This is a genomic window from Bacillus sp. FJAT-29814 (assembly GCF_001510715.1).
In the GTDB taxonomy this organism is placed as follows: domain Bacteria; phylum Bacillota; class Bacilli; order Bacillales; family Cytobacillaceae; genus Neobacillus.
In genome coordinates this window covers 458,826-574,168 of record NZ_LMTJ01000001.1, presented here as the reverse complement: position 1 = coordinate 574,168, position 115,343 = coordinate 458,826, and the positions used below count along the sequence as shown (strand labels likewise).

The 115,343-nt window shown below is 42.9% G+C and carries 112 protein-coding genes, 1 other RNA gene and 2 pseudogenes (2 of these 115 cut by a window edge); 18 read left to right on the top strand and 97 right to left on the bottom strand.

What is annotated here, in order from left to right:
- Positions 1–645: the final stretch of a TldD/PmbA family protein gene (locus tag AR334_RS02735; RefSeq protein ID WP_066304620.1), read on the top strand. Its footprint begins 744 nt before the window's first position; the window shows 645 of its 1,389 coding nt (coding positions 745–1,389); its start codon lies off the left edge, out of view; it ends in the stop codon at positions 643–645.
- Between the two features lie 3 nt (positions 646–648).
- Positions 649–1,992, top strand: a complete 1,344-nt coding sequence (locus AR334_RS02730) for a TldD/PmbA family protein (RefSeq protein ID WP_066304616.1) — start codon at positions 649–651, stop codon at positions 1,990–1,992.
- A 50-nt stretch (positions 1,993–2,042) separates the two neighbouring features.
- Here the strand turns inward: AR334_RS02730 and AR334_RS02725 are convergent, their stop codons facing one another.
- The 9 genes from AR334_RS02725 to AR334_RS02685 form a co-directional block, all read right to left on the bottom strand.
- Positions 2,043–2,534: an aminodeoxychorismate lyase gene (locus AR334_RS02725; RefSeq protein WP_066304615.1), complete on the bottom strand. Its 492-nt coding sequence runs from the start codon at positions 2,532–2,534 to the stop codon at positions 2,043–2,045.
- Complete coding sequence (locus tag AR334_RS02720) at positions 2,524–2,907, bottom strand: helix-turn-helix domain-containing protein (protein WP_253701166.1); 384 nt, start codon at positions 2,905–2,907, stop codon at positions 2,524–2,526. Before AR334_RS02720 ends, AR334_RS02725 begins: the two co-directional genes overlap by 11 nt.
- 186 nt (positions 2,908–3,093) lie before the next feature.
- The gene (gene deoD / locus AR334_RS02715) at positions 3,094–3,813 is read right to left on the bottom strand and encodes a purine-nucleoside phosphorylase (protein ID WP_066304614.1); all 720 of its coding nucleotides are present in this window, start codon (positions 3,811–3,813) and stop codon (positions 3,094–3,096) included.
- A gap of 191 nt (positions 3,814–4,004) precedes the next feature.
- Positions 4,005–5,249: a cysteine desulfurase-like protein gene (locus tag AR334_RS02710; RefSeq protein ID WP_066304612.1), complete on the bottom strand. Its 1,245-nt coding sequence runs from the start codon at positions 5,247–5,249 to the stop codon at positions 4,005–4,007.
- Positions 5,250–5,392: 143 nt separating this feature from the next.
- The gene (locus AR334_RS02705) at positions 5,393–5,914 is read right to left on the bottom strand and encodes a cupin domain-containing protein (RefSeq protein WP_066304608.1); all 522 of its coding nucleotides are present in this window, start codon (positions 5,912–5,914) and stop codon (positions 5,393–5,395) included.
- Positions 5,915–5,952: 38 nt separating this feature from the next.
- Positions 5,953–6,987 (bottom strand): alpha/beta fold hydrolase, encoded by a 1,035-nt coding sequence (locus tag AR334_RS02700; protein ID WP_066304607.1) that lies wholly within the window; start codon positions 6,985–6,987, stop codon positions 5,953–5,955.
- Between the two features lie 66 nt (positions 6,988–7,053).
- Positions 7,054–8,322 carry an MFS transporter gene (locus AR334_RS02695; protein ID WP_066305212.1) on the bottom strand — a complete coding sequence of 423 codons (1,269 nt, stop codon included), beginning with the start codon at positions 8,320–8,322 and terminating at the stop codon, positions 7,054–7,056.
- Positions 8,323–8,385: 63 nt separating this feature from the next.
- Positions 8,386–8,949 carry a hypothetical protein gene (locus AR334_RS02690; RefSeq protein WP_253701165.1) on the bottom strand — a complete coding sequence of 188 codons (564 nt, stop codon included), beginning with the start codon at positions 8,947–8,949 and terminating at the stop codon, positions 8,386–8,388.
- A gap of 160 nt (positions 8,950–9,109) precedes the next feature.
- On the bottom strand, positions 9,110–9,661 hold the full coding sequence (locus AR334_RS02685; protein ID WP_066304603.1) for a bifunctional 2-polyprenyl-6-hydroxyphenol methylase/3-demethylubiquinol 3-O-methyltransferase UbiG: 552 nt from the start codon (positions 9,659–9,661) through the stop codon (positions 9,110–9,112).
- A gap of 494 nt (positions 9,662–10,155) precedes the next feature.
- Here AR334_RS02685 and AR334_RS02680 point away from each other — a divergent pair, with 494 nt between their 5' ends.
- Positions 10,156–11,193: a hypothetical protein gene (locus tag AR334_RS02680; RefSeq protein WP_066304600.1), complete on the top strand. Its 1,038-nt coding sequence runs from the start codon at positions 10,156–10,158 to the stop codon at positions 11,191–11,193.
- A 62-nt stretch (positions 11,194–11,255) separates the two neighbouring features.
- On the top strand, positions 11,256–11,783 hold the full coding sequence (locus AR334_RS30555) for a UGSC family (seleno)protein (RefSeq protein WP_301337146.1): 528 nt from the start codon (positions 11,256–11,258) through the stop codon (positions 11,781–11,783).
- A gap of 46 nt (positions 11,784–11,829) precedes the next feature.
- Here the strand turns inward: AR334_RS30555 and AR334_RS02665 are convergent, their stop codons facing one another.
- From AR334_RS02665 to AR334_RS02640, 6 genes are all read right to left on the bottom strand, one after another.
- Entirely contained in the window at positions 11,830–13,245 is a 1,416-nt protein-coding gene (locus AR334_RS02665; protein WP_066304593.1) for an amidase, read from the bottom strand.
- Positions 13,246–13,385: 140 nt separating this feature from the next.
- Complete coding sequence (locus tag AR334_RS02660) at positions 13,386–14,012, bottom strand: NUDIX domain-containing protein (protein ID WP_066304590.1); 627 nt, start codon at positions 14,010–14,012, stop codon at positions 13,386–13,388.
- 25 nt (positions 14,013–14,037) lie between these two features.
- Positions 14,038–14,718 (bottom strand): Crp/Fnr family transcriptional regulator, encoded by a 681-nt coding sequence (locus tag AR334_RS02655; protein WP_066304586.1) that lies wholly within the window; start codon positions 14,716–14,718, stop codon positions 14,038–14,040.
- A gap of 71 nt (positions 14,719–14,789) precedes the next feature.
- Positions 14,790–16,691: a cation-translocating P-type ATPase gene (locus AR334_RS02650; RefSeq protein ID WP_066304584.1), complete on the bottom strand. Its 1,902-nt coding sequence runs from the start codon at positions 16,689–16,691 to the stop codon at positions 14,790–14,792.
- A 28-nt stretch (positions 16,692–16,719) separates the two neighbouring features.
- On the bottom strand, positions 16,720–16,941 hold the full coding sequence (locus tag AR334_RS02645) for a heavy-metal-associated domain-containing protein (protein WP_066304581.1): 222 nt from the start codon (positions 16,939–16,941) through the stop codon (positions 16,720–16,722).
- Between the two features lie 443 nt (positions 16,942–17,384).
- The gene (locus AR334_RS02640) at positions 17,385–18,659 is read right to left on the bottom strand and encodes a S8 family serine peptidase (RefSeq protein ID WP_066304578.1); all 1,275 of its coding nucleotides are present in this window, start codon (positions 18,657–18,659) and stop codon (positions 17,385–17,387) included.
- A gap of 198 nt (positions 18,660–18,857) precedes the next feature.
- Between AR334_RS02640 and AR334_RS02635 the strand changes: the two genes are divergently transcribed.
- Entirely contained in the window at positions 18,858–19,109 is a 252-nt protein-coding gene (locus AR334_RS02635; protein WP_066304574.1) for a hypothetical protein, read from the top strand.
- 55 nt (positions 19,110–19,164) lie between these two features.
- On the opposite strand, the gene sstT is transcribed toward AR334_RS02635, so the two are convergent.
- Together sstT and AR334_RS02625 are read right to left on the bottom strand one after the other, a co-directional pair.
- Positions 19,165–20,403 (bottom strand): serine/threonine transporter SstT, encoded by a 1,239-nt coding sequence (sstT, locus tag AR334_RS02630; RefSeq protein ID WP_066304573.1) that lies wholly within the window; start codon positions 20,401–20,403, stop codon positions 19,165–19,167.
- A gap of 192 nt (positions 20,404–20,595) precedes the next feature.
- Entirely contained in the window at positions 20,596–21,546 is a 951-nt protein-coding gene (locus AR334_RS02625; RefSeq protein ID WP_301337145.1) for a ribose-phosphate diphosphokinase, read from the bottom strand.
- Between the two features lie 138 nt (positions 21,547–21,684).
- Between AR334_RS02625 and AR334_RS02620 the strand changes: the two genes are divergently transcribed.
- Positions 21,685–22,512, top strand: a complete 828-nt coding sequence (locus AR334_RS02620) for a GNAT family N-acetyltransferase (protein ID WP_066304571.1) — start codon at positions 21,685–21,687, stop codon at positions 22,510–22,512.
- A gap of 39 nt (positions 22,513–22,551) precedes the next feature.
- Here the strand turns inward: AR334_RS02620 and AR334_RS02615 are convergent, their stop codons facing one another.
- The 9 genes from AR334_RS02615 to AR334_RS02575 form a co-directional block, all read right to left on the bottom strand.
- Complete coding sequence (locus tag AR334_RS02615) at positions 22,552–22,989, bottom strand: MaoC/PaaZ C-terminal domain-containing protein (RefSeq protein WP_066304569.1); 438 nt, start codon at positions 22,987–22,989, stop codon at positions 22,552–22,554.
- Complete coding sequence (locus AR334_RS02610) at positions 22,979–24,508, bottom strand: long-chain fatty acid--CoA ligase (RefSeq protein ID WP_066304567.1); 1,530 nt, start codon at positions 24,506–24,508, stop codon at positions 22,979–22,981. Before AR334_RS02610 ends, AR334_RS02615 begins: the two co-directional genes overlap by 11 nt.
- Positions 24,509–24,534: 26 nt before the next feature.
- Positions 24,535–26,064 carry an acyl-CoA carboxylase subunit beta gene (locus tag AR334_RS02605; RefSeq protein WP_066304565.1) on the bottom strand — a complete coding sequence of 510 codons (1,530 nt, stop codon included), beginning with the start codon at positions 26,062–26,064 and terminating at the stop codon, positions 24,535–24,537.
- Between the two features lie 25 nt (positions 26,065–26,089).
- Positions 26,090–27,277, bottom strand: coding sequence for an acyl-CoA dehydrogenase family protein (locus tag AR334_RS02600; protein ID WP_066304563.1), 1,188 nt, complete (start codon positions 27,275–27,277; stop codon positions 26,090–26,092).
- Positions 27,278–27,617: 340 nt separating this feature from the next.
- Positions 27,618–28,766 (bottom strand): acyl-CoA dehydrogenase family protein, encoded by a 1,149-nt coding sequence (locus AR334_RS02595; RefSeq protein ID WP_066304560.1) that lies wholly within the window; start codon positions 28,764–28,766, stop codon positions 27,618–27,620.
- 7 nt (positions 28,767–28,773) lie between these two features.
- Positions 28,774–29,124 carry a hypothetical protein gene (locus tag AR334_RS02590; RefSeq protein WP_066304558.1) on the bottom strand — a complete coding sequence of 117 codons (351 nt, stop codon included), beginning with the start codon at positions 29,122–29,124 and terminating at the stop codon, positions 28,774–28,776.
- Positions 29,125–29,129: 5 nt separating this feature from the next.
- Positions 29,130–30,494 carry an acyclic terpene utilization AtuA family protein gene (locus AR334_RS02585; protein ID WP_066304556.1) on the bottom strand — a complete coding sequence of 455 codons (1,365 nt, stop codon included), beginning with the start codon at positions 30,492–30,494 and terminating at the stop codon, positions 29,130–29,132.
- An 18-nt stretch (positions 30,495–30,512) separates the two neighbouring features.
- On the bottom strand, positions 30,513–30,731 hold the full coding sequence (locus tag AR334_RS02580) for an acetyl-CoA carboxylase biotin carboxyl carrier protein subunit (protein WP_066304551.1): 219 nt from the start codon (positions 30,729–30,731) through the stop codon (positions 30,513–30,515).
- A 95-nt stretch (positions 30,732–30,826) separates the two neighbouring features.
- The gene (locus tag AR334_RS02575; protein ID WP_066304548.1) at positions 30,827–31,612 is read right to left on the bottom strand and encodes an enoyl-CoA hydratase/isomerase family protein; all 786 of its coding nucleotides are present in this window, start codon (positions 31,610–31,612) and stop codon (positions 30,827–30,829) included.
- Between the two features lie 222 nt (positions 31,613–31,834).
- Here AR334_RS02575 and AR334_RS02570 point away from each other — a divergent pair, with 222 nt between their 5' ends.
- Positions 31,835–33,565, top strand: coding sequence for a sigma-54-dependent Fis family transcriptional regulator (locus AR334_RS02570; RefSeq protein ID WP_066304544.1), 1,731 nt, complete (start codon positions 31,835–31,837; stop codon positions 33,563–33,565).
- A 44-nt stretch (positions 33,566–33,609) separates the two neighbouring features.
- Here the strand turns inward: AR334_RS02570 and AR334_RS02565 are convergent, their stop codons facing one another.
- From AR334_RS02565 to AR334_RS02520, 10 genes are all read right to left on the bottom strand, one after another.
- Complete coding sequence (locus AR334_RS02565; RefSeq protein WP_066304543.1) at positions 33,610–35,181, bottom strand: class I adenylate-forming enzyme family protein; 1,572 nt, start codon at positions 35,179–35,181, stop codon at positions 33,610–33,612.
- A 14-nt stretch (positions 35,182–35,195) separates the two neighbouring features.
- Positions 35,196–36,752, bottom strand: a complete 1,557-nt coding sequence (locus AR334_RS02560) for a class I adenylate-forming enzyme family protein (protein WP_082692751.1) — start codon at positions 36,750–36,752, stop codon at positions 35,196–35,198.
- Between the two features lie 284 nt (positions 36,753–37,036).
- Positions 37,037–37,780 carry an SDR family NAD(P)-dependent oxidoreductase gene (locus AR334_RS02555; RefSeq protein WP_066304536.1) on the bottom strand — a complete coding sequence of 248 codons (744 nt, stop codon included), beginning with the start codon at positions 37,778–37,780 and terminating at the stop codon, positions 37,037–37,039.
- Positions 37,781–37,828: 48 nt separating this feature from the next.
- A complete protein-coding gene (locus tag AR334_RS02550; protein ID WP_066304534.1) occupies positions 37,829–38,809 on the bottom strand; it encodes an NADPH:quinone oxidoreductase family protein in 981 nt (326 codons plus the stop codon).
- Between the two features lie 30 nt (positions 38,810–38,839).
- Positions 38,840–39,634, bottom strand: a complete 795-nt coding sequence (locus AR334_RS02545; protein ID WP_066304532.1) for an enoyl-CoA hydratase — start codon at positions 39,632–39,634, stop codon at positions 38,840–38,842.
- A gap of 47 nt (positions 39,635–39,681) precedes the next feature.
- The gene (locus AR334_RS02540; protein ID WP_066304530.1) at positions 39,682–41,244 is read right to left on the bottom strand and encodes an acyl-CoA carboxylase subunit beta; all 1,563 of its coding nucleotides are present in this window, start codon (positions 41,242–41,244) and stop codon (positions 39,682–39,684) included.
- Positions 41,241–42,917 (bottom strand): AMP-binding protein, encoded by a 1,677-nt coding sequence (locus tag AR334_RS02535; protein ID WP_066304528.1) that lies wholly within the window; start codon positions 42,915–42,917, stop codon positions 41,241–41,243. Before AR334_RS02535 ends, AR334_RS02540 begins: the two co-directional genes overlap by 4 nt.
- A 167-nt stretch (positions 42,918–43,084) precedes the next feature.
- Positions 43,085–44,641, bottom strand: a complete 1,557-nt coding sequence (locus AR334_RS02530; protein ID WP_066304526.1) for an acyl-CoA carboxylase subunit beta — start codon at positions 44,639–44,641, stop codon at positions 43,085–43,087.
- Positions 44,642–44,968: 327 nt separating this feature from the next.
- Positions 44,969–45,853: an NAD(P)-dependent oxidoreductase gene (locus AR334_RS02525; RefSeq protein WP_066304524.1), complete on the bottom strand. Its 885-nt coding sequence runs from the start codon at positions 45,851–45,853 to the stop codon at positions 44,969–44,971.
- 1 nt (position 45,854) lies between these two features.
- Complete coding sequence (locus AR334_RS02520; RefSeq protein WP_066304522.1) at positions 45,855–46,625, bottom strand: hydroxypyruvate isomerase family protein; 771 nt, start codon at positions 46,623–46,625, stop codon at positions 45,855–45,857.
- Between the two features lie 780 nt (positions 46,626–47,405).
- Between AR334_RS02520 and AR334_RS02515 the strand changes: the two are divergent.
- Positions 47,406–47,774: pseudogene (locus AR334_RS02515) on the top strand (cell wall hydrolase); the annotation flags it as partial.
- A gap of 48 nt (positions 47,775–47,822) precedes the next feature.
- Here the strand turns inward: AR334_RS02515 and AR334_RS02510 are convergent.
- From AR334_RS02510 to AR334_RS02485, 6 genes are all read right to left on the bottom strand, one after another.
- A complete protein-coding gene (locus tag AR334_RS02510; protein ID WP_066304520.1) occupies positions 47,823–48,653 on the bottom strand; it encodes an alpha/beta fold hydrolase in 831 nt (276 codons plus the stop codon).
- 139 nt (positions 48,654–48,792) lie between these two features.
- The gene (locus AR334_RS02505; protein WP_066304517.1) at positions 48,793–49,344 is read right to left on the bottom strand and encodes a DUF4352 domain-containing protein; all 552 of its coding nucleotides are present in this window, start codon (positions 49,342–49,344) and stop codon (positions 48,793–48,795) included.
- Positions 49,337–50,026, bottom strand: coding sequence for a hypothetical protein (locus tag AR334_RS02500; protein WP_066304515.1), 690 nt, complete (start codon positions 50,024–50,026; stop codon positions 49,337–49,339). The genes AR334_RS02505 and AR334_RS02500 overlap by 8 nt, the downstream gene beginning before the upstream one ends.
- A complete protein-coding gene (locus AR334_RS02495) occupies positions 50,023–50,586 on the bottom strand; it encodes a sigma-70 family RNA polymerase sigma factor (RefSeq protein WP_066304513.1) in 564 nt (187 codons plus the stop codon). Before AR334_RS02495 ends, AR334_RS02500 begins: the two co-directional genes overlap by 4 nt.
- 14 nt (positions 50,587–50,600) lie before the next feature.
- Positions 50,601–51,620, bottom strand: coding sequence for a hypothetical protein (locus AR334_RS02490; RefSeq protein WP_066304512.1), 1,020 nt, complete (start codon positions 51,618–51,620; stop codon positions 50,601–50,603).
- Positions 51,617–52,489, bottom strand: coding sequence for an ABC transporter permease subunit (locus AR334_RS02485; protein ID WP_066304511.1), 873 nt, complete (start codon positions 52,487–52,489; stop codon positions 51,617–51,619). The genes AR334_RS02490 and AR334_RS02485 overlap by 4 nt, the downstream gene beginning before the upstream one ends.
- Before the next feature lie 211 nt (positions 52,490–52,700).
- Between AR334_RS02485 and AR334_RS02480 the strand changes: the two genes are divergently transcribed.
- Positions 52,701–54,062 carry a cytochrome ubiquinol oxidase subunit I gene (locus tag AR334_RS02480; protein ID WP_066304507.1) on the top strand — a complete coding sequence of 454 codons (1,362 nt, stop codon included), beginning with the start codon at positions 52,701–52,703 and terminating at the stop codon, positions 54,060–54,062.
- 16 nt (positions 54,063–54,078) lie between these two features.
- Positions 54,079–55,116, top strand: coding sequence for a cytochrome d ubiquinol oxidase subunit II (locus tag AR334_RS02475; RefSeq protein WP_066304505.1), 1,038 nt, complete (start codon positions 54,079–54,081; stop codon positions 55,114–55,116).
- A gap of 142 nt (positions 55,117–55,258) precedes the next feature.
- Here AR334_RS02475 and AR334_RS02470 read toward each other — a convergent pair whose 3' ends face one another.
- From AR334_RS02470 to AR334_RS02445, 6 genes and pseudogenes are all read right to left on the bottom strand, one after another.
- Positions 55,259–55,660: a PaaI family thioesterase gene (locus tag AR334_RS02470; protein ID WP_066304503.1), complete on the bottom strand. Its 402-nt coding sequence runs from the start codon at positions 55,658–55,660 to the stop codon at positions 55,259–55,261.
- A gap of 138 nt (positions 55,661–55,798) precedes the next feature.
- Entirely contained in the window at positions 55,799–57,649 is a 1,851-nt protein-coding gene (gene asnB / locus AR334_RS02465) for an asparagine synthase (glutamine-hydrolyzing) (protein ID WP_066304501.1), read from the bottom strand.
- A 185-nt stretch (positions 57,650–57,834) separates the two neighbouring features.
- Positions 57,835–58,881: a beta-carotene 15,15'-monooxygenase gene (locus tag AR334_RS02460; RefSeq protein ID WP_066304499.1), complete on the bottom strand. Its 1,047-nt coding sequence runs from the start codon at positions 58,879–58,881 to the stop codon at positions 57,835–57,837.
- A 69-nt stretch (positions 58,882–58,950) separates the two neighbouring features.
- On the bottom strand, positions 58,951–59,802 hold the full coding sequence (locus AR334_RS02455) for a type II CAAX endopeptidase family protein (protein ID WP_066304497.1): 852 nt from the start codon (positions 59,800–59,802) through the stop codon (positions 58,951–58,953).
- A 198-nt stretch (positions 59,803–60,000) separates the two neighbouring features.
- Entirely contained in the window at positions 60,001–60,654 is a 654-nt protein-coding gene (locus AR334_RS02450; protein ID WP_066304496.1) for a DUF429 domain-containing protein, read from the bottom strand.
- A gap of 16 nt (positions 60,655–60,670) precedes the next feature.
- A pseudogene (locus AR334_RS02445) lies at positions 60,671–61,452 on the bottom strand (NAD-dependent protein deacylase).
- A 171-nt stretch (positions 61,453–61,623) separates the two neighbouring features.
- Between AR334_RS02445 and AR334_RS02435 the strand changes: the two are divergent.
- Genes AR334_RS02435 through AR334_RS29320 form a run of 3 tightly spaced genes read left to right on the top strand, consistent with a single transcriptional unit; the run spans position 61,624 to position 62,847 of the window.
- Positions 61,624–62,457 (top strand): hypothetical protein, encoded by an 834-nt coding sequence (locus AR334_RS02435; RefSeq protein WP_066304489.1) that lies wholly within the window; start codon positions 61,624–61,626, stop codon positions 62,455–62,457.
- Positions 62,454–62,633, top strand: a complete 180-nt coding sequence (locus AR334_RS02430; protein WP_066304486.1) for a small, acid-soluble spore protein, H family — start codon at positions 62,454–62,456, stop codon at positions 62,631–62,633. Before AR334_RS02435 ends, AR334_RS02430 begins: the two co-directional genes overlap by 4 nt.
- Before the next feature lie 46 nt (positions 62,634–62,679).
- Positions 62,680–62,847, top strand: a complete 168-nt coding sequence (locus AR334_RS29320) for a hypothetical protein (protein ID WP_156431153.1) — start codon at positions 62,680–62,682, stop codon at positions 62,845–62,847.
- Between the two features lie 371 nt (positions 62,848–63,218).
- On the opposite strand, the gene AR334_RS02425 is transcribed toward AR334_RS29320, so the two are convergent.
- The 26 genes from AR334_RS02425 to AR334_RS02305 form a co-directional block, all read right to left on the bottom strand.
- Positions 63,219–63,692, bottom strand: a complete 474-nt coding sequence (locus AR334_RS02425) for a hypothetical protein (RefSeq protein ID WP_066304483.1) — start codon at positions 63,690–63,692, stop codon at positions 63,219–63,221.
- Between the two features lie 136 nt (positions 63,693–63,828).
- Positions 63,829–64,614 (bottom strand): hypothetical protein, encoded by a 786-nt coding sequence (locus AR334_RS02420; RefSeq protein WP_066304482.1) that lies wholly within the window; start codon positions 64,612–64,614, stop codon positions 63,829–63,831.
- 260 nt (positions 64,615–64,874) lie between these two features.
- Entirely contained in the window at positions 64,875–65,516 is a 642-nt protein-coding gene (locus AR334_RS02415; protein WP_066304481.1) for a hemolysin III family protein, read from the bottom strand.
- A gap of 130 nt (positions 65,517–65,646) precedes the next feature.
- A complete protein-coding gene (locus AR334_RS02410) occupies positions 65,647–66,429 on the bottom strand; it encodes a TerC family protein (protein ID WP_066304480.1) in 783 nt (260 codons plus the stop codon).
- Positions 66,430–66,644: 215 nt separating this feature from the next.
- Positions 66,645–67,793, bottom strand: coding sequence for a cell division protein FtsZ (gene ftsZ / locus AR334_RS02405; RefSeq protein ID WP_066304478.1), 1,149 nt, complete (start codon positions 67,791–67,793; stop codon positions 66,645–66,647).
- Positions 67,794–68,011: 218 nt separating this feature from the next.
- Positions 68,012–68,101, bottom strand: an RNA gene (gene ffs / locus AR334_RS02400) — signal recognition particle sRNA small type.
- A gap of 99 nt (positions 68,102–68,200) precedes the next feature.
- Entirely contained in the window at positions 68,201–69,079 is an 879-nt protein-coding gene (locus tag AR334_RS02395) for a fumarylacetoacetate hydrolase family protein (RefSeq protein ID WP_066304476.1), read from the bottom strand.
- A 26-nt stretch (positions 69,080–69,105) separates the two neighbouring features.
- Complete coding sequence (locus AR334_RS02390) at positions 69,106–70,233, bottom strand: FAD-binding oxidoreductase (protein WP_066304475.1); 1,128 nt, start codon at positions 70,231–70,233, stop codon at positions 69,106–69,108.
- The gene (gene dat, locus AR334_RS02385) at positions 70,234–71,094 is read right to left on the bottom strand and encodes a D-amino-acid transaminase (RefSeq protein ID WP_066304474.1); all 861 of its coding nucleotides are present in this window, start codon (positions 71,092–71,094) and stop codon (positions 70,234–70,236) included.
- Positions 71,091–72,311 carry a PLP-dependent aminotransferase family protein gene (locus AR334_RS02380; RefSeq protein ID WP_066304473.1) on the bottom strand — a complete coding sequence of 407 codons (1,221 nt, stop codon included), beginning with the start codon at positions 72,309–72,311 and terminating at the stop codon, positions 71,091–71,093. Before AR334_RS02380 ends, dat begins: the two co-directional genes overlap by 4 nt.
- A gap of 66 nt (positions 72,312–72,377) precedes the next feature.
- Entirely contained in the window at positions 72,378–72,713 is a 336-nt protein-coding gene (locus tag AR334_RS02375; RefSeq protein WP_066304467.1) for a DUF1904 family protein, read from the bottom strand.
- Between the two features lie 29 nt (positions 72,714–72,742).
- Positions 72,743–73,828: an FAD-binding oxidoreductase gene (locus AR334_RS02370; protein ID WP_066304466.1), complete on the bottom strand. Its 1,086-nt coding sequence runs from the start codon at positions 73,826–73,828 to the stop codon at positions 72,743–72,745.
- The gene (locus AR334_RS02365) at positions 73,829–74,167 is read right to left on the bottom strand and encodes a (2Fe-2S)-binding protein (RefSeq protein WP_253701164.1); all 339 of its coding nucleotides are present in this window, start codon (positions 74,165–74,167) and stop codon (positions 73,829–73,831) included. It abuts the gene before it with no gap.
- Positions 74,168–74,192: 25 nt separating this feature from the next.
- Entirely contained in the window at positions 74,193–75,281 is a 1,089-nt protein-coding gene (locus AR334_RS02360; protein WP_066304464.1) for an NAD(P)/FAD-dependent oxidoreductase, read from the bottom strand.
- The gene (locus tag AR334_RS02355; protein WP_066304463.1) at positions 75,271–75,594 is read right to left on the bottom strand and encodes a (2Fe-2S)-binding protein; all 324 of its coding nucleotides are present in this window, start codon (positions 75,592–75,594) and stop codon (positions 75,271–75,273) included. Before AR334_RS02355 ends, AR334_RS02360 begins: the two co-directional genes overlap by 11 nt.
- 12 nt (positions 75,595–75,606) lie before the next feature.
- Positions 75,607–76,005: an ABC transporter permease gene (locus AR334_RS30255; RefSeq protein ID WP_253701163.1), complete on the bottom strand. Its 399-nt coding sequence runs from the start codon at positions 76,003–76,005 to the stop codon at positions 75,607–75,609.
- On the bottom strand, positions 75,935–76,411 hold the full coding sequence (locus tag AR334_RS30250) for an ABC transporter permease (protein WP_253701162.1): 477 nt from the start codon (positions 76,409–76,411) through the stop codon (positions 75,935–75,937). The genes AR334_RS30255 and AR334_RS30250 overlap by 71 nt, the downstream gene beginning before the upstream one ends.
- Entirely contained in the window at positions 76,408–77,328 is a 921-nt protein-coding gene (locus tag AR334_RS02345) for an ABC transporter permease (RefSeq protein ID WP_066304462.1), read from the bottom strand. The genes AR334_RS30250 and AR334_RS02345 overlap by 4 nt, the downstream gene beginning before the upstream one ends.
- Before the next feature lie 13 nt (positions 77,329–77,341).
- Positions 77,342–78,403 carry an ABC transporter ATP-binding protein gene (locus tag AR334_RS02340; RefSeq protein ID WP_066304460.1) on the bottom strand — a complete coding sequence of 354 codons (1,062 nt, stop codon included), beginning with the start codon at positions 78,401–78,403 and terminating at the stop codon, positions 77,342–77,344.
- Between the two features lie 14 nt (positions 78,404–78,417).
- Positions 78,418–79,512, bottom strand: coding sequence for an ABC transporter substrate-binding protein (locus AR334_RS02335; RefSeq protein WP_066304459.1), 1,095 nt, complete (start codon positions 79,510–79,512; stop codon positions 78,418–78,420).
- 201 nt (positions 79,513–79,713) lie between these two features.
- A complete protein-coding gene (locus AR334_RS02330) occupies positions 79,714–80,433 on the bottom strand; it encodes a GntR family transcriptional regulator (protein ID WP_066304457.1) in 720 nt (239 codons plus the stop codon).
- 213 nt (positions 80,434–80,646) lie between these two features.
- Positions 80,647–81,978, bottom strand: coding sequence for an aspartate aminotransferase family protein (locus AR334_RS02325; protein WP_066305208.1), 1,332 nt, complete (start codon positions 81,976–81,978; stop codon positions 80,647–80,649).
- A gap of 24 nt (positions 81,979–82,002) precedes the next feature.
- On the bottom strand, positions 82,003–83,418 hold the full coding sequence (ortB, locus tag AR334_RS02320) for a 2-amino-4-oxopentanoate thiolase subunit OrtB (protein WP_066304455.1): 1,416 nt from the start codon (positions 83,416–83,418) through the stop codon (positions 82,003–82,005).
- A gap of 46 nt (positions 83,419–83,464) precedes the next feature.
- Complete coding sequence (ortA, locus tag AR334_RS02315) at positions 83,465–83,761, bottom strand: 2-amino-4-oxopentanoate thiolase subunit OrtA (RefSeq protein WP_066304451.1); 297 nt, start codon at positions 83,759–83,761, stop codon at positions 83,465–83,467.
- Positions 83,762–84,092: 331 nt separating this feature from the next.
- Positions 84,093–86,696, bottom strand: coding sequence for an alpha/beta hydrolase fold domain-containing protein (locus tag AR334_RS30245; RefSeq protein ID WP_066304450.1), 2,604 nt, complete (start codon positions 86,694–86,696; stop codon positions 84,093–84,095).
- A 239-nt stretch (positions 86,697–86,935) separates the two neighbouring features.
- Positions 86,936–87,181: a hypothetical protein gene (locus tag AR334_RS02305; protein ID WP_066304446.1), complete on the bottom strand. Its 246-nt coding sequence runs from the start codon at positions 87,179–87,181 to the stop codon at positions 86,936–86,938.
- Positions 87,182–87,362: 181 nt separating this feature from the next.
- Here AR334_RS02305 and AR334_RS02300 point away from each other — a divergent pair, with 181 nt between their 5' ends.
- A complete protein-coding gene (locus AR334_RS02300; protein WP_066304444.1) occupies positions 87,363–88,286 on the top strand; it encodes a DMT family transporter in 924 nt (307 codons plus the stop codon).
- A 10-nt stretch (positions 88,287–88,296) separates the two neighbouring features.
- Positions 88,297–88,872: a cysteine dioxygenase family protein gene (locus AR334_RS02295; RefSeq protein ID WP_066304442.1), complete on the top strand. Its 576-nt coding sequence runs from the start codon at positions 88,297–88,299 to the stop codon at positions 88,870–88,872.
- A 28-nt stretch (positions 88,873–88,900) separates the two neighbouring features.
- Here AR334_RS02295 and AR334_RS02290 read toward each other — a convergent pair whose 3' ends face one another.
- A complete protein-coding gene (locus AR334_RS02290) occupies positions 88,901–89,083 on the bottom strand; it encodes a Fur-regulated basic protein FbpA (RefSeq protein WP_066304437.1) in 183 nt (60 codons plus the stop codon).
- A gap of 154 nt (positions 89,084–89,237) precedes the next feature.
- Entirely contained in the window at positions 89,238–90,164 is a 927-nt protein-coding gene (locus tag AR334_RS02285; RefSeq protein WP_172799138.1) for a S9 family peptidase, read from the bottom strand.
- A gap of 184 nt (positions 90,165–90,348) precedes the next feature.
- Here AR334_RS02285 and AR334_RS02280 point away from each other — a divergent pair, with 184 nt between their 5' ends.
- Both AR334_RS02280 and AR334_RS02275 read left to right on the top strand, forming a co-directional pair.
- A complete protein-coding gene (locus tag AR334_RS02280; RefSeq protein WP_066304432.1) occupies positions 90,349–90,672 on the top strand; it encodes an aminotransferase class V-fold PLP-dependent enzyme in 324 nt (107 codons plus the stop codon).
- Positions 90,594–91,262: a cysteine desulfurase family protein gene (locus tag AR334_RS02275; RefSeq protein WP_082692747.1), complete on the top strand. Its 669-nt coding sequence runs from the start codon at positions 90,594–90,596 to the stop codon at positions 91,260–91,262. Before AR334_RS02280 ends, AR334_RS02275 begins: the two co-directional genes overlap by 79 nt.
- Positions 91,263–91,287: 25 nt before the next feature.
- Here the strand turns inward: AR334_RS02275 and AR334_RS02270 are convergent, their stop codons facing one another.
- The 19 genes from AR334_RS02270 to AR334_RS02175 form a co-directional block, all read right to left on the bottom strand.
- Positions 91,288–91,605 carry a hypothetical protein gene (locus AR334_RS02270; RefSeq protein ID WP_066304427.1) on the bottom strand — a complete coding sequence of 106 codons (318 nt, stop codon included), beginning with the start codon at positions 91,603–91,605 and terminating at the stop codon, positions 91,288–91,290.
- 131 nt (positions 91,606–91,736) lie between these two features.
- Positions 91,737–92,708, bottom strand: a complete 972-nt coding sequence (locus AR334_RS02265) for a rhodanese-related sulfurtransferase (protein ID WP_066304423.1) — start codon at positions 92,706–92,708, stop codon at positions 91,737–91,739.
- Positions 92,709–92,906: 198 nt separating this feature from the next.
- A complete protein-coding gene (locus AR334_RS02260; protein WP_066304422.1) occupies positions 92,907–93,206 on the bottom strand; it encodes a hypothetical protein in 300 nt (99 codons plus the stop codon).
- A 209-nt stretch (positions 93,207–93,415) separates the two neighbouring features.
- Complete coding sequence (locus AR334_RS02255; RefSeq protein ID WP_066304421.1) at positions 93,416–94,399, bottom strand: SIS domain-containing protein; 984 nt, start codon at positions 94,397–94,399, stop codon at positions 93,416–93,418.
- Positions 94,400–94,423: 24 nt separating this feature from the next.
- Complete coding sequence (locus AR334_RS02250; RefSeq protein WP_066304419.1) at positions 94,424–95,437, bottom strand: SIS domain-containing protein; 1,014 nt, start codon at positions 95,435–95,437, stop codon at positions 94,424–94,426.
- Positions 95,438–95,531: 94 nt separating this feature from the next.
- Positions 95,532–96,545, bottom strand: coding sequence for an SIS domain-containing protein (locus tag AR334_RS02245; RefSeq protein WP_066304417.1), 1,014 nt, complete (start codon positions 96,543–96,545; stop codon positions 95,532–95,534).
- 175 nt (positions 96,546–96,720) lie between these two features.
- On the bottom strand, positions 96,721–97,614 hold the full coding sequence (locus AR334_RS02240; RefSeq protein ID WP_253701161.1) for a carbohydrate ABC transporter permease: 894 nt from the start codon (positions 97,612–97,614) through the stop codon (positions 96,721–96,723).
- A gap of 4 nt (positions 97,615–97,618) precedes the next feature.
- Complete coding sequence (locus AR334_RS02235; RefSeq protein WP_066304415.1) at positions 97,619–98,506, bottom strand: carbohydrate ABC transporter permease; 888 nt, start codon at positions 98,504–98,506, stop codon at positions 97,619–97,621.
- Positions 98,507–98,584: 78 nt separating this feature from the next.
- Complete coding sequence (locus tag AR334_RS02230) at positions 98,585–99,871, bottom strand: ABC transporter substrate-binding protein (protein WP_253701177.1); 1,287 nt, start codon at positions 99,869–99,871, stop codon at positions 98,585–98,587.
- 117 nt (positions 99,872–99,988) lie between these two features.
- Complete coding sequence (locus tag AR334_RS02225) at positions 99,989–100,831, bottom strand: fructoselysine 6-kinase (protein ID WP_066304410.1); 843 nt, start codon at positions 100,829–100,831, stop codon at positions 99,989–99,991.
- Positions 100,832–100,923: 92 nt separating this feature from the next.
- The gene (locus AR334_RS02220) at positions 100,924–101,661 is read right to left on the bottom strand and encodes a GntR family transcriptional regulator (protein ID WP_066304408.1); all 738 of its coding nucleotides are present in this window, start codon (positions 101,659–101,661) and stop codon (positions 100,924–100,926) included.
- Between the two features lie 284 nt (positions 101,662–101,945).
- On the bottom strand, positions 101,946–102,590 hold the full coding sequence (locus AR334_RS02215) for an HAD family phosphatase (protein ID WP_066305203.1): 645 nt from the start codon (positions 102,588–102,590) through the stop codon (positions 101,946–101,948).
- A 158-nt stretch (positions 102,591–102,748) separates the two neighbouring features.
- Positions 102,749–103,783 (bottom strand): electron transfer flavoprotein subunit alpha/FixB family protein, encoded by a 1,035-nt coding sequence (locus AR334_RS02210; RefSeq protein ID WP_066304406.1) that lies wholly within the window; start codon positions 103,781–103,783, stop codon positions 102,749–102,751.
- Complete coding sequence (locus AR334_RS02205; RefSeq protein ID WP_066304404.1) at positions 103,784–104,611, bottom strand: electron transfer flavoprotein subunit beta/FixA family protein; 828 nt, start codon at positions 104,609–104,611, stop codon at positions 103,784–103,786.
- Between the two features lie 165 nt (positions 104,612–104,776).
- A complete protein-coding gene (locus AR334_RS02200) occupies positions 104,777–105,439 on the bottom strand; it encodes a response regulator transcription factor (protein ID WP_253701160.1) in 663 nt (220 codons plus the stop codon).
- 32 nt (positions 105,440–105,471) lie between these two features.
- A complete protein-coding gene (locus AR334_RS02195) occupies positions 105,472–105,798 on the bottom strand; it encodes a histidine kinase (RefSeq protein ID WP_066304401.1) in 327 nt (108 codons plus the stop codon).
- A 266-nt stretch (positions 105,799–106,064) separates the two neighbouring features.
- A complete protein-coding gene (locus tag AR334_RS02190; RefSeq protein WP_066304400.1) occupies positions 106,065–109,121 on the bottom strand; it encodes an efflux RND transporter permease subunit in 3,057 nt (1,018 codons plus the stop codon).
- A 290-nt stretch (positions 109,122–109,411) separates the two neighbouring features.
- Positions 109,412–111,043 carry a histidine kinase gene (locus AR334_RS02180; protein WP_066304397.1) on the bottom strand — a complete coding sequence of 544 codons (1,632 nt, stop codon included), beginning with the start codon at positions 111,041–111,043 and terminating at the stop codon, positions 109,412–109,414.
- 308 nt (positions 111,044–111,351) lie between these two features.
- Positions 111,352–111,927, bottom strand: a complete 576-nt coding sequence (locus AR334_RS02175) for a hypothetical protein (RefSeq protein ID WP_066304396.1) — start codon at positions 111,925–111,927, stop codon at positions 111,352–111,354.
- Positions 111,928–112,704: 777 nt separating this feature from the next.
- On the opposite strand from AR334_RS02175, the gene AR334_RS02170 reads away from it, so the two are divergent.
- A complete protein-coding gene (locus AR334_RS02170) occupies positions 112,705–113,007 on the top strand; it encodes a DUF4257 domain-containing protein (RefSeq protein ID WP_066304394.1) in 303 nt (100 codons plus the stop codon).
- Positions 113,008–113,171: 164 nt separating this feature from the next.
- On the opposite strand, the gene AR334_RS02165 is transcribed toward AR334_RS02170, so the two are convergent.
- Positions 113,172–114,725: a class I adenylate-forming enzyme family protein gene (locus AR334_RS02165; RefSeq protein ID WP_066304392.1), complete on the bottom strand. Its 1,554-nt coding sequence runs from the start codon at positions 114,723–114,725 to the stop codon at positions 113,172–113,174.
- Between the two features lie 64 nt (positions 114,726–114,789).
- A protein-coding gene (locus tag AR334_RS02160) for a crotonase/enoyl-CoA hydratase family protein (protein WP_066304390.1) crosses the window boundary here: on the bottom strand, positions 114,790–115,343 show its 3' portion. The gene runs 214 nt beyond the window's last position; the window shows 554 of its 768 coding nt (coding positions 215–768); the start codon falls outside the window, past its right edge; it ends in the stop codon at positions 114,790–114,792.

Here is a 115,343-nt window from a genome sequence, read left to right as displayed (position 1 = left end):
GGCTTAGAAGCTACTTCAGTTGCCAAAAACACCTCCGTTTTTGCCAATCGTCTAGGCGAAAGAGTCGCACCCGAAATTGTTACATATATCGATGACGGGACCATCCTGAATGAATGGGGCTCGATCAATATTGACGATGAAGGTGAAAAGGCCAGGAAAAACGTTTTGATTGAAAATGGAATTCTTAAGGGCTATTTAATTGATAAATTTAACTCTCGCAAAATGGGCATGGCTTCGACAGGTTCCGGGAGACGGGAATCGTTCCGATTTGCCCCGACGTCAAGAATGACCAATACGTATATCGCACCGGGCAAATCAACACCGGAAGAAATTATCGCTAATACCGAACAGGGAATTTATGCGAAATATATGGGCGGCGGTCAGGTAGACCCGGCTACAGGTGACTATAACTTTGCCATCATGGAAGCCTATGAAGTGAAAAACGGCAAGATCGGCAAGCCGTTAAAAGGTGCCACGTTAATCGGCAATGGGCCAAAAACACTCCAGTTGGTCGATATGGTCGGAAACAATTTGGGCCATGGCGCCGGCATGTGCGGCGCCCTTAGCGGCAGCATTCCGGTGAATGTGGGACAGCCGATGATTCGTGTCAGTGAAATCACCGTTGGCGGAACCAAGGGGGAATAATCGATGAATATCCAAGAATTTCAAACGAGGCTTTTTTCAGAAGCCCAAGCTAATGGTTTTTCAGATGTTGAAATATATTTTGAAAAGAAAGAAGTCTTTGGTTGCCAAGTCCATAAAGGCGAAATCGAGCAGTATGAATTGGCGGAAGACGGTGGGGTGTCCTTCCGTGGTATCGTCAACGGAAAAATGGGCTATGCCTATACAGAAAAAATCGATGAAGCCTCCATCCCATTCTTGCTTAAAAACGCGACAGAAAATGCTAGTGTTATAGATGACGAGGATCTAGAAGAAATTTTTGCCGGAAGTGACCACTATGAACAAGGTACCTTTTTCTCGACAGAATTAAATGAAGTCAGTATCCAGGAAAAAATCCAATTCATCAAAGATGTGGAGCGTGAGGTACTGGCTTACGACCCGCGTATTGTTGCAACAGACTATTGCATGCTCCGGTCAGAGTCGATCACTAAAACGTTGGCAAATAATAAGGGATTAACCTTAACAGACCAAATAAATTATATGTATGCCCACCAGCTTGCAATTGCAAATAACGGTGAGGAAACCAAATCTGCCTTTGAATTTATTATGACAAGGAATTTTACTAGCTTAAATGCGAAAGAATTCGCCAAAAAAATCGCCGAAGCATCCCTTTCACAGCTAGGTTCAAAAAGTATCCCAAGCAAAGAATATCCGGTTTTATTGCGAAATGATGCAGCAGCCAGCATACTTGCTGCGTTTACTGCCAATTTTTCAGCGGAAAATACCCAGGCTGGACTTTCAGCGTTAAAGGATAAACTAGGGCAACAAATCGCCAACGAAAAAATTACGATTGTTGATGACCCGCTTCTAGAGGAGGGTCTGGCCAGTAGAACCTTTGACAGCGAGGGTGTCGCGTCAAAGAAATTGACACTGGTAGAATCGGGAGTCTTGCAATCGCTGCTTTATAATCAAAAAACAGCGAAGAAGGATCAAACAGTAACGACTGGGCATGCCAAGAAGGATTCCTATAAGAGTGCAGTCAAAGTCGGTCCATCAAACCTTTATATTCAGCCTGCCGCCGCTTCATTTGATGATTTAGTTGCGACTGTGGACGAAGGAGTATTCATTACGAATCTATCAGGCTTGCATTCCGGAACAAACCAAGTGTCAGGTGACTTTTCAGTAGCGGCCAATGGATTTTTCATCAAGGATGGAAAAATCCAATACCCGGTAAACCTGATGACAATCGCGGGGAATTTCTATCAACTGCTAAAGGATGTGCAGGAGGTTGGATCAGACTTAATTTTTCCGCTTTCACCGATTGGTTCCCCATCGATTTTGGTTAAGTCGTTGTCGGTTACAGTAGAATAGAACGAAAGCCGCCACCCCGAAAACTAAGGGTGGCGGCTTTTATTCTGGCGTTATTGTCTATAGATTATAGCAATCATCTGATCGTATGACATTCCACTATCGACAGAATATGAGCCAGGGCGCAATTTATTTTGCAAACCTCTTGCCTCGATATCTTTAGAGAAGTTAAACGCATTTTCAATAAAACCGGCTTGGACAAGGATTCTTCCAACATCGATATTGTTCATACCTTCAGAAACATTAATGACAATCTTGGTAACCGTATTGGCAGCCTCAGGATTTGCCGGTGGCTCTTGAGTTTTTCCTGCCTCCTCGGCATTTTTTAAATTCGCGTCATACTCATCTTTTGTCAGCACGACAAAGCCCTTTGCTTCGAGCTCTTGTTTTGGGTCCGCTGCAGAAGCTTTGGCGGGTTCAGTTGCCTTGGATTTGGATGCTGCGGCTTTCGGAGCATCACTTTTTTCGGTAAAGTAAACAGCACCGCTAATGGTAGTTGCAAGTAGAAGACCGGCTGCAAAGCTGCTTAACAAGTTAATTCGCATTTGCAACCATTCTCCTTTCTTCCTTCACCTTTTGGTAAGGGGCAATCAGCTGTTCGATTTCGGATTCTGAGATGCCTTTTTTCTCGGCAATGCTCGCGATGGAATAGTTGCGTTTATATAAATCTAGCACTTCGCGTTTAAATACGATTTCATCAGCAGATAATGGTATGCCTGCTTCTGTCACAACCACTTCCATGTCAAGCTCCATATTCCGCAATGAATCCTGCAGTGCATGGATTTCTTTCATTGTTTCAATATGCACCATATCAATTTGGGTATGTTCTGCCTTCGCAGCGCGATTGGATTTTAATATTGAAAAAACGAGCAATACCGCTGACACCGCAAACAAGCCGGCTAAAGTCCATTGCATCATGATTATATTCCTCCTTCCTTTCTCACAAGTTTATATTATACAACCAAACTTGCTTTTTTTCGAATGTTATCTAAAAAACACGAAAAAAGTCGGAGAAGTTTGACAGAATATTGTCGGAACTTGGACATATTTTTTGAAAAAATTGCCGTGCGAGGACATTTCCCTAACACATCGCACGGCATGATTTTAAGCCAACTCAAGCGCGACTTCCATCATGTTGGTGAACGCTTGCTGTCTTTCCTCTGGTGTAGTTTGTTCATTGCGAATTATATGGTCGCTGACGGTTAAGATCGTTAATGCGTTTACTCCTGCATAGGAAGCGTTCATATAAAGCCCGGCCGTTTCCATTTCCACACAAAGAATCCCCATCTTCTTCCACTTTTCGATAGCAGTTGGATCGGCGTTATAAAAAATATCGCTCGTCAGTACATTGCCCACGTGGACAGGAAACCCTTTCTGGTCTGCTGCCTTTTTCGCTTTTTCAAGAAGCTCGAACGAAGCGATGTTTGCAAATTCGCCTGGTAGATTGTACTGATGCACATAACGGGAGTCCGTGGAAGCTCCCATGGCAAACACCAAATCATATAAATTCATATGGTCTTGTATTGCCCCGCAAGTACCAATTCGAATCAGATTTTTTACGCCAAACACGTGAATCAGCTCCCAGGAATACAGACTCATGCTTGGCATGCCCATGCCTGTCCCCATTACCGACACTTTCTTTCCCTTATATGTCCCGGTAAAGCCGAACATGTTGCGGACTGAATTAAATTGCTGGGCGTTTTCCAAATAGGTCTCGGCAATAAATTTGGCCCGGAGCGGGTCGCCAGGCAGCAAAATGGTTTCAGCAATTTCTACTCCATTCGGTTTAATATGTGGTGTTTCTTTTTGTCCATTTCCAATCATAAGTAACGCTCCTATCAATTTTGTTTATACTATTTCTATGGCTAGTTTTCCTTATGTAAAAACATTCATTCAACATTATACCTAGTCTTTTCCAATATTTCGAGGATTATTGGACTTAGATTCATGCTGTTTTAATTAAAAAGAAGGCCGATTTCTTTTTGAAACCGGCCTTCTACATGCATCTCATTTAATTAGAATGTCTTTACAGTAATCTGTGTCTGAACATAGGTCCGAATGGCTTCAACCACTTGGTCAATTTCGGCTTCAGTATTATAAGGTGCAAGCCCGGCGCGAATCCATCCACCTGTGGCATTGATTCCGAGTTTATCAGCAAGGGTCGATGCATAGAAATCCCCGCTTGCGATAAAAATAGCGTGGTTTTCTGCAAGATATTTACAGACTTCAACCGGGTCGGCTCCGTTAATAGTAAAGGCAATCGTGGGTGTTTTGGCAACGGAGTCAGGCGCTTGATATAAAGTGATTTCCGGGATACTCTTTAGAGCTGTCCGCAGCTTTTCAGCAAGACGATTCTCATACTCTTCGATTTTACTAAATGCATTTTCAATTTTTTCTCTTCTTGTAGCCCCTTCACCCAGGTTGGCAATAAAATTAACGATTGCATCCATCGAAGCAATCGCTTCATGGTTTTGGGTACCCGTTTCCAATTTATCAGGAAAATACTGCGGTGCCGGCTGCAGCTTATAAACAGCAAGTTTTTCAAACACATTGTCTTTTATCACTGCCATCCCTAGGTGTGGTCCGAAAAACTTATATGCCGAGCAAAATAAAAGGTCAGCACCAATTTTTTTAAGGTTAACCGAGAAATGCGGAGCAGCATGAACAGCATCCACAGCTAGTAAGGCCCCTACCTCATGGGCACGTTTGGCAATTAAGTCTATGTCAGTAATCGTGCCAACCGCATTTGAAGCAAGGGAAACGGCTACCAGTTTCGTATTCTCGTTAATTAGTTCATTTAACGAGGACAAGTCCAACGTTAATGTTTCAACATCAACAGGAATAAAACGAACTTCTGTATTTGTATCTTTTGCGGCCGTAGACCATGAGTCTACATTGGAACGATGATCGATTTCGGTGACGACGATATTATCCGTTCCAGTCCAAGTTTTACTCAAAGCGCGAGCTACAGGAAACATTAACGAAGTTGAATTTTGTCCAAATGCCACTTCGGTTGGCTTGGCCCCGACAAGGTCTGCAATTGCTTTTCTGGCTGTTTCAATATGCTGCTCGGTCTCCTTGCTAGTTGGAAATTCACCATGAAGATTCGCACCGCCTCGGGACATATAACTTACCATTGCATCAATAGCTGGCTTTAGAACCTGAGAACCCCCAGGTCCATCCATATAAATGGCTTGTTTCTCGCGATATGTACGAGTTAACGCTGGAAATTGCTGACGGATTTGTTCAATTGGAAACATGATTCCCCTCCTAAAGGTTATTCAGATATCCATATTCGCTAAATGAACATCAATTCCTGCAATTTTCTGAAAAGTAACCATAAAAAACAGCAATGATGATATCCATTACTGTTTTAAAATCAATAAGATTTTTTAATAATAATTTATTCAGGAATGTTCTCGTAAGCTAATTTCAAAATAATGTCCTTATGTTGTGGATATTTGGTCAAGAGCTCGGCTTGAGTAAACAGTTCAAAATCCTGATATTCAAAGCCTGGCGATACCATGCAGCCAACTATTGAATAGGTATTTGGCTCTGAAACCGAAGATCCAAATATTGCGTTCTTCGGAACCAATGCTTGCAGAACCTCTCCCCCATCCACATTCAACCCCAATTTCATTTCCTCATATTCACCGGTTTCATGAATCACGTGGATAGTCAGTGAACTGCCGGCATGGAAATACCATAATTCATCAGATTTCAGGCGGTGAAAGTGAGAAACGTTCTCGGATGTCAAAAGAAAATAAATGCTTGTATATAGTTTCCGCCGTCCCTCAAATTGAACACTTAACTCTTCGTCAGTAACCTGCTCTCCTGATACGAAGGTTTGTTTGAAAAACCCGCCCTCCGGATGCGGCTCGAGGCCAAGCTTATTTACCCAAAAATTTACGTCACGCTTTAACATGATGGTAAAATCCTTTCAATATTTGTCCAATACCAAAATTATTGCCTAGTTAATGGGATTAAATTCTCAATCAGTATTTGTTCATTTTCCTTAGAGTCATCTAAATGAAAGGCATGGGAAGATTTTTTTGACCAATGTATTTTTTTAGAAGGTGCATCCAACTGTTCAAAGTATTTTTGAACTAACTCACCCCAAACGTGCGTCTCTTTACCCCCGTGAATAAACAGGACTGGAATTTCAAGCTTTGGAACTTCGGAAAAGAAATCAAAGGTGTTCAAGTCATCAATCATTTGGTCTGAGTAGGACAACTTGAAGCCTGAAATCAACGAATGATAAACATCCTTTAACGAGTAATCCGGAGAACCGATCATAATTTGAGCCGCTTTGGCATAGCTTGCCGACCCTTTATCCCCGGCTTCATAAACCATCGATTTGTATTTGAGCAGCCATTTTCTCATAAGCCCCCACTGTTTGAAGCTTTCTAAGTATGGCGGTTCCCCCACTTCCGTTAATTCCCTGATTGCCTTTTGATTGTTGGTTTCCTTCGCCCGTTCCAGCAACCATTGATAACAAAGTTTGTCATTTTCCACCCAATTCGTTATTTGCGAAAAAGCAGTATAGGAGTACAGCTTTTCTGGGATTTGTTTGGCGAGTGAAAGACCGATCACTGTTCCCCAGGAATGGGCCAGTAGGTGGAGCTTAGGCTGGTTAAACCGTTGTAACAAATAATCAATCACATCGTTAGCATCATTGATAAATTGGTTTAGATGCATTGTTTCTTTAGAAATATGTTTTGAAAAAGATTTTCCTGTACCGCGCTGATCCCAAAAAACAAGAGTAAAATGCTTGACCAGTTGTTTTGTACAGGTAACTAACGCATAATCTCTTCCACGGCTTGAAACACCAGGAACGGGCATACTTGGCCCGCCATGGAGCATGAACAGAATCGGGTTTGCAAGGTCTTCTGTTTGAATGAGGATGGATTGACGAACGCCGCCAATCATAAGGGATTCAATAGAACTAATCCCTTTTTTTGATATCGTAAAATCCGCTTTCTTTGATAACAGTTTCATCTATAAATACACTCACTTCTTCATGAAATTTTTAAAATAAAGTGGGCTAAATTCTGGTGGCGCCGTTCATGACCCTTTCCCCCGTGACCAAATAACGACTGGAATCAACAATAGCGCAAGGAAACCGCCGGCAAGCGAAAGTGTCACATAGCTGGATTGAGCGACGACCATACCGGATAGCACTCCCCCGGAAGCACCGGCCAAGGCAATCAAAACATCGACGGTTCCCTGTGTTTTGGCACGGGTTTTTGGATGTGTCGCGTCGACGATGAGTGCTGTGCCGCTTATAAGGCCAAAGTTCCAACCAAGGCCAAGGAGAGCAAGAGCCCCAATGATGCCCAACAAAGAATTACCAGGTGCAAAAGCTGCCATCAACCCGGCTGTCAACAGAGTCGCTCCAGAAGCCATGGCCATTTTCATTCGGCCAAACTTCTCCACCAGAACACCGGTTATCAGCGACGGCAAGAACATTGCGGCAATGTGGATCCCAATGACAAGTCCAACCGCACTCAATCCGTGGCCATGGTGCCCCATGTGCACGGGTGTCATCGTCATAACCGCGACCATGACAATCTGTGTTAGGACCATGATTGTTGCACCGACCACGACCTCACGATTATTTTTTAGAGGCGGGACTGGAGTTTCCAGCGTTATAGACTCATCCTTGTGTCCTTTTGCCGCTATAAGGTTTGCAACCTTTAGCGGGTCAGGCCGCAAGAATATTACCAGAACCAATCCAGCCAGGATATAAGCAGCCGCTGAAAGAATAAATGGACCGGCCAGTGGCGGAACACCGATAGAACTGGCAAACCGCCCCATAACTCCGACCAAGTTGGGCCCGGCCACTGCACCGAATGTTGTCGCGACCATCGCAATGCTCACCGCTTTCGCGCGCTGTGTCGAGCTTGCCAAATCCGTCCCTGCATAACGCGTTTGCAGATTTGTGGCAGCTCCGGAACCATAGATTAATAGAGATGCAAAAAATAGGAAGATATTATTAAAAATGGCCGCAAGAACCACCCCTATTGCACCAATGCCCCCAACAAGAAATCCTGTCCCGAGGCCAAACCGCCGGCCAAACCGTTGCGATCCACGGCCTACAAACAACGCGGCCCCCGCTGACCCCAGTGTGAAAACCGCAGTGGGCAATCCTGCAAGCCCATCTGTACCAAGCATGTCTTGCGCAATGAGCGCCCCGACAGTTACCCCTGCTGCAAGTCCGGCACCACCAAAAATTTGCGCAGTCACGACAATAGCCAAGGTACGCTTGTATAACTGCTGCTGTTTTTCCGGCGAGTCTATGTAACTATGTAATGATTCCCTTTGCAATTCCAAAGCCTGTGAATCATCTGATTTCGGTGTAATCACCTGCTTCCCGCCTTTCTGAGCTTTTTAACATTAATCAATTTTAGCTTCATTGACTACACCGTTTTGCTCTAACAATGTTGTAATTTTTCCAAGCTGTCCGGCTGTCGCAACCACTAAGTATTGCGGTTGGAACCATGTCCGTTTTAGCGTGATTGTTAACTTATAGGCGTTGTTAACCTTTGGATCTAGTCCATATAAATCATGCCAGCGCACAATCTGTTCAGTCTGATAATGTTTTATTTGATGGTATGACACAAATTTTCCATTCAGAATGATTCCCTTTGGTAAAATAAACAGGCTCCCTCGATGGCGGACTCCATTGATAATGGCGAAAAATAAATAACCCATACTCAAATACGCAGATGTGAGGATATCAGTGGTAACAACCACCACCAATAAAACCGATAACAACACCAAGGCGGCAAGCGTTCCCCATTTGACATATCGGTAGGATTTAGCATTTTTTGAAAGTGGCTCCATCGGTTTCCACTCAACCGGAACGATAATCTCGGCAAATTCACTTTCATGGATCGGGTAAAGAGCACTGTTTGCTTGTTCGGCAGCTTTTTTCAAATTTAATAGATTTCGAAGCAAATAATATATACCGCCAATAAATAGAAAGCTAAATATGATGTCTTCAATAATAGGTCTTCACCCTTTCTATGTTAGCTTTTAATTAAGTATGTTAATCTCATTTTCATTGAAATTTCCATAGCTGTCAAACACTTCCTCTGAATATTGAAAGACAGCATTATCATTTCTGGCAAAGTATTGTCTGGCGCCCCTCTGCTTCATGCTCTTCATAATAAATAACCGTCCAATCGGCAAATTCCCGTAACAATTCTTTCGGCTTCAGTTTGTATTGATTCGACACTCCTTGACCGTCCGTTCTTGGCGATTCATAGTATGTTTCCATGAAAAAATAACCCTTAGCTTTTATAAGGTCCTTTACCTTCGAAAACAGCGAACGGTCAAGGTAATAGGTAATCACAACCAGATCAAACGTATTATTTTCCCAAATTACCTCCTTTGTAAGGTCACTGATTCTTGCATGAATGTTGAGTTTTTTTTTGTCCGCTAGCTCCCGTAGATATTGAATAGCGATATCGGAAATGTCGACTGCCTCGACCTGATAGTTTAACCCCGCAAGGAACATACTGTTTGCACCCAGACCGCAGGCTAAATCAAGCGCTTTCCCGCCGGTCAAATAGGGTGTCATATTTTTTAATCTAGGATTTGATTGCGGTAATTTTAAGTCCTGAAGGCGTTCTTTATATTTCTTATTCCATCTCGTTTGATCGTTCATTTTCAGACCCCTTATATTATGTAATAATGAAATCATGCCCTATATTATCAATTATCTCAAATAAAAAAATCAGGGACATAGCAAGTTTTTTACACCTACCATGTCCCTAACTTCTTGTTAAAAACAAAAACCGCGATCCAAATACTTAGACTAAATGATTTTCCTGGAATGAATTGATATTCTCTAAATAGCAAACACACTAAAATAGCAAGGGCATTTGCAATGACCCCTGCATAAACAAGAGAACGAATGAATGCGGGATTAAATATTTCTCCTCACTCCCTTTTATGTTTCTAAAAATATTTACCCTTTACCATTTTATGCCGAAATGCACCAATGTAATCTTTATCACTGAAAAAACCTCTTCTCTATCCTAAGAAGATTCCTGACTTTTTTATTTTATTCCTTTTCCAGCTAATTTCCACTAAAAAAACAGGATTTCTGCCAGTTTCCAAGAATACATTTAGTAAAGATGGAAAGGGGTGGTTGTCTACATGCTTCGCGCTGAACAAATCGAAGTGCGAGATACTTTGGACGCAATTGAATACTTTTATCAAAGAGGCTGGACGGATGGTCTGCCAATCGTCCCTCCAACCAAAGAAAGAATTTACGACATGTTAAAAAGCGTCAACATGGCACCGGATACAATCGTGGGGTCTATACCCGAGCGTGGCAGAGTCTTCACCGCAGAACTCGTGGCGATTAATGCTGTATTGGCCGGTTGTCTGCCAGGATATTTTCCGGTTGTCATGGCTGCAGTTCAAGCGATTTCGGAACCAGAATTTGGGCTGCATGGACCAAGTGCTAGTACACATGGAGCGGCAATCATGATTGCCGTCAATGGACCGATTACCGAAGAAATTGGAATGAATGCCGGTTCCAATGCTTTTGGACCGGGAAATCGCGCCAATGCCACGATTGGACGAGCCATCAGATTATTAATGATTAACGTTGGCGGCTCACTGGAATTTGATCGCTCTACCCTTGGAACACCGGCAAAATACACGTTTTGTTTTGCTGAAAAAAGGACAGAGTGGACACCATTACATGTTCAAAGAGGATTTAACGAGGATGAAAGCACGGTCACTGTTTTCGCCTGCGAAGGTCCGAATCAGATTCAAAACCATGGTTCACTTAAGGGTGAAGGCATTTTAAGAACAATGGCTGATAGAATGAGTGCCCTAGGGACATTCAACATGGCGAGCGAAACGGAAATGGCGGTGGTCCTTTGTCCTGAGCATTATATACACCTTCATAAAGAGGGCTGGAGCAAAGAAAGCGTTCAGCAATATCTTTATGAAAATGCCAAAAGGTCGATTATTGATATGAAAAATGGCGGAATCATTGACGCGCCTGTTGCGGTGAGCGATGAACATTTATTCAAATATGCTGTCCCTTCCCGTGAACATATTCTGTTAATGGTAGCAGGCGGCGATGCTGGAAGATTCTCGTCCTGTATGCCGGGATGGTTTAGCTATAAACAATCAAGAGCCGTCACAAAGTCAGTAAAAGCGGCAACTGGATTTACCTGACACGAGTGCTCCTGACCAATCGGTGATTGGTTTTAGACTTTTTTAGAAAGGATGAATAGAATTTGAGTTTGATTGTTTACAATCCTACCTCTGGCCCCAGTTTGAAGGAACTGCGGATGGCCAGTAGGGACAAACCTATTGAAGGAAGTGTAATTGGTTTAGTCGATAACGGAAAACAGAATTCAGATACCGTCATTCAATACATTGCGGAGCGCCTTAAACAAAAGTATCGATTACAAGATGTCATTCATTATAAAAAAACTTCTTTTTCCCACGGATTAACGGAAGCAGAAGCTATGAAACTGGCACAACAATGTGACTTTATCATTTCCGGAGTCGGCGACTGAGGTTCCTGTAGCTCGGGCAGTTTGCTCGATGGGATTATATTGGAAAAACATGGTGTTCCGACTGCTGTCATTAGCACGGAACCGTTTATTGCCTCAAGCAAAGCGATGGCCGTTGCCCATGGGATTCCGGACTATCCATTTGCCGTCCTCCCCCATCCGCTTGCCGCAACGGAAATGGAGATGCTTTATGAGTGGGCTGACAAGATTTTGGAGGACATTGAGGCTATTTTGTTAGGCGAATAATAAAAAATACTAGAAAGCATTAACCGCTTTCTAGTATTTTGTGTTTTTATAGATAGGTTGGTTCAATATACGTTTGAAATGCCTTTTCATATGCATGGCAGGCTTCTAGTACCAGTTTATCAGCAAAGCGGTTTCCAGCCACCTGCAGTCCGACTGGAAGCCCTGCCCTCGTCAATCCTACTGGCATTGAGGCAGCGGGATGTCCTGTCAGGTTGTAAATTTGTGTCAACATCCAATCAGTGGCAGGATTAATACTTTTTCCATTAATCGTCGATGGGCCTGCTAACTGATGATCGAACGCTGTAGTCGCAAGCGTCGGGGAAAGCAGCAAATCGTATTCGTTTAGCACAGCCTGAACTTTTTTCCAGATAATCGTCCGCTTTAATTCAAGAGCCTTGTAGTCGATAGCGCTGTATTTTCTGCCGATATAAATCATTTTTGCCATACCGTCAGAGAAGCTTTCCGGGTCTTTATCATACAATTCACCATAACTGGCGGCAAATTTCACACACCACAAACCTGAGAAGGTCCAGGCAAGGTCCTTCTGGCTGACGCCAAGGTCCATATTAATCTCTTCAACATTGCAGCCTAAATCGGAAAAATGCCGTACTGATTGATTAATAACCTGCTCCACATCTTCGGAAATTTCGTAAAGTCCAAAATTGCGGGTATAGGCAATTTTCAAACCCTTCAAATCCAGATTAAGTCCTGTGAAGTCATCGCTTAAACTTGGCGTAGACCCTGGGTTATTCGCATCAAACCCCTGCATAACAGAAAAGAGCAAGGCGGCGTCCTCGGCAGTTCTAGCCATTGGGCCGTTGTGCAAATATGGATGCTCTGATCCAAATAAATTATCACGATCTTCATGAGGAACGACACCAAAGGTTGGCTTGAATCCAAAAATACCCGTTAGCGCGGCAGGGATTCGAATCGACCCGCCCCCATCACTTCCTTCAGCAAAAGGAGCTAGTTTCGCGGCAACCGCGGCTGCCGAACCACCACTGGAGCCTCCCGGGGTAAAGGTTTCTTTCCACGGATTTTTTGTCACGCCAAACAAGGGGTTGTCCGTGGTGCCCTTGTGGCCAAATTCCGGTGTATTCGTTTTGCCTAAGACAATGCCTCCGGCAGCTTTGATTCTTTTTAAAAAAGTAGGATCGTAATCAGGGATGTAGTCTTTATAAAGTGGGGATCCATATGTAGTCAAAATTCCTTTTGTTGGGGTCAAATCCTTGATAGCAATGGGAATACCGTGAAGTTTACCTAGCACTTCCCCCTTCACAACAGCTTCCTCTACTAACTTTGCTTCCTCAATGGCATGCTCATTGATCGTGACAAACGCGTTCCATTTTGAATTATGGATCTCAATCCGGTCTAAAAAAGCCCTAACAACCTCAACCGGGGAAAGTTCTTTTTGTCTGATCAATTTTCCTAATTCTGTGGCTGTAAAATCAGTAATGGCCAATCCTTCCACTCCCTTTTTATATGGTATACCCTTTAATTATACTAGATAAGGAATGATTGGAAATGAAATTTCAAATATTTTCTGAAAACAAAAAAAGCCTGGCTGCCACTCAATTATTTGGACAGTGCCCGGCACATTTTTTATTTGCCAAGATGGCGCTTTATTCCTTCTAACACTTTTTCGTAATACGATGGGACATGCTGCACAAATTTTTCCTTGTCGCCTTCTTCGGAGATAATGACTCTATGTCCATCCGAACCGATTTTGAATCCCTCGATTTGAACATGTTCTGCGCTTCCAAGCCAAAGGTCATAAAACGAAGAAAATGGCACTCTAACCATGCCCGCTACCTCTTCCTCCTGAAGGATAAAATCTTCAAAAGAATGACTAGTCTCATATAAATAGACATGGGCCATTTCTTTATCAATGATGTTTTCTTTTTCAACACAATATGGAATGACTTCAAGCGGGATCAATTCCTCCAGTGTCACATCGATCCCTATCTCTTCGTTTATCTCCCTGACACCATCAGAAACTGTTTCATGCGCCAACAAATGACCGGCAGCGGTAATATCCAATAGATTGGGATAAAAATCTTTTTTCTCGCTACGAAGTTGAAGATAGATATAAATGTTATCATTCTCCTTACCTATAAACCAACAGTGAAAGGCTTCATGCCAAAGGCCCAATCGGTGCACATCGGCCCGTGTCGCCTCGCCGATAGGGTTCCCCTGTTCATCAAATACTTTTAACATTTCGGTTTCCAAAAGCAGTCCCACCATTCGTTGTTTTTTAAAGTAATAGCATCTCTTCTAAGTTTAAGATTTCAATTTTCTTTCGTGGTTTTTGTTTGATCAGGCCTGCCGTTTCAAAATCAGTCAGCTTTCGGCTAATTGTTTCCGGCGTTGTTCCCAAATAGGACGCCAGGTCCTTCTTGCTCATTGGCAATGTTATTTCGGTGGAACTGACATCTAAATCCAAGCATTCTGCCAAAAACAGGGCCAGCCGCGTTTCTACTTTTTCTGTGGCAAAACGGGCAGTTTGCTTTTCGGACTGTTCCAATCGCTTGGAAAACTCAGTTAGAACTTTCAAAGAAATTGACGGGTATTTTAATAGCAGCGCTTGCAGTTCCGAGCGCTTAATCAAACAAACTTGCGTGTCGACCATGGCCTCGGCAAAGTTTTCGTGGACACCTTCATTAAATAAGGCCAGTTCACCGGTAAATTCTCCGGGGTTCAGAATCCGCAACAGCTGTTCCTTACCCGATTCCGATAGCCGATAGATTCTTATTTTTCCTCTATTCACTATATAAAGAGAATCGGACTGTTCGCCAGCCTGATAAATCAGATCCCTTTTCTTAAAGAAAACCGACCGGGCGGCGGCCATGATCTCGTCCATTTGTTCCGGTTCCAAATGGTTAAAAATCGGAACTAAAGAAACACACGATTTATGTGAATGATGATGACACACCATTTCGAACACTCCCAATTCAGCCCATGCTATTGCTTCTATTTTCGTCTTTTTTGAAAAAATAGTCCAGCCTATTATAAATATCCAGGTGCAGCCTGACCCGCGCTTGAAACTATTTTTCTCTGATCATTAAATCTGATCAATCGCATTGCATTCAAAATCACCAAGAGGACGCTTGCTTCGTGGATAAACATGCCTGATGCCAGATGAACAGAGCCTAACAAGACTCCTGCCAATAACAGGAAGACAATTCCGACTGCAAAAAATGTATTCTGTTTGATATTGCGGATTGTCGCTTTTGCCAACGAGTGAGCGTGGGACAATTGCAATAACCGATCCGCCATTAACACGACATCAGCTGTTTCCATTGAGACATCGGTTCCTCCCTCGCCCATTGCAAACCCGATATCGGCGGTTGCTATCGCTGGGGCGTCGTTGATTCCGTCTCCAGCCATTGCCACCACATAGCCTTGTTGCTTTAATTTTTTCACATAATCCACTTTTTCTTCCGGCAGCACTTTAGCAATGAACTCATTTACACCCAATTTATTAGCAACGATTTCGGCGGCATGTCGATTATCACCAGTTAACATAATAATTTTATCTACACCATGTTTTCGCAGTTGAGTTAAAGCCGCCATTGCGTCATAACGAATTTGATCAGCGATTGAAAAAATTCCATTTATTTCTCCATCAATTGCTGCAAATATCGCCGTGTTTCCGGCTTTTTCCCGGTCCACAGCATATGATGCTGCCTCCTCTAAAATTTTGATCCCTTCCATAGCCATCAACTGGCGGTTCCCCACGACTAGTCGGTGTCCTTCAAGGTTTGCACGGATGCCTTTTCCTTTAATTACTTCCCCATCTACTGTTCCGTGGTTTATCTGCAAACCTCTGGAAATTGCTTCCTTGACAATCGTTTGACCCAAATGATGCTCGGAAATCGTTTCGGCCAAAGCCGCTAGCCGAAGCAATTCATTTCCTTCCCAATCGCCAAATATCTTGATATCGGTGACTTCCGGTTTCCCTTTTGTCAGCGTTCCGGTTTTATCAAACACAACCGCATTCACCTTGGCCAAGCTGTCCATAACCTCGCCGCCTTTCACAAGGACACCGTTCTTTGCGCCATTGCCAATCCCGGCAACACTTGAAACCGGAGCACCAATAACCAAGGCACCTGGGCAGGCAATTACTAAAAAAGTGATGGATAACTGCAAATCGCGGGTTATCACAAACACAAAGATGGATAATAAAACAACTGCCGGGGAATAAATCTGGGCGAATCGATCAAGAAATTTTTCCGCCTTCGTTTTGGATTCCTGGGCTTCTTCCACTAGTTCAATAATTTTAGCAAAAGTGGTGTCATCTCCAACTTTTTCAGCAATCATTTCGATATAACCGGTATCCACAATCGTGCCGCTAAACACTTTTTCAGTTAACTCCTTAGTTACAGGAACAGATTCGCCTGTCACCGCCGCCTCATTCAACGACGCTTGACCAAAGACTATTTTTCCATCGACAGGAATCTTGCCGCCGGACCGGATAATCACGCGGTCCCCGACGACGACATCCTCCACAGGTATTGTCAGCGTTTCCCCGCCGCGGATCACAGTTGCTTCCTGCGGCGCCAGGTTGACCAACTCTTTCAGTGACGACCGGGTCTTTTCCAATGTCCGCGCCTCCAGGTAGGCGCCGAAGAGGAATAGGAAGGTGACAACCGCCGATTCTGTATACTCCTGGAGATAGAGCGCGCCTAACACGGCGATACTGACCAATAATTCGATACTGAATGCCTTCATCCGCAGTCCTTGTCCTGCTTTTAAGAAAATCGGTACACTTGCGATAATGGTTGCCAGCAGCAAGGCGATTGTTTTCACATCCCCACTTCCGAGGAAGCCCGCCGAAAATCCTATTACTATTAAAATAAAGGAAACGGCGGTTATTTTCTTTCGATATTTATTAATCACACCAACCATGTTCTCCCCTCCTTTTTCATTTACCAGATTAAGAGACTTTGGCCAACAGCACTTCGTAGCCCAAATTTTGAATCTTATCCTTAAGCTGGTTCGCATTGATCTGCGCTTCATCAAATTCCATTTTTACCTTGCTTGTATTGAACAACACTTTGGCAAATTGGACTCCTTCTGTTTTGTTTAACATCGTTTCAATTTTTTTAATGCATGACGGACAAGTTAAAGTTTCTAATTGAAATACTGCTTTTTTCATTTTCTTTTCCTCCTTGGAATGATTATGTCTTTATTTTAAGACAGCTTTATTTAGAAAAAATTGATGTGGAACAAGTTTGGGAATTATCACCCCCTGAGTATTTTCACTTTCAATATCTCTCTTTTTGAAAAAAATGAAATTGACCACCGTCAAATTTTCAATAAATAATACGAGAGAGCTTCAGATGGGGTGTAGTCTAACTATCCTAAACTTTTGGATTTGCGTATCGCGGATATATTTGTTTTATCGCGGAAATATTGAAATTAACGCGGATATTTTATTTTTTTCGCGGATATATTGCTCATTATCGCGGATATATTGTAAATTACCGCGGATATTTCGTTAGCCCACTAAAAACTGCACCGGAAATTTGCCGAAAATGAAGAATTCCTTTAAAAAAGGCACCACCCCAGCCGGGATGGCGCCTACATACAACAAAATTTCTATTTTACTCGTGCAAATCCGAATCCTGAAGCATAATCATCGCCGGTAGCGGAGCCGTATCCGCCCTTAATGTCATAAAGTTTGGCGCGTTGTTGCAGTTCAGCGCGAAGCTGTACATTGTTCCACCCCAAATTCGATGACCAGATTTTTGCTGCCAAGCCTGCCACGTGAGGAGTCGCCATCGAAGTCCCGCTGATGGTATTGTAATTGCCATCATACCAGGTTGATTGGATACTGGTGCCTGGGGCTGAGATCTCCACATCGCGTTCCTGAATGACATAATCGGCATCTGTTGCCGAGTTTCCGCGGGATGAGTAATTGGAGACCCGGTAGGTACCATTTTCCTGAACATTTTCCAATGCCGCTACGGCAATTGCATTCGTCAAGGCTCCAGGATAATCAATTGTTCCACTTGCATATCCATCATTTCCTGCTGCCGCCACAACGAGCACACCCTTGCCATAGGCATAATCTACGGCGCTGGCAATCATCGTATCCTTCGAATTTGAACCGAGCGACATGTTAATGACCAATTTTGAACCGGATCTCGTTGCTTCATCGGCTACATGGCGAATAGCTCCAGCAATATCATCGGAGTAGCCTGAGCCCCTATCATTTAACACCTTATATGCCCATAACTTAGCCAGCGGGGCCACCCCATAGATTCCCAAGCCATCAGAAGCGCCGTGTGCCAAGGCTGTCCCAGCTACATGAGTGCCATGTCCGTTCCGATCTGTACAGGTCCCATTTACCAACGGCGACTTTGCTTGGGTAAAATCCTTGCATTGTTCCCCGCTGCCGGCCAAATCATAGTGATTAATATAGACACCTGTATCCAGAACAGCGACTTTAATTCCCGCTCCACCGGAAGTGCTGGCTACATTCGGATCATTATATATGGCCTGAATTCCCCAAGGTGTTCGGTCCGACGGTAGTGAGGAAGTTGCCGTTGCCCCGGTCTTACCGTTTGATCGATTTTCTATGCGGTCCAACTGAACCTCGGGAACCTTCTCAATCGTTAAATTTTTGTTATTTAATAGAGCCTGATATTGCTTGGCATTGACGGTGGTGGTGAAACCTTCCGCCCCAAAATCCCAACGTGTCCCGTAATCTTGCTTTGCTCTCCCCATTTCTGCACTGTGTCCTTTAATGACAACCCGGTACGTTTCATTTTGGTTTTCATCCTGTGTTTGACCGAATGCCCCGGTTGCGAACATCGATACCCCCATAACAAACGCTGATACTGCCGCACTAATTCTCTTTACCTTTTTCATCGCTCTGCTCCTCCCCAATGTTATGTAGCGGCAATCGTGCCGCATTAATGAGTTTATTGGGAAATCAGCGATTCATGATTTGATTTTCATAGTCCGGAGTTGGGAAAATTTTAATAAAGAATTAGCAATCAATAGCCTATACACCAAGGGGACATCCTTCATATTCTATAGCAAGTCCAGTTTAAGGAGGCTTTCTTTATGGAGTTAAATTATCAAAATGCAAAGCGGTTAAAGGGCCAATTGATTCAATACAGAAACAATGAGGGGGAGTGGGCCGTTGGCCGGGTGTCAAATGTCAAAAAAGATGGGCTTGAGATCGAGGATTTAACTAATCACCAGCCATCTGAAGGATATGGATTCGGTTTTTGGGGCCCAGGTCCATTCTTCAGGCCGCCGGTATTTGTCCCTTTTGTTGCTTTTGGTTTCGCTGCACCACTTTTATGGTGGTAAGAAAACATTGGAAAGCCCTCAATAACCAAATTGAGGGCTTCTATATGTTGTTCGATTATGCTGCTTTTCGGATTTCGATTTTTTTGCCTTCTTTACGCCATTTTTTAAATTCTGCTGCTGCCGTAAATAATACGTCAGTTGAAGAGTTAAGCGCTGTTTCAAAGGAATCTTGTAAGACTCCGATGATAAATCCTACCCCGACTATTTGCATCGCCACATCATTCGGGATTCCGAATAAGCTGGCTGCTAGCGGGATTAACAATAAGGAACCGCCAGCAACACCAGAGGCGCCGCAAGCACACACTGCCGATAACACGCTCAGGATAATGGCTGTCGGAATATCCACTGTAATTCCAAGAGTATGAACCGCTGCTAATGTTAAAACTGATATTGTCACTGCCGCACCGGCCATATTGATGGTCGCACCTAATGGAATCGATACAGAATAAGTATCCTTATCCAATTGTAATTTTTCGGCTAATTTCATATTTACAGGAATATTCGCCGCCGAGCTCCGTGTAAAAAATGCAGTAATGCCACTTTCTTTCAAACACATGAATACAAGCGGATAAGGGTTTTGGCGAATTTGAGTGTAGACGATGATTGGATTGACGACTAGAGCAACAAACAGCATGCAGCCAATCAACACGACCAATAACTTGCCATAGCTTAAGAGAGACTCAAGCCCATTTGTAGTAATCGATTCAATGACAAGACCCATAATCCCAAGCGGGGCAAACTTGATTACCCATGTAACAACTTTAGAAACCGCATCGGAAAAATTAGTAATCACAGTTTTTGTTGTATCGGGAACATTTCTTAACGCAAATCCAAGGACAATCGCCCAAGTCAAAATACCGATATAATTGGCATTGTAAACCGCTTTTACCGGGTTATCGACAACGTTCATAAGTAACGCTTTTAGAACCTCAACAACACCGCCCGGAGCCGTTACACCCTCTGCTCCTTTTGCCAGTGATAAGCCAACAGGGAACATAAAGCTAACAATAACAGCGATTAATCCTGCTAAAAAGGTGCCAATGAGATATAGGCCTATAATGGATTTCATATTCGTTTCGTGACCGCTTTTATGTTGTGCGATGGCCGCCATAACCAAGAAGAGCACCAAAACCGGCGCAACCGCTTTTAAGGCGCCAACAAACAAAGAACCGAAAATAACCAATGGCTTAGCGGCTGCTGGAACTACCACAGCTAAAATAATACCAATGATCAAACCAATAGCGATTTGTTTAACTAGGCTAATTTGATTCCACTTTTTTAAAAGATTTTTCATAGAAGTCCCCCCGTTTGAATAATATTATAATTTTTCTCTTTTAACCTATTCTTACATTGTAGTTGTATTATAAAGAATATTTAAATATCTCACAATATTTTTATTTATATTTAAGTATAATAAAAATATTCCAAATTTTCTTTTAAAAAAATCCACCTAAGCCATGCATAAGCTCAGGTGGATTTTTCCATGCTATTCGAATAATGGACTTACCGCTTTTTCATTATGGACACGGTCAATTGCTTCGGTAAGCAATGGTGCCACTGATAAGACCTTGATTTTTCCGTTAGGATATTCTTCCGGCAATGGAATCGTGTTGGTAACCACTAATTCCTGCAGGGCAGACGCTTCGATCCTGTCAATGGCCGGACCTGATAGGACAGGGTGTGTGCAGCAGGCATAAACGGCCTTTGCCCCCTTCTCCATCAATGCTTGGGCACCGGACGTAATTGTACCAGCAGTATCAATTAAATCATCAACAATAATACAGTTTTTCCCTTCAATGTTACCGATAATATGCATGATATCCGATTCATCGTGTTCTGGACGGCGCCGGTCAATCAAAGCAATCGGAGCATGTAATACCCCAGCCAATTTTCTTGCCCTGGTCACTCCTCCATTATGCGGCGAAACAACAACAACATCATCCAACGCTTTTTTCTCAAAATACTCCGAGAGGATTGGAAGGCCAGTCAAATGTTCCACTGGTATATCAAAAAACCCCTGGGTCTGTGGTGCATGAAAGTCTAAAGTTAACACCCTGTGAGCGCCTGCCGTCTCCAAAAGATTGGCAATGAGTTTGGCGGTAATCGGCTCACGCGACCTCGCCTTTCGGTCTTGGCGCGCATAGCTGAAGTACGGCATTACAACGTTTATTGTCTGGGCTGAGGCACGTTTAAGCGCATCAATCATAATGAGAAGCTCCATAATGTGTTCGTTGCTTGGTTGTGAAGTGGATTGGACGAGAAATACCTCGCTGCCTCGGACACTTTCTTCGATTGAAATTTGAACTTCGCCGTCACTAAAGTGGTTCACGGAGCAATTTCCCAATTCACAGCCTAACAGCGCTGCCATTTCTTTAGCTAACTCACGATTTGAATTTAAGGTAAACATCTTAAAACCTTTTTTAAGTTGATACGACACGTTTCTGCCTCCATAAATATGTATTCGAACACTATTATAACTTATTTGACAAAATTTTTATAATCCTAATTCTTCTAAAGAAGGAAAAAACGTGTTTGGTAGAGAAATTATTAAAGAATTTTAAAATGAGGTGGGTACATGCTGACAGAGAAACAACTTCAAGAAATTAAGTCTCTTCAAGAGATTTGTGAGAAAGATGGCGGATTTCAGCTAAAGCTGAATGATGATATGCTGGCAAATCGGTCCGAAAACCGCAAGGAAGACTTTTTTCATTATCAGGATGGGCAACTTGTCGGTTTTCTCGGCTGTTATGGGTTTGGAAGTAAGGTAGAAATTTGCGGAATGGTCCACCCGGATTATCGCCGCAAGGGGATTTTCACTGGATTACTTGGAAAGGGCATTGAGGAAGCGAAGAAACAGGGAGCAGAAGTGATTCTGTTAAATGCGCCAACAGGTTCGCAATCGGCTAAGGAATTTTTAAAAAATATCCCTTGTGAGTTTCACGTTGCGGAATACCAAATGCAATGGCAGCAAAAGGAGTTAATAGTGGATCCGGCAATCATAGTAAGACCGGCCGTTTCACAGGAGGATTTCGAGGCGAAAATTCAGCTTGAGGTATTATGCTTCGGGATTAAAGAGGAAGATGCACGCGAAGTTGAAGGCATGCTGTGGGATTCTCGTACTGAAGCAATGCTGATTATTGAAGTAGATGGAAAAATTGCCGGGAAAATTCGTGTGTCCGAATCGAATGGTGAAGCATGGATCTACGGATTTGCCGTTTTCCCAGCACTGCAGGGCAAAGGAATTGGCCGCAAAGCGCTATCAAAAGTGGTCATGATGGAACATGAAAAAGGACTGCCAATTTTTCTCGAGGTAGAGGCGAAGAATGCCCATGCCCTAGGACTCTATGAATCATGTGGATTTAAGAGCTTTCATTCGCAGGACTATTATAAGTACCAATTTTAGAAAAATCGGGTGGCCCACTGTTAGCCACCCGATTTTTCGCTAAATGTTTTCTTTTTTTATCAAAGCTTTAGAAATCCCAACAATGCACGTTTCCCCCGTTTGCTTGACTGTGGACTGCTTAACGGTCACGACGCCTGTTCCATTCCCCTTGTCCTCGAGGTCAATCACTTCTAGTTCAACATGAATCGTATCATTGATAAATACCGGTTGGATAAACCGTAGTTTATCAATCCCGTAATTGGCAATCACGACACCGGGCTCCATTTTTGTCAGACCAACCCCGAAGGAAAGGACAAGCATGCCATGGGCAATCCTCTGCTTAAAAAAGGACTTCTTGGCAAATTCAATATCTGTGTGGAGTGGGTAATAGTCACCTGTTAAGGCGGAAAACATGACGAGGTCGGTCTCGGTGATGGTTCGGCCCCGGGACTTCCACTTCTCACCTTTTTCGAAGTATTCAAAATACTTATCGTACACTAGTATTCCCCTTTCTCAACACGGTTTTTAAAATTTTCCCGGTGGCATTCCGTGGCAGTGCCGATACAATCTCCACCATCTTCGGCATTTTAAACCTGGCGATTTTTCCATCAAGGAATTTCTCCAAATCTACCACCGTCAACGGCTGGCTGTCGTCCTTTAACGCGACCACTGCTTTAATCGACTCGCCCCATTTTTCATCCGGGTAACCGATGATCGCGGCTTCGCGAATATTCGGATGGCGGTATAAGACCTGCTCAATTTCAATCGGATAGACGTTTTCCCCTCCGGTAATAATCATGTCCTTCTTGCGATCGACGATGTAAATAAAGCCTTCCTCATCAAATTTGGCCAAGTCACCGGTGTAGAACCAGCCGTTTTTAATCGCCTCTTTTGTTGCTTCCGGCTTGTTCCAGTAGCCGACCATGACATTCGGTCCATTGACAATCAACTCACCCACCTCGCCTGGCCTCACATCTCGGTCAAGCGGATCGACAATCCGGACAGTCGTATGCATCGGCTCCTTACCTACCGAGCCGTTTTTGCGGATCGTATTTTCCTTATCCAGAATGCTGACAAACGGCGCGGTTTCCGTCAGGCCGAACCCTTCGTAAAATGGAATCCCCCGCTTTTGGAAAAATTCAATCACCGTAATCGGACACGGTGCACCGCCAGAGACAGCGAACTGGAGCGAAGAAATATCATACGCCTCAAAATTGGGAACGCTCATTAACGCCTGCCACATGGCCGGGACTAGGAACAAAGACGTCACCTGTTCATCATTGATTTTTTGTAAAATCTTCACAGGGTCAAAGACGTCAATCAAAATATTGGCCCCGCCCTTATAAACTAACGGTATGGTGAACACGCTCATACCGCCAATGTGGAACATCGGTGCTGCCGCCAGCGTGATATCCGTATAATCAACAGGGGTATTATGAATAAAATTTATCGCATTCCACTGGGTATTTCCGTGGCTGAGCATGGCGCCTTTTGGCTTGCCGGTTGTTCCTGATGTATACATCATTAAATGAATTTCTTCTAGCCCGATATCATAACCGGGTTCCTCGGGAGATGCGTTCTTAAGTAGATTTTCGTATTGCAAATCATCTTCATGAGGCTGGGTTCCAACGTGAATATATATCAACAAACAGGTGTTTTTTGTCCGCAGCTGGTCAACCAGCGGTCTCATCCGAAAATCATAAATAAAATGGTAGGCCCTTGAGTCATTGACAATATAAAGAACCTCCTCCGCACTCAGGCGGAAGTTAATCGGTACAAAGATGGCCCCAATTTTGGCACAGGCAAACACCGCTTCGAGCATTTCATTTGTGTTCAAGAGCAGCGCATCAACCCGGTCCCCCTTCCTGACCCCCAACCCAAGTAGGGCATTTGCCAGCCGGTTAACCCGTTCATTAAACTCGGCGTAAGTAAACCGTTTCTCGTTGTAAACAACCGCAAGTCTGTCCGGCCGAACCTTACAATGTTTGACAAGCCAACTTCCAATTCCCTTTACCAATCCACAACACCCCTATTTTTTAAAAATTAACTTAATATCGTTGAATGTTTTTTTGCTGGAAGTGGGAAATCTTTGTTTTCGAACGTTTCATATCGCCTTATCAGCTCTTGCCGCAACTCACTTGGAACGACCAGATCGTCAACGACCAGTTCCCCCGATAGCTTGATAATGTCATAGCTTGCCCGGTATTCCTCACGGAGTTTTTGCACAAGTGACGCTCTTTCTTCCGGGTCGGTCACCGCTTTGATTTTGTTGTAATAAACGGCATTGACTGCTGCTTCCGGACCCATGATGGCAATTTCCGCCGATGGCAGGGCAATCGTCGTATCCGGTTCATAGGCTGGGCCCGCCATCGCGTATATGCCGGCACCGTAGGCTTTTCGGACAATCACGCACATTTTTGGCACATTGGCAGTCGAACTGGCGAAAATAAAATTCCGCCCTTTGCGGAGAATTCCCTCCTGTTCCACCTTCGTTCCGACCATAAACCCTGGTGTATCGCATAAATAGAGTAGCGGAATGTTGTAGGCATCACAGGTCCAAACAAATTTAGCCCCTTTATCCGACGACTCCGGAAAAATCGCCCCGCCTTTGTATAGCGGCTGATTGGCGACTACGCCGACTGTTTTTCCGTTCAGGCGAGCAAACCCGGTTACCAATTCCTTGGCGTAATTCGCTTTTACTTCAAGAAAGCTATCACCGTCGACAACGGATTCGATTAATTTGCGAACATCATAAGCTCTGTTCGGCTCAGCAGGGATGATATCATCAATTCCGGCGGGGTCCCGCTTCGGTGGAACGGCGGGGTATTTCGGCAGCTTCCCGTCAAAATGGTCTGGCAGGTAGGTTAATAGTTTTTTGACAATCTCGGCCGCTTCCTCTTCCGATTTGGCGACAAAGTCGGCCGATCCGCTTTTGGTCGCGTGCATTGTGGCCCCGCCCAATTCCTCAACATCCACCTGTTGCCCGGTAGCCATCTGCACCATTCTTGGCGAGGCAATCGCCATCCCGGAAATTTTATCCACCATGATCACAAAGTCGGAAAACACCGGCATATAGGCGGTTCCGGCAAAGCATGGGCCATAAAGGACGGCGATTTGCGGGACTCTTCCGGAAAGCATGCTGTGGTTGTACCAGATTTTTCCGCCTGAATATTTTTCGACATGGTAGCCGCCCGCTTCATCAATCCGGCCGCCTGAGGAATCAATCATGTAAACGATGGGCCGTCTGCCGCGGATGGCCGCCTCTTGGATCCGCAGGATTTTTTCGCCGTGATATTTGCCGATGGACCCGGCTTTGACGGTGTAGTCGCTTGCCATAAAAAATACAAGCCGATCGCTGATTTTACCCGTTCCCGTAACCACGCCGTCTGCTGGGAGTTTTTCCTTTGTTGCGTTGGCAAATAAGCCAGTTTCATAATAAGGCTGTTCATCGTCAAAATAGAGTCGAAGCCGGTCGCGGACAAATAATTTTCCCAGTTTTTTTATTTTGTCGTGGTCCGGTCCGCCGCGATAGATTCGTTCCCGTTCCGCCAGCAGTTTTTGTTCACGTTCCATATGATTTGCACCCCTTTTGCTAGTTTTAAGATTTGGAAGCTTTATCGGCCGGTGCTTCCAACGGTGTCAGGATTCCCAGTTGTTTGGTGAGAATTTCATTCATAATTTGTGTCGTGCCGCCGCCGATTGTTTGGATCCGGGCATCGCGCCATAGCCGTTGAATCGGATATTCCATCATATAACCATTGCCGCCGTGTATTTGGACCGCCTGGTCGCAGACACGGTTCAACATTTCACTGGCAAGCGCCTTTGCCATCGTCGCCTCGGTTACGCAATTTTTCCCTTGGTTATACAGGTAAAGGGCCCTGTATGTAAGGTTTCTGGCTTTTTCAAGATCCACTGCCATGTCGACCATCTTATGACGCAGCACTTGAAACTCGGATAACGGCTTGTTAAATTGAATTCTTTCCTTACTGTATTGAATCGTCAGTTCCAACGCTTTTTCAGCTGCACCAATACAGCCCAACGCCAACGTCAGCCGCTCATATTGGAAGTTTTTCATGATGTAAATGAAACCCTCATTTTCCTGGCCAATCAGGTTTTCCTTTGGTACAATCACATTATCGAAAAATAGTTCTCCTGTATCCGAGGAGCGCCAGCCCAACTTTTTCAGGCTTTTTCCCACTGAATAACCATCAGAATCGGTGTCGACAATAAATAAACTAATGTTCCGATGTGGCGGCCCTTCCTCCGTTTTGGCGGCAACAATGACATAGTCGGCATTGACCCCGTTGGTAATGAAGGTCTTCGATCCGTTCAATACATAGAAGTCGCCGTCTTTTTTAGCAGTAGTTTTAATGGCGGCCACATCAGACCCACCTCCTTGTTCGGTAACTGCCAGAGCGGAAATAGCATCACCTTTAATTCCCGGGACGAGGTATTTCAACTTTTGCTCATGATTCCCGTACCGCCAAATATTGGTCATCGCAATTGTCGTATGAGAGCAGATTGCCGCACCAACCCCGCCTGCACCGCATTTGGAAAGCTCTTCAGTAAACACAGCTTCCATGATCACGTCGAGGCCGCTACCTTCATACTCCTCCGGAAATTTAATGCCAAGAAAACCAAGTTCCCCCATCCGCTTATATAAACTTCTCGGCGTCTCGCCGTCCTTTTCCCACTGTTCGACGTTTGGGACGATTTCTTTTTCCACAAACGAGCGAACCGATTTCCGAAACATGTCATGTTCCTCCGTAAAGATCCAGTGCCCCATGAAAACCCTCCTTTATTAAAGTCTTTGTTTCGCTTGAAAAAAGTGTTATTCGCCGAACTTTGCAAGTTATTCGCCAAACTGAGGCGGTTATTCGCCAAACTCAGGCGGTTATTCGCCAAACTGAGGCGGTTATTCGCCAAACTAGGGGGCCTTATTCGCCGAAACTCTATGAATATTCGCCGAGCTTCAGGACTTATTCGCCAAAGCTTCTATTTCGCCAATTCTGAGAAGTATTTCGCCAAACTTGGGCGTGTTTTCGCAAAACTCGAAGTTGATTTCGCCGAATTCGTTTCCTATTTCGCGAAAAATCCATATTATTTCGCGAAAGGCATTTAAAAACTTATAACCCCATCTGCTTGGCAATGATCTCCTTCATGATTTCGTCCGTACCGCCGCCAATTCTCGCCAGGCGGCTGTCACGCCAAGCCCGTTCAATCGGATATTCGGCCATATACCCATTCCCACCGAAAATCTGCAGTGCGCGGTCGGCAACCCAATGCGCCATTTGTACGGCTGCCAATTTCGTCATCGAGATTTCTTTCGATGGAACCTCCCCTTTGGCGAAACGGTAGGCTGTTGCATAGGTTAGTTCCCGGCAGACCTCAATTTGCGTTTTCATCTCGGCCAGCAGGTGGGCAATTACCTGAAAATTACTGATTGGCTGGTTAAACGCGATTCTCGTTTTGGCATAGTTCAACGCCAGCTCATAAGATTTTTCAGCACCGCCGATTGCCCCGGCAGCACCGATCATCCGCTCGCCCTGTAGCTGCCACATGATTTGATAAAAACCCTTTCCCTCTTCCCCAAGCAAGTTTTCATGGGGAACGCGGACATTATCAAATATCAGTTCAGCCGTATCGGAGGAACGCATTCCTACTTTGTCGAGCTTTTTGCCAACAGAGAAGCCGGGCCGATTCGTTTCGACGAGGAACAATGAAATCCCCTTCGGTCCGGGGTCATCTGACGTGCGTGTTACCAAAGTAACAAAATCCGCTCGGGTCCCGTTCGTAATAAAAGTTTTCGTGCCATTGATAACCCATTCATCCCCATCACGCTTTGCCCTCGTTTGAATACCCATGACATCCGAGCCGTTGTTCGGTTCGGTAATGCCGATTGCCGCAATTTTTTCACCCCGCAGTGCGGGCTTAAGAAAGCGTTCATGCTGATCCTTCGTGCCAAACTTATAGATGGGCGGTGTGGCCATATCAGTTTGGACGGCAATCGCCATCGGGACACCGCCGCAGCCGCATTTGTTCATTTCCTCGGCCAGAATCAACCCGGTAAAATAATCTCCTCCTTGGCCGCCGACCTCCTCCGGATAATGCAAGCCGAGCAATCCCAATTCTCCCATTCTATTAAACAGTGAGCGCGGGAACATCCCCGCTTCTTCCCATTCATCGACAAAAGGTGTAATCTCGTTCTCTACGAATTTACGAATCATTTTTTTGAGCTGGTCATGCTCTTCAGTAAAATATGGTTCATATGGCATACCCTGTTCACCTCATTTTCTTAAGTTCTGCTAAAACGGAATCGTCCACATCAAGTTCAAGCCGCATCAAGTTGGCACCAAAGCACTTGCCGAGGTTATCGAGCCTGAGCGATGCTGACCCACCACCCGCCAATGCCTCCTTGCACACAAAATTTAGCGCAAGAATATTTGGTAGCTCGTAGCGGATTACCTCTCCTTCTACAATTCCGGTAAAATGCTCCTTAACCCGTTCAGGGGTCAATTTTTTCAAGAAAGTTTGATAGATTGCCGGGGTTGGTGCAAACACACCGATATTCACCATATTGCCTTTATCCCCGGCGCGTGTTTGCGCGACCTCCCTAAGCTTAACAATGGTCATCTCGTCTACACCTCCAGAACATCGACTTTGACATGACTTTCAACCTCATCCCGTGGAATGAGCGTTGACCACATCCCGAGCAACGACCTTGGGGAGGAGTTGCCGGTGAATCCACTCATCGTTGGGGGACCATTCAAGGCTAGCGGCGGGAAGAGTCGGCTGAATCGTGCCGCTTCCTGCTTCGTTTTGGCCTTGACTGCCAGTCGCAAATACACTTCATTTAGTTCTTGTTCCGGTTGGAACGCCAACGGACCGCTTAACGAGTTGTAACCAATGTAGTCAGTGCGGACCTCCTCATAGTTCCACCGATATCGATCCAACTGTGTACGGATGATTTCATCAACTTTTTTCGCTTTTTGGAGGGCGTCGGGCCAGGCGAATCCAACAATGACTTGAGCAGCATAGCCGTCCTCATAACCCATGACGACTTTCAGGGAATCCGTCCTCGGCTTGCCTTTTACCCCCGATACCTTGACTTGGTTTGGCCCGATATTTTCCAGATGCACACCGGTTAAATCGACAATCACGTCCGGTGTGATATAGGCAGATGGATCATGAATCTCGTAGAGCATCTGTTCTTTCACGGTATCTATCGTGACCAATCCGCCCTGGTCTTCCACTTTACTGATGATAAACTCACCATTTTCAGCGACCTCGGCAATCGGATAACCCATCTTGTCAAAGCCTTCAATCTGCTGCCAGTTGCCGCTGAAATTGCCCCCTGTCGATTGAGCAGAGCACTCGAGCAAATGCCCCATAAAAATCCCGCTCGCCAGCTGATCCCATTCATCTTCCATCCATCCGTATTCATAGATTAATGGCGCCAAAAACTGGGCGGTATCAGTCGTCCTGCCGGTGACCACAATATCGGCGCCGGCCCGGAGCGCCTCGACAATCGGTTGGGCCCCAATATAAGCGTTGGCAAATTCCAGCCTGTCTTGAACCGAGGTGATGTTTTCTCCTGTTTCTAAATGGTTAAGCGGGTACCCTTTTTCAAGAAACTCGGGGATTCGGTCCAATACATTGTCCCCCGTCACCACTGCGACCTTTAAGCCGCTCATTCCCATTTCCCGCGCTACTTTTAAAATTTCCTGCTGGGCGCCATGCGGATTGATGCCGCCAGCGTTGGTTAACAGCTTAATACCTTTTTCTTTTACAAATGGCAGCAGTGCCTTCATTTGCAACGGCAAATCCTTGGTATAGCCCGCTTGCTCATTTTTTCGTTTATCTTTGACGAGGATGGCCATCGTCAATTCCGCGAGGGCATCGAAACAAAGATATTGGACATTTCCCTTTGCTGCTGTGGCAACGGCCGCCTCGATGCTATCGCCGTAAAAGCCTTGGGCTGCACCAATTCGAACTGTTTTCATGAGAAGCTCCTCCTTTCCTTAGTCCGTTTTCAGCTTGACCAGAACGTCCCCTTCCTGGACGAACTCCCCTTCCGCTGTCTTGATTTCGGCAATCACACCGGCATGGGTGGATTCAATTGGTATTTCCATTTTCATCGACTCCAAAATGACCAGAACATCGCCTTCTTTGACGATGTCGTTTTCTTTTACTTCGATTTTCCACACGTTTCCGGACATTACGGATAAAATTTCGGTCATTTACATATCCTCCTTTCCTTATTTCAATTGAATTTTGAATTAAAATACACTCTATTGGCGAATCGAAATCAGCGACCATTTTAAAAACAGATTATTTATTTCCCCGTCCAATTCGGCTGTCTTTTTTCAAGAAAGGCACTTGCGCCTTCCTTCAGGTCCTCACTCATAAACGACACCAACCTCAAGTTGGTTAAGTAATCAAATGCCTTCATCATATCCATGCCTTCCGTTGTAAAAAATGCGTCCAAACTGAGCTGGACGGCAAGCGGGCTGAAGTTTGCCACCTGCCGTGCCAGCTTCAAGGTTTCCATTTCCAGCTCTTCTGGAGGCACAACCCGATGGACGAGACCCAATTCCCGTGCTTTTTCTGCTGAATAAATCTCCGCAGTCAGCATCATCTCCATCATCTTCCGTTCGCCAACTGCACGACGGACCCAAGGCATAATTACAAATGGCACGAGCCCCAGACGCAACTCGGTTAATCCCAATTTTGCTTCAGAGGAAGCAATTGCAAGGTGACACATGGCAACGAGACCGGTTCCACCTCCTAAAGCAGGTCCGTTTACACTCGCAATAAGCGGTGTTGTAACCTCCGCCCCTAGCTTAAACAGTTCTGTACTTTCACGCCCTTCAAAATAAAGCTCCGGGGCTGTTTTTGAGAGATTCTTTTTAAATTCATTCAAATTTCCCCCGGCTGAAAAGGCAGTTCCGGCACCAGTAAGAATGATTGCCCGGATGTCCGGATTTAGATCCGCTGCCCTGATGGCGGTTATGAGCTCCTTTGCCGAGGTTTCAGTCAACGGATTTCGCATTTCCGGCAAGTTCAACGTGATTTTGGCAACAGCTTCTACTTCATCGTAAAGAAGCGTTTCATAGGTCACTTGGATTCACCTCATTTAATAGCTTTCTACTTTTTCATAATGCAAGTAACGTGCCAACTAAAACATACTGTTAGGGCCAGCCCGTTATAATCCTGTAAAAAACAACCTGAACATAAATATGAACAGGTGTTTACAGAAGTTTACAATTGCTGGTTGTCAGATATAGAAAAGGTCTTTATAATGGTAATTGTGTAAATATTTCGAAAACTGAGGTGGAGTTATTTGAAGGTTCGAAATTTCACAACCGTCAATTTTGTGAATTTATCCGTCGACAGCACGATTCGCGATGCCATTCAAGCCTTTTTGGAAAATCGCGTCGACATCAGCTGCATCACGAATAACAAAAAGTTGGTAGGAATTTTACATAAATATTCAGTTTATCGGGCGCTGCTGCAAAATCAGCCACTCGAAGCTCCCATTAAGCCGCTCATAAATGAAAACGTTATCACAATCAATAAGGACCAATCGTTACTTGAAGCAAGGGATATCATGATCAAGGGAAATGTCAGTCAGGCCATTGTTCTTGATAACCAGCAAGAGGTTTATGGGATTATGTCAAAGTCCGATTTGGTAAACTCCCATATGATGGCCTTAGAAGATGCTTTGAACAGGATGAAGCTATTGATGGAAAACCTGCAGGAAGCGGTCATATCCGTCGATGATCATTTGCGAATAACAACCTTTAATCAAACAGCGCTAGACCTCCTCCAATTAAATGGAAAGCAATTATTATCGGCACCAATTGACCGATTTCTTCCCCCATTCAGAAGATGGCTGATTGAAGCGATGAATATCGGAGAAATTCAAGAACTGAAACGAATTCATTTTAACCAATTCACAGTGATTGCCACGTTTATCCCGATTAAGGTGCAGCATAAAATGACAGGTGCGATGGTTGTCCTTCGGGATATTAATGAATATCGCGGCGAACTGTACCGGATAGCCAAGGATGAAAAACCGTTTGCCAATGTCGTTTCGATTAATGAACGAATGGAAGCCTTCAAGCATGAGGCTACGATTGCCGCCAAATCTTTATCCAATGTATTAATTACCGGAGAAAGCGGAACCGGAAAGGAGCTGATTGCTGAAGGAATCCATCAATTATCGGAGCGAAAAGGTGCTTTTATAAAAATTAACTGCGGTGCCATTCCCGAAGAACTGTTGGAATCGGAATTTTTCGGTTATGCTGACGGCGCTTTTACCGGAGCGAAAAAGGGCGGCAAACCCGGTAAATTTGAATTAGCACACAACGGCACTCTGTTCCTTGACGAAATTGGCGACATGCCCCTGACGATGCAAGTGAAGCTGTTAAGAGTCCTACAAGACCAGGAATTTGAGAGAATAGGGGCTACGAAAACAACCAAGGTCAATGTCCGGATCATCGCCGCAACCAATAAAGACCTAGCTGAACTCGTACACAATGGGGAATTCCGTGAGGATTTATACTACCGAATTCATGTCATCCACATACATATTCCGCCGTTACGGGAGCGTTTGGACGATATTCCGCTTTTGTGCAGCCATTTCATCCATAAATTCAACAAGAAAACAAATAAAAAAATAACCGGCGTGTCCCAGGATGTATTGAACTGGCTTCAACAATACCATTGGCCCGGCAATATCAGGCAGCTCGAGAATGTCTTGGAACGATCCTTTCACTATAGTCCATCCCAGTGGATAGACATGGAACATCTGCCGAACTCACTTACACTGCTACATTCACCTGAACCAACGCTCTTACCACCGAAAGGAATGGAACAGAATCCAATATTAAACCACAGAAAATCCATTAATCAGACAGAAAAACAAATCATCCTTCAGGCATTAATCAAAAGTAAAGGGAACCGGACAAAAGCCGCAAAAATTCTCGGAATCAGCCGCACCTCCCTTTATCAAAAAATGAAAAAGTACGAGATTAAAGAGGAATTCGAATTAAAATTTACCTCTACATGACAAAAAACAACCAGCCGTCTGTGAAAATCCGGCTGGTTTTCCTATTACTTTTGAAGCTGTGCCAAGTATTGCTGCTTGAGGACAGATTTTTGAATTTTTCCGGCAGGAGTCTGTGGCAGCACCGTAACAAAGACTATTTGTTTTGGTACCTTGTAATCCGCCAAATGCTGATGACAGTAGGAAATCACTTCTTCCTCCGTCATTGCGGTGCCTTCCCTTAAAATAATGTAATAGCGCCCCACCTCACCCAAGAACGGATCCGGAACCCCAATCCCCGCTGTATAGGCCACTTTGGGATGTGCCGACAGAACGTTTTCGACCTCAACCGGGTAAACGTTATAGCCTCCTTGGATGTACATTTCCTTTTTTCTGCCCTTATAATAGACATATCCATTGTGATCAAGATAGGCGATGTCTCCGGTGAATAGCCAGCCATCGCCATTAAACGTTAGTTTCGTTTCCTCCTCCAGCCCTAAATACCCCTTAGCCCTGCACATCCCTTTAACCGCCAATTCACCGATTTCACCAACAGGCAGCTCGTTCTGTTCCATGTCAACGACCTTAACCTTAAAATCCCCGATCGCCACCCCGATGCTTTCCTGCACTTTTTCTATCGGATCTGACAGTTTCGTCAGAATACATGCGCCGGATGATTCGCTTAACCCATAAAGGTTTATAATCGAGGCATCGGGAATATGGTTACCGATCAGTTCACATAGCTCAGGCTCGACATTGGATCCACCAACGATGCAGATTTTAAGGGAGCTTAAATCATAATTCCGTCTATTTTTATGCCCCAGCACCATCAAGTACATGGTTGGCACCCCGCCAAAAATCGTTGGTTTTGTCTCGTCAATGATTTGCAGCACCTTTTCCGGAATAAATTCAGGGACTAACACGATACTCCCATGGCTGTATAGCAGGGCATGAACAGCACAAGTAATCCCACCAACGTGGTTTAGCGGCAAACTTCCCACAGTACAGTCGTCCGGTCCGACTGCCAAATGTTCCGCCTGGGCCTTCGCCGACTCGAGAATGCTGCGATTGGTAATCATTGTTCCTTTCGGCTTGCCCGTCGTCCCTGAGGTATAGATGATAATGATGGTATCATCCTCTTTCACCGCTTGTTTAGAATCGGTTAGTTTTGCAAAGTCAACAGGACCATGCAGTAAACTCTCAAAAGATAAACTTCCAGGGAATCCGGCGCCGATGAAAATATAGCTTTCCACAGTAGGCAGCCTTTCCTGGAATCCTTCGAAAAATTGGGCAAAATCAAAGCCTTGATAGCCAGATATCGAGACAATACCCTTCGCCTTTGAGTTGTTGATCATATAATCCAATTCACTCTCGCGATATCGGGCATTCAACGCGACAACACCGACACCGATTTTTGCCGCCGCAAAATAGGTGTACAGCCATTCCAATTGATTCAGCGCCAATATCGCCACCGTATCCCCCTTGGCAAAACCTTGTCTGAGAAGGCCAGATGCAAGAACATCTGTTATTTCATCCAGTTCCTTAAAGGTGACACTTTTTCCTTCACATAGTAAAAACGGCTTGTCGGGATGCTTGGCAGCGGCATGGGCCAATACGTTATGAACAATCCAATTCTGCAAACATAACACCTGCCTTATACCGGATTATTGGAATAGAGGTTATGGTAATTCTTTCGCAGCACATGCTTTTGAATTTTTCCTGTGGTGGTCGTTGGCAGTTCTTGGACAATCACAACCTCCTTCGGCACCTGGAACCCGCCGAGATGTTGTTTGCAGTGCCCGATGATTTCCTCCTTTGTCGCTTCCTCTCCCGGCTTTAACAGGACGAACGCGGTGACCGCTTCAATCCAGCGCTCATGCGGCAGCCCGACACAAACAGCATTTAAAATTTTGGGGTACGATAGCAATACCTGTTCCACCTGAATAGAGGCTACATTCTCACCGCCGGTTTTGATCATGTCCTTTTTCCGGTCAACAAACACCAGTAGGCCATCATCGTCGATATAGCCCAAATCGCCGGTATGGTGCCAGCCAAACTGTCTGGCTCGCTTTGTTTCTTCCGAATTATTGAGGTAACCGGCCATCACGTTCGGACCGCGGTGAACAATTTCCCCGACTTCATTTTTTCCAAGCAGATTGCCGTTATCATCCATAATCGCCATATCGGTAATCAAGGACGGCGAGCCCCAATATGGACCTGACTTGCGCAGCTGGTCTTCCGGTCTAAACACACAAGTGGCTGGATAAACCTCGGTCTGTCCGGAGCCAAGCCCAAAGTGGCAGCCGAGTTCATTGATCCCTTTTTCCAACGTGTTCTTGTCCATTGGCGCCATCGCATATAGGCAGTACCTCAGGCTGGATAAGTCAAAATTTTTAAAAGACGGATGATAGAGAAACGCCCGGTACATGATTGGCAGGCCAAACATCCAGGTAATCTTTTCTTTTTCTACTGTCCTCATGAATGCTTCCGGTTCAAACCCGGGGATTATGACGAGTGTCGCGCCAAGATGGAAGAAGGATGTGACAAGTGTGTGCTGGGCACAGTGGAACACTGGCATTATTAAGGTCGCAATGTCATCTCTGGCCATCCCGGCCTCAATAATATTGGCCAGACTAGCGATGAATACGGCTTGGTGATTAATCAGGACGCCCTTCGGTGTACCAGTCGTGCCACTCGTGAACATGATCTGGGCAATGTCCCGGTCAGCGACATCCACTTCCGGTTCATCAGTCTGGCGCCCCAGCAGACTATTTTCGAATTTTTCCGCTTCGGACGCGCCAGAGCCAATAATCAGCAATTCAGGACAAATACTCGAGAACTCTTCTTTTTTTCCTTGTAAAAAAACTTCATCGCACAGGAGAACCTTTGCTTGCACCTCCGATAGAATGTAAGCCTTTTCATTAAACGACACGCCAGGATTAATCGGAACCCAGATAAGACCCGCTTTGGCAATGCCGAAAATGGCGGTCAGGAATTGCCATGAATTTCCGCAGATGGTGGCCACCGCATCCCCTTTTTGAAGACCAAGGTCCAAAAAGTAATGGGCAAAGCGGTTGCAATCCTCGTTAAACTCCTTATAACTGATTCGTTTATCTCCGGAAACAATCGCGGTTTTGTCCGGAAGCTTCCAAGCTGTCCTCCGAATAATATCGCCAATGGCAACACGATTTAAGGCTGAAATTTCGTTCACTACGTCAATTCCTCCTTTTGAAATCAGTGGCTAGGACCGGAGAAGTGCATTGGTTCCTCCGGTCCTGAACTCTGTCTTATTGGGATGCAAGATTTATACCAACATGTAAGGTCTATTTTTTGATTGGTTGGAAAATGAATGTGTAGGTTTATGTACAGTACAGTTGTTAAAAAATGGTGACAACTGTGAGGAATACTTAACAATAGAGGAAGTTGGCATGTGGAAATATTGAAACGGGCACGCAGCCATGAGACTTCGTGCCCGGAGGTAAACAATTACCAGATTTATAGATTCAAAGTGCCGCCATCGATGACAATCGTTTCTCCCGTAATAAATGACGACTCATCGGAACCAAGGAATAACACCAAATTGGCGATTTCCTCGGGATGGCCAATTCGGTTCAAGGCATTGGCAGTAGATAATACCGGCCATTTTTTTGTTTTCTTCCAATCACTGACCATATCCGTATCGATGATTCCGGGGGCAATCGCGTTAACACGGATATTCTTCTTGCCAAACTCCGTTGCCGCTGTTTTCGTAAGGGCGATGACACTGCTTTTTGATGCGGAATAAGCAGCAACCAGCTTTTGCCCTTTGATGCCGGCAATGCTCGCCGTATTGATAATTGATCCGCCTGAGGTCATCTCCGGAATTGCATATTTCAGCCCAAGAAAAACTCCCGTAATATTGACGTCAAACACCTGCTGCCATTCTTCCACCGAGACATCAGGAATTTTTTTCTCGCCACTTTTCACGCCGGCATTATTAAATAATATGTCCAACTTATCAAAGGTGTTGATTGTTTTTTGAACCATATTTTGGACATCCTCTGGCTTTGACATGTCGGTCTGGATAAACTCGGCTTCCGCCCCCATCTCCCTGACGATATTGACAGTTTGAATGCCGTTTTCTTCGCTAAAATCAGCAATGGTTAAACGGGCTCCCTCCTGAGCAAATCTGACAGCGGTCGCGCGTCCGATTCCCCCACCGCCACCTGTGATGATGGCCACTTTATCTTTTAAACGCATCTCATACACCCTTTCTTATATAAAAATTAAGTTTTCATTTAGGTGAATCTAAGGCAAAGCCACTAGCTTTCCATAGGTTTGTCGATCGGCCAGTACTTCCAAGGCAGAAGGCACATCTTTAAAATCATATTCTTGATAAATTAATGGTTTGATTAAGCCTTCTTCATAAAGTCTCATCAAGTCCTCGTGAATTTCGACCACTTTGTCTGGATGCAGTCTGCGGAAAAGGCCCCAGTGCACCCCGACAATGGAGTAGTTTTTAATAAGTGCATGGTTCGCAGGAGCTTCTGGAATGCGGCCGCCGGCGAACCCGATGACCAATAGGCGGCCATCAAAAGCAATGCATTTGCGTGAACGATCAAACACATCGCCGCCGACAGGATCATAAATAACATTGGCACCGCGCCCGCCCGTTTCCTTCTTTACGATATCGACAAAATCTTCAGTCAGGTAGTCAACCGCAACATCTGCACCAAGCTCCTTCAATAATTGCACCTTTTCCGGTCCGCCGGCTGTAGCAATAATTTTCGCTCCTCTCGCCTTTCCTAACTGGATCGCAGCAGAGCCAACTCCGCCGGCACCAGCATGGACTAAAAGAACTTCTCCTTTTTGAAGGTTGGCCCGGTGATATAACGCATAATAAGAAGTTTGATAGGTTATAAACATCGATGCTGCCTCGCTAGGAGACATGGCATCGGAAATCACATAAGCGTGATCCTCTGGCACACTGACCCATTCCGAATATCCGCCATTCGGTAGCGGCGGGGTGGCGACGACACGCTGTCCAACATTAAATTTGCTTCCTACTCCCACTGCCCGTACAACGCCGGATACCTCCGCACCTGGTGTAAACGGTGTAGGCGGCTTCTCCTGATATTTTCCCTGACAAAGTAAAATATCAAAAAAGTTAAGGGAGGAAGCTTCCACTTGAATTAATAGTTTTCCTTCTTCAACGGCAGGTACCGATAACTCCTGCAGCTCCAATACATCTTTTGGGTCACCTAATTGGTTCACAATCCAACTCTTCATAAAAAACATCCTCCTCAAACAAAATCTTTTTTATTTATGGGCGAAAACAGGTTTTCTTTTTTCTATAAAAGCTGAAACGCCTTCTTTTACATCTTCTGTTAAAAATACTTCTTCAAATAGCTCCGCTTCTCTTTCTATTCCGGCGTGAAACTCCATATTTGTCCCTTCATCAACCGCTTTCTTGATTCGAGATAGGGCTTGTAGGGAATAGCCGCTGATTTTCTTGGCCATCGCAAGGGCCTCTTCCATTCCCTGGCCTGTTGGTACTACCTTATTGACTAAGCCAAGCTTTTCGGCTTCCTGGGCGGATATGGGATCTCCAACAAACATAAGTTCCTTTGCTTTCGCTTCACCTATCATTCTTGGTAAGCGCTGGGTGCCCCCTCCACCTGGGAACAGACCTAATTTAACTTCAGGTAAGCCAAGCTGGGCATGTTCCTCAGCAATTCGGATATCACAGGTTATCGCAAGCTCACAGCCACCGCCGAGGGTAAGCCCATTCAACACGGCAATTGTAGGCTTAGGGAGGAAATCAATTAGATTAAACACTACATGCTGCTGCATAACATGATCCTTCATGCCTTTTTTGCCAATGGATTGAGGGAATTCTTTAATATCAGCCCCTGCCATAAATGCCCGATTTCCCGCTCCCGTTAAGATGGCCACAACAATTTCATGATCGCCCGCAATCGTTTCAAAGACTGACTTTAGTTCACTCATCACCTGCCCGCTTAAAACATTTAGCGGTGGATTATCGATAGTTACTGTAGCAATACCGTTATTTTTTTCCAACCTCACCAATTGTTTTACATCCTGAATACTCATTAATCTCACTCCCTCTTTATACTAACTGGTTGGTATTTAAGGGTGAATTAAAACCCTGTTGGCCAGTTCGCCAATCTGTGTTCGCTTATCGACCCATTTTTCACACAGGCATATTCCAGCGTCCTGCACAGGAATTTTCGTGTTTCCCGCGGGTCAATCACATCATCGATGAGATGCTTAGCTGCTGCTTTATACGGTGAACTGTCAAATGCCCACTTTTCTAGAAGTTCTTTTCGCACTTCTTTTGCATTTTCAATCCCCTGTAGCTGGCGGCCATATACGACATTAATCCCTACTTCCGGTCCAGTGAAATTGATCTCTGCTGTCGGCCAGGCGACCACAAAATCGGCACCCATTGTAGGGCCGCACATATTTCCATATGCCGCCCCGACACTCTTGCGGACAACGACAGAGATTTTCGGAACGGTAGATTGAGCGAGCGCTTGGTTCCAAACCATAATTTTAGTAGGAATTTTCATTTTTTCTGCTTCATTGCTGATGCGAAATCCAGGTGTATCATGCAAAAAGACCATTGGAATATTGAACGAGTCACATAAACAAATAAAATCAGTCGCCTTTTCGCATTCTTGCACACCAGCTGCCCCCGCGTATTTCATTGGCTGATTGGCGATGATTCCGACGGACCGGCCGTTCAATCTGGCAAATACAGTTATGAGTGCAGGGCCGTAAAGCTCCTTATATTCAAAAAACTGGCGGTCATCTACGATCTCCATGATGATTTTTTTCATATCATAGGCCCGGTTTGCTTTATTTGGTAAAATCTCAAGCACTCTGTCGATCTTGCGATACGGATCATCATCTGTTTCCTGATATAGCGGTTCCTCAGTTGCATTTAACGGCATATAACTGAAAAATTCCTTCATCTGGGCAATGCAGTCCTCTTCTGTTTCACCAAAGGCATCAGCCTGACCGGTTTGATGGGCATGAACCTTCCACCCGCCTAGCTCTTCGGTTGAAACCTGTTGCCCGGTTGCCATCTCAATCATTCTCGGGCCAGCAACCGCCATACAGGTCCCTTTAAGCTGTGTGACAAAATCGGATGAAACAGCCGTCCACGTTGGACCCCCAAAGCTGTCACCAAGTATACTTGTAATGGATGGAACCTGCCTATGATGGGTCAACATTTCATTTGGAAAAAGCTTATCGCTAATGCCGTCGGAACCCATGCCATCCGGCATTCTCAAGCCTCCGCCTTCATGCAGGTAAAACATCGGTAGACCTCGTTTCAACGCATATTGATGAATCGAAACAGCTTTCCGCATATGAACGGCGCCTTCAGTTCCGGCAAAAACCGTTTTATCGCCTGCCTGAACCACAATCGGCCGTCCATCGACTTTGGCGAGGCCGACGATCAACCCATCGCCAGCACTCTTGTCTTCAGAACCAACCATATCGGAGTGATTGAGCATACCCATTTCCATAAAGGAATCTGGGTCCACCAGTAAATCAATTCTCTCCCTCGCCGTGTAAAAACCGGCCTCATGCTGTCGTTTGATTTTTTCAGGCCCACCATTCAACTTGGCACGTTCTTTCCTTTTTATTAAATCATCAACTGCTTCTTTCACGATGTTCTTTTCTTGATCAATCACTGTTTGACTTCCTTCCCTTGTGGCTCCTTAAGCAGCCTTCGTAGTACTTTTCCCGAACTTGTTGCCGGAAGCTGGTCGATGAACTCTACAATTCGAGGATACTTGTAGGCTGCCATTTTTTCCTTCGCCCACTGAAGCATTTCCTCCTCGGTTATGTTGCCAGCATAACCAGGTTTTAGGACGATGAAGGCCATGACACTTTCACCCCTGAGCGGATCTGGAACGCCAATGACAGCGCTTTGCAAAATACCCGGGTGTTCATTCAATAGCGCCTCCACATCCTCAGGGAACACACTATAACCGGAGCTCTTGATCATTTCTTTAATCCGGCCGTGGAAGTATAAATAGCCATCCTCATCCACACTACCGATGTCGCCGGTGTGAACCCACCCGTCACGAAGCGTTTCAGCAGTGGCATCAGGTCTGTTTAAATAGCCTTTAAACACGCCGGGATTTTTGATGACAATTTCGCCTTTTTCGCCGGGACCGACTGGTTCGCCCGTTTCAAAATGAAGGATTTTAAGATCTGTATCGTAGGTTGGGATTCCGCAGCTGCCCCACCTAATGTTGTCAATAGGCATAAACGTGTCACAGGTGTGGGTTTCACTAAGTCCATAGGAGGCCTCGTGCATAATACAGCCCTTTGTTAGCGACTTCCATTTACTTGCTAATTGTTCCGTTACTTGAACGCCAAAACTGGTGGATGAGTTCCTTTGCAAAGAGGACAAATCCCTATTTTCAATGCCTGGCAAGTTTAAAATCGCGACATTCATTGGGGCAATGCTATACCAATTGGTAATGTTGTATCTTTCAATTGCATCAACCGTTGTGGAAGGATCAAACCGGGTTAACAGCACGCACTCGGCACCGGTATAGATTGGTATATTAACACCCATCACCATCCCGGCAATATGGCATAACGGGGCAATCGTCAAAAATCGTCCGTCCATGGCAAATTGGTTAGCATGAATTGTGGCAGCGGTTTTAAACAGAGCGCTGCCAAACGGCAGCATCGCCGCTTTTGGTCTTCCGGTTGTCCCTGAGGTAAACACCATTAGCCCGACATCATTCCATATGTCGATTTGGACATGGCTTGTGTACGGTTGGTTCTCCTTCAGCACCTGAACGAAATCATACGTATCTTGTTGCAGCAACTTTTCCAGTTTTAGCTCTGCCGGTAAGGTTAAGGTCGGCTCATTTGGCGAATAATCAGCATAATTCGTTGTGACCACAAATTCGACGGACGGAGTTTTAGGTCGGACTGCGGCAATCAAAGGATGCAGCTCTTGTCCGGCGACAACTACCTTGATACCGGCCTCGTTGATTAAATATTCAAGCTCGGACTCCTTATACATTGGATTCAATGGAACCACAATGGCCCCAAGACGCTGGATACCATAATGGGCAATGATATACTGCGGGCAATTTTGCATAAAAAGAGCAATCCGGTCGCCTCTCTTTACCCCTTTGCCTGTTAAAAATTGGGCGAATTGGTCAACCGACTGGTCCAGCTCTTGCCACGTCAGCTCCCTTCCGTAAAAGGAATAGGCCGTGTTAGTTGGAGTGTCGGTGGCATTTTGCTTAATATACTCATGCAACGGCCGCTCACCCAGGCGATAGGTTAATGTTTTGGAAAGGTTTTTTGGCCAGCTTTTTTGCAAAAGTTCTTTCATACTCATTCCTCCCTATTGATTAGCAGTTTTACCCTAAGAACAGAAGGGTTCGGACATTTCCACCCTGTTCATCGGCAGTATTGTCCGAAGATCATTCAACTTCGGAAATATCGACCCTGTTTATCGGCAATTTTGTCCGAAGATCGCACTGATTCGAACCTCACGTTCTATGGCCGCATCTCGTGACTGGACGGGCCAAGCATTTGCGGTAGGAGGTTGTAGGCATCCTTCACCCAATCACATAAAAGTGGTCTGGTATCTCGCGGATCAATAATTTCTTCAATGCCAAACGCTTCAGCGGTTCTTATCGGCGAACGCACTGATTCCATGCGATCCAACAGTTCTTTTAATAATTCTTCAGGACTGTCACTAGCCTCAAGCTCACGGCGATAAGCTACCTGAACTCCCCCCTCAACCGGTAGCGAGCCCCAGTCGCCTGACGGCCAGGCATAACGAAGATTTAATCCGTGTCCATTGGACATTCCGGCGCCACCGACACCGAATACTCTACGCATGATAATTTCAATCATTGGAACTTTTGCCTGGTAAATGGCCGCAATTGCACGGACTCCTTTGCGAATCGTTCCTTTCATTTCATTTTGCAATCCAATAACCATACCTGGCTGGTCGACCATATTAACAATCGGCAAATGAAATGTTTGACATAAATCTATAAAACGTTCAATTTTTTCCGAACTCTCAGCTGTCAGCCCTCCGCCATTTACATAAGGGTCTGAGGCCAGTACCCCGACTGGATGTCCATTCAGCCTTGCAAAACAGGTAAGTGTGCCCGCGCCATAATAACGTCCCATCTCAAAGATAGAGCCTTCATCGAATACCATTGGCAGAACCTCACGAATTTTATATGGAGTCCTCCGATTTCTTGGGATTACCGAAATTAAGCGATGGTCTCTTCGGTTTGGATCATCCGTGCCCGGCTCTACAGGCGGCAGTTGCCAAACACTTGAAGGTAAGTATGATAGGAAACACCGTGTCTGCTCAAAAGCGTCTTCTTCTGAGCTGGCAATATTATCTATGGCACCGCTTGAACGATGGACCTGAATGCCGCCAAGTTCTTCCTTGGTCAAGTCCTGCCCCATACCGTATTTAACAACAGGCGGGCCTGCAACGAATAATTGAGCGGTTTTCTCTACCATGACAGAAAAATGTGAGGCTGCAACCCTGGCTGCCCCGAGTCCCGCAACTGAACCCAAACATAAAGAAACGACCGGAATCCTTCCCATATTGGCAACGACCAAATCCCAGGCAGGATTAACCGGTATATATGTATGACCATCTGTATCGAGGAATTTCACACTGCCACCGCCGCCGGTACCATCAACAAGCCGGATGATTGGGAGCTGCAGGTCATGTGCCAACCTTTCGGAATATACCTGCTTCCTTATGATTGCGCCGTCCGCCGCACCCCCGCGGACCGTAAAGTCATCTCCCCCGACAACTACTTTTCGTCCATTAATCCTTCCTGTTCCGACAATAAAGTTTGCTGGTGTAAATTCAACTAATTGACCATCAGCATTATACTTCGCTTTCCCGGCAATAGCACCTAATTCATGAAAGCTATCTTCGTCTAGCAAACTGGATATCCGCTCTCTAACAGTTAGCTTGCCTTGTGATTTGTGCTTGGCGACCCGTTCTTCACCGCCCATTTGATACGCCAATTTTTCACGGCGCCGAAGTTCGTTTATTTCAGGTTCCCATGTCAACTCATCGTCCTCCTTCCGCAGAATTTTCATTATGATTGAGATTTTTGATTTATGTTTGAAGATAAATAATCTTGGTGTGGAAGAGATTGAATGTAATAAATCGTAGAAGAATGAAGTGAAATCGTTTTTAAACAAACGAACAAGAGATACTGAACGGTCAGTATATATTCCTTATTTTAGTCAAGCTACAGTTGTTTGTAAAGGTTACTTTTGGAATTATCCAAATATTTTAACTATAAGTATGGTGTTAATATGATTACCAGGTTTAATAATATTTGTATAAAAACGCCGGAACCATCATCATGGTCCCGGCATCGTTTTAAATCCTCATCTTTTTTTTCCTACTAAAACCCCGCAATGCTCTTCTAAGGGCTGTATAACTGCAGACATATCAAAATCACTTAGGCCATTCTCAGTCGCAGCAGAAAATGCCTGTTCTGCCATTTGTCCGGTAAACTTGTCCATCCCGGCCTCTTGCAAAAGCTGATTGGCCAGGCGGACATCCTTTAAAACATATTTCACCGCACCGCCAGGTTGGAAATTCCGATCAAGCACGAATTGGTCCATATGCCGACGCAAAATCCTGCTGTCCCCATAGCTGACTTTTAAAATGTTGTATAACTGTTCGGAATCAAGTCCAAATGCAGCTCCCGTAACCATCGCTTCTGAAACGGCAAGCGAGTGAACCGCGACAAGATATTGATTGATCAGCTTGGCAATGCTACCTGACCCGGAAGAACCGAGGTATTCAACCGTCCCGCCAAGAACCCATAATAAAGGAGAAATTTTTTCAAAAATCTCCTGCTCACCGCCGACCATAATCGTTAAAGTCCCGGCTTCCGCCCCTTCTGGACCTCCGCTTACAGGAGCATCAAGATAAGCAATGTCTTTGACAGCTGTTTTTTCAAAAAGGATTTTGCTTGTATCCGCTCCAACTGTAGTCAAATCGATACAGATTGTCCCCGGGCGGGCGTTCTCAATAATGCCACCATATACCTCTAAAACATCTTCTGGCATAGATAAACAGGTACAAATGACGTCACAGTTCCGTGCCAGCGAAGAAATCGATTCTACCATTATTGCGCCCTGCTCCACGAGTGCTCTAATTTTCTCTTTGGTCCGATTATAGACATGCACCTCATAACCATGCCCAAGAAGCCGTTTAACCATTCTTGCCCCCATGACACCGGTACCGATAAATCCAATGGTCATTTTATTTTCCACCTTCCAGCCAATCAAAACTTGCTTCACTTTTTCCACTCGGCGTATATTCAAGGCCTATGTAGCCTTCATAGATATCATTTAAATAATGAAATATTTCTTTGTAGTTCATTTCTCCTGTTCCTGGCTGATGACGCCCCGGAACATCCGCTATTTGAACATGCCCGATGATGTTAGCATATTGTTGAAATAGGCTAAGCGGATTTCCATGAATCCGCTCCATATGATAAAAATCAAACTGAAGCTTCACATTTGGCAAGTCCACCACATCCAATATCTCTTTTGCCTGATGAATATCATGTAAAAAATAACCCGGCATATCGTATGGATTGAGCGGTTCAATTAATAGCATTATCCCGTGTTTTGCCATTTCAGTTCCGGCAAAATGAAGATTATTCAAATAAACATCGCGAGCTATATCGTGCTCTCCGTTTGGGATAATACCAGCCATGCAGTGTATCCTAGAAACGTTTAAGTCCGCCGCATACTCAATTCCAATATGAACCGATTGTTTAAATTCGTCCACTCGTTTCGGGTCAGCAGCCAAACCTCGATCACCTTTTACCCAATTCCCCGGAGGCAAGTTTATTAGTTCCAGCGATAACATATTAAGTGAAAGTTCCCGCTGAATCTCTGCTTTGGTATTATGATAGGGGAATTGACACTCCACATGAGAAAATCCACAATCCCGCGCTTTCTTGAACCGCTCCAAAAAGTGAACTTCAGTGAAAATAGTTGAAAGATTCACAGCAAATTTATTCATGTACCACCATCTCCAGAATTTTCGGACTTTCATTCTATTCTACTAAATTTGGCAAAATCAGCAAGAACCATGAGATTTGTCAGGTAATTTATCCCTCGTCTTCACATGATTTCCTAGAATATAACATCTTGATAGGTATTTTGTCATAAACTTTCTTTTTATGTCATTTTGTTTATCTATTTAACACAAAATGTAACCTAATTGTCCTGTATTTATGATAATTAAACATGTTAGGGTATGTAATAGAGATTTTATTAGGAGGTAGCGCACATGACCATCATGTTGAAATCACTCATCGTAGCTTGTGCAGCTACAATGGCGATAAATGTCCAAGATCATACCGCTAAAGCAATAACAGAAAATCCAATTCAACATAGAACAAGTATTTCTGTCATTCATCCATTTACAATTGGGGAATTATATATACAGGAAGATTATACTCTTCATGACGCGGTACAAGCCATTGGTGATCTGTTTCATCCGCAAAAAGAGGTACAACTAGATTCAGCAAAACCTGTGATTAACGCCGTTGTTAATGCGGCTGTAGGGGTATTAGCCGATTCTTCAGACCAAGAAACGAAGGGCGTTGAAGAAAAAACAGAAACGCCAAACGGTTCACCAGAACCTGCAGAAACAGCGACTGAACCGGTTGCTACAGAAGTACTTGATGCTCAAGTAACGGAAACAGCAGACCCCGTCGAGCAACAAATGGAACCTGCAGAAACTGCAGTACAGGAAGTTGAGGCTCCGGCGGAAGAACCGACTGAACCTGCCATCTCTATTTCCGAACAGGAAAAAGATTTATTTGCTCGCTTAGTGGAAGCAGAAGCGAAGGGTGAATCGTATGAAGGGAAAGTGGCAGTTGCGACTGTCGTCTTAAATCGTGTGGAATCACCAGAGTTTCCCGATACGATAACAGAAGTGATTAAAGAAAAAACTGGTAAAGCTTATGCTTTTTCACCAGTGCAAAATGGTGAAATCAATAAACCGGCATCCGAAGATTCAAAGCAAGCCGTTGAAGAAGCTTTAAAAAGAGAAGATACTCTGAATAATTCCATTTATTTCTATAACCCGGAAATTGCCACTGATACCTGGATTCGCACTCGTCAAGCAGTGGAGACAATCGGTAATCATGTGTTTGCGAAATAAGTAAAAAAAGAGGCGTACCAAAATATTTTAGTTTGGTAAGCCTCCTTTTTATATTTTTATCATTGATTCAAAATGTTCTTTTACATATGGTAGGACTTTCTCAGGTGATTCAACATGAATAAAATGCCCGGTATCAGGAATGATTCCAATCCTTGCATGCGGGAATTGCAGCTCACGAGTTTTATAAGCAAAGTCAATTGAAATATACGGATCATTTTCGCCCCACAGGATCGTAACGGGTTTATTTATCACCGAAAGCTTTTGGTATGGTTCAATTAATTGCCGATTGGCGGAACGGTATAATTCCAAAATAACCTTTCTCGTTTCTGCGGTTTCAAAAATGGCATAAAAATCTTCTAGAATCACCTCTTCTACTGAAGGAATTTCATGTTTCATATTTGCCATCCAGGCTTGCTTATTTGCCATCGCTTCCACCACTTTTTCCCCTAACCCTTCCGTCCGCCATTTTTGTGCCAGAGGGTGCCATGTGTATCCTGGTATCAACGATGTATCGCTAATAATTAGGCTTTCCACTTTGTCTGGATGGTCACAAGCCCACCGCAACCCAATCAACCCGCCCCAGTCATGGACAACGAGATGAATTTTTTCTAATTCTAACGCTGCTATAAAATCATTGATAAATGTTAAGTAGTTTTCCCATGTTGACTCATTTGGGAAACGGTCACTCTGGCCAAAACCCGGAAGATCAGGTGCAATTGCCCGAAATCCCTGGGAAGCAATTTCTGGTATGATATGCTTCCATAGCATGCTTGATTCCGGAACACCATGGATCAGTAGGACTGGCGCAGCATTCTTGGAACCTTCATCCAAATAGGAAGTGGTTTGATTGTTTAGGGTTACTATTTTTTTATTAAGCATAATCAGTCTCCTTTTAAAAAAATCAATCCCCTAAAACATTCGTCAAATACCTGAAATTTCCTTTTTTAATTCAAAAAGCGAAGGATTTCACTCCCCCGCTTTATAAATCGGTCTATAGGATAGTGCCTAGCACAAAACTTTACTGCAAGTCAATTCTGGGCGTTGGCAGATCGGCATAACCCGAGACGAATTTTACTTGAAGCCCCTGTTCACCTATTGGTCGTTGAAACGTAATGGTCCCTTCCACCGTTTCACCAGGTTTTAACTCTCCCTGGCCTAAATAGGTGTCGATGTCAATTGTCGCTAATACATCCTCGTCAAAGGTTTGGCCTTTGTCGTCAACTAAGGCGAAAGAATAGGTATTATAGCGAAAATCTTTATCCCCGATATTTTCCAGCTTGACAGCAACAGTAATGTATTCACTCCCGCCTCTAGGTTTGGACTTTTCATTGCCTTTCGATTTTTCAACATTTGTTACCGTTAATAGTATCCACTTTTGCAAATTAATTTCCTCACCAATGGCATGTCCTTTTGGCTTTGATTTTTCCCCTTCAGTCGTTTCCTCCTTACTTGCTGGAACACTTTCTTGTTTTCCGGGTGATTCACCTTGATCACAACCAGCCAAAAAGACAGCAACAATGAAAAATCCAAATAAGAAGCCACTCCATTGACGAAAACGAAAATTATTCAAATTCATCCCCCCACATCAAAAATTTTAATAGGACCTGAAAGCTAGGCGGCAATAGGTTTACATTTTTGTAAACCTCTCCAATCATTTCTTCAAAATATATAAATTCATCAACTGGCACATTATAAGGGGATAAGCTAGGGGCATCATTTACATCCAATTCTTTATAGTATTTATTCTTTTGTTCGTATGCTGTTGCTAACATATCGAAACTTTTCGTCAATTCGGCACCATTAGATGACAATTCGGATGGGATCGGCATTTTTCTAAGGCTCTCGATAATGATTTCACCATCCGATATCACCTTGCGTCGCTGTAATTCCAGTTGCTGTATCGGCTTATTTTTTATCATTGAAGATAGTAAGGCGCCTTCTGATTGTTGTTGTTTTTTTACAAGTTGGACAACATCATCCTGAAGGTGGATGAGAGCAACCTGCTGCTCACGAATTGTCGGCATGCTTGCCTGGTTGGTATCGGTCTTCATAAAGCTCACAGCCAGAATGATGAGAAGGCTGGCCGCCAATACCAGGCTAGTCATATAAGAAAGTTTGTTCACGATCCGAGATGGCCGGGATTGAGCCGTTGCTTTTTTTAAAATTTTCTTTTTAAGAGATTTCGATAGTTCCATATCTTTAAAATACGTATCATCAAGGCTTTCCTTTAAGTATCGAAGATCATCTTTCAAAGTTCATCCCTCATTTCTTTCCCCAGTTTTTTAAACAATAGTCCCTTTCCTCGTTTTAATCTGGTCCGAATCGTGTTTTCATTTATTTGTAAAAATTTTGAGATTTCTTCCACACGGTAATTCTCATAATAAAATAGAATCATCACTTCTCGATACTTCACTGGCAAATTCAGAACGGCTGAGGCTAGCTCCTTTTTCTGCGACCGTTCCAATACATGCTCTAACACATGATCCTTCATGTCTTTTTGTTTCGGAGTAAAATCATGAAATAACAGGTTGCGAAACGACCAGCTTTTTAAATAGTCTTTACAAGTATTAATCGTAATCGAATACAGCCATGTTTTGACGGATGAATCGCCGCGGAATTTCTCCCAATTTTGAAAGCATTTGATAAAAACCTCTTGGGTAATGTCCTCCGCCACTTTTTGATCCTTCACATATGTAAACGCGAGTTTCAGCACCTTGTTGCCATAGGTCTCAATCAACTCTTCCAAAAGGGTTTCTTTTTTAATACTTGAGATGTCCAAGTGATGAGGGTCTTTTGGTTTATTAAGCTTCATCCTGCTCCCCCTTACTAACCTTCTATTCTTGATTGTTGCTTGTTTACGAATTCAAATCCACCCTTTGTTGGAAGGAGGCTTGCTTTTGGAATGTCCAGTTTTTTCTTGCGAGATACTTTTGAAAGTTGTTCCCCGAATATGTTCTCCTCAAGCTCTTTTTTCATCATGTTTACGATGAATATTACAATGAAAAATCCGCCTATCGGGACAAAAATGGTCCACGGCGCCATGTTAAAATCATTGAAATTCTGGGCAATTAGGCCCGCCCATTCCATCGATAATGAAGCCGGCTTTGGCGGTGGCTCCAGATAGCCAAAAATTCCGCCAACTGCTTGACCGCCAAGGAATAATCCAAATATGCCTAAGTGCATGGTAAGCTGCAATGTGCTTAATAGCTGCTGAACAAATAATAAGATTCCGTATGAACGAATGTACGGCATTAACTGTCTTCTAAAAATATGAAACTTGCTGGCCCCCATTAAGTAAGAGCTTTGTACAAAGGATTGCGCCAATAGTTGTTCTGTTATTTCACTAGCAAAAATCGTTACTGTCGGAATTCCGATAAATACCAACATCAAGACTTGAAAAGAAACAACGGAGGCAAGAGGCAAATCGGTAACTGCACCAATGGTTGGTCCCATTAAGACAATACCTAAAAAAATCAAAGGAATATATCTCATTGTAATAAAAAAATCTTTAAAATAGCTTTTTAGATATGGAGCCCATAAGGACATAAAAAGTCCGACCACACCGCCAACCAATACTCTGAAACTCGAGACAACAAAGGCGATAATCAGCGTAAATTTAGCACCATAGAGGAAAAGCAGATGCATATCTTGCCCATTTCGGTCCGTTCCCAGGATATGTTTCTCTGATGGCGGAAATGGAGCCTTATCCAGGATATTCCCCTGCTCATCCTTTACAAAGATTTGCTTATTAAAATCTGCCGGCCCGTAAGCGGGATACAAAAAACTGGCAGCTAATAAAAGGAGAAGGATGGCCGAACCGATGATGGTTTTCTTATATTCTCTCATAAGGTGAACCTTTCCTTTCGAGCGATTTTCCTCGAAACAGCAAATCCCAATGCTTCCATTATCAAGAGCGGCAGTGTAAACAGCAACAAACATAGGGCAGTTGCCGCGATATTTCCACCACGAAACAGAAAAAGTTCAAAGGTTTTTGTAAACCCAGGTATATTAAAAATAAATTCGATTAAATAAATATTAGAAAGAATAATCCAAATACTAGTACGCAGTTGTAAAATCATTTGTGGAAGAATATTCGGGAGAAGATGAACGAAAAGAAGCCCCATCCTTCCGATCCCCTTCGCCTTTCCGAACAAGACATAAATTTTACTCTCTTCCTCCTCAAGAACTTTTATTAAAAATTGCACAAACAAAAGCGTGGGAAGAAAAGAGATAGTGACAATCGGAACAAAATAGGGCCGATTCCCAAAAACTCCGTAAAGCTGCAAAAACTTTAAACCCGTTTTTTGATAGAGGGTAATGACGAAAAACATGAACAGAAATATGACAAACAAATCTGGGATACCCTCAATTAAATTTATCCCTTTCTTTATACGGTTTCTAATTTTTCGCGGAGATATTATAACCAAAAACGCCAAAAGAAGTCCGGCAAAAATCACAACCATGAGGCAGACGGCCAATAGAGACATGGAATAGCGATAGCTCTCAAAAAGAGGAAGCTGCGACAATATGTCAAAGTTTGCTGAATCCGCAAAATGGACAAAGAATTGGATGTCTTTATTAACTTCCGTCCAAAAAAACTTGGAGTTGAAGTTAAACAGTTTAGTTCCAAATGTTAAAATCGGAAGATTAAGTATTAGGATAAAACCTACTAACATCAGGGCAATCCTGACTGGCAGCTTTAATACATGTTTCATATGGTATCACCTCAAATACATTGTATAATTTTGGTATTTTTAAAATTAGACGACAGTAATGAAGTTTTCTGTTCATTTTTTAATAAAAAATTGAAAAAGCTTTCTAGGACGGTCTCCTAGAAAGCTTTTTTTGGAGAATATTTCAAGCTGAGGAAAGGAAAACTAATTTTGTTATGTGTAAATGGACTATCCTAGAAAGGACTAATGAATAATGGATGATATCCTTATCGCCCGATCCCTCTTTGGGACTACGATGGCATTTCATATTATTTTTGCAACAATCGGTGTCGGGTTGCCTTTAATGATTCTAACAGCAGAGCTGCTGTATCAAAGAACAAAAGATCAAGATTATGTAGTCATGGCCAAGAGATGGACAAAGACATTTGCTGTTTTGCTTGGTGTTGGAATCCCCACCGGGACAATTGCCGGCGTGCAATTATCCTTGTTATGGCCTGGCTTTATGGAAGTAATTGGTCGAGTTATGCCGCTGCCATTCCAAATTGAAATTTATGCATTCTTTGTAGAGGCGCTGTTTATGTCAATCTATGTCTATGCAGCAGAGAGAATTCCACCTTGGTTGCGAATCGTAAGTCTAGTGCTGGTTGCACTCGGTGCCTTAGCATCTGCTGTGTTGATTACAAATGTCCATGCCTTCCAAGGAACTCCAGCAGGCTTCCGTTATGAAGACGGAAAATTCCTTGATGTTAATCCATGGGCTGCCTTTTTTAATCCAAGCTTCTATGTTTCTGCCTGGCATGTCGGCGTTTCGGCCTACGTGGTTGGAGCATTTGTCGTAGCGTCTGTAGCTTCTTTTAAAATGTTGAAAAATTCTTTTGGCTCCAGAATTTATCTTTTTCACCAAAAAGCCCTAACAATTGGACTGACTGTCGGTTGTATCTTTGCGTTCCTGACCGCCATAAGCGGTCATACTTCCGCTCAATATTTGCATCGATACCAACCGGAAAAACTGGCAGCGGCAGAGGGCTTGTTTGAAACCCAATCACACGCCCCACTCGCAATTGGAGGGTTTACTGACCGGGAAACGGAAGAAGTTAAATGGGCAATTGAAATCCCCTGGGCATTAAGCTTTTTGGCGGATAACAGATTTGACACAGTTGTAAAAGGACTACACGACTTTCCGGAAGATGAATGGCCGCCCTTATTTATCCACACTCTGTTTAACGCGATGGTGGCAATCGGTTCTCTTCTGATCCTGATTCCGCTTCTAGTATTAGGCTGGAAACGGATTTTGAAAAAACATCATAATCCAAAATGGTTGCTGTGGGTTCTGGTTTCGACGGGCCCGCTTTCCGTTCTGGCAATTGAATTTGGCTGGATTTTCGCCTGTACCGGCCGGCAGCCATGGGTGATTTACCGGATATTATCGACCGCTGAAGCAGCAACGACTTCGAAGGGCTTGGGTACCCTATTCATTTTATTTAGCGGTGTCTATTTCATTTTGGCAGCTGCAGTTGTATTCGTTCTGCTCTTTTACTTCAGGAAAAATACCGAAGTGGATGATATAAAGCGGGCAGAACAAAAAAATGGGGAATTATTCAGTACTAATACATAAAGGGGAGGAAAACAAAATGCCAGATGCACTGATTGCGATTACCGTCCTGTGGGGATTCGTTTTCATTTACGCGGTCATGGCTACCATGGATTTTGGCGCGGGATTTTGGTCGATGTTCTACATAAATCACGAAACGACACGAGCAACAAACATTGCGAACCGCTATCTTTCACCCACTTGGGAGGTGACCAACACATTTATTGTGGCGCTCGTTGTTGCTTTAGTCAGCCTGTTTCCCAAGGCCACCTATACACTTGGCACGATCTTGCTTATCCCTGGAAGCATAATCCTGCTGCTGTTGGCCCTTAGAAGTGCATTTCTTGTCTTTTCAAATGCAATACCGGAATACAAAAAACCGTTAACGGTTATATCCGGGATCACAGGCATTATCATCCCTGGTCTGTTAATTAGTGTCCTGCCTATTACACATGGCCATTACGTGGAATATGAAGATGGGAACGCTACGCTAAATTTAGTTAAGTTATTTACTAGTCCAAATGAATATGCCTTTATCGGTTTTGCCATCAGCAGCAGCCTGTTTCTTTCATCTTTGCTGCTGGCCGATTATTCTAAAGTCTCGGATGAGATGGACGCCTATCGGGTGTATTTGCGCGATGGCCGAATTCTCGGTCCGATTTCATTGCTAATGGCATTTCTAATTATGCTGACACTAAAATATGAGGCTGCTTGGTTGTACAATCGAATGTTGGATAATCTGCCGCTTTTATTGCTATCTTTGGGGTTTTTTCTTTTGGTAGGTGTGGGTCTATATTTTCCAAACCCTTTTATGAAAGGGGTCAAAGGCATGCCTCGGCTTACTGTAATCGCTGCGACAGCACAGTATTTGGTGGCTAGCTATGTTTACGGCAAAGCTCATTTGCCGTACATTGTATACCCAAATGTCACGATACACTCCGCGTTTACCGATCCCAATTCATTCCGAGTGGTATTTATCACGTATATTGTTGGTTTCGCCATCCTATTCCCTGGTTTCTTCTACTTTTGGAGCCTTTTTATGAAGGATAAACGGTATTTAAAAGCAAAAAAGGATTAAGATCATCTTGTTCACTTTTTCATTCCATGAAAATATAACAAAACCATCAAGAACAAGATGAGTCCAATGCCGAAAATCTGACCTATTATTGATAGGAGCCAAAAAAGCCAGGATTTCCTGGCTTTTTTGATTCAGATATTTTTTATTTTCTAACAATCATATAAGTTGCGGTGCCAGAAGCTATTAATTTGCCCATTTCATTAATGATTTCAGCTTCGCCCAACACAAGATTTCTCCCTTTATGTTTAATCCTTCCTTTGCAGATTAATGTTTCACCCTTTCCGGGTCTTAAAAAGTTGGTTTTCAATTCCACTGTTGATGCTGCCTCATGCTCCTCAAGCATCGGCGTTAATGCTGTTCCGACGGCAGCGTCAATTAACGTAGCCTGAATTCCACCGTGAACACTTCCGTGGATTTGCAACAATTGTGGTGTAATTTTTAATTCCACTTCCGAATATCCTGGTATTGACTTCTTTATTTCCATACCAATATGTTTCCAAACCGGAGTATCCGCAATCTGCTGACTTCTTTTGGCTATTTCCATTCTAACCTCCAAGGTATTAATTGCAATATTCTAAATAGTTTGTCCCGTGAGGTTATTATAGTATTAATTTAAATGAGAAACCAGTTTTTAATTCGGTGGACTTTGATCCAAGACTGGGTACGGCCTGGTGCTCTGTGGTTAAGTGTCCAGGATATTAACCTTATATTGCTTTAGCCAACTATTTAATTGAATAAAATATGCGAGCAACTGCGGACCGGTCATGAGCTGCCCGAACCAAGGGGTTTTAAACGATGAGCCGTTTGAAGCGATAATGTCTTTGAGCTTCTGTTTGGAGACTAATTCAAGGATTGGGGAAGATTTTTGGTCAAGGATAGAGTTCAGCTTATTCTTTACGAGATTGGTATATTCAGGGTGATGGGTTTTTGGATAAGGGCTCTTTTTCCGGTATAAGACATCATCGGGAAGCACACCTTCCAGTGCCTTTCGCAATAACCCCTTCTCACGGCCATTCAGCATTTTCATGTCCCACGGAATATTCCAGGCATACTCGACCAGGCGATGGTCCGCAAACGGGACGCGAACCTCCAGACTAGCCCCCATGCTCATGCGATCCTTCCGCTCCAACAACGCCGCCATAAACCAAGTCATATTGAGATAAAACATCTCGCGGCGCCGAGCTTCCAATGAAGTCACTCCATCAAGTTCCGGCACCTCTTGCAGCGTTTCATGATAACGGTCCATAGCATAAGTTTTTAAATGTAATTTCTGCTGCCAAGAAGGGATTATCACCTGCTGCCGTTCATCCAAGGATTGCATCCACGGAAAACCTTCTCTTTGCAACAGGTCCTTTCGGTAAAACCATGGGTATCCGCCAAAAATCTCATCGGCACATTCACCCGACAACGCGACCGTATAGTCCTGCTTGATTCGTTCACAAAACCACAATAGGGATGAATCCACATCTGCCATCCCCGGCAAATCTCTAACCGAAACGGCATCCTCTAAGCGACCGATTAGCTCGTTGTTATCAATCACCTCTGAGTGATGAATCGCCCCTAAAAACTGCTGCATTTTTTCAATCCAAGGCTTATCTCGGTCAGGCTGAAACGATGTCGCTTTGAAAAATTCATCATTTCGTTCATAATCGATGGAAAACGTATGAAGCGTGCCCCGCCCTTCCTTGTTGAAAAAGTCGCTGGCAATTGCGCTGATGGCACTGGAATCCACTCCGCCTGACAAAAATGTGCAAACCGGAACATCCGCTACCAATTGACGCTCAACAGCATCTTTGACCAGAAATCTTACCTGTTCTATGGTCTCAGATAGTGAATGAGGATGCTCTTTGCTTTCCACATTCCAGTACCTTCTGATTCTGGCTCCATTTTTATCATAAATGAGGACGTGGGCTGGCCTGAGTTCGTAAATCCCGTGAAACACGCCGTGGCCCGGTGTTCGCGATGGCCCTAATGCAAGAATCTCCTGCAGCCCTTCCCGGTTTACTTCCGGCTTTACTGACGGATGAGCGAGGACGGCTTTTAATTCCGACGCGAACAGCAGCGAGCCATTTCCTTCTTTATAAAAAAGCGGTTTGACACCGAGGCGATCCCGGCCCATAAATAGCCTTTGTTTGACATGGTCCCAAATGGCAAATGCGTAAATGCCATTCAGGTGGTCAACACATTGTTCGCCCCACTCCATATAAGCCGTCAATAACACTTCTGTATCAGAGTGTGATTCAAAACGATGTCCACTCTTCAGCAACTCCTTGCGAATATCTTCCGTATTGTAAAGTTCACCGTTATAAACCATCGTATAGGTATGCCCGTTTTTCAATTTGGTCATCGGCTGTTTGCCTCCAATGGGGTCGACAACAACTAACCGTTTATGACCAAGTGCCACTTGCGGGGCAGACCAAATATTGGAGTCATCCGGCCCCCGCTTGCTTAGGGTTTCTGTCATCTTTCTAATGGTGTCCTGCTGTTTCGTGAGATCCTGTCTCCAATCAACCCAACCTGTAATACCGCACATGATGCATCCCTCTTTCTTAAAAATTCATAACCTTAGATGATTTTCATCATATGTAATGACTTTTAATCTAAACAATATTCGTTTTATATAAATTTAATCTCATATCGAGATTAATTAATGTGGGTTTAACATTTTTGAAAAAATAAAAAACTGCCAAAGGGTCTCCCCCTGGCAGCAAATTCATTTTACATATTTTCAATTTTTTCTTTTAAAACCTGTTTAAATCTCATCGGATCGTCCACGCGAATCGCAACCTTTGAATACTGTTTTTTCATCCCCATAATCAAAGTCGCTTCGAGAGGTTGCTTTAATTTTAGAATAACATCGGGATGGACTTCTTCCATATCTCGCGCAATGAAATCGATAGTATCTTTGGAAAGCTTTTGTTTTAATTGAGCTGGTTCTTCAATGATTTCTTCAATGTCTGACAAATTGATTTTCATTCGTTTCATTAGTCCAAGCGAGACATAAATGTTCTCCTCTGACACCACCAACGGATTATGACGCACAACCTGAATGTCGCCCAAAAAGAAAATAACCGTATAAACGTTCAGAATCAGCATAATAATCGATAATACTACTGACTTATCATGAAACAACCAGTGGAGTCCAACCATTTCAAGTACAGTCGCATGAATCAGCATGATTTGAAACGCGATTAAACTGGATTTTTGATGCAAGGTAAACATATTAGGACCGACAGGCGTTTTCTTTCGCCATGTCGTGAAAGCAAAGTAGTACATGAGCATTTCTGAGCAAATAACGCGAATAATCGGGTAGGACTTGACCTGCTTTTCTACGGCTGTTGAAAAAGAATACAGTACCGGCAGCGAACTTTCCTTTACGGAACGGACGATGTTCGGCATATATTGAAACAAAGAAACGAGAACCAAAATCTCCAGCAGGAGCAACCCGCCTTCAACGGCAAACCCGACCCATGTGATCGCTTCAAATGGAGCCAAATACTCCATCGGAATCAGGAATCGGACCAAAACCAGACCACCGGCAATCCCCAAAATGAGGTTTTTCCAATTCAATTTTCGTTTCCATGTCAAAAATAATACCGGAGCAATCAAGGCCAAATCTATCATCGATGCCAAAACCATTATATTAGTATTTTTTGGTAATGCCATGTCTCCAAATGCAGTATGGTATAAAGAATAATTTGCAGCTAACACAAACAGGAGCAGTATCAGCAATACATTTCGGTTTAGAGTCCTTTTTAACACCATAGAGGTCACCCTACCCTTTTTTCTTTAATTATACCATATATTACCTATTAAAATAGTATAAACTACCCATTACATTAAAGTCTTACTATTTCGAAAAATCATTCCTTTCCGGTTGACAACCTGGGTTCCCTTTTTCATATTCCTGATAATAAGAACAGCAACAGCTCCGTAAAGAACCAGTTGAACGATGCCAGTGTCTCCTGTCAGGATTTCCGCGTACGAAGAATCACTTTCAGTTAATAATGCAAAGCGGGCCCAAGCCACGTTGTGGACAGCATGGATTATGGCCGCCGGCCAAACACTATTTGTAGCCATTCGTACATGCCCAATCAAAATTCCGACAATCGTTAATGATACGAGAAATAGCGGAATCACCACCCAACGGCTTCCTTCAGCATGGTAAACATCAGTAAGCAGGATAAGCGGCAGGTGCCAGCAGCCATGAATGAATCCAGACAGGACTAACGCACGAATATTGCCAAGACGCTGCAAATGTGGGAGAAGATAGCCGCGCCAGCCGATTTCCTCAAAAAGTGAAAAAGTCACAGTGTAGATTAACAGCATTGGGATCGTCGCCATTATCATAGTAACCGGGCTCATGCCTTTTAGGTTGGCAGTTGTGATTTCCCCTATACCCGAAACCCATAGAATACTATATCCAACCAGATGAACAACAACCGGAGCAACGAACGCAAATCCCCATTTTTTCAGCCCAAGCTTATGAACTCCAAGTGGAACCCATCCTGATTTACTGTATCCATCACGGGTGACAATAAACATCATGATCAGCACCGTAATAACTGGTGAGAACATATACACTTCCCCGCTTATTCCCGGCAATTGAGAAAACAAGCCCGCCAAAGCGATGACAATAACCGTAAAAATCATACTCTTTGCTAATGAACTTAAATTCTTAAACATGATTTCCATCTCCTTTTTCTTGATAGTTCGATAATAAGGAAAAAAAGTCACGAAGTTAGAGTGTAGTTTGTCATGTAAAGGTCATATCAAAGTCATAAAAAAAAGGCACAAATCTCTTATCGATTCATGCCTTTTGGTTATCTTTCTACGCGTGGCTTATTTAGGAAAAAATCAGCTGGTATAAAATTCAAACGGAGCCTAACAACAATAATCATAAGGATGCAGGAGCGGTTCAGCTGGAAACAGCCATCTCGGTTTTAACTCCTTCCAGTGCCAAGCCCCCAAAGCAGCGGCACAGGCATCAATAAAATGACTTTCTTTTTCGATAAAATCAGGAAGATGCCTCAGGTTCTGCAGCTCAAACCAATTTTTTATAAAAGACCTTGCAGTGACGTTTTGTTTGTAATGTAAAACATGCTCAAAGTCCTCTCGTGAAAGCCGTGACCCCATTACGGCACCCGGATGCACTTCCACGATTGAAGTCGGATTTGGGGTTCTTAGATTATCAATTTCCCTGCTAAGCCTAATCCCCCTCAACGTCAGATAGACCATTTTGGTCATTGTCGGAGTCATGATCGATCCGGACTTCATCCCCAATGAAACGATAAACTGCCTTAATGCTTTATCACCTAGTCTGTCTCCGCCGCCGTCTTGATAGGATAGTGGGGCGTCGATTCCAACCACCACCTCATCCAACTGACTTTGAGAGTGAATTTCGTTTAATATCTCCCAATCGCTGATATCGCTTAACAGCTTAATAAAAATTAATTGATCCTCTTGTTTTTCAAAAATCGTTAAAACTGTATCCTTGTGATTGCTTGGTCCAGATAAATCAATGCCAATAACCCTCATACAACCTCATCTCTCTCTAAGATTTTGGTCCTTCGTTTAGATGCTTATCGATTTCCGACAATGTTTTTCCAATGGAATCCTGAATGACATAGGTTCCATCAGCATGATCGTATGGTGTATCTCCTTTATTAATGATGATCATGGGGACGCCGCGCTCCCGGTATTGCGGGAAGGTCGAGAATGGCGTGACCTTCAGGCTTGTGCCCAGCACCAACAGACAATCGGCCTCCTCGATATGACGAAGAATGGTATTGAACCCTTGGACTGAAAACCACTCTCCAGCATCCCCGAATAAAACTACATCTGGTTTAATAAAACGATCCTCTACCCTTTTTGTATTACAATTGTCGCAAACATAAAAGTCCTCATTTGTTTGCATCCGTGAAACCATTTCCTCGGCTGCGTACATTTTTTCGCAGTGCAGGCAGGAGGCAGTTTTCATGGTTCCATGAAACTCAATGACATTTTTGCTTCCGGCCTTTTGATGCAGACCATCGATGTTCTGGGTAATAATATGCGATACCCTTCCTGCTCCTCCCAAGTTGCCAGGATTTCATGACCGCGGTTTGGCTTGGCAACAGGATGATATAGATTCTCGATTGCAAACTGATAAAACTCCTTCGGATGTCGATAAAAATAGTCGAGCGAAAGAATGGTTTCAGGGGCTAGCTGATATACCCCTGTTTTGGAACGAAAATCCTTAATTCCCGATTCCGTACTTATTCCCGCACCTGTCAGAACGACGATGTTTTTGGCCTTCTCAATGAAGCTTGTGCAAATATCTATGTTGCTTAACATGTTTTACACTCCTAGTCATACTTTTAGTATCAGTATAACTTTCCGGTAAAAAGAAGGAAAATGAAAGATAGCTAACGTATAAAGAAAAAGAGGTTAAGGATATATAGTCGGTTCAATCCTTCGAAACCGGATTGTAAAAACTCCGTCTAATCTAAAAAGGGGTGCTGCCACGTGAAAAAATGGAGTGTCTTACTATTGTTGATGATCTTCTTAACAGGCTGTCGTTCTTCGCTATTTGGAGGAAATTCCATTATTGAATGGGTTGATTTTATTAAATGGAATGGCGTGACCTACGATGGAATATATACCGGAACTTTGTCCGACACCAAGTACATTGGTGAAAAGATTGGCGAAGTAAAGTTTAGGGTTGCTGACAATGTTTCAAATCCCAATTATAAGATTCGCAATGGAGATGCAGCATTTCATGAAAAAGGAACAGAAATTTACACGATTAAAGGCTATCCACAATTGATTGCCGTTAAATCTCCCCGCGATATTAACGGGTATCGCGTCTATTACTCAAGAGATGATACTGAATTCAAATGGCACTTTAAGGATATGCCAATCGAAAAAGTAAATCGAATCGAAATATTTCTTGCTTACACACCTAATGGGTCACAAAAAATAGTAGATATCAATACCGGCGAAGAAGTGAAGAGATTTCTAGAAATTTTAAGTACCAGCAAGGAAACGCCGACTTTCCAGCCTAATACAGGAAACAGTGATCCCATTTATTACGAGATGGTCTTTTACACCGATGAACCAATTGCCCATAAATATGACCTGCAGTATGACGGCAATACCTACTATTGGCATCCTTGGGACACATCGATTATTTCGGGTGAAATAGGTGAGTTTCTGCCGGAAAACTTGAAAAAAGCAGGCCAATTGGGTCTGCTTTTTTCTGTAGTAAGCCGTACCTTTCCCAAACTAAGATTTTCGATAAATCAGTCCCCTTATAATGTTGTGACAGTTTGGGATAATATTAGAGAGGTGATTCAATGAACCTAGATAGGGTAAAAGAGATACTCACATCTGATGAAGAAATTTTAGTTAACTATCACGGCATTCCCGTTTGGATTGAAAGCATCGAGACTACCTCCAACATGGCATTAGTTTCTCAAAGAGGGACGCATGATGAAAGTCGATTGGTCCCAATCGATGGTTTAGAGGAAAACTAAAAAGCAAAACTTCAATGTACCATCTTTAAAGAAAGGATGAAGACCGATGACAAATACTACAAATAGTAAACGAGGCATCTCTCCAGGAAAAGATAATAATTTGGACCATGCAAGTATTAAGAATGGTTTAAACAATGACAATGCCTTTAGTGAAAATGGCTTGGAAAATAACCGATTACTTAATGAGGCTGTTAGCCAACATAAATCTGAATAAAATTCCGGGCGGTTTCCTGGCTAAAAGTGCCTGTTTTTACTCCTATAAGCTCGATAGGAGCTATTTAAAGGGGAAAACCGGGTATCCATTTTTACCAATTTGGGGTTAAAAAAATTATATCCGCGGTGTTTCACCATATATCTGCGATAATCTTGGATATATCCGCGTTAATTTGATTTTATCTGCGATAAATTAAATATATCTGCGATCATTCCAATATATCCGCGATGCCCTTTTTTAAAAAGCAAAATTACCCATTTAAAATCACAAAAAAGACAACCCTATTTTAGGTTGTCTTTTAATATGCCCGACATCGTCCTATTGGTGTCAGTACCAGCAATAATTAGCTAGTGCCTGACACCACATATGGATTATCCGTTATTTTTGAGCATTTCATTCACCATCGTTTTCATGGAGTGAATAACCGTTTTCTTGTATCTCGCCGCTAAAATCAGAACTCTAATTTGTTGGGCACGGGGTAAATTTTTAAAACGAGGCTCTTGTTTCAAGAAGGAGCGGAAGATGGACCAGCTTTTCGGCATTAATGGAAAATCATCAAGGGGTTGTTTGTTGCGCAAACGATAAAACCACGAAGTGAATCCAGAAGAAGTACTTTTATCTACAATGCAAGGTGCATAAATACTCTTTGTATGTTTTCGAAGGCTTTCAAATCGATCCTGTCCCCAGATAATAATATAGCTATCGTCTTTATTGCTTTTTCTGACAACTAAAACAAACATACAGTCCCACATTAATCTCTGTAGCCGCTTTAAGTGGTCCGTCATTTTCAATGATAAATCAGGTTTGATCTTATTCAGAGGTATATATTGAATTGAAAATTTCAAATTCATCCCCCCTGTTTCGGTGATAGCCCTAGTCGAATACGACTTAAATAATATCAATAATCATTATATGTCGTGGATTCATGTCTTATTTCTTTAAAAAAACTGGCACAGTATCCATAAGTCAATCCATTTTTGTTTATTTATCTTTCAAACTATTTTTATATTGATCATAGTCCGTTTTAATATAATGGAAGGCTGCAGCGCTTCCCCCGTGGTCGGGATGTGTTAGTTTTAATAATTTTTTAAAACCCGTTAACACTTCTTTCTGTCCCGCTTTTTTGGATAGTCCTAATTTTTGTCGATAGTCAGAAGGATAAGAAACTGGTGGTGCTTCTGCTGGTTCCTCTACTCTTTTTCCTTGCCTCGATCGTTCCTCTTTTAGTTTTAACAATTCCTTTCGTAATTCAAGGTTTTCTTTTAATACCTTTTCAGACTCCTTAGTCCAATCCGATTTTTCTTTCCTAAGAACGGCGAGTTCTCTTTTCAAATTGTTTCTTTGCTCAATCAATGCTCTTACAGATGTTTTATGAAGCTCTTCCAGCCCCTGCAGCTGCTTATCCTGTGCTTTTATTTTTTCTTTTATATCATGAAGGGATTTATCATGTTTAATAGGCCTATTTTCAAACAGGTGTTGCTTGGTTATGTAATTCGATAGTTGGTACCCGTTCCCCACTTTTTGAATCTTGCCTTCAAGATACCACCGTTTCACAAGCGGGATACCTATATTAGCGGAAACACCGGCATCCTTCAGCAATTCGATCGCTTGGTCTGTATCCTCAAGTATATAGTCTGTTTCCCGCTGTCCTGACTTTCCAACATAACTAATTTTACGCTCGCGCATCCAGCGTCTCACGGTTTCAATACTTTGTTCCTCCGAAAAACCAGCGTTCTTTAATAAGTCAAATGCTTGATCTGTATTCACATGATCACTCCCATCCAAATATTGAGGCTTAGATGAATGACGAAATGCTATATTTTTTATCGAAACGAACCATTTTTTGTACTACCATAACTATATTAATTTAGATAAATACGAAAAGGAATGGCTAAATTAGACTATTAGGATGCTGTTTTTCTGGCGAAAAATGTGAGGAGATTTAACTATATGGAAGGACGGATGGCGGAAAAATAACCAATGAAGAAACAGTCTGATTACGAAAAAAAGCCCCGTCAAAGGGCCTTTTAGTGTATCAACGTCAGTACGCTAAAGAAATGCATGATACTCCCAGCAATCACAAACAAATGCCAAATGGCATGGTGAAATTTAAAGCCTCGCCATATATAAAATACAGAGCCTACCGTATACAAAACTCCCCCAAGGACCAGATAATGAAGTCCTGCAGGCTCCAAAGCGTTTGTAAGTGGTTTCCATGCAAATACAATCATCCAGCCCATTAATACATACAGGGCAGTAGAAGTGAAGAGGAACCGTTTGACGAAGAAACATTTAAAAACTGTACCACCAATGGCCACTCCCCATACAATCCCAAAAATCGTCCAGCCCAACCATCCATTTACGGCAGTAAACATAAATGGCGTATATGTCCCCGCAATGAAAAAATAAATCGACGAGTGGTCAAATATTTCAAAAATATCCTTGACTTTACTTCCTTCCGGAAATGCATGCAAAAGCGTTGATGACAGGTACATTAAGACCATCGTTGAACCAAATAATGTAAAACTAACAACATGCCAGGCATTACCGTAAATCGACGAAAAAACAATAAGTAAAACCAAAGCCGCAATACTAAGCAGAGCACCGATCCCATGTGTAATGGAATTGGCGATTTCCTCTCCTTTACTGAATGTATGTGTGTTTGCCAATGGATTTCCCCTCTTAAAATGTTTATATAACCGATAGCAAAATCACTTACTAGCCATACGATATTATGTTTAACATACCATTTCTTTACCTGTTTTTGCAAAATGTTGAGGTTTCGACTAGCTGATATTTCTAACTTTCAGGATTTAACTTTTTCAATGGTGGCTTGCTCCGCGGAGCAAACCAACCGATTAGAGCAATGGCAACCAATACTCCATAAAAAATCAGCGTCCAAGTGGTACCGTGGGGAAAATCATGATTTATGACGCCAATATCTTCATGGGCGAGGGTAATAACCGCAAGTTTAACCCCGACCCAGGCGACAATGGCATAAGCTGTTGTTTCCAAAGCTGGACGTTTTTCCAAAAGCTGCACGAACCAAGTTGCAGCGAACTTAATCAATATAAGGCCGGCAATACCTCCAAGAAGTACAACAATAAATTGTCCACCATCCATCCCCCCGAATTCGCCAAGAGGTGAATCCGGAAGACCGAGGGCAAGCGCAACAGCGGCCAGAATCGAATCAACGGCAAAGGCCAGGTCAGCCAAAGCAATCTTCCCGACAGTCGCCCCGAAACCTTTACCTTTCACTTCTTTTGCATCATCCTTATGAATGTTCTTGTTTTCTTTGCCGAACTTTGCTTGAATGACATGCTTTAATCCTAAGTATAGAAGATAAGCGGCTCCAATCGCTTGGATTTGCCAAACGTTTGCAATAAAGGAAATCACAAATAGCGCAACAAATCGGAAAGCAAATGCCATCAATATCCCATAATTTATTGCTCTTTTTTTCTGTCCTTCGGGCAAATGCTTGGCGATTACGGCAAGGACCAAAGCGTTATCAGCAGATAACAACCCTTCCAGTCCGATTAGAATTAACAATGCCCAGGCATATTCCAGCCAGATTGACTCCATCTATTTCAATCCTTTCTGGTGCTAAAAAATATATACTGACTTCTAACGATATAATTTCCCAGAAAGTCATAGCTAATCCCGGAAATCTCCTAAGTCAATTCTGTTTTCATAATCAAAACTATTTTAGGGTATCCTTTTATATAACTGATTTTACAGAAAAATCCGTAGCCACACTCCCCTTTTTCCGGGAGGTATCCTACGGATTTTTCCAATTGTTATCTTCTACGATTTCTTCGATTACGCAATAACGAAGATACATCTAAATAATCTTCTGGTTCTTTTGTCTCTCGCTCAGAATAATAATCCGGCTCTTCCTGTTTTACAGGCTGGCTTCGTGGAGGCTGTTCCTTCTTAATTGAAAAAGACTTTTCCGTAGATGGTTGAGTGGACGTTTGTACCACCCTGTCTTCTTGTTCGTTGAATCCTGTGGCGATTACGGTAACGATAATTTCATCCTGTAAATTTTCGTTAATGACTGAACCAAAAATCATATTTAGTTCTTCATGAGAAGCAGAAGAAACGATTTCAGCTGCCTCCTGCACTTCAAAGAGACTTAAATTTCGGCCGCCGGTAATGTTCATGATGACACCTTTAGCACCATTAATCGAGGTTTCCAGCAGCGGGCTATTTAAGGCTGACTTTGCCGCTTCAGCTGCGCGACCATCCCCCTTCGCTATACCAATTCCCATTAAGGCGGTTCCTTTGTGGGACATAACGGTTTTCACGTCGGCAAAATCAAGATTGATTAACCCTGGTACCGCTATTAAATCAGAAATCCCTTGAACACCCTGACGAAGGACATTGTCCGCTTCTCGGAAGGCTTCGAGCATTGGGGTTTTCTTATCAATAATCTCCAATAGGCGGTCGTTTGGAATAATAATTAAGGTGTCCGCTGCTTCTCGCATTTCCTTAATTCCTTGTTCGGCGTTGACGGCACGCTTGCGGCCTTCAAATTTAAACGGTCGTGTGACAACCCCGACTGTCAAAGCGCCAATTTTTCGAGCGATGGCAGCAACAGCAGGGGCTGCCCCCGTCCCGGTCCCGCCGCCCATACCGGCTGTAACGAAAACCATGTCAGCCCCTTTCAGTACGTCTTCAATCAGTCCCTTACTTTCTTCAACGGCTTTTCTTCCGATCTCCGGATTTGCCCCCGCTCCCAGACCTCTTGTTAAGGCTGCGCCAATTTGCACCCTGATTTCTGCATTTGATTGATTAAGCGCTTGTCCATCGGTATTGACCGCAATAAATTCTACCCCTTCAACTCCTGCCTCGATCATCCTGTTCACAGCATTGTTTCCTCCGCCGCCTACACCGACTACTTTAATTGAAGCAAATTGGTCTATATTGATATCATAATTAATCATGGTTATCCCTCTTTCTTCATCCATACCTAGAGAACAGGTCATATTTTCTGTCTTTTTCATGTGGTTTAGTAGAGTAATAGACATTCTAATCCCTACTATAAAAATAAGTATACACAACCTTTCCATTTCATTTATTAACATAAGGTAACATTCTAATTACGAACCCGTTAAAAACAAAAAAAACGCTAAACTCCAAAATATGAGTTTAGCGTTATTCTGACTATGTAATAGCCCACACAATTCCACCAGTTATGGCTGCTGCGTTCCCGCCCTGACCCTTTCCTAGTATCCTTGTTGGACTACACATATACTATACCATGTTTCTATGCTGGAAGTAATCTGTAAAATTTGGAAATCCATAGGTTAATCTAAAACAGACATTTCGTGGTTCTCGAACCTAGCAGAAATTATTCCAGTATATTCCTTAATGTACCAATTCCTTCAATTGTAATCTCGACTTCATCCCCAGAAGTTAGCCAGATTCGTTCATTCTCTGGCAACCCTAAAATAACTCCTTCCGGTGTTCCGGTAAAAATAATGTCCCCTGGTTTCAATGTCATATGTTTTGAGATATAGCTAACAATTGTCGCACAGTCAAAAATCATATGTTTTGTATTGGAAGACTGGCGGACCTCACCATTTACCCTACATTCGATGTTTAAATTTTGTGGGTCAACTTCCTCAGCGGGAACAATATATGGACCAATTGGAGCGAATCCGTCAGCGGATTTCCCAAGTAACCATTGACTAGAAGTAAACTGTAAATCCCTTATACTTAAATCGTTTCCTACAGTATAGCCGAAAACAAAAGATAGTGCTTCATTCTCTTCTACGTTTTTTGCCTCTTCCCCGATCACGATCACTAACTCGGCTTCATAATCAAACAGTTTTCCTTTAGATGGAAGGGATATTCGTTCGTTATGAGCAGAAAGGGAGTTGTTAAATTTACTGAACAGGACAGGGGTCTTTGGGATTTCTTCTGTCTTCGCTTCTTCAACATGACTTAGATAATTTAATCCGACACAAACAATCTTTCCTGGATTCGGGATCACCGGCTGATATTCAATCTTCTCTTCATTTAAAAATAATGATGGATACGAATTGTTTTCAGTACGATCAACTAATTTCCTAATAGTTGAAATGCCTTTGCCACTTATTAAATCTTTCATACTGTTCGGTACATCTTCGTTAAATTCTTGTCCTGCTTTTTCAATATCAAGAATTCCCTGCTCTGTTTTGACACCTAATTTCACTGCGCCATTTAACTTAAAGTTTAATAATTTCATAAACTAATCTCCCAATTTCTAATTTGTTAAACAGTCTTTTTCATCTCAATACTATGGCAGGTTTGATACGGTGTAAGATCCATATCAATCTCTTCATCCTGAATGATGGAAGCTGCCAAACGACCGACATATGGCCCAAATGTAAGCCCGGATTTCCCTAATCCAGTAGCAAGGACAATTCCTTCGAGTGTATCTATAGTTCCTAGAATCGGTAATAAATCTGGACCCATTGGTCGGAATCCGATCCGAACCTCTTCCAACGTTCCATCTTCTAAACCAGGCGCAACCAATAGCGCTTCTGTTAGTACCTCATTCACCCCACCGGCAGTCAATCGATAATCAAATCCTGATCCGGTTTCTCTAGTTGCCCCTGCTACTATTCTGCCATCATCAAATGGGACCAAATAATGGCCAGACTCTGGTATAACAATTGGCCAATTAGAAGTATCCTTTTCCAGTAACTTTATATGGGCGATCTGACCACGCTGTGGACTTACATTTAACTGAATTCCAAACGGCTCCAATAATTCAGGAGCCCATGCACCTGAAGTTAGTAGCACTTTATCTGCAAAAATAGTTTCTTTTCCAATAGTAACACCAACTACTTTCCCGTTCTCATGAACTAATTGTGCTTCACCCTCCACAAGCTTAGCCCCGTTACGCCTGGCAGCTCGGATTAGGGCATCACGTAACAAAGCACCATCTACTCTAGCTCCTCCAGATACATACACAGCCTCCATATTTTCATTAAGTGGTGGAAATACCTTTCGTGCCTGCGCTCCATTTAAACGAACAATATCTCCAATCTCAGGTGTATCCATCCGCTGGTTTTTCAATCTTTTTTCAACTTCATCCAATTTATCGGTGTCCGTCGAAACACGTAAAGCCCCAACTTTTTTGTAGCCGACATCCTCTTCCCCGTCCTTTTTCAAGGCAGAAATTAAATCAGGATAGTCAACATAAGCTTTCACAGCGAGGCTATACCAAGTCTCATTTTCAATGTCTCTAATCCAGGGACAGACGATCCCAGCCCCAGCAGTAGTTGCCTTACCTTCTTGTTTTTTATCAATCATGATGACTTCTACATTATTTTTGGCCAAGTGATAGGCGGCGCTTGCGCCTGCAATTCCTGTTCCAATTACAATCACTTTCATTTATATCACTCCCTTTGACCCAACCCCGCTTTTATGCGTAAGTTCGTAGTATTCACTTTGGATTTTCTTGGTTATTTCGCCTATTCCGACCGTTTTCTCGTCTACTTGACGAATGGGTATGATGCCTAAAAAAGTTACCGTTAAAAATGCTTCATCTGCGTTTAATAAAAATTCCTTATTGAAAGCCGTTTCAACTACTTCAATATTATTCTTTTGGCAAATATCAATGACTGTTGATCTAGTAATGCCATTCAATATATAGTTATTGGCAGGATGTGTGTAAAGCTTATTCCCCCTTACCACAAATACATTGGATGAGCTGCCTTCTGTTATGGTCTCTCCCCGATACAGGATCGCTTCGAAGCAATTATTTTTAATGGCTGTTTCTTTTGCTAAAACATTAGGCAACAAATTTAAACTCTTTATATTACATCTAAGCCACCTAACATCTTCCACAAGTATCGTGTTTACCCCATATGCGTAAAAGTCATCTGGCAGTCTCGTTGTTTCGGTTACATGCGCAATTAGTTTAGGCACTACCTCAGGGTTAGGAAAATGATGCGTTCTTGGCGCTACCCCTCGGCTAATTTGTAGATAAATAAAGCCAGTAACTAAATGATTCTTTTCCTGAAGTTCGATCAATTTTTCCTCTAATACCTTTATATCGTATGGAAGGGGGAGTTGGATTTGATCAGCGCTCGACTGCAGTCTAGTCAGATGTTGATCCATCTTAAAAGGCACGCCATTATAAACCCCGATTACTTCATATACGCCATCGCCAAATACATAGGCTCGATCCAAAAAACTTATCTCGACATTTTCTCTTGGAACAATCTGTTGGTTTTCAAGAACATAGTTCACCTAAAACCAGCTCCTTTAATATTCACATTCATCTCAGATTGTCTAAATACGGACACTAATCGTTCCATTCCAATTTGGATCTTTTCTGGGCTGGAATGGGTAAAATTCAGGCGCAACGTGTTTTGCTGTGGGTTTTCAACATAAAATGGACCACCCGGTACATAGGCGACACCATGCTCTAATACCTCTGCTAATAATTCTGTTGTATTTATGCTCTCATCCACTTTAACCCAGATAAACATTCCACCTTTTGGCTCAATCCAGGATACAAAATTAGGATCTAATGTTTTTAAATAATCCTGCATAATCGCCATATGCTGGTAATAATTTTTCCGCAACATACCGATATGTGCATCTAAATCCATATCTTTAATCAAGTAATACAGTGCCTGTTGGTTAAGGGTGCTGGACATAAGATCTGCCGCTTCTTTAATTTGCGATAAATATTTAAGAATAGCTTCTGGACCTTGTACCCAGCCGATCCGTAAGGAAGGAACGACTGTCTTGGAAAAAGTACCTGCATATACAACATGGGATTTTTGAACATCCATGGCTGCAATTGGTATATATTGCTCATTCTCATAGAATTGAATATCGCCATACGGGTCATCCTCTAAAATGAGCGTGTTATATTGATAAGCAAGTTCCAATAATGCTTTGCGTCGTTCTTGACTCCATACTCTGCCCTCTGGATTAGAAAATGTCGGGACAACATAAATAAACTTCGGATTGTATTGTTTTATTTTTGCTTCCAACTCATCAAGGTCCATTCCCTGTTCATCACCATTTACGCCAACCACATTTGCTTCATACGATTGGAAGGATTGGACAGCCGCAAAGAAAGTCGGATTTTCAGTAAGGACAACATCGCCTGGAGAAATCATAATCCGGCCGAATAAGTCAATCGCTTGTTGTGCACCTGTTGTCAATAGAATATCTTCTGGCTTTGATTGGATTCCTTTAGCGCTGACACGTTGGCTTATTTGCTCCCTTAACGGCATGAACCCTGGAGTCATTCCATATTGCAAGCTTTTGTTCCCAGATTCAAAAACCTTATCGAACGCTTTTTTGATATCTGCGGACGGAAAATAAGGTTCATATGGATTTCCTCCGGCGAATGATATGACATCACTTCCTTTTTTTTGAATAAGACCTGCTATTTCACGGATAGGGGAAGATTTAAACATTTTCGTTCGGTCTGCAAAGCGGTAACTCATATGGGAGGCCTCCTTTCATTATCAATTTCATTCAAAAAGTATAATGTTATAACTTTATATCTTATGTTAGGAAGTGGCAAAACTCTTGCCATTGAGATAATACGCCGATTCCAAAAATGTACTGAAAGCGACCTCTACTTCTGGAATTCCAAGTGCTTGAATGTGTTTGGTGACAATATTGGCAAATTGGTCTTGAATTTCCTGGCCTCGTTCAAACCACTTTACTTCAATCAATGGATATCCAGGCACTTCACTTCCATCAAATACATATGTAGAATGAACAAGTTCCAATGTGAAATTGTCCGTTCCACAGGCACATAATTCCGCCAGTTCTTGTACAAGTGCGGTACTGATTGATTTAACCTGCTCGATCGAGACTCCTCTAATGATTATATGCGGCATTGCAAATTCCTCCTAATCTTTTAAAAATTTTATCTGACTACTGAATCAAACCGGCTGATGGAATAGCGGTCAATCGGGACCGATGTTTCCCCATCTAGTATTAATTCGCTCATAAGCGTTCCAATGAGCGGCGATAGGGTCATCCCACTATGAGTTGCCGCCACATAAAGACGATCGATACCTGGAATACTCCCAAGAATCGGAAGCCCATCTTCCGGCATCGCTCGAATCCCTGAAAAAGCACGCACCACCTTGGCCTTCCTTAACCCCGGTATATAATGAACGGCCATATTAGCTGTTTCTTGTATAAGATCCAATGTTGTTGCCCGGTTAAATCCTTCCTTTTCCATTGAATACCCGATTAATACTTCACCGTTAAACGTCTGTCTCACACCACTGATCGTATAATTTAAGAAAGGCTTTAAGGGTTCTGTAACGAGAATTTGCCCTCTCACCTGGTTTACAGGTATGTTGATGTCCACCAATTTCCCTAATTCTCTTGACCAAGTGCCGCCAGCGAGAATTAGATTTTTACAGACAAACGTCCCTTTCTCGGAAACGACAATGAATTTATCAGGGAGCTTTTGGATTTCTGTTACTTTATTAAAAGTAGAATATTGGACACCATTTTTCTTTGCCGCCCTCATATACCTATCGACTAAGCGAAAAGGATTGACGTTCCCATCGATGGAACTATAAGTAGCGCCTGCCACATTCGGATTGAGCGATGGCTCTTTTTCCAAAGCCTCCTCACGAGATAAGACCTTGATTTTAATGCCAATTTCCTTATAGGCTTTAGCAAGCTGCAAGGCTTTTTCGCGATCAGCCTCATTAAAAAATGGAGAAAGCCCTCCCGTTTGTTTATATTCCACATCGCCAATTTTTTTCGCTAAATACGGAAAAAGTTCTGCACTGTACATATTAAACTCGGCATACCAGGAAGGAGTTTTATTATGAACCCATATCCAGGCTTGGGTCGAACCTGATGTTCCGGCCAACGGGAATTTCTGGTCCAATACTAGAATTCTATCCTTCTTGCGTTCAGAAAGGTGATACGCGATACTACTCCCGAGGACCCCTCCGCCAATAATGATCGTTTCATAATTGGTTTCCAACTATCTCACCTTCCCATCCTCTAACTCCACCTCGTCTAGCACAGATTTGACCGAGGAAAAAGTGGTACTATTAGTAGTAAGCGTTCCAATCTTAATCGGGCTAATCGGCATCCTCATCCGCGGTAACGGAATCTCAGGAAAAGGAAGACCTGTTTTATCATGAATAATTTCTGCCACCAGGCTGCTGCAAATTTTCGACTGACAGGGGCCCATGCCGCAACGGGTCAGTCTTTTTATATCATCAAATCTTCTCGCGCCAATGGATATGACATCCTCAATTTCTTCGTAACTGATTTCTTCGCATCGACAAATAATCGTGGTTTTATCCAATCTATTCACCTACTAGACTCTTAATCTTTTCTAATTAAGAGATAAATTGATCTGTAAGGACAGGATGTTCATAGTTTTGCACATGCCGAATCCTAGCTTTCCATACATCTGGATCGAGCTTCGTCTCAAGAGTTTCGATCTCTTTCCAAAGAGATGTTGTTTTAATTTCGGCCTCTTGCTTACTTAAAGCTCCCAAGGATTCACTTGCATTAATTCCTGCGATCATCCCTGTCACAAGTAAAACTCCTTGGGAACTCACCCCAGCAGCGTTTCCTGCTAAAAAAACATCTTCTCGGTCTGTTCGGAAGAATGGGTTGTATTGCGGGATCCAGCCACCTAGTTCTTTTTGATAGCCGAAGGAGCACTCCAACTGGTAAAAAACATCGAGGATTGGAGACCGGCCGCCGTCGACACAAACAGTATCCACAGGAATGGTCGTAATATGTTCTCCCTGCTCAACATCAATTTCCTCCACCCTTCCAATTCCCCTTGCTTCTTTAATGGAAGAGTTTAGATATACAGGAACGCCTAATTTACGAACCTGCTCCACCTTTTCAATGTCGTGTGCAAATACAGTTTCGCTTTTTTCCACCATTGCCTTTACCTGCACCCCAGCCTCAGAAAGCTGAAGGGCAACATCCATCGCAAAGTCGCTGGTCCCAATAATCACAGCATGTTTACCAGGAAGGACAAAATCCCGATTCAATAATGTTTGGGCTGCTCCAATCGTCATAATCCCCGGGAGCGTCCATTTTGGAAAGGCGATGGCCTTTTCAGCTGCACCCGTGGCCACGATTATTCTTTTTGCTTTCAGAGGAAACACATTAGCCTCATCCGATATTCCGACACTACCATCCTTATAAAAGCCAATCACCCGGTGACCTAATAAACACCGAACAGTGGTATCCTCTACAAGATTCCTTAATTGTTGTGCCAATTCAAAGCCCCTTTTTGGCTGATAAAAAGATGGCAGCGAATCCAGGACTTGGGTTTGCTGGATTAGTTGTCCGCCCATTGTTAGTGATTCTTCCACAATGGTTACATCCAGCCCTCTTGATGCTGTTTCCACGGCAGCGGTAAGACTGGCGGGTCCGGCACCGATAATAAGAACATCAGTCTCCATAGAATTCACTCCTAACTTGTGGATCACCATTATTCGAAAAAATCTTCATTCCATCCACGACCTTGATCATACAAGTCCGCACATGGTCCTCCCCATTTACCGTCATATAGCAGCTGCAGCATCTTCCCCGCGAGCAAAACATGCCTCGTGGCTGAACCAAATTCCGGCTGACGCCCAATTTTTTTATACCATTTGCCAGCAAAGCTGCCGCAACAGACTGTTGTTCATAAGCAGTGTAAGGTTCATCATTAAAATATATGGTTAATTGTTTTTGAAGCTGTTCCCCTAGAATAGGGTGCTGTTTAATGTGCACAAAAACACCTTCTTATTCATTTTTCGACTCGAATACTTTTCCAACCCCTAGTACTCTTTCAATAACAACCATTAACACGACTGTCAAAAGAATCACGATACTAGAAACGGAGGTAATGATTGGGTCATATTGGTATTGCATGTAGGTGAAAATACGGACTGGCAGCGTCACAACATCGGTACTAACAATAAATAGAGCAACAGTTAAATCATCAAATGAAGTAATGAAAGCAAAGATGGCCCCGGCAATAACGCCTGATTTAATGATGGGAAGCGTAATCTGAAAAAATACCCTCATGCTTCCTGCCCCCAGATTCATCGCAGCTTGTTCAATAGAGCGGTCAAAGCCTACTAAACTGGCGACCACCAAGCGCATGACAAATGGTATCGTTAAAATGATATGACCAATCACTAACGCTGCCGGGCTTGTTGCCAAACCGATCCAGGAAAAAAAACTGTAAAAGAGCTACCCCAAAGACAACGGTTGGAATCAAAAGAGGTGATCCGACCAGCTGCATAATGGCTGTTTTCCCTTTGAACTGATACCTGACAACGGCAATCGAAGACATCGTTCCAATAACTGTTGAAATAATCGCGGTTCCAAAGGCAACGCCAATACTTAGCATAAACGACTGCATAAATTCTGGATGATTAACTAATTCGGCATACCACCTTAATGTCAACCCTTTGGGAGGAAACACGATATATTCGGTGGTAGTCAACGATGAAAATAAAACAACTACGATTGGAGCAGCCAAGAAGATGTAAACGAGCAGACAAAAGAAATTTAATCCAAATTTAGGCAATGCCTTTCTCATTGAATGGCCACTCCTTTTTTAGAAGTAGTTAATAGTTTGCTATAAATAATGATCGTAATCGTCGCAATAAAGATTAATAGGAAACCAATCGCCGATCCGTAAGGCCAATTCAGCATGACCGCTACTTGTTCATATGTAAGGAACGACATGACTTTTACCTGCGGTCCCCCAAGTATTGCCGGAGTGACGAAAGAACTGATTCCTAAACTAAACACCATGACGGAACCCGCAAAGATTCCAGGCAGCGTTAGCGGCAAAACGATAGAAAAGAATGTTCGAAGCGGGCTGGCACCCAGATTTTGTGATGCTCGAATAACAGATGGGTCAATTCTTTCCAGTGATCCCATGATACTTAAAACCATATATGGAAACAGGACGTGCACCATACCGATTACCACACTAAATTCCGTATACAGCAAGGTTAACGGCTTATCGATCCATCCAAACTTCAATAACGCATTATTGACAACACCGTTATTGGATAACAAGATAACCCATCCGTAGCAGCGGATTACCATACTGATCAACAATGGTGACAGAACGATTAAGGTTAAATAATTTTTGATTCTTCTGTTTGCTTTCGTAATTTGATAGGCAACTGGGAACGAAATCACGATGGCAACTAAAGTAGTCAGCAAGGCAATTTTTACCGTCCGCCATAGGACCCCGAGATAAAATGTATCGGATAAAAATTTTGTGTAATTCTCGAGGGTCCAGTCATTTCCAATCCCACTTGATGCGTCGAACGTCTTAAAGCCGGTGATAAAGAGGAAAAACAACGGAAGCAAAAAGAAAAATATAAAGATACCAAGCGTTGGAAATAATAAAAGCAAATAGTCAAGCCTCTTCTTTGATAAATTCTTCTTTTTCTGCTTGAATAACAATTCCTGTTCTTGATATGCGGTTTCAGCCTGCATCGGAGAAATCACCTCACTTTTTGGTTGCTAATAAATCCTCTGGATTCCAATGAATGCTTACATCTTTCCCCTCATGAACATGATCGGGATTTAGAACGGTATTTGGAATATCTGCAATGATATGCTTATTTTCCTTGTTGTGGAGAATGTATCTCGTTTTCGCACCCAAGAACATTTTCCTGTCCACCTTGATGACAATGCCATCGATGGGTTCTAAGGAAATATGAATTTTTTCAGGACGAATATAAAAATCAATGACACCATTTTCCGCTAAACGCCTTGTTACTACCTGCTCATAGCCATAAAACGAGACCAAGCTTTCTTGGTCGTTGAGTATTTTAACGACCTTGCCTTGTATCTGGTTTACTTCTCCAATAAACCTAGAAACAAAATCAGTCTGAGGGTGGTTATAAATCTCAACCGGCGTATCAAGCTGTTCAATTCTTCCTTCATACATAACCGCAATCCTATCTGAAATGGCAAGGGCCTCTTCCTGATCATGGGTAACAAATATAGTTGTGATCCCAACCCTTTTTTGAATATCCACGATTTCCTCACGCATTTCTTGCCGCAGTTTCGCATCCAAGTTGCTCAAAGGTTCATCAAGCAATAACACTTTCGGTTTGATGACAAGAGCCCTAGCCAATGACACACGTTGCTGCTGTCCGCCGGAAAGCTCCTTCGGATAGCGCTTTTCATAGCCTGTCAGCCTGACCATCTCGAGAGCTTCTGCGACACGGGATTTAATTTCATCTTTACTTACCTTGCGAAGCTTTAGTCCATAGGCGACATTCTCAAATACAGTCATATGGGGAAAGAGAGCATAGTTTTGAAAAACCATGCCCATTTCCCTTTTATTCGGGGGAAGCAGGTGGACAGGCTTCCCGTCCACCACAATTTTTCCACCGTCCACTTCGAGGAATCCGGCAATCATGTTGAGGGTTGTCGTTTTTCCACAGCCGGATGGCCCTAGAAAGGAAACAAGTTCACCCTGTTTGATTTCGAGGTTCATTTTTTTCACGACTTCTGTTTTATTAAAGGTTTTTACTACATTTTCAAGGCATAAATAGCTCATTTCTTTCACCTCTTTTAGTGGGCTACTTCAATTTCTTTATTGGCTCGTTCTGTCCACTCGGCCCTTTTTGTATTGACATACTCCCAATCCACTTTTACAAGCTTGGCAATTTGATCTTCACCGTAAATGACTTTTTTCGCTATATCTCCGTCAAGTTTCGAGTTTTTCGTTACTGGGCCAGAAAAAGTTGCGTGCGCCATTTCCACCTGTACTTCTTTGTCTAAGATAAAATTAAGAAATTTTTGAGCAAGCTCTGGATGCGGTGCACCTTTTATAACATTAGTGGTGACAAGTAAAGCAGCTGCGCCTTCCTCAGGAGTTACAAACTCGATTGGGAATCCGGTGTCTTTTAAAAGATTCACCCGGCCATTAGCCCAAGAGGTTGCAACAGCTTGACCTTGTAGGAAAAAGTTAGACATATCAGCCGTTTTATCAAATGTCACAGCGTTTTTTGCAATTTCCTTCATTTTCACAAATCCTGGTTCAATATCTCGATCACTTCCACCGTTTGTAGCAGCAGCCATGAGAAGCATATGCACTCCGTACGTTGTGGCCATGGATGGTAAAACTAATTTACCTTTAAATTTCGGATCGGCTAGGTCATTCCATGATTTAATCGGGTCCCAGCCATTTTGTTTAAAGACATCTTTGTTATATGCCAGGCCTGTTGCTACAATCCCGGTACCAACTCCGATATTGTCCTTATCTTTTGCGATATCATATACGTCCTTCAGATTAGTGACAACGTTTTCATCTAGTGGAGCAAGTAATCCAAAAGCTTTTGCCTGCGCTTGCGGTCCATCATCCAAAAAAGCGACATCTATTTGCGGCTTATCCTTTTGTGCCTGAAGCTTCGACAAGGTGTCAACAGAGCTTCCTGTAATATAGGTTACCTTTACTCCAAACTCCTTTTCGAACTTTGGAATCACTTTTTCTTTTAGCGCTTTTTCATAGCTTCCACCATATGCCGCCAATATTAGTGTTTTATCGCCCTCGCCACCTGATTTTTTGGTCGTAGAATTAGAGTTACTTTCTTTGCTGCCGCATGCAGTCATGATCCCAAGCATAAGACAAATGATTAGAATAAATGATACTTTACTTTTTTTCATACTTTTCCTCCTCAAAATATTTTTAATTTGGACAAAACCGATGGAACTGCCATTATCCCTCCTTTAATTTGATTGTTCGGCATATATCGATATAATCTTTCAAATTTTCAGATAAATGATGGCAAAAAAATATAATATTATAATCAATTAAGTTATAATATTATACTTTTTTACTTATCTGAAAATTCATCTAGTTGTCGACTAAAAAGTAATCTCTGTATAATAGGTAACTTTGTCTGGGCGTACATAAAACTTCGAGTATTCAATTACCTCTCCCTGCTTGGTATAGGTAAACTTTTCCCATTCAAACACGGGCGTACCTGGTTCGATTTGAAGTCTTTTCGCCATTTCACTGTCAGCGATATACGGCTTAACAAACATCCGGGCCCTTCCCAATGGAATCTTATATTTTTTCTTTAAAATGTTGTAAATAAGCTCATTATTTACATCATTGGGTGTAAGATTTGGACATTTTTCAAACGGCAGATAGGAATACTCCAGATGAGTGGGGAGATCATTTTCGATTTTTAAACGCTCAAGCTTAAATACTTTTGCACCAGGCTGCAATCCAAATTTGCTCGCCATAGTACCTTGCATCGTTTCCATTGAAAAACTAAGCAATTCATGTGGAGATTCCACGTCTTCAACCGAAGTTGTGACCAACAATTTATTTATATCCATCTCATTGGTGGTTGCTGCTACAAAAGTACCCTTCCCACTTTGCCGGTAAAGGTACCCTTTACTCACCAACTCCATAACAGCGCGTTTAACAGTAATGGTACTTACTTCAAAATGATCAGCCAATTCCTGTTCAGTTGGCAGCTGATAGCCAATTTCCCACTGCTTGGATGTGATTTTCTCTTCTAACACCTCTTGCACTTGGCGATATAATGGTGCATGGTTATTTTTATCTATCTTCATGACAACTCACCTAATTTATAATATTATAATTTTATAAGCTTATATTCTTTGTTCCTATTAACACTCAGTTTATAGTGTTTTTCTATAGTTGTCAATATTTTTTGAATTGTTAGACAAAATTTTTTTAGCCATCGAAAACCATCCTGTAATACCGCCAAATGAATGGGTTAATCTTTTCCTTTAGCATGCTTAACTTGGTCTGCAGTCAGTTTCCTACCATCCTTTTACTCTATCAAGGACTTCATCCGAAACGCGGCCTTGTTGAACATCCTCAATCGCTTCTTCGATGATACGTAATCCCTTTTCTAGAGACGCTTCAGAAATCGTTAGGGGCGGTGCAATTCGCAACACTGAACCCGAAAAGAAAGTTAAAAATAAACCCTTTTCCCAGCAGCGCCAACATATTTTAGCCGCCATTGAACTGCTTCCGATTTTTGAATTCCTATCATCCACAAGGTCAATACCAATCATTAATCCTTTTCCTCTTATATCACCAATCATTTTAAACTTTTCTTGCAACCGAAGGAAGTACCCCTGGATATATTCTCCCAGCAGATTGGAACGGCTGACAAGTTGCTCATCCTCAATCACTTGGATCGTAGCCAAAGCGGCAGCACATGCGACGGGATTCGCAGCGAGTGAAAAAGCTCCAGATGGGGGTTCCACAGAATTCATAATTTCACTTCTGCCTACCACTGCACTAAGGGGCATGCCTGAAGCGATTGCCTTGCCTAATACGATTAGATCCGGCTCTAATTGAAAGTGGGTACTTGCAAACCATTCCCCCGTTCGACCAAACCCTGTTTGAACTTCATCCGCAACAATTAGGATTCCGTGTTTAGCGGTTAATTGTTTTAAAGCGTTGATATAACTTTGCGGCGGAACTAAGACGCCTGAGTCGCCTTGAATCGGTTCAATAATGATTGCTGCAACCTCCTCAGGAGGACACACTGTCTCAAATAATTGCTCAATCGCCAAGATACAACGTTTGCTTTCTTCTTCATTATGAAATGGCGAGCGATATAAATCTGGAAATGGGATATGGTAAACGTCCGGTAATAATGGCCCCATGTTTTTTCTCATCGGAAGACTGACGGCCGATATACTTAAAGCTCCATATGTGTTGCCATGGTAGGAACGGGTGTAGGCAATAATTTTGGAACGCTTCGTATAACTCCTCGCTAATTTGATGGCCGTATCATTGGCATCCCCACCTGATAATCCAAACGTCACTCGTTTTGGAAAGGTACCTGGTGTTATTCGGATAAGCTCTTCTGATAAGGTTACAATTTGTTCGTGGCTTGCATATGCAGGATTATAATGGACTAATTGATCAAGCTGTGCTTTCATTTTTTCGATAATATATGGATGGCCATGCCCTGTGTTTGTGACACAAGCGCTGGATAAAAAATCAATCCATTCATTATTGTCGTGATCTCTGATTATTTCACCTTTCGCTTCCTTTATGACTAGTGGAAAAAACGGAAGTCTCATCCCTGGTGAAAGAACGCTCGTTTCACGTTCTAACCAATTGGCGCTGCTCATTTTCTTCACATGTACCGCTCCTTTTCAGCAATTATTCACGCTTTTCAAGTAGTTTTCAATATAAAGAAGATCCTTATTAACCTCTTGAGCTAAAAAGGCCATATCCCAATCGGTCAGTTTCTGACTGTCTACATCTTTTAACACATTTCTTAAATAGGAGGTTCGAATTCTATCCAAATCGGCATTCTTCACATCCAATTGTTCAATATGCTCTGGAATCGCAATAACCGAGCCCGGAATATTCTCCTTCGGGTTTCCTCTCATGATCTTTACGCCCTGCTTCTTGGCGAAGTTTAATTGCGCAATCGGATGTTTTCCTGCTCCTGTATATTCGGACTCCTGGACAACAATAATTTCATCTTCATCATACTGTTGGGCAAGGACCAATGCCGCAGCCAAAGACGTGTTCCCAGCGGGCCCCCTTTCGAGTCCCTCCAGTTTCGCTAGTAATTCAGTTACATAGAAAACTTCCCCCTGTGTCACAGTGACGAATCGATCTAGGTACCGTAACGGCCGAGCAGCATTCCTTGGTACATCCGAACGATCAGGATCAATCGAAAAAGGAAAACTAAAACCTGTGTGGCCTGTAGTGAATGATTTTCGATTAAAATCCCTGTCAGAGGCCATATGCAACCCCGAAAGATCAACAGATACCCCGATGATTTCGGTCTGATTAGTTCCAAACTTCTTTAACCCCCGAGCTGTTCCTGTCACATTGCCTCCGCCAGCATGTGTGACACAAACCGCTGCAGGTGCTTTCCCAAATTGCGCCTTCACTTGCTGTCCAATTTCATAACCTAACGTTTCAATCCCTGCGATTCCGTACGGAGAGTATAACGAAGCGTTAAAGTATTGTGTATGGTCAAGCAGCAAAAGTGCCATATAGAACAGCTCCGGTCCTACCGTTAACTGAATCACCTCTGCTCCTAGAGCCTCACATTTTCTTCCTTTTTCTAAAATTTCAGGCTGCCCCAACCCCTGGCTATCATAGGTCTCTTGAAGCACAATGCACTTCAGCCCCTGCTTTGCTGCCTGGCTGGCAACTGCTGCACCATAATTTCCACTCGTGGCAGCAATCACTCCTGAAAAACCTTTTTTCTTCGCCTCGTGAACGGCTAAAGTGGCCCTTCTGTCTTTAAAACTGCCGGACGGGTTTGCTGCTTCGTCCTTCATTAAGATGGTAGCACCTTTGCCTTTGGGAGAAATTCTCCGGACTAGCTCGGTAAGATTCTTTAATTCGAGTAGAGGCGTATTTCCTACTTGGTTCTCCTTTTGGATGCGTGCAACATCTTCCAAGGAATAACCAAGCCGGGTCATCATTTTTTCATAATCAAAGCCGATTAGACCTTGTTTAAATTGGTCATAATCTATTTTTAAGGAGCGTTGCATAATCTCATTTTTACGGTTCATAATTTCTTGATAAGCTACATCAGTAAGCATTGGATCCCTCATTTCCTAATAAACTATATTTCGCCTGAAATCGTTTTCAATTTTTCAATAGCTTTTTTTCTTCTTCGCCAATATACATCAATTCATACACCGGCGGTCCATAGCTATGGTCATAATATGGCTCAATTTGAATCAGTCTGCCGGAAATCACTCTTCCGCTAAGTGTTTGAATCGTTACTTCTTCATGTAATGACGCTTCCTCCAGTAAAAATCCCCTTGCTCTCATTTCATAAGGCACAGTTTTGGAATCTTCAGGAAGCCGGTCACTTCGTTCTTCCGGTTGTAACAATATCCGATGGATTTCCACCCATGTACCTTTGTTTACTTTTTCCATTTAAAGCCCTCCTCCTATTTTGCCGTTTCAGGAACCTCAATTATTTTCGATGCATCCCTCCTTTTTGAGCCACTGGTCCTTTAAAGTGGCAATTTTGATAGAGTATAGCAGTTTTATTTAATCATAACTTTTGTTATTTTACAACAATTCAAAATATTTAAACTGAAATGAGATTAGTTTTAGATTTAACGCCACCATTTGACGCTCATCCTGAAAAAGTAAAAGCCGTTCCCTACTGGAAACGGCTCTTCTTGGCAAAAGGGAACTATGAAACTTTTATAGTGAACAGGTCCTCTCTATCTGAGTCAACCTCCAACCGCTCGCAATCTATCTATTTACTTTTTACTGCATAAAACGCCTGTTTCAATGCATTAGCCGCCTGGTTAATTCCGTAATGCGCCTTTGCCAATACACCAGGCATCCAGAAGAAACCGTGGATCATGCCGTCGTAACGCGTCGCCTCAACTGGCACACCCGCCGCATTTAATCGTTCGGCATAGGCCTCCCCTTCATCACGCAGCGGATCGAAGCCTGCTGTAATCACCAAGGCTGGCGGAAGGCCACTTAAGTCCTCGGCCAATAATGGCGATGCGTACGGATTCTGGCCATCCTGTTCATCGTGCAGATAATGATTCCAGAACCATTCCATCGTATTCTTGGTCAAGAAATATCCTTCCGCATTTTCTCGATATGAATCGGTGTCATAAGAATGATTCGTTACCGGGTAGATCAGCATTTGATAGGCGAGAACTGGACCGCCCTGTTCGCGGGCCATCAACGCCACTACCGCCGCAAGGTTTCCACCAGCACTGTCACCGCCAACGGCAATCCGACTAGGGTCAACTCCAATCAATGCAGCCTGCTCCTCAACCCACTTTACAGCAGCGTATGCATCTTCTGCGGCAGTTGGGAATTTGTGCTCAGGCGCTAAGCGGTAATCGACCGAAACAACAACACAACCGCTCCTGTTCGCCAACATCCGACAAGGAACATCAACGGTATTCAAATTGCCGATTACCCAGCCGCCTCCATGGTAATAAATCAACACCGGGAATGGGCCTTCACCGGCCGGCGTATAAATCCGGACAGCAATTTCACCACCGTCCACTGGAATCGCCCGGTTCTCCACCTTCGCTACCTCTTCCGGAACTCCAGCCAAAAGACTGAAATCAGCCAGCCTAGCTAGTTCAGGGGTGAGCATCTCCATTGGCGGCGCACCAGCAGACTCCAATTGTTTTAAAATAAACCATGCTTGCGGGTCTAATTTTCCCTTGAAAAACCCTTCTTTCATTAATCCTTCATCCTTGCTATCAGGTGCTAGCAGAGAGGTAAATCCCTCATAGCCTCTTGCTGCTATATCATCACAAAGCAAACGATAAAGACCGACCCCGCCGGCAAAAGCAAGGAATCCCCGCGGCTTGCCTTCGATATTGGCGCCCATATACCAGGATTCGGTTTTGGTTAACAGGGACATATCCGCAACAGAGTGGCACAATTTGCTCCAAAATTCTTCGGCCTCAACAGTAGCCTCAAACGCCTCCAAACGGTGCTCACGCAGATAATGAATACAGTCAGTTACCCATTCGACATGCTGTTCAATCGAAATCATCATGTTACTTAAGACTGACGGACTCTGCGGGCCGGTCAGTATAAACATATTCGGAAAACCGTTCGTGGCTAGTCCGAGGAAGGTTTTCAATTCGGCGCCATCAGCCCATTTATCCTTTAAGGACACATCATTTTTTCCGCGAATATCGATTTTAAACAAAGGGCCGGTCATTGCGTCAAAGCCGGTCGCAAATACAAGGACGTCGAGTTCGTACTCAGCATCTGCCGTCTTGATCCCATCTGGAGTGATTTCTACAATTGGAGCAGCCTTTAGGTCCATTAGCGATACATTTTCACGATTATAGGTCTCAAAATAGTCGGTATCAATGATTGGTCGTTTTGTGGCAAAGAAGTAGGAAGGCAAGAGCTTTTCAGCCACTTGTGGGTCTTTCACCACTTGTTTTATCTTAGAGCGGATAAATGCTGCAGCGGGTTCATTGGCTTCCGGAAGCATCCCGATGTCATTGTAGGTATAAAGCAGGGAAAATAACCCTCCCTCCTGCCAAGCCTGTTCGAATTGACGCTCCCGTTCTTCGGGGGTTTCCTGCAGGACGGACACCATTCTACTTGCCGACGGGACGCCATGCTGCGAATACTGCATAAGCTGTTTAATCTCATCGTAATTTTCCCTAGTCTTGCGGATGGTTGCTTCATCTAACGGTTGATTTCGTGCCGGGCAGCTATACTGCGGTGTCCGCTGGAACACGGTGAGATGGCCTGCTTCTTTAGCGATTACGGGAATCGCTTGGATTCCACTCGAACCGGTTCCTATCACACCGACACGTTTGCCGCTGAAATCCACTTTCTGATGCGGCCATCTTCCCGTGTGGTACATCTGGCCTTTGAAGCTATCCAACCCCTTATAGTTAGGAATATTGGAAGCGGAAAGACATCCGATTGCCGTGATAAAGTATTCTGCGACAACCGCTGTCCCGTCATCCATCCGAATCTCCCAATTGCGATTTTCTTCATTGTAGCGCGCTGCGGTGATTCGTGTGTTGAACTGGATGTCACGCCTTAAGTCCAGTTTATCAGCTACAAAATTTATGTAGCGCAAGCTTTCCGGCTGCTCCGCATATCGGGAAGACCATGTCCATTCATTCAAAATCTCTTGTGAAAAAGTATAATTATAATAGATACTTTCGATGTCACAACGTGCCCCAGGGTAACGGTTCCAATACCACGTGCCCCCGACATTATCCGCCGCTTCATAGACACGGACTGAATAGCCTTCCTCCCGTAGTTTGTGTAGCATGTACAAGCCGGAAAAACCAGCGCCCACGACCACAGCATCAAAAATCTGAATGTCTTGTTGGTCTACTCCCATCTCCCATTTCCTCCCTCGTGCCAGCGGGAAGGTTTCTGCAATAATGTGCCATAAGCCATCCCTTCGGCAAAATTGTAAGCGTTACCAATAAAAGGAATTCTCTCTGTAGGAAAAAAAACCTTCCGAGTACCTCAACTTTCTCTAGACAAATTGCACCATGATTCCACAAAAAACACGGGGACGTGTCCTGCTAGCTTTTTCATCTTTCAAAAAAAGCCGGCAGAACCGTCCCCGTGGTCTCAGTCCTCCCAATAAAATAAAGCGTCATAAACCCGATATGGCGGTTCAGAAAATATTGTCGGGATATCCGCATCAAATGGCAGGAGCTGATTAAGGTAATCTTGTTCCAAAATAGTGTACTGATACCTTTCTAGTACATCCTTTATAGCTTTGACCTGTTCCTCCCAATTCCCGGGCGGTACAGTCCCGACCTTATCCATTTCCAAGAAATCACTGCTTCCCCCGCCGTTGGCATGTTTCGTCATCTGGCCCTTTCCTAACGAAAGGATAGAAATTCCCGATTGGACGACATTCAATGATTCTTTTTAATTCTATATTCAAAAAATGGATAGACATAAAACTCCCCCTTTCCCTTCACTTATAACATATTCTTATTGGACAGGCATAGTATGGAATGAGAAGACTTTTTTGAAGGGAATACCCGGCATGACTAATCGTACAAGATTAACCGCTTCATTTTATGCTACTTTATCCATCAGTTTTTGGGGAGTTTCATTTGTATCCACGAAGGCTGTACTCGGCAAGCTGGATCCCTATTCATTGCTTGTTGTTCGGTTTGGAATTGGCGTAATCTTTTTGTTGTTACTGCTTCTCCTTCAACGAAATCGTCTACTCGTCTCCATTAAATATATCCCTCATCTATTGATTTTGGGCGTACTTGGGGTTTTTGTTCATCAAGTGCTGCAGGCCACCGCATTATTAACGATTAGTGCCTCTTCTGCTGGATGGCTCATCTCTTTTTCTCCTGTGTTTACCTTCATTTTGTCGATTCTTTTTTTACATGAAAAAATAAGTTTTGCAAAAGCGTCGGGAATTGTTTTGGCCATTATCGGAGTCCTGTTGATTACAACAGCCAGGAATGGAGAATCTATTCAGTTTAGGTTCAATATTGGCTTCATTCTCATGATGCTGAGCACATTAAACTGGGCAGTATATTCCGTACTGTTAAAAAGCTTGAAGATTCCATATCCTCCACTATTGGTTACTTTTTATATGAGTCTGCTGGGCTTGCTGCTGACAACACCATTTCTGATTCGAAACAGGGGCTGGGAATCTCTTTCCCATCTAACCCAGTCGGAATGGGCCCATTTACTGTTTCTAGGAATCTTTGTTTCGGGAATTGCCTATTGGTATTGGGCCAAAGCTCTGGAAGTTTTGGAGGCCACCAAAGTCTCGATGTTCCTTTATCTGGAACCCATCGCCACTTTAGTTGCAGCGGTATTGCTCCTGCATGAAAAAGTTTTACTCATAAGTGTGGCGGGCGGAATCATAATTATTATTGGAGTTATCATGGTCAATGGTCAGCTTCTGCCAGTCTTGCTCAACCGCTTTAAGAAAACACCTCGATAGGAGGACAACTATGACTTTGACAGCAAGAATCAAAAGGGTTTTAGATCCCTTAAAAAGCCCTACACAAGAAGAATTAAAGGACGCTCTTTTACAAATAAACCTGACTCTTGATGATTTTGAAGACCTGCCAAAGCCTGCAGACAGAAAACCGTATAACCGAAAGCTTCTTTATAAAAATAGCGAGGTAGAACTCCTCGTGATGAACTGGTCGGAATTGGAGTGCGCCCCCCACGACCATGGCCAGTCCCACGGCTGGATCCAAGTCATTTCCGGGATTACTACAAATACAGTGTTTGAGTTAAACGCTGATGGGCTCCCTACAGAAATATTTCATGAGTATCATGATAGAGGGCAATATGTGTATGCTCCCAAAAAAGGAATTCATCAAATGCAGGCTTCTCAGGGAACAGACTTGGTTACCCTTCACCTATATTCTCCTCCGATTTCCGGAATGATGGTTTATGACCTGCAAAAGTGCGCAGCCTGCATTGTTTCAGATGATTGCGGGGCATGGTGGCCTGAGGAACAGGTTCAAAAGGTGAAAGAGATTCAACTTAAGAGGTATGCTAAAAAAGGACCCGAGTGACTTCGGGTCCTTCCTTTATTTTTATAATTTACACCCACTGAATCGAGCCAAACTCACCATGCGGATGGTTTTGCAGCTTATATCTCCGATACTCATTTTCTAGTTTGCGAAGTGGCATCTCATAGAGCTGTTGATCTTCTATTTTATAGACGTTTAGAAAAATTAGTTTATTGATTAGTTTTTGACGTTTTTTTTCGTCGGTCGATCTCATGAGAAACACTCCTTGTTTTCAAAAACTTATACTTTATTCCGCCTTAACTTAGTTTTTATTATAAACTTATAATTCCTATCTGTAAAGTAGGAAATAAAAATAAACCGAAAAAAAGGCACTAAACCTAGAATAGTGCCTGCCGATACTTCATTACCTAGACCGCTAAAATCCAATCTGCTATATCACTTATCACTTGCTGATCGACTTTCTGTGCCACTTTATATTCTTTTTGTACCTTTAGAATTTCACCATAAATGGAGGGCATCATAAGGTGGTTCAAATTAGGATATAGTTTATATGCTACATTCGGCTTGTCGCCCAGTATATTTTTATACCCATAGAAATCTTTTTCGATTGAGGCTTGAACATCCTTTTCCCCTTGCAGGATGAATATTGGCTTTTCCAAGTCTTTAAGATAATGACTAGATGGATGTTCTCCTGCCTCTTTAAAATAATAGGCCATAAGGTGCTTGCCCATAACTGGGGTTGACTTTGCCTGTTCATCACTCAAATTATAGATGTTTTCAAACTTGGATGCTAAAGCGGCTATTTGTTTCTTTGCAATGAATCTCACAAACCGATTCAGCGAATCTAACACCACATCGTTTTGGCTCATCATAATTTCTTCCAACGTCCGAGGCGACCCGGCCATAATGATGATTCCTGTGAAATTTCCACCTTCCGCGTCAATTCTCGGAGCCAGCATCCCACCCATACTGTGGCCGATAATAAAAATTTTGTTATTATCAATCCGGGAATCATTTCGTAATAATTCGGCAGCAAGAACGGCATCTTCAATGGTTTCCTCTTTCACAGACAGTCCGCCATCGTACTTCAATTCTTTTCCGTACACAAAGGTTCTCTTATCATAGCGAATGGCCGCAATCCCTCTTTCTGCCAACCCTTCGGCAAAATCTCTAAAAACATAATTGTTTCCTACATTTCCGTCCATATTACTTGGACCTGAACCGTGAACCAATACTGCCGCAGGTACGGGACCCATCGTGTTTTCAGGAATGGTCAGCATGCCATTAAGCGGATACTTTGTCCCAGCCCCAATCACAATTTTTTCTTGAACCAACGTCTTTCCCTCCATCATACCTCTCCCCTTCTTTTTATCTAGTACTAAAATACTATTCCTAACATTTCGACATTATTATCAAAAAACCTGCTTTATTTCCTTTCATCCATAAAGAATTTACAAAAACCCAATATGAAAGTTAAGATTAAAAAGGAAACATTTATAAAGAAAGAAGGAAACTCCGATGTCAGATATCTATTTAGACAATGCCGCCACGACGAAAACCTATCCTGAGGTTGTAAGCAAAGTGATCGAAATGCTTACAGAGACATACGGAAATCCTTCGTCATTGCATCGTCTAGGCCGAGAAAGCAGATTGGAGTTGGAAATGGCCCGGCGAATTATTGCGGAGTCACTTGGGGCAAGTCCGGAAGAAATTTATTTTACTTCGGGCGGCACCGAGTCTGATAATCTGGCGATCAAAGGAGCTTGCCTGGCGAATGCGAATCGGGGCAACCGGATTGTCACGACCGCAGTGGAACATCCTGCTGTGACCAAAACGATCTAATCAGCATCAGCGCACATAAAATTCATGGTCCTAAAGGAATTGGTGCGCTTTATGTAAAAAATAACACGCAGCTATTTTCTTTGAATCTTGGCGGAGGGCAGGAACGCGGATTACGTTCAGGAACGGAGAGTACTCCGCTTATTGCTGGGTTTGGTGAAGCGGCACGAATCAATTTTTCAAATATGAATCACGATATCCCCCATATGACCAAGTTGAGGGATTATAGTCTCGAAGCATTTAAGTACCAAATACCACAAGCTGTGTTAAATTCAACCAAGCAAGGCGCACCCCACATTGTCAATGCTTCACTACCGGGGCTGTCTAATAAAAAGGTTGTCGAGTTCCTTGATTCTAAAGGAATCTACATCTCTAGTGCCGCAGCATGCAAGGGCAATCATTCCCGGGGTCCTTCTGTGCTACAATCATTTGGATTAACCCGGGCTCTTGCAGACAGCGCGATCAGAATCAGTTTTTCTTGTCAAAATACAAAAAGTGATGTGGATGCCCTTATAAATGCGCTCGTGGAGTGCTGCAAGGATAAGAGCTTAACTTCAGGTTCGTCGTCAAAAGAGCAAGCCAAAAAGCCATGATTAGCAAAAACATGGCTTTATTTGATTAACTCTGTTTTTCTTTTATCTTCTCTTGAATTTTTTGAAGTTCTTTCAGCGACAATTCGCCCAGAGATTTTTTAATTTCATCCTCTAGCTGTTTTTTATTGCTCTCCTGATACTCGTTCCACCAATCTCGTAGTCCTTCCGTTTGATCAATAAGGCCTTCGATGTCGATTTCCACCAATTCATCATCCGTCATATACGTTAATACAGCACCTAGCATACGTGTCAGGTTTTCTACTTCATTATCATTCTTCAATTCATTTGGAGTATCGGTATCCTTTTCAGTCTCCTCAGCAGTTTGTGCAGATTTTCGCGGCATCGGTACCCTTCCTTACCATTTACTGATAAATCTTAGTATTACCAGTAAGTACGAAATCAATTAACTTTATTGCATGTCTGGAAATGAAAGGCTGATAAATTTTTTTTAAAAAAGGCCAAAAGAAGTATCTTTTAGCCTTGTACTGGAGTTTCTTTTTCCAAATCCTTCAATCTCATTTCCACTTGCTCCGGTGTGAGTTCATGTTCTTTCACATACAGATTTCTTGGGTGGACACGGCACTCATGGGTACAGCCGCGCAAATATTTGTGTTCGTTTTCTTCGGAACAAAGGATTTGTTTATTGCACTCCGGATTTGCGCAGTTGACATAACGTTCACATGGCTCGCCGGTAAAGTAATCCTTGCCGACAACCACATGCTCAATCCGATTAACTGGAACGCTGATCCGCTCATCGAATACATAACATTGCCCATCCCACAGAGTTCCTTTTGTTTCTGAATCTTTTCCGTAGGTTACAATTCCGCCGTGAAGTTGGCTCACGTCTTCAAACCCTTCCTTGACCAACCAGCCGGAAAACTTCTCGCAACGAATGCCGCCTGTACAGTAAGTCAGGATTTTTTTTCCTTCCAACATGTCTTTATTCTCTTGAATCCAATCTGGCAGCTCACGGAAAGCTTTAATTTCAGGCTTAATTGCCCCACGGAAATGGCCCAATTCATATTCGTAATCATTACGGGCATCGATCACAACAGTGTCAGGATCCTGCATCGCTTCCAACCATTCTGTCGGGCTCAAGTGTTTTCCTGTTGTCACATTAGGATCGATATCATCCTCCAAGCGGAGAGTCACTAGCTCTTTCCTGTATCGAACATGCATCTTTTTAAAAGCATGTTGTTCTTCTTCATCCACTTTAAAGACCATTTCGGCAAAACGGGCATCAGCTTTCATCGTTTTGATGTATTCGTCCGTTGCTTCAATTGTTCCCGATACCGTTCCATTAATTCCTTCATCTGCCACGAGAATGCGCCCTTTTAAGCCAAGTTCTTTACAAAACTTCAAATGGCCGGCAGCAAACTCCTCGGCGTTTTCTATGGGAACATACATGTAGTATAAAAGAACCTTGTAAGGTTTTTGAGTTGTCATTTTCTAATTCACCTACTATTTTATAATCGTCTACTTTTTAAACTCAAAAATATAAAAAGTATTTTACAGGTTTAAGCAGGTTTTTTCAATGTAAATGCATGGGAAAAGGAAGACTTCCTTACATTTGAAAAGCTTTTTGCCAGTCAAATTTGGTTGGTTTCGCATAAAAAAGAACCGAAAAACCTATCGGTTCAACGGTCACATCTTCCCTGATTTCAACTTATTTTTTACGTCATAGTATAGGGCTACAATAATATCAATGTTATTATCAATAAAGTTCAGCCGTTCTCTAGAAACCTCTGACCACTCACTATTTAGGTGGCGTGCAGATAGAATATGTCTAATGCTAAAGGTATAAGTATGATGCAATTCCGAAATAAGATAGCTTGCACCCGAAAGAAGCTCTTTGCTGACTATGCTTTCAATATCATTTTTTAACCAGTCTGGTGCCACCGCAATGGCTCTCTTTAACAGCAGTTCATGCTGATCCTCATTCATGACTTGTCCTCCTCATAATTAGTTTTAATCATGTTTTTTATCATACAACATCTTCTCTCATTCTCCTAATCCATCCAACCGGTTTTGTTTCAATCATTCTTTTTTATTCAGTGTTTGAATAATGGGCAAACATAATATCCACCATTGCTTTTATATAAATATTATAAAAAAACCGAACATGCAGCTGCATGCTCGGTGTGTCATATATTCTAATACTCTACCTTCCACATATAACGTCTTGTTGACAAAGGGTGATTGCGTTCCTCTGCAAGCTGATCGGCATATTTCCTTAATACATGGTTCAGGACAAGCGGTGCGATATAGCCTTGAACTTCCTCGGCAACCCCGGTGAAATCAAAGTCTTTCGCATCAAGAACCACCAATCTTTTTCCATAGCGCCGCGAGAATTCAAGTGCCCTTTCTTCCAAAGGCCTTGTTTCATCCAAGCCAAGTAAAATGATAAATGGAATATCTTCATCCAGAATCTCAAACGGGCCATGAAAGTATTCTCCGGCATGGATGGCGTGAGAATGAACCCACTGCATTTCCATCAAAATACAAATCGCAAATGAATAAGCCACACCAAAATTTGCTCCACTTGCCATCGTATAAATGATCTTTTCATTTTTATAAGATTGAGCAAAATCCTGGGCTTTCAGGGCATATGCGTTGGCAGCCTTATCGTAAAGAGTTTGAAGGTGTTCAAGATTGGCAACGACTAAATCTGCTTTTTGATTATTTTCCAATACCTTCAATACCCCAAACACAAGCTGGTAGAGAACAGAATAATTGGTCGTAAAGGCATCCGCCTCCTCGCCCCATTCATATTTTAAAACAACATCGGATTCTTGGACTAATGGTGACCCTTCTTCATTCGTTAACGATACTGTCAACGCTCCCTTTGTCCTGGCAAATTTTGCTGCAGCCACCGTTTCCGGTGTTGTGCCGGAATGGGAACAGAGGATAACGAGCGATTGTGTTCCTAACTTTGCGTGATTGCGATGGATAAACTCATTGGAACTGTATAAATGGGCATCAAGCTGTTTTGCTTCACGATCTATGACATATTTGCTAGGATACATGATTGCCGATGAACCGCCACATGCCACAAAGAAAACATTGTTCACATTCCGTTTCTCAACCTCAGCCAACGCCTGCTTTACTTGATTTTTAATTCCTAAATCTGCAGCCATTTCTATTACTTCCTCCTTTTATGGTTAAAATGGAACCTTTTTATAATATCTTCTCGTCGACAGTGGATGATTTCTCTGCTCCTCCAAATGGCAACTAACCCGTTCGAGTAAGGTGGCCAAGACAATCGGGGATAGGAAGCGTCTCAAATCGTCAGAAATCCCGTCAAGTTCATAATCCTTTGTATCAAAAACGGTTAATTCTTTCGAGTAGTGCTCCGCAAAGCGTTCGACCCTTTCAGCAAGCGGACGGGTCTTATCCTCACCCTTTAATAAAATAATGCTTGTATCTTCTTCGACCAATTCAAGCGTACCGTGGAAGAAATCGGATGCATGGACCGGGCGGGTTTTAATCCATTGCATTTCTTCTAAAATACACATTCCGTAATAATAAGTTTGCCCCCAGTCAATTCCTGTCCCGGACAGAATGTGGTATGGCGTGTGTTTATGTTTTTGGGCAAACTCAGCGGCACGCTGTTCAGTTGCACTCTTAACATTCAATAAAACTGCCGGAAGCTGTTTCATTTCCTCGACAAATTGATGATACTGAGGGAATTCATTCCGAATATACATTAACCGGAATGCAATCAAGTAGGATTGGATGTAAAAAGATTCACATGAGGTATCATCAGCAGCATAATTCACAAAGGTGTAATCCGTTAAATGAGCTAAAGGAGTGTCGGCGTGCCCGACCAGACTAAAGGTTGTTGCGCCTTTTTCCTTACAGTATTGTGCTGCTGCAACCGTTTCTTTTGTCGTACCTGACAGAGAAGGCAGAATCACCAACGACTTTTCTCCTAAAAATTGATGATCCATTAACATCAGTTCAGAAGAAATTTCAGTATAGATCGGCAATTTCGAATGATTTTTTAAAATAAATTGTGCTGGATACATTAGAAGTGTCGCCCCACCTGTACCGACGAAAAAGACATTTTCCACACCTTTTTCCATTACAGCATCAATTGCTAGATTCAACTCATCCTTTAATTGCACCGCTCCAGTTTGAATCCCTAAAAATCTTTCAGCATCAAAGTTAAACATCTTTTCTACTCCTCCTTTTTATTACTAGATGGTGTACGCCGAGAGGCAAAATGAACAAACGAAACGTCCGTTCATTTTGCTATCGCGCTGCCTTTTAGTAATCCATTTTTCGATAATATCTTCTTAGCTCTAAAGGATGATTTCTTTCTCTCTCAAAATAGACACTAAGTCGACCCGTTAATGCCCAGTTAACGTTGACGGCAAAAAACTTTCGAAACGCTTCGCTGATTCCATTCAATGGGTAATCTTTGGTATCAATAATGAACAGTTCCTTCGTAATCTTTTCCGCAAACCGTTCTACACGCTCCACTAATGGACGAGTTTCATCTTCGCCTTTAAAAAGGATTACACTTGTATCCTCTTCCACCAGCTCGAGTGTTCCGTGGAAAAATTCAGCAGCATGAATGGATTTGGATTTAATCCATTGCATTTCTTCTAAAATGCACATAGCGTAGGAGTACGTGTTGCCCCACAGATTCCCTGCGCCGACAAGCATGTGGTAGCTGGTATCTCTGTGCTTGATGGCAAATTGTTCAGCGCGTGAATCGAACGCTTCAAGCGCCTGGACTATGCCTTCTGGTAAAAGCGCAATTTCTTTGGCAAATTGGTCATATTGCGGAAATTCGTCATGGTTATGGATGAACCGGAATGTCAATAATTGCAAAAATACAAAGAATGTATCAAACGAATGCTTTTCATCTGAAGCCAAAATACAATAATCAACTGTCTCCGCTAGTGGTGTGCCAGGTTTTGCTACCAGTCCAATCGTGGTTGCACCCTGATCTTTACAGAATTGTGCAGCAGCCACTGTTTCTTTTGTTGTCCCGGTAACAGAAGCAAAAATACAAACCGAATCCTTTGATAGATGGCGGTGGTTCATCACCAGCAATTCTGCTGCGATTTCTGCATGTACCTCCAGTGTCGAATTGGACTTAAAAATATACTCATATGGATACATCATCGCAATCGTCCCGCCGGAGCCGATTAAGAAAATATTCTTGAAGCCCTTGGCGGATACTTCATCGACAACCTTCTCAATTTCTTCACGTTTTGCTAATGCTTCCTGCCCAACCTTTTGTAAAAATAACTCACGATCAAATTTTAACATCTGTCCCACCTCCTATTTTTTTACATTCGACTTTCATTTGGTATATACCATGTTAAAATTTATTTATGGTATATACCATTTAGACCACTCATGTTGAAAAAACATGTCCCAGGTAGAATAGGAAAGGCTAAACACCTCCCTATTCAGGTTCCTGTAGACACTTTAAAAACGACCCTCACCCTTTAACACTTCCCGCTGTTAAACCGCGGACAAATTGTTTTTGGAAAATGATATAGGCAATGACCATTGGGAGTGCAGAAATGGCCAACCCTGCTAACTGGATGCCAAAATTGGTGTTTAACTGACTTCTTAGGTTCATTAACCCGACTGGAATGGTTCGAAGACTGGAATCCTCCACAAATACTAACGCAAACATAAACTCATTCCATACATTCATGCATGTTAATAAAGCACAAGACGCAATGATTGGTTTACCCATAGGGATAATGATGTGGCGGTAAACATTCCAGCTATTACAGCCATCGATGATCGCCGATTCCTCCAATTCCCTAGGGATGGAGAGAAAATAAGAGCGCATCAAGAAAATTGAAAATGGCAATTGAAACGCTACATACGGCAAGATTAATGCCCAATACGTATTATACAAGCCCAGCCCTTGAAGCAGTTTGTATAGTGGAATCAAGCTGACCTGTGGCGCCAGCATCAACCCGCTTAGGATGAGAATAAGTAGAATGTTTTGACCCTTAAATTGAAACCTGCTCAACCCGTAAGCAGCCATCGAACCCAGTATTAACACTGCCAAAACCGAAATAACTGTCACCAGTACGCTATTAAGGAAAAATTGCCCGATTCCCGCATCCCAGGCGGATTTGTAATTGCTCCAAAACCATTCTTCAGGCAGCGACCATGTGTTGAGAAAAAAGTCGCTATTGGATTTTAATCCACTTATGACAAGCCAAAACAACGGGTAGATAATGACCAGGGCAAACAGACTGAACCAGACAAGGACACCAGCTTGAAACATTCGATCTTTCAATTTTGTGCCGAAATGGGTACCACCAGGCCTGAGTTCCGTTAGGTTTTCTGTCTTAACTGCCGGTTGACTCACCTGCTTACACCTCCTGTCCTGATTTCCCCAGCTTCATCTGGATTAATGAAAGCACCAGGGTTATGACAAAAACAACGGTCCCAATGGTGGAGGCATAACCCATTTCGTCATTTCGGAAGGCAGCACGGTAAAGCATTGTGCCTAAAACTTCTGTCGAACGCCCCGGCCCGCCGAAAGTCATGATATAGACTTCATCAAATACCTTAAAAGCACCGATCACGGTAATGACAGAACCCACCAACAGCATTTCTTTGATTTGCGGTACGGTAATGTTGAAGAACGTTTTTATCTTAGAAGCACCATCAATCATGGCCGCCTCATAATATTCAAAAGGTATTTTTTGCATGGCAATTAAGAATAACATGGCCATATAGCCTGTGTACTGCCATTGTGATACAGCCACCACAGCGTAAATGGCTACCTCACTATCGCCAAGCCAGGACCGTGCCCATTCTGCCTGGCCGATTGCTTTTAATGCCCCATTGACCAAGCCTACTTCAGGATTGTAAAGCAGCTGCCATAATAAGCCGACGACCGCAATTGAAATGACAGAGGGAATAAAAAACACAGTTCGGAAAAATGGCTGAAACCTGCGAATCAATTTATCTTCCAATATAGCTGCAATTATTAACCCGCCGCCTACCTGAAATACCAACGAAATAATGGCGTAAAGCGAGTTGTTTTTTAAGGCAATCAGAAAAACTGGATCCTGGAAAAGCCTTACGTAATATTCCAAACCAACAAAGGTTCTCCCGGCATCAAAGGAATTCCACCTAAATAAACTGTTATAAAGGTTTAATACAATTGGCAGAAATACAAAAAACAGAATTAGAAGAAGTGCCGGCACGATATAGAGTAAGGCGGTTCGTCTGTTACGAAATGTTTTTGTCATCCTTTGCCCTCCTTAGAGGGGGTAAACAGGACTTTCCTGCCTACCCAGCATTTTTAGCAATCAAGTGCGTCCTCTTTCTTACTCCACTTCGCTTTTTACTTGTTTGGCTACATCTTGAACTTCCTTAATGATTTTATCCGGAGATTTAGACCCATCAAGCAACAATTGAATATTAGACAAATAAGCATCTGCCACCTTGGCATGTACATCGGTATCAAGCCATTCTGCCATACCTTCCGCCTGCTTCATGTATTCGACACCTTCCGCCACTTCCTTAAGTGCAGTGTCAGGGTTAGTCGCTCCATCAATTGGACTTGGCCAGCCAATTTGTTTTACAAGCTTTAAGGCATTATCTTTACTTGTCAGGAATTTCAGGAATTTTATTGCTTCATCTGGATGCTTTGTTTTCGAAGAAACGATAAATCCATCCGGGGCACCTGTAATGTATTTCTGGCTGCCTTTGCCCTCAGTGATGTCCAGCATTGGGAAGAAGCCCCAATTCCCCTTCATATTTTTGTCCGCATCGGGAAATTCCTCAAGCTCTACATAGAAAATGGCTCCTTTACCTGCAAAAAACAATTGCTTGGCCATATCATGTGAACTGGAGTTAACATTTTTCATAAAATATCCTTTTTTATTTAAATCAGCGAACATTTCCATTGCCTTTACATAGCCAGGATCCGTGAATTCACCTGAAGCAGGATTATAATCTTTCATTCTGACGTCCTGTGCAACCATCTTTTGGTTTAATCCCGTTAAGTAGTGAATGGCTGCCCAAGGGCTTTGATTTCCAAGAATTAACGGAGTTTCTCCGCCCTTTTTCAGCGTCTCTAAAACATCTAAAAATTCATCCCATGTTTTAGGGGCTTCCAAATTATATTTTTCGAATATTTCCTTGTTGTAGATAAAGAACTTGCCGTTGAATCGTAACGGAATACCATAATTCTTTCCATCGGATGAGAAAGGCTGTAGTGATGCAGGAATAAAACTATCTTTCCAAGCTGCATCTTCATTTAAATATGGGGTTAAATCCAAAGCTGCATCAGCACGAACAAATTTGCGGGCAAATTCACCTGACCAGGAGAACATAATATCCGGTACTTCATTGCCGCCGAGAATGACACGAAGTTTATCTTTAATCGGCTCGTCTGCAATCGCTTCCATTTTAATTTTGATATCGGGATTTTGTTTTTCAAACTCTTTTACGACTTCTTCAAAATAGGGAGCAAATTCTGGCTGGGGCCACTTATGGAGGAACTTTAAGACAACTTTTCCAGATTCCTCTTCGCTGGAAGAAGAGCTAGAACAACCTGCGACAACGAGTGACATGATTAACATTACTGCTAATAACAATTTCGCCTTCATTTTCACGTTTATTAACCCTCCTTATTTACTCAACTAAACTATCGAAAAAAACGACTAATCTCTCCACCTCCGCTATATATATTTAACTATTTTATTTCCCTTATTTAGATAGGGAAATTAAAATGGAATACCGTAACCAAAAGCACCTTCGACCAAGCAGGTTTGTGCTGCAAATTTTGCTCCTGATTCTAAACTCTCAGTCAGCAGGACAGCGTGATCACTTGCCGGATTTCGCTTATTACCAGCAAGATAATGGAGAATAAAAGCAGTAAAAAAGGAATCTCCTGCACCTAGGGTATCAATAGGCTGGACAAAATGCGGCTTTTGCCGATAAAATGAAGTTCCATCATAGACAATTGCCCCGCGGGAACCCATCGTCCCAATCACCAGCTGGCTACCGTAGGAATAAACTTGTTTTAGTAGATTCTCAACATCCGGTTCCGTCAGTTGCCCGCAGGAGAGCAAACTGACATCAATAAAGGGACAATTCTTTTTTAGCAAATGATCATTATAGTCACTAGAAAAATCGTATGATACCAAAACACCTGATGTTTTTAATTTATGTAACTCTGAATCCATGTCGCTGTAAATGCTGCTGTGAGCAATATCAAAGGTTTTAATATATTCCAAGTCTTCATCTGAAAGGATAACCGGAAAATTCTTTTGCACTCCACCATCATTCCCGCCGATGAAAACCCGATCACCATTTACTAAATCTACGGCCGCAAAGCCATTTTCCCCTTCGTGCTGACGGCAATGGGAAATATCCACTTCCAACGCCTTTAAGGTTTCGATAATATGGTCAGCCGCACGGTCGTTTCCAAACACCCCGAGGTAAGCGGCTTCAATCCCCAGCTGCTTTGCATAAACAGCAAAGTTTAGGGCATTTCCTCCTGGATACATCTTTTTTTTGTACATATATTTATCGACCACATTATCACCAACACCAATAACTTTCATCAACGGTCCCTCCTAATTGATGAGTGGTATATACCATTTACAGCATCAGTAATATGGTATATACCATTATATTTATTTTGAAGTGAAAATAATCACTTCAGTTTTAATTCGGAATAGAATTTGACGATATCACTTCTAGTAAGTGAAGTAGAAAATTCGATTTCGATATTATTTCGGTCGAAGGCAACTGATTCCTGAAAGATGCAAGGGCTCTCAGATCGGATTTTTAACAATTTGCTTTCACTTTCATCGGAAAAGGTCACTTGCATATATTCCTTCGCCTTTACAAGAACGATCCCAAATTCTTTTTCTAGCAGTTCGTATAAGGATTGGTTCTCCTCTATCATACGATCGAGCCCGGGACAAAGATTTTCCGGGATAAACGATTCTTCAATCGCGATGGGTGTCTCATTGACGAAACGCAATCGTTTAATGACAATCATCATTTCTCCCAACGGTATTTGTAGTTTTTGAGCCAGTTTAGCATTTGCTTCATTTTTGCCAACGGAAAGTATTTGTGTACTTGGAATCAACCCTTTATTTAACATGTTTTTGGTAAAACTATTAAACGTCACAAAGTCCATGGTAATTTTGTTATTGGTAATAAAGGTTCCGGCGCCTACACGCCGTTCAACGACCCCTTCCCTCTCCAGAATCGATAATGTATGCCTTGCTGTCATTCGGCTGATCCGGTATTGTTCGGCCAATTCCCGTTCTGAGGGGAGCTTATCTCCATGCTTCAGCTTACCGCCCTCAATATCTTCCATAATTTTATTTTTTAGCTGCTTATAAAAAGGGACTGTCTCTTCATCATTTAACACCCTGCTCATCTTCCATTCTCCTGATTTAATTATTGTTATATTCCTATTATAATGAATCCGATTATCCCTAGCTATTAATCAAATTTAAAAAAACCAATATGGTATATACCATTTTCGGTAGTTTTTTAAAAAATGATGGCCAGGTGCTGTTGCATGCTAGAGAATTATGAAGCGTTTTCATTCTATAAGAAAGAATGGAAGTAGTTTATGGTTGTCTTGGTTGATTTTAGAATAGTTTAAATTTTCGATATTGTCAATATTATTTTTCGGAAAATTTAAACCTTTTATCCTAACTACACAAGCAGAAATTGTTTGAAACTGAATTTCCCAAATGATTCGACACGAATGGTCGTTTCAGGAAACTCCAAATGGGCCGTCACGTCATTCGGGATTACAATGCATTTAATCCCTGCTTCAACTGCGGCAACTGCTCCATTCAATGAATCTTCAATTGCAAGCGCCTCATTGGCTTCCACTCCCAATTCCTCCAACGTCTTTACATATAGAGCGGGGTCCGGCTTTACTTTCAAAACATCATCTTTTGTTTTCATAACAGAGAAAAAATCGAGAAGGTTAAATTCCCGAAGGTAGCTCTCTACCCATTTTCTGTCGGAACTAGATGCCAAGCCTATCTTTAGCCCAAGCGCTTTTGCTTCCTGCAGCTTTTCTTCCACACCCTCACGAAGCTCCAGTGTCTTACTATGCTTTGAATAATGTTCATGCGCTAACTGTTTAATTTCTAGTTTGTTGATCTCCATTCTAACTTGTGTTTGAATGTATTGATAAAGTCCTCCGTCTGAGGTTCCAATCCCTTTTGCAAATTCCTCAAGCGCAAGGTCTAGCTGATATTTCTCCCTTAACACTTCTTTAAAAGCCTTATACCAAAGAGATTCTGTGTCAATAATCGTTCCATCAAAATCAAAGATAACCGCTTTAATAGTCAATCGTTCTTCATTCCTTTCTGTTGTTTTTACCAGATACCCCCATTATAAACAGTAACTTGTTGTTTACCAAACTTTTGATATTTTTCACTTAGATCCTCTTACCCCACAAATCAAAAAAACCGAACATGGGCAACATGTCCGGTCAAGTTGGTTCAACCCTTGCTCGAATTTCCTACCTTCTCCGGGGATAACGCATTTTCAAACATTTCGATGAGGAGTGGGACAATCTCAAAGGCATCGCCTACAATACCATAATGGCAGTTCTGAAAAATCGGGGCTTCTTTGTCTTTGTTAATGGCAATGATTAAACCGGAGTTTTTCATGCCGACAATGTGTTGAATTGCGCCGGAAATGCCAATCGCAAAATAAATTTTTGGCGTGACCGTCACACCGGTTTGCCCGACTTGATGGGCATGGTCAATCCAGCCCGCTTCGACCACATCCCGACTCGCACCAACCGCTCCGCCAATTGTTTCCGCCAACTGGTGAATGAGTTGGAATCCTTCATAGCTACCTAAGCCTTTTCCACCGGCAACAATGATGTCGGCTTCGTCGATTCGTACCTTCCTTACTGTTTCCTTCACGATTTCCAAGACCTTTGTCCGAATGTCTTCTTCTTTTAAAGAAATGGTTTCTTCCACAATTTGTCCTGTTCGCCCCGGCTCTGGGGTCAGCGCCTTCATAACTTTGGAGCGAACAGTGGCCATTTGCGGCCGATATTTTTTACATAAAATCGTCGCCATAATGTTACCGCCAAACGCAGGGCGGCTTGCCAATAGCAACCCCGTATCCTCTTCAACATCGAGCTCCGTCGTATCCGCCGTCAAGCCTGTCGGGAGGTCAGTTGCCACTGCACTTGCCAGATCCTTTCCTGTTGAGGTAGCCCCGAACAGGATTATCTCCGGTTTATGTTTATCCGAGCAATCCAAAACGGCCTTCATGTATGACTCGGTCCGGTAATGTTTAAAGATCGGTTGATCATATAAATATACGGTATCAGCCCCGTATTCAAAAACCGTGTTCGTTAAATGTTTAACATTCTCCCCGATTAAAATGCCGGCCAATTCTACGCCCCGTTTATCTGCTAATTTCCGTCCGGCTCCCAACAGTTCGAGGGATACAGAGGCAACCTGATCGTCCTTTTGTTCAATGAATACCCAAACACCTTTGTAATCTTTGAAGTCCATCTACATTCCCCCCTTGCCTTGAAAAAGTTCCTTCTTTTCCAGCACAACCGAAAGCAGCTGCTCTGCTTGATCCCTCGGGCTACCTTCAAGGAATGTTCCCCCTGCCGGTTTAGGTGGTGCCCAAACCTTCGACACAATTGTCGGTGACCCCTTCAAACCAAGCTGCTTAATGTCCACATCCTCGAGGTCATCGACAGACCAAATATGCGGTTGATATCTGGCAGCCCTTAACATGTTGGGAAGCGGAGAATACGGCACTTCATTGATGGTTTTTTCAACAGAAAATAAGCATGGCAATGTCGATCGGACAACTTCGTAGCCGTCCTCGAGCTTGCGGTGGACAATGGCATATTTTTCGTCAGGATTGAGTTCAACTACTTTGTTCACGGAAGTGAGCGGCGGAATATCGAGCCTTCTGGCAATTCCGGGACCAACTTGACCGGTATCGCCGTCGATGGACATTTTTCCGCAAATAATCAAATCGACGGGCTTTTCTTTGGAGATTTTTTCAATCGCCTTAGTCACAGCATAGCTCGTTGCCAAGGTATCGGCCCCGGCAAATCGGCGGTCCGTAATCAAATAGCCTTCATCGGCGCCAATTTCAATGCACTTCTTGATCGCGGTTACAGCTGGAGGCGGACCCATTGTGACAACAGACACGGTCCCTCCATACCTTTCCTTTAGGCGGACCGCCTCTTCCACTGCATGGGCATCATATGGATTCAAAATCGCAGGCGCGGTCCTGCGGTCCATCGTGTTTGTCTTTGGATTCATTTTGATAATTTTAGTGTCAGGCACTTGCTTGATACAGGCTACAATATGCAGCATTTAATCCCTCCTTTTTATCGCTTTCTATTATGTGTCTTATTTAGTCCGTTACCACTACTTTATTAAACAAGATGTCTTCACATTCGTAATTTTCAGTAAAAAAACCACATGGACAGTTCTCCTGGATTTTTACTGGTAAAAAGCCAGTGGGACTGTCCATGTGGTTCATTTTTCTTTAATTATTTTTTCATCAATGGCTTTCATGATGGCGGATGAGCGGTTTTTGACATCCAATTTCGAGTAAATATTAGAGATATAGTTCTTCACCGTCCCCAGAGACAGAAACATCCTTTCCGAGATTGCTTTATTGGAAAGGCCCTGAGACAAATATTTTAACACCTTTAATTCCTGCTGATTTAAGTCATAGGTGTTAACCTCAGAAGATTTTTCGCCCAGGCCAATCCCTTCATTAGAACCCAACGATTGGAAGACCTCTTTAGCAAGCTCGCGCGGGATCAACGAACCGCCATGATAAACCATTTGAATCCCGGTTACTAAAAACTGAGGGTCGACTGCCTTCAAAATATACCCTTCTGCTCCAGCATTTAACGCGTTCATGACATAGTTAATATCCTGAAAAGTCGTTAAAATGATAACTTTTATATGGGGCATCCGCTTTTTTATTTCTTCCGTCGCCTTGACCCCATCCATTTCCGGCATTTGGATATCCATTAATACGATTTCTGGGTTTTCTTTTTCGCATAATTCTATTGCTTCTTTTCCATTAGCAGCCATACCGATAATACTGATATCCGAGATACTTTCCAATACGATCTTTAAGCTTTTCCGGATCAGCTCCTGGTCTTCTACAATAATTGTCTTGATCATACCCATGACACTTCCTTTGCAAGCGAGTGAAATCATCGCGCTTCTGAAATGGCTTTTCTTACATCATCCAGTCCTTTTCTTGCCAGATTGGAAATTTCAATAATATTTTTTACCGCCTCTTCTGGATTTTTCTTTATCAAGATTGGCAGAGCATCCAAACTGGTAATCACAGAAGTGAAAGTATGGCCGATGTTATTATGCAATACCTGTGACGACCGGTTCCTTTCTTCCATCACGGTCAATTCTTCGACTCTTTTAGAATAGTGTTTCAATGCCCTGTTTGATTTCATCTTTGATAGTAACGCAATCACAGTAACCAGAGATACAAAAACTCCATATTTTACATTTCTTCTTTGCACTCGTAATTCCTCCTTTTTCACGGTAACTCAATAGAAAAGGATATTAATACACCAATATCAATATCAATGGAGCAGCCTGTTAATAAAAAGATAGTGAAAACCACTATAATTCCGTATTTTTTCACGACCCATTCCACCTTTTCCTTCATTTCCTATACCTATACAATAACCACAAAAAGTCATATCCCCTAGTGTCTGAAGGTCATTAATTTAGTCATAAAAAAAGAGAAGTGCTGTTAAGACACTTCTCAATTTGCTTCACACCATTATTTTAAAAGCCCTGTCATCTTTGCCACACCTCTTGTGGATGCTGGGACTACTGCTTCATTCTTCCTGCTAAACTTAGCCTGAATCGACCGCATAATATGATAAGTCGTCGGTACAATCACTAAGGTTAATAAAGTCGAAGTCAACAGCCCGGAAATAACGACAATGGCCAAAGACCTTGAGATTAATCCGCCGTCACTGGACAAAGCTAAAGGCAACAGTGCACCAATTGTCGCCATTGCTGTCATCAAGATTGGGCGAAGCCGTGTTTTGCCCGCCTCCAGCAAGGCTGCTTTGACATCCATGCCCTGCTTCTCATTCTGCTTGACCCGTTCCATTAACACAATCGCATTGGTCACAACGATTCCAATCAACATCAAGAATCCAACTAGCGCCGGCATCCCTAGAGCTTGCTTCGTCAAATACAATCCGAGCAATCCGCCCGAAAACAGGAACGGCAAGGATGATAGAATCGCAACCGGCATGACCGTATTTCCAAACGCCACTAACATCACGATAAACACAAGCACAACCGCAACAGCCATCGCAATCGCCATATTGATAAAGCCTTCATTCATTGCTTGCGCCTGACCTACGGAATGATAGGTTACCCCGGCCGGCAAATCTAACGTTTTAATCCGCTTATCAACCTCTGCCTGCACGCCAGAAGAATTATCTGTCGTAATCCTGCCGGAAATCTCTACATATTGCTCTTGATTTAATCGGTACAATGCCGAAGGACTTGGCTGCTTCGAAAGTGTTGCCACATCAGAAAGAGTCACTTGTTGTCCCAGCGGATTCATTATTTTTTGACTCAAAATATCATCAATAGAGTCACCCGAATCATTGTTTAATAACAAATTAACACTTGTTGATTTTCCTTCAACCTGGATCTCTCCCACTTGATTGCCAGCAATCAACTCTCTAGTGAAGGCGGCCACCATTATTGGACTTAATCCTTTTTCAGCCGCTTTCTGATCATTAATCGATAACTGCAGCTGTTCCTTCTCTCCCGTAAGATTCGATTTTACATTTTCCAAACCATCAATATCCTTGATTTTATCTACAATCATCTTTCCGGCGGTCTCTAAATTTTTGGCATTGCTGCCCTCAACAATTAACCCTAAACCGCTTGTGCCGACAATTCCGACTGGAGCAAGTGCCACTTTCATATCATCATCTAATTTTTCAACCTTCGATCTGACACTCTTTTCAAAATCATGAGTTTGCCCCTTCGTCACATCATCCTTTAAATCGATGGAAAAACGAATATAGTCGCCACTGACAATTGTTTGAGCATTTTTAATATGGTTTTCTTCCGCTAAAATCTTTTCAACTTTTTTTGCAAGCTCATTTGACTTTTCCAATGACGTTCCATCCGGCAATTCCCCTGTTAGCCGGTAGGAAACAGCTTTTTCCTGCGGTAAAAAGTTTTGTGGTATCAACGGAACTAAGGCGAGCGAACCGGCAAACATGACCACTGCCAGGACAATTGTCACGGCACGGCGATTTAACACCCAAGCTAAGGTATGCCTATAGGCTTTTTCAAACCAAGATTCCTTCACTTCTTTATGCTTGATTTTTAGTAAAAATAACTTCGCCAACAATGGCACGACCGTTAAGGCGACAATCAATGAAAACGCGAGTGCAACGATGACAGTAATGCCAAACGGGGCGAAGAATCGGCCAACGATCCCTGGTACAAACGAAAGCGGTCCGAACACGGCAATTGTTGTCAGTGTTGAAGAGGTAATCGCGCCGCCTACTTCTTTGGCAGCTGTCAACACCAACCGCTCATCCCGTTTAGGACTAATCAAGGTTCGACGGTAAACATTTTCAATGACAACAATCGAGTCATCAATAACCCGGCCGACGGCGACGGCAATTCCTGCCAGGGTCATCATATTTAAGCTGTAGCCAAAATACTTCAACGTCACCATCGAAGCTAAGATCGATAATGGAATCGAAAGCACAGCGACAATAGTTGCTCTTATATTTCGTAAAAACAAGAACGTTACAATAACCGCAAACAATGTACCCAACAATACCTCGCGAAGCATTCCGTCTACTGATGTTTTTACTTCTTTTGAAGTATCGTATAATTTGGTTAAGGTATAGCCAGTAGGAAGATCCAATTTATCCAACTCTTCCTTCGCCTTGCTTACCAGTTCGACAGTATTTGAGCCTGGCTGTGCCTTCATTTCCACCAAAACAGCCGGCTTCTGATTCAAACGGGTGTATACCTGTTCTTTTTTATTGCTATAAGAAACATCGGCAATCTCCGACAAATTCACATTCACGATACCTTGAGGACCTACAGCCAAAATCTTCATATCCTTCACATCTTGCACAGACCCCATCTTGAAATCAGCCTGAACATTTAAGGTTTTATTAACAATGTTCATTTGCCCGGCCGGAAACGAAAAATGATGAGCGGTAAAGGTTTGCTTAACGGTTTCATAAGAAATCCCGTGCTCCTTCATTTTTTCCGGATCAAGCTTGATGGCGATTTCTTTTTCCGTTTCACCATTAATATCAATGGCTCCTGCCCCATCAATTCTGGTTAAGGCTGGCTTGATGTGTTCATTTATATATTGAGTAAGGTCAGATTGATTGGCAGTGTCTGATGAGAGTGCAAACTGAAACACCGGCATCGCCGAAGGGCCATCCTTGATAATTTGAGGTTTTTGGGCCCCTTCCGGCAGCTTAATCGAAGCGACAGCTGACGTCACATCCTTTTCCGCCTCATCCATGTCCTTGCTCATGTCAAACTCAAGAATCCCGACGACCACATTGCTGTGTGCTTCCACATAAAGATTATCGAGTTTTTTGATTCCCGACAGCGTGGTTTCCATCGGCTTCCCTATATCCTCCAATCCTTGTTCCGGTGTTGCCCCTACATATGGAACTTGGACGATAATATAAGGGATGTCGACATTCGGCATCGATTCCATCTTCATTGTTTTGACGGAATAAATACCGCCCGCGATCACCATTAACATCGCGATAAAAATAACCCCTGCGTTTTTTAAAGAAAATTTAATCCATGACTGCATCACTTTTCTCCTCCATTACTTGTTTGGTTTCCCCTTTTTCTAGTTTTACTTTTATCATTATAGGATTTTCACTTGCTGCCCAGCCTCGGGCGGCTGCTGTAAAATCACCTGCGACCTGAGACCTAGAAACAATTTCCAACAACTCTAAGTTTATAGTCTGGAAATAACAACCAATAGTGAAGATAGTCATGTAAAAAGTCATATTATTTCATGGAAAAGTCATATGCAGGAAGGAATGTTTGATAAAAATAAAAGCCACTCCATCCATTGTGGAGCAGCTTTTCAAAGAATCAACCTACTTGTAACTGCTTTGGTACCGGAACCGTACAGGTCACCGCAGTACCGTGTTTTTGAGACGACTGTACGCTGAACGTCCCTCCAACAGTAAGCATCCTGTCAGACATCGAACTAAGGCCAAATCCATATTTAATCTCATCATTTCCGATTCCGTTATCCTTGATTACCATTTGAATGGCATCCTCTAAAAACCTAATGGATACAAAAATTTGTGAGGCGCGGCCATGTCTGATGGCATTGGTCAAAGACTCCTGGAGGCAGCGGATTAAAGAGGACTTAACTAAGTCGCCCAATGCCCGCTCCTGTCCATCTATTTGGATTTCGACTTCGGTTCCTGTATGCTTGATAAAATCATCGACCAAATCTGTACAGCTTTCCAAGAATGACTGCTCCTTTTCTGCCAAAGGTAATGTGTGAATCGTATGGCGTAGATCGGCTAGCCCCTTTCTCGCCAAGTTTGATAGTTCTTGAATGTATTTATTTGCTTCTTCCTTATCAGTAATATAGGGGAGAGCATCCAAGCTCGTAATAATCGCAGTAAAGACATGGCCGACTGTATCGTGCATATCTTTCGAAAGCCTTCTTCTCTCTTCTAATAAGGTTAACTCCTCAATTCTATTGGAATATTGCTCTAATGTTCTAGAAAACACCTTAAGGTTTGAATAATTGTCCTCTATCATGTTCATCTGATTGATGGCTGTCTGTATTAATTCATCCGTGCTGGGATGCTCTGTTTCTGATGGTGGTTCCGATTTTTGGGGATCTTCACTTACTTGCTGAGCAGTAGTGATGACTTTGCTAATTAAGCTCTTTATATTCGTAACCGCCGTATTGAACCCCTCTGCCAATCTGCCTAAATCGTCTTTTCTATTGATGTTGAGACGAATGCTAAAGTTTCCCTGTCCCAATTCCTTTACAGCGTTCAATAAAAATTTAAGGGGTGATAAGGTTCTTTTTAACGCGAGGGTTTGAATGGTAATGGACAATATTAATAAAATAGCAAAAGCGCCCACAAGCCGCGATAAAACTTTGAACTGATCCTCCCTTATTTCACTGGCGCTCATATCCATGACAAACATGGCAATGACTTTACCGTTTTCATCCTTGAACGGAATCAAAATACTCGACCATTCTCCTAGCATATCGCGATAGATTCCGGAACTTTTCATTTCCCCTGTCACGGCAATTTCTTTGTACAACTTAACGAAAATAGGATTTTGCTCAACCATGTCGCCGGGTCTCATGCCAATATCCAAGTAGTTTTGATGAATCGCCAGTGCCATCGATTCATCTTTCTCATTCACGCCAATGTCCACAAGCACTACCTGGGCAATATTCGGATTTTGCTTCGTGATGTCTGTCAATTCCTTTAAAATTTTTTGATGAACATCGGAATGTAAATCATGATTGATTTGAATTTCTTTAATATCCTGAAGGTCAAAGCGGTTAAACGCCATTTGCGCCACACCACGTGCCTGCTTATCCAAGTTTTCAGTCATCAGTTTCCCTTGGATGTAGTAGCTGGCAGCGGTCAGGACTGTCCCAATCAGAATAATGCTGATACTGGATAAGAGAATGGTCCGCTGTATGATCGAAAAATGAAAGTATTCCTTAATTTTGTTCATGGTTATCCCACCCCTTCCATAATTATCCTATTACAAAAGACCTAGGGTCAATATGAAATTACAAAAAAGACAGGGGATTATAAGGCTACGGTGGTTTGTGTTGTGTGGATGTAATAAACGGGAAATAAATATATCTGCGGTGATTTTCCTTTTATCTGCGTTAAATCAATTTTATCTGCGATGGTTTGATTTTATCTGCGAAAAAACGAATATATCTGCGATCTTCCCAATATATCTGCGATGACTGCCCCCCTAGTCAATAAAAAAGGATATAAACAAATGTTCATATCCTTTCGTGAATTATTTTTTTAAACGGTTCCTTTAATTATGCCTTTTGTTTTTTCGCTCTTTGTAAGTGGATGTTTCGTAAAATACTTCATCAATTCAATGATAATCAGAACAGCTACACCGTTTACAATGAGATTCCCTGCCACTGCACTTACAATATAGCCAGTGATATGGCTATACGCGCCAGCAGCATCAATCAAAGCAATGGTGAAAAAGGCGAAACCAATATTGTTAAAAACCTTTGGCAAGATGGGATGTAGGTTGATAATCAGGAATAATACAATGGTTAACGGAATCATGACAGAAAATAAATGACTAACACCATTTTCAACCAAAATGGTATAAATAATAGCAAGAAGATACGCTCCTATCAATCCAACCAAACTGCCAAAAAGGACCTTTAAAAATCGATCTTTATAGCTTGGGTCTTCTAATAAAAAGAATAGAATGTTTGCTAGGAAAAAGGACCAATTCGTAAAACCAATTTCATGAAGCGGCTCCAAAAAGGACTGGACAACCAAATTACATAGCACAATCCACATAAACACAGTAAATTGAATAATCATTTTTTCTTTCGAAATTTTTGCAGTACTCATTTTAAAACCTCCCATAATTTTTTCTATGTAGAATACAACTCTAAAAACAAATTCCCCCCTTTAAAGAAAGATCTAATTGAATTCCGGGACCAAATCCATGCGGAACTCAATTAGATTATTCGTTTTATTGGGGGAATAGTAAACGTGAAAATCTCGACATCCTTTTGCATTAATCGATAAGACGATTTAGTACCCAAATCCATTTATGACATTTATAGCCTATTTCTAAAATGTCAAGGGTGTAATTAGGTCGAAACTCGTCTTCTTCAAGACTGGTATTCATAAAACTTTAACAATTATTTAAGAATAATTTTGACAAAAATATGAAATTTGGGTATTTAAAAGGAATTTGCAATCCATCAAAAACTACAAACTTTACAAAAAATTGTGAAAATGAAATAGACCGAACACGCAGCAAACTGTCCGGTCCAGCAATAGACGTTCCCATTAAGGGTGGCGGTTTTTAGTTCAAAATAATCCACCTAACTCGCAGCATATATTGGACTACCTCCTGCTCCCGAACACTCAGTTTCGAAATAACCCCAGGTGCGGCATTAATTCCTCATTTTTTTGTTGTCTCCAGCGGATTCCCATCCTTTCCAGCATCATTTGCAAATATTTCTCCAAGAGATTACCTCTTGTATCAAGCAGTAGGGTGGGATTTCAGAATATCGGTATTTGTCCCCATACTAGTTAGTTTCCAAGTTTAGTATAATGTTAATACACCAAGATTTACCTTAGGTCAAAAAATTTAGGCTTAAGGAGAGTGAGAAAGAGGTGTTTGTAGACATTATTTTCTCTTTAGTAATTGGTGGGACAGTTGGAATTGTTGGACATGTTCGGAAGCATGGTAAAATGATAATGCCGCGCCGAACAAAAAAGTTTATTTATCTTGGGTTTCTTGAAGAAATGCTCCTTGGTGCAATAGCCGCGCTCCTTATCGTTTTTTATACCGCTCCAAATTCCTATGTGGAAAATATCATTCTCTCGCTAATTGCCGGAATTGCCGGTGATGCCGCCCTTTCAAGCTATAAACTGATCAAGCAGAACAATGAAGAGAAATCAAAATCCAAAAGTTAATAACGCAATAAAATGGACACCATCAGTCATAACTAATGCTGTACATGCAACCACATGTTCGGTCCCGCAATAGACGGTTCCCTCATGGGGATCGCTATAAATGCAGGATAATCCACCCATGCGAAAACATGGGTGGATTAATTTTTTTAGTAAAATCTAAGTTATTAAATTCTCCGCTCTTTCCCTTCCCAATGCGGGTCCCTTAAGAAGCGACGCACCACTTTCCCGACGGCACTTTTCGGCAATGTGTCAATAAATTCAATCGACGAAGGCTTTTTGTAGGAAGCGAGTCTGTCTTTACAGAATTGGATGAGTTCTTCCTCGGTAGCTGTTTGGCCACTTTTGAGGACCACATAGGCCTTAACGGTTTCGACCCATTTTTCATCAGGGACTCCAACCACTGCTGCCTCCATAACGGCTGGGTGCTGATAAAGTACTTCTTCCACTTCCCGCGGATACACATTAAACCCTCCGGAAATGATCATGTCCGATTTGCGGTCAACCAGGAACAGATAGCCGTTTTGATCTAAATAGCCCATATCCCGTGTATGTACCCATCCATCCTTAATCGTTTCTTGGGTCAATTCCGGTTCTTGCCAATATCCCACCATGGCCTGGCTGGACTTCACAGCAATTTCACCAACCTCACCCGAAGGTAGTTCCTCACCAGTTTCATCAACAATTTTTATCGAAGCGGTAGGAACGGGACGGCCGCATGATAACAATCTCGCCTGGCCTTCTTCCCCTTCGCGGATGTGGTCATTCTTATTTAAAATCGATAGAATAAGGGGCGCTTCTGTTTGGCCGTAATATTGAACAAACTTTGGACCCCACAAATCAAGCCCGCGCTTCAATGCTTCGCGTGGCATTGGCGAGGCGCCATATATAATATTTCTGACAGATTCAAACGAATATTGCTCGACATTTGGATGAGATAACAGCAAGACAATCATGGTTGGAACGAGATTCAAAGTGGTGGGTTTTTCATGATGAATGGCATGAAGGTATTGTTCTGGATGGAAGCCCGGCAACACGGAATTGGCTGCTCCGGAAACCCAATGCGGGAGCACCAGAGTTCCTGATGCATGGGTGAGCGGAGCAGCATGCATCATGATATCCCCTTCTTGAATATCTAATGCGGTGATAATATTATTGCAAATGGCGACCCATGTTTCTTGAGTATGGACAGCTGCTTTTAAAACCCCGGTTGTCCCTGAGGTATATTGAATTGTCGCGATGTCAGACTCGGACACTTTTACGGCCGGTTCATCCTCGGAAACACCATGGACAAACTCATGCATGTTAATCATCCAAGGCTCAGCGGTAGTACCGTTCATTTGGCAAAAATACTGAAGGTTGGGGCAATACTTTTTGATTTGCGCAGCGCGTTCGCTAAATTCTTCCGTATACAAAAGTGCTTTCGCATCGGTATCCTTAATCATATGAACATGCTCGTTCTCGGACAGCCTCGTATTCAGCGGCACCCTGACAAGCCCCGTTAGCAAAAGCGCAAAATCAATTTCCAGGCTTTGTAGTGAGTTGGCCAGTAAAAACGCCACCCGGTCTCCCTTTTTCAATCCCAGGCTCAACAATGAATTAGCCAAGCGATTACTGTTTCGATACACTTGGTCGAATGTTAATTTTTCGCCCTGAAAAACAGCTCCTGTATGATTCGGAAAATAGATGGCTCCCCTTTTGATTAATTCAGCAGCATTCATTCACAATTCCTCCCCTTTGCTTTTAAAAAATTTCCTAACAAAATCACTACCTATATTGAAAAAATTAGAATTTCCCATGCCTACCTTGTCCGCTTGAAAAGCGAGTAGCGCCTTCCTTTGTCTCCCCACTGTTCACTACATTTTGGCCTAACAGAAATTCGAGCTGCATACCTTTATCAAAGTCCAAATCAAACCCACTATAAGCGGCCTCACGATCACTGAGCATGCACGTTTGCGGGAACTCGGCGATTTGTGCTGCTAGTTTCTCCGCTTCATCCTTTGCTGTCCCAGGTTCCACTACCCGGTTTGCAAGCCCTATCTCCCATGCCTCCTCAGCTTCCACCGGACGCCCAGTTAAAATCAAATCCATAGCACGACTCATACCAATTAAACGAGGCAATCGCTGCGTCCCTCCGTCGACGAGCGGAACACCAAAACGCCTGCAAAACACACCAAATACCGCATCCCGTTCCACCACCCGAAGATCGCACCAAATGGCTAGTTCGAAGCCCCCGGCAACGGCATAGCCTGAGACCGCTGCAATCACTGGTTTGGATAAATGCATTCGGCTTGGGCCCATCGGACCATCCTTTGACATATCAGGATTCATCTCGTTGC

Coding starts and splice junctions, on each gene's coding strand:
- AR334_RS02700 (WP_066304607.1), bottom strand. CDS start 6,987: ATGAAACTGTTATCAAAGAAAGCGGATTTTACGATATCAAAAAAAGGG.
- AR334_RS02330 (WP_066304457.1), bottom strand. CDS start 80,433: ATGAAGATAGATAAAAATAACCATGCACCATTATATCGCCAAGTGCAA.
- asnB (WP_066304501.1), bottom strand. CDS start 57,649: ATGTGCGGTATTACAGGTTGGGTTGATTGGAGACAGGATCTCACGAAA.
- AR334_RS02345 (WP_066304462.1), bottom strand. CDS start 77,328: ATGCAGGCTGAAACCGCATATCAAGAACAGGAATTGTTATTCAAGCAG.
- AR334_RS02245 (WP_066304417.1), bottom strand. CDS start 96,545: ATGTTAAAATTTGATCGTGAGTTATTTTTACAAAAGGTTGGGCAGGAA.
- AR334_RS29320 (WP_156431153.1), top strand. CDS start 62,680: ATGACAAATACTACAAATAGTAAACGAGGCATCTCTCCAGGAAAAGAT.
- AR334_RS02230 (WP_253701177.1), bottom strand. CDS start 99,871: ATGAAGGCGAAATTGTTATTAGCAGTAATGTTAATCATGTCACTCGTT.
- AR334_RS02480 (WP_066304507.1), top strand. CDS start 52,701: ATGGATGATATCCTTATCGCCCGATCCCTCTTTGGGACTACGATGGCA.
- AR334_RS02175 (WP_066304396.1), bottom strand. CDS start 111,927: ATGAGTACTGCAAAAATTTCGAAAGAAAAAATGATTATTCAATTTACT.
- ftsZ (WP_066304478.1), bottom strand. CDS start 67,793: ATGATTAATTATGATATCAATATAGACCAATTTGCTTCAATTAAAGTA.
- AR334_RS02200 (WP_253701160.1), bottom strand. CDS start 105,439: ATGATCAAGACAATTATTGTAGAAGACCAGGAGCTGATCCGGAAAAGC.
- AR334_RS02510 (WP_066304520.1), bottom strand. CDS start 48,653: ATGCTTAATAAAAAAATAGTAACCCTAAACAATCAAACCACTTCCTAT.
- AR334_RS02300 (WP_066304444.1), top strand. CDS start 87,363: ATGACTAATCGTACAAGATTAACCGCTTCATTTTATGCTACTTTATCC.
- AR334_RS02305 (WP_066304446.1), bottom strand. CDS start 87,181: ATGACGAAACATGCCAACGGCGGGGGAAGCAGTGATTTCTTGGAAATG.
- AR334_RS02430 (WP_066304486.1), top strand. CDS start 62,454: ATGAACCTAGATAGGGTAAAAGAGATACTCACATCTGATGAAGAAATT.
- AR334_RS02290 (WP_066304437.1), bottom strand. CDS start 89,083: ATGAGATCGACCGACGAAAAAAAACGTCAAAAACTAATCAATAAACTA.
- AR334_RS02590 (WP_066304558.1), bottom strand. CDS start 29,124: ATGACCATTGTTAAGCTTAGGGAGGTCGCGCAAACACGCGCCGGGGAT.
- AR334_RS02685 (WP_066304603.1), bottom strand. CDS start 9,661: ATGAACGATCAAACGAGATGGAATAAGAAATATAAAGAACGCCTTCAG.
- AR334_RS02605 (WP_066304565.1), bottom strand. CDS start 26,064: ATGGAACGTGAACAAAAACTGCTGGCGGAACGGGAACGAATCTATCGC.
- AR334_RS02580 (WP_066304551.1), bottom strand. CDS start 30,731: ATGACCGAAATTTTATCCGTAATGTCCGGAAACGTGTGGAAAATCGAA.
- AR334_RS02250 (WP_066304419.1), bottom strand. CDS start 95,437: ATGTTTAACTTTGATGCTGAAAGATTTTTAGGGATTCAAACTGGAGCG.
- AR334_RS02265 (WP_066304423.1), bottom strand. CDS start 92,708: ATGACAACTCAAAAACCTTACAAGGTTCTTTTATACTACATGTATGTT.
- AR334_RS02380 (WP_066304473.1), bottom strand. CDS start 72,311: ATGAGTTACCGCTTTGCAGACCGAACGAAAATGTTTAAATCTTCCCCT.
- AR334_RS02255 (WP_066304421.1), bottom strand. CDS start 94,399: ATGGCTGCAGATTTAGGAATTAAAAATCAAGTAAAGCAGGCGTTGGCT.
- AR334_RS02600 (WP_066304563.1), bottom strand. CDS start 27,277: ATGGGGCACTGGATCTTTACGGAGGAACATGACATGTTTCGGAAATCG.
- AR334_RS02555 (WP_066304536.1), bottom strand. CDS start 37,780: ATGCGTTTAAAAGATAAAGTGGCCATCATCACAGGTGGCGGTGGGGGA.
- AR334_RS02730 (WP_066304616.1), top strand. CDS start 649: ATGAATATCCAAGAATTTCAAACGAGGCTTTTTTCAGAAGCCCAAGCT.
- AR334_RS02470 (WP_066304503.1), bottom strand. CDS start 55,660: ATGGAAATAGCCAAAAGAAGTCAGCAGATTGCGGATACTCCGGTTTGG.
- ortA (WP_066304451.1), bottom strand. CDS start 83,761: ATGGAAAAAGTAAACAAAGGTACATGGGTGGAAATCCATCGGATATTG.
- AR334_RS02525 (WP_066304524.1), bottom strand. CDS start 45,853: ATGACCATTGGATTTATCGGTACCGGTGTCATGGGGGCAAGAATGGTT.
- AR334_RS02705 (WP_066304608.1), bottom strand. CDS start 5,914: ATGTTAAAGCGTGACGTAAATTTTTGGGTAAATAAGCTTGGCCTCGAG.
- AR334_RS02460 (WP_066304499.1), bottom strand. CDS start 58,881: ATGGTGTTAAAAAGGACTCTAAACCGAAATGTATTGCTGATACTGCTC.
- AR334_RS02340 (WP_066304460.1), bottom strand. CDS start 78,403: ATGAGCTATTTATGCCTTGAAAATGTAGTAAAAACCTTTAATAAAACA.
- AR334_RS02165 (WP_066304392.1), bottom strand. CDS start 114,725: ATGAATGCTGCTGAATTAATCAAAAGGGGAGCCATCTATTTTCCGAAT.
- AR334_RS02295 (WP_066304442.1), top strand. CDS start 88,297: ATGACTTTGACAGCAAGAATCAAAAGGGTTTTAGATCCCTTAAAAAGC.
- AR334_RS02620 (WP_066304571.1), top strand. CDS start 21,685: ATGCTGACAGAGAAACAACTTCAAGAAATTAAGTCTCTTCAAGAGATT.
- AR334_RS02335 (WP_066304459.1), bottom strand. CDS start 79,512: ATGAAAAAAAGTAAAGTATCATTTATTCTAATCATTTGTCTTATGCTT.
- AR334_RS02495 (WP_066304513.1), bottom strand. CDS start 50,586: ATGAAGCTTAATAAACCAAAAGACCCTCATCACTTGGACATCTCAAGT.
- AR334_RS30250 (WP_253701162.1), bottom strand. CDS start 76,411: ATGAGAAAGGCATTGCCTAAATTTGGATTAAATTTCTTTTGTCTGCTC.
- AR334_RS02485 (WP_066304511.1), bottom strand. CDS start 52,489: ATGAAACATGTATTAAAGCTGCCAGTCAGGATTGCCCTGATGTTAGTA.
- AR334_RS02645 (WP_066304581.1), bottom strand. CDS start 16,941: ATGAAAAAAGCAGTATTTCAATTAGAAACTTTAACTTGTCCGTCATGC.
- AR334_RS02550 (WP_066304534.1), bottom strand. CDS start 38,809: ATGAAGAGTTGGATTGTGAACCAATTAGGTGACCCAAAAGATGTATTG.
- AR334_RS02375 (WP_066304467.1), bottom strand. CDS start 72,713: ATGCCGCATATAATCATTAGAGGAGTCTCGATCGAGCAGGTTAAATCA.
- AR334_RS02325 (WP_066305208.1), bottom strand. CDS start 81,978: ATGAGCAGCGCCAATTGGTTAGAACGTGAAACGAGCGTTCTTTCACCA.
- AR334_RS02235 (WP_066304415.1), bottom strand. CDS start 98,506: ATGACAAAAACATTTCGTAACAGACGAACCGCCTTACTCTATATCGTG.
- AR334_RS02725 (WP_066304615.1), bottom strand. CDS start 2,534: ATGCGAATTAACTTGTTAAGCAGCTTTGCAGCCGGTCTTCTACTTGCA.
- AR334_RS02225 (WP_066304410.1), bottom strand. CDS start 100,831: ATGAAAGTTATTGGTGTTGGTGATAATGTGGTCGATAAATATATGTAC.
- AR334_RS02535 (WP_066304528.1), bottom strand. CDS start 42,917: ATGAAAGAACTTTTGCAAAAAAGCTGGCCAAAAAACCTTTCCAAAACA.
- AR334_RS02520 (WP_066304522.1), bottom strand. CDS start 46,625: ATGAATAAATTTGCTGTGAATCTTTCAACTATTTTCACTGAAGTTCAC.
- AR334_RS02210 (WP_066304406.1), bottom strand. CDS start 103,783: ATGGACTTCAAAGATTACAAAGGTGTTTGGGTATTCATTGAACAAAAG.
- AR334_RS02680 (WP_066304600.1), top strand. CDS start 10,156: ATGCTTCGCGCTGAACAAATCGAAGTGCGAGATACTTTGGACGCAATT.
- AR334_RS02490 (WP_066304512.1), bottom strand. CDS start 51,620: ATGAGAGAATATAAGAAAACCATCATCGGTTCGGCCATCCTTCTCCTT.
- AR334_RS02205 (WP_066304404.1), bottom strand. CDS start 104,611: ATGCTGCATATTGTAGCCTGTATCAAGCAAGTGCCTGACACTAAAATT.
- AR334_RS02450 (WP_066304496.1), bottom strand. CDS start 60,654: ATGAGGGTTATTGGCATTGATTTATCTGGACCAAGCAATCACAAGGAT.
- ortB (WP_066304455.1), bottom strand. CDS start 83,418: ATGCTTACTGATGTAGCTTATCAAGAAATTATGAACCGTAAAAATGAG.
- AR334_RS02635 (WP_066304574.1), top strand. CDS start 18,858: ATGGAGTTAAATTATCAAAATGCAAAGCGGTTAAAGGGCCAATTGATT.
- AR334_RS02410 (WP_066304480.1), bottom strand. CDS start 66,429: ATGGAGTCAATCTGGCTGGAATATGCCTGGGCATTGTTAATTCTAATC.
- AR334_RS02190 (WP_066304400.1), bottom strand. CDS start 109,121: ATGCAGTCATGGATTAAATTTTCTTTAAAAAACGCAGGGGTTATTTTT.
- AR334_RS02640 (WP_066304578.1), bottom strand. CDS start 18,659: ATGAAAAAGGTAAAGAGAATTAGTGCGGCAGTATCAGCGTTTGTTATG.
- AR334_RS02710 (WP_066304612.1), bottom strand. CDS start 5,249: ATGTTTCCAATTGAACAAATCCGTCAGCAATTTCCAGCGTTAACTCGT.
- AR334_RS02585 (WP_066304556.1), bottom strand. CDS start 30,494: ATGAAAACAGTTCGAATTGGTGCAGCCCAAGGCTTTTACGGCGATAGC.
- AR334_RS02650 (WP_066304584.1), bottom strand. CDS start 16,691: ATGGTTGGTGTGATTAATAAATATCGAAAGAAAATAACCGCCGTTTCC.
- AR334_RS02595 (WP_066304560.1), bottom strand. CDS start 28,766: ATGCCATATGAACCATATTTTACTGAAGAGCATGACCAGCTCAAAAAA.
- AR334_RS02280 (WP_066304432.1), top strand. CDS start 90,349: ATGTCAGATATCTATTTAGACAATGCCGCCACGACGAAAACCTATCCT.
- AR334_RS02655 (WP_066304586.1), bottom strand. CDS start 14,718: ATGGTGTGTCATCATCATTCACATAAATCGTGTGTTTCTTTAGTTCCG.
- AR334_RS02455 (WP_066304497.1), bottom strand. CDS start 59,802: ATGTTTAAGAATTTAAGTTCATTAGCAAAGAGTATGATTTTTACGGTT.
- AR334_RS02395 (WP_066304476.1), bottom strand. CDS start 69,079: ATGAAATTATTAAACTTTAAGTTAAATGGCGCAGTGAAATTAGGTGTC.
- AR334_RS02220 (WP_066304408.1), bottom strand. CDS start 101,661: ATGAGCAGGGTGTTAAATGATGAAGAGACAGTCCCTTTTTATAAGCAG.
- AR334_RS02360 (WP_066304464.1), bottom strand. CDS start 75,281: ATGGAGACTGATGTTCTTATTATCGGTGCCGGACCCGCCAGTCTTACC.
- AR334_RS02390 (WP_066304475.1), bottom strand. CDS start 70,233: ATGAAAGTGATTGTAATTGGAACAGGAATTGCAGGCGCAAGCGCCGCC.
- AR334_RS02720 (WP_253701166.1), bottom strand. CDS start 2,907: ATGATGCAATGGACTTTAGCCGGCTTGTTTGCGGTGTCAGCGGTATTG.
- AR334_RS02260 (WP_066304422.1), bottom strand. CDS start 93,206: ATGAATGAGGATCAGCATGAACTGCTGTTAAAGAGAGCCATTGCGGTG.
- AR334_RS02545 (WP_066304532.1), bottom strand. CDS start 39,634: ATGAGTATTCAGGATGTAAAACAATTGGTGAGGTTGGAAAAAAATAAC.
- AR334_RS02270 (WP_066304427.1), bottom strand. CDS start 91,605: ATGCCGCGAAAATCTGCACAAACTGCTGAGGAGACTGAAAAGGATACC.
- AR334_RS02180 (WP_066304397.1), bottom strand. CDS start 111,043: ATGAACAAAATTAAGGAATACTTTCATTTTTCGATCATACAGCGGACC.
- AR334_RS30245 (WP_066304450.1), bottom strand. CDS start 86,696: ATGGGAGTAGACCAACAAGACATTCAGATTTTTGATGCTGTGGTCGTG.
- AR334_RS02475 (WP_066304505.1), top strand. CDS start 54,079: ATGCCAGATGCACTGATTGCGATTACCGTCCTGTGGGGATTCGTTTTC.
- deoD (WP_066304614.1), bottom strand. CDS start 3,813: ATGATTGGAAATGGACAAAAAGAAACACCACATATTAAACCGAATGGA.
- sstT (WP_066304573.1), bottom strand. CDS start 20,403: ATGAAAAATCTTTTAAAAAAGTGGAATCAAATTAGCCTAGTTAAACAA.